General features: G+C 70.8%; 97 protein-coding genes and 2 pseudogenes (2 of these 99 cut by a window edge). 44 read left to right on the top strand and 55 right to left on the bottom strand.

The features are described from left to right. The 3 genes from WAB15_RS35140 to WAB15_RS35130 all read left to right on the top strand — a co-directional run. On the top strand, positions 1–1,108 hold the end of the coding sequence (locus WAB15_RS35140; protein ID WP_407288750.1) for a xanthine dehydrogenase family protein molybdopterin-binding subunit. Its footprint begins 1,136 nt before the window's first position; the window shows 1,108 of its 2,244 coding nt (coding positions 1,137–2,244); the start codon falls outside the window, past its left edge; it ends in the stop codon at positions 1,106–1,108. A 175-nt stretch (positions 1,109–1,283) separates the two neighbouring features. Continuing rightward, on the top strand, positions 1,284–1,817 hold the full coding sequence (locus WAB15_RS35135) for a hypothetical protein (RefSeq protein WP_399145383.1): 534 nt from the start codon (positions 1,284–1,286) through the stop codon (positions 1,815–1,817). Further along, positions 1,814–2,356, top strand: coding sequence for a DUF3995 domain-containing protein (locus WAB15_RS35130; RefSeq protein WP_407288749.1), 543 nt, complete (start codon positions 1,814–1,816; stop codon positions 2,354–2,356). Before WAB15_RS35135 ends, WAB15_RS35130 begins: the two co-directional genes overlap by 4 nt. Before the next feature lie 11 nt (positions 2,357–2,367). Here the strand turns inward: WAB15_RS35130 and WAB15_RS35125 are convergent, their stop codons facing one another. Genes WAB15_RS35125 through WAB15_RS35110 form a run of 4 tightly spaced genes read right to left on the bottom strand, consistent with a single transcriptional unit; the run spans position 2,368 to position 7,247 of the window. Next, positions 2,368–3,564, bottom strand: a complete 1,197-nt coding sequence (locus WAB15_RS35125; RefSeq protein WP_407288748.1) for an XdhC family protein — start codon at positions 3,562–3,564, stop codon at positions 2,368–2,370. Beyond that, complete coding sequence (locus tag WAB15_RS35120; protein WP_399145379.1) at positions 3,557–5,695, bottom strand: xanthine dehydrogenase family protein molybdopterin-binding subunit; 2,139 nt, start codon at positions 5,693–5,695, stop codon at positions 3,557–3,559. The genes WAB15_RS35125 and WAB15_RS35120 overlap by 8 nt, the downstream gene beginning before the upstream one ends. Then, positions 5,692–6,693, bottom strand: coding sequence for an FAD binding domain-containing protein (locus tag WAB15_RS35115; RefSeq protein WP_399145378.1), 1,002 nt, complete (start codon positions 6,691–6,693; stop codon positions 5,692–5,694). Before WAB15_RS35115 ends, WAB15_RS35120 begins: the two co-directional genes overlap by 4 nt. Further along, the gene (locus WAB15_RS35110; protein ID WP_399145377.1) at positions 6,690–7,247 is read right to left on the bottom strand and encodes a (2Fe-2S)-binding protein; all 558 of its coding nucleotides are present in this window, start codon (positions 7,245–7,247) and stop codon (positions 6,690–6,692) included. Before WAB15_RS35110 ends, WAB15_RS35115 begins: the two co-directional genes overlap by 4 nt. Positions 7,248–7,504: 257 nt before the next feature. Between WAB15_RS35110 and WAB15_RS35105 the strand changes: the two genes are divergently transcribed. After that, the gene (locus WAB15_RS35105) at positions 7,505–8,113 is read left to right on the top strand and encodes a TetR/AcrR family transcriptional regulator (protein WP_407288747.1); all 609 of its coding nucleotides are present in this window, start codon (positions 7,505–7,507) and stop codon (positions 8,111–8,113) included. 73 nt (positions 8,114–8,186) lie between these two features. Here the strand turns inward: WAB15_RS35105 and WAB15_RS35100 are convergent, their stop codons facing one another. Further along, entirely contained in the window at positions 8,187–8,813 is a 627-nt protein-coding gene (locus WAB15_RS35100) for a TetR/AcrR family transcriptional regulator (RefSeq protein ID WP_407288746.1), read from the bottom strand. A gap of 98 nt (positions 8,814–8,911) precedes the next feature. Here WAB15_RS35100 and WAB15_RS35095 point away from each other — a divergent pair, with 98 nt between their 5' ends. Continuing rightward, positions 8,912–9,598, top strand: a complete 687-nt coding sequence (locus tag WAB15_RS35095) for a hypothetical protein (RefSeq protein WP_407288745.1) — start codon at positions 8,912–8,914, stop codon at positions 9,596–9,598. A gap of 5 nt (positions 9,599–9,603) precedes the next feature. Here the strand turns inward: WAB15_RS35095 and WAB15_RS35090 are convergent, their stop codons facing one another. Then, on the bottom strand, positions 9,604–10,539 hold the full coding sequence (locus tag WAB15_RS35090) for an alpha/beta fold hydrolase (RefSeq protein WP_399145372.1): 936 nt from the start codon (positions 10,537–10,539) through the stop codon (positions 9,604–9,606). A 53-nt stretch (positions 10,540–10,592) separates the two neighbouring features. On the opposite strand from WAB15_RS35090, the gene WAB15_RS35085 reads away from it, so the two are divergent. Together WAB15_RS35085 and WAB15_RS35080 are read left to right on the top strand one after the other, a co-directional pair. Beyond that, complete coding sequence (locus tag WAB15_RS35085; protein ID WP_407288744.1) at positions 10,593–11,321, top strand: TetR/AcrR family transcriptional regulator; 729 nt, start codon at positions 10,593–10,595, stop codon at positions 11,319–11,321. Between the two features lie 131 nt (positions 11,322–11,452). Beyond that, positions 11,453–11,968: a helix-turn-helix transcriptional regulator gene (locus WAB15_RS35080; protein ID WP_399145370.1), complete on the top strand. Its 516-nt coding sequence runs from the start codon at positions 11,453–11,455 to the stop codon at positions 11,966–11,968. Positions 11,969–12,075: 107 nt separating this feature from the next. Here the strand turns inward: WAB15_RS35080 and WAB15_RS35075 are convergent, their stop codons facing one another. The 3 genes from WAB15_RS35075 to WAB15_RS35065 all read right to left on the bottom strand — a co-directional run bounded on the left by WAB15_RS35075 (position 12,076) and on the right by WAB15_RS35065 (position 14,813). After that, on the bottom strand, positions 12,076–13,551 hold the full coding sequence (locus WAB15_RS35075; RefSeq protein WP_407289347.1) for a SulP family inorganic anion transporter: 1,476 nt from the start codon (positions 13,549–13,551) through the stop codon (positions 12,076–12,078). A 26-nt stretch (positions 13,552–13,577) separates the two neighbouring features. Beyond that, entirely contained in the window at positions 13,578–14,171 is a 594-nt protein-coding gene (locus tag WAB15_RS35070; RefSeq protein ID WP_407288743.1) for a carbonic anhydrase, read from the bottom strand. 276 nt (positions 14,172–14,447) lie between these two features. Next, positions 14,448–14,813, bottom strand: coding sequence for a hypothetical protein (locus WAB15_RS35065; RefSeq protein WP_399145368.1), 366 nt, complete (start codon positions 14,811–14,813; stop codon positions 14,448–14,450). A 383-nt stretch (positions 14,814–15,196) separates the two neighbouring features. Between WAB15_RS35065 and WAB15_RS35060 the strand changes: the two genes are divergently transcribed. Continuing rightward, complete coding sequence (locus tag WAB15_RS35060) at positions 15,197–15,802, top strand: GNAT family N-acetyltransferase (RefSeq protein WP_407288742.1); 606 nt, start codon at positions 15,197–15,199, stop codon at positions 15,800–15,802. Positions 15,803–15,827: 25 nt separating this feature from the next. Here the strand turns inward: WAB15_RS35060 and WAB15_RS35055 are convergent, their stop codons facing one another. Both WAB15_RS35055 and WAB15_RS35050 read right to left on the bottom strand, forming a co-directional pair. After that, positions 15,828–16,448: a sigma-70 family RNA polymerase sigma factor gene (locus WAB15_RS35055; RefSeq protein ID WP_407288741.1), complete on the bottom strand. Its 621-nt coding sequence runs from the start codon at positions 16,446–16,448 to the stop codon at positions 15,828–15,830. 305 nt (positions 16,449–16,753) lie between these two features. Continuing rightward, positions 16,754–17,359 (bottom strand): hypothetical protein, encoded by a 606-nt coding sequence (locus WAB15_RS35050; RefSeq protein ID WP_407288740.1) that lies wholly within the window; start codon positions 17,357–17,359, stop codon positions 16,754–16,756. A gap of 243 nt (positions 17,360–17,602) precedes the next feature. Here WAB15_RS35050 and WAB15_RS35045 point away from each other — a divergent pair, with 243 nt between their 5' ends. From WAB15_RS35045 to WAB15_RS34990, 12 genes are all read left to right on the top strand, one after another. Further along, the gene (locus WAB15_RS35045; protein ID WP_407288739.1) at positions 17,603–19,108 is read left to right on the top strand and encodes a PepSY-associated TM helix domain-containing protein; all 1,506 of its coding nucleotides are present in this window, start codon (positions 17,603–17,605) and stop codon (positions 19,106–19,108) included. Positions 19,109–19,273: 165 nt separating this feature from the next. Next, positions 19,274–20,005, top strand: coding sequence for a haloacid dehalogenase type II (locus WAB15_RS35040; protein ID WP_407288738.1), 732 nt, complete (start codon positions 19,274–19,276; stop codon positions 20,003–20,005). Between the two features lie 91 nt (positions 20,006–20,096). Then, positions 20,097–20,504, top strand: a complete 408-nt coding sequence (locus WAB15_RS35035) for an effector-associated constant component EACC1 (RefSeq protein WP_407288737.1) — start codon at positions 20,097–20,099, stop codon at positions 20,502–20,504. Next, positions 20,501–23,251 (top strand): caspase, EACC1-associated type, encoded by a 2,751-nt coding sequence (locus WAB15_RS35030; protein ID WP_407288736.1) that lies wholly within the window; start codon positions 20,501–20,503, stop codon positions 23,249–23,251. The genes WAB15_RS35035 and WAB15_RS35030 overlap by 4 nt, the downstream gene beginning before the upstream one ends. A 195-nt stretch (positions 23,252–23,446) precedes the next feature. Then, complete coding sequence (locus WAB15_RS35025) at positions 23,447–26,668, top strand: NACHT domain-containing protein (RefSeq protein ID WP_407288735.1); 3,222 nt, start codon at positions 23,447–23,449, stop codon at positions 26,666–26,668. Positions 26,669–26,936: 268 nt separating this feature from the next. Further along, the gene (locus WAB15_RS35020; RefSeq protein WP_407288734.1) at positions 26,937–28,985 is read left to right on the top strand and encodes an ATP-binding protein; all 2,049 of its coding nucleotides are present in this window, start codon (positions 26,937–26,939) and stop codon (positions 28,983–28,985) included. 6 nt (positions 28,986–28,991) lie between these two features. Next, positions 28,992–30,584 (top strand): ABC transporter substrate-binding protein, encoded by a 1,593-nt coding sequence (locus tag WAB15_RS35015; protein WP_407288733.1) that lies wholly within the window; start codon positions 28,992–28,994, stop codon positions 30,582–30,584. A gap of 141 nt (positions 30,585–30,725) precedes the next feature. Next, positions 30,726–31,022, top strand: a complete 297-nt coding sequence (locus tag WAB15_RS35010; RefSeq protein ID WP_399145355.1) for a hypothetical protein — start codon at positions 30,726–30,728, stop codon at positions 31,020–31,022. 236 nt (positions 31,023–31,258) lie between these two features. Continuing rightward, positions 31,259–32,311, top strand: coding sequence for a chitinase (locus tag WAB15_RS35005; protein ID WP_399145582.1), 1,053 nt, complete (start codon positions 31,259–31,261; stop codon positions 32,309–32,311). Positions 32,312–32,395: 84 nt separating this feature from the next. Then, positions 32,396–34,135, top strand: a complete 1,740-nt coding sequence (gene polX / locus WAB15_RS35000) for a DNA polymerase/3'-5' exonuclease PolX (RefSeq protein ID WP_407288732.1) — start codon at positions 32,396–32,398, stop codon at positions 34,133–34,135. 39 nt (positions 34,136–34,174) lie between these two features. Then, positions 34,175–35,323, top strand: coding sequence for a hypothetical protein (locus WAB15_RS34995; protein ID WP_407288731.1), 1,149 nt, complete (start codon positions 34,175–34,177; stop codon positions 35,321–35,323). Positions 35,324–35,547: 224 nt separating this feature from the next. Next, on the top strand, positions 35,548–36,465 hold the full coding sequence (locus WAB15_RS34990) for a PE-PPE domain-containing protein (protein ID WP_407288730.1): 918 nt from the start codon (positions 35,548–35,550) through the stop codon (positions 36,463–36,465). 4 nt (positions 36,466–36,469) lie between these two features. Here WAB15_RS34990 and WAB15_RS34985 read toward each other — a convergent pair whose 3' ends face one another. Next, positions 36,470–37,132 (bottom strand): TetR/AcrR family transcriptional regulator, encoded by a 663-nt coding sequence (locus WAB15_RS34985; protein WP_399145350.1) that lies wholly within the window; start codon positions 37,130–37,132, stop codon positions 36,470–36,472. 137 nt (positions 37,133–37,269) lie between these two features. Between WAB15_RS34985 and WAB15_RS34980 the strand changes: the two genes are divergently transcribed. Then, on the top strand, positions 37,270–39,441 hold the full coding sequence (locus WAB15_RS34980; RefSeq protein WP_407288729.1) for a hypothetical protein: 2,172 nt from the start codon (positions 37,270–37,272) through the stop codon (positions 39,439–39,441). Positions 39,442–39,623: 182 nt separating this feature from the next. Here WAB15_RS34980 and WAB15_RS34975 read toward each other — a convergent pair whose 3' ends face one another. Then, the gene (locus WAB15_RS34975; protein WP_399145348.1) at positions 39,624–41,069 is read right to left on the bottom strand and encodes a glyceraldehyde-3-phosphate dehydrogenase; all 1,446 of its coding nucleotides are present in this window, start codon (positions 41,067–41,069) and stop codon (positions 39,624–39,626) included. Between the two features lie 247 nt (positions 41,070–41,316). Beyond that, entirely contained in the window at positions 41,317–41,925 is a 609-nt protein-coding gene (locus WAB15_RS34970; protein WP_407288728.1) for a GNAT family N-acetyltransferase, read from the bottom strand. 245 nt (positions 41,926–42,170) lie between these two features. Between WAB15_RS34970 and WAB15_RS34965 the strand changes: the two genes are divergently transcribed. The 7 genes from WAB15_RS34965 (at position 42,171) to WAB15_RS34935 (ending at position 51,953) form a co-directional block, all read left to right on the top strand. Then, the gene (locus tag WAB15_RS34965; RefSeq protein ID WP_407288727.1) at positions 42,171–43,583 is read left to right on the top strand and encodes a hypothetical protein; all 1,413 of its coding nucleotides are present in this window, start codon (positions 42,171–42,173) and stop codon (positions 43,581–43,583) included. A gap of 58 nt (positions 43,584–43,641) precedes the next feature. Further along, positions 43,642–44,907, top strand: a complete 1,266-nt coding sequence (locus WAB15_RS34960; RefSeq protein ID WP_407288726.1) for an AAA family ATPase — start codon at positions 43,642–43,644, stop codon at positions 44,905–44,907. Next, positions 44,904–46,169, top strand: a complete 1,266-nt coding sequence (locus WAB15_RS34955; RefSeq protein WP_407288725.1) for a DUF2201 family putative metallopeptidase — start codon at positions 44,904–44,906, stop codon at positions 46,167–46,169. Before WAB15_RS34960 ends, WAB15_RS34955 begins: the two co-directional genes overlap by 4 nt. A gap of 329 nt (positions 46,170–46,498) precedes the next feature. Further along, the gene (locus tag WAB15_RS34950) at positions 46,499–47,191 is read left to right on the top strand and encodes a hypothetical protein (protein WP_407288724.1); all 693 of its coding nucleotides are present in this window, start codon (positions 46,499–46,501) and stop codon (positions 47,189–47,191) included. A 15-nt stretch (positions 47,192–47,206) separates the two neighbouring features. After that, complete coding sequence (locus WAB15_RS34945; protein ID WP_407288723.1) at positions 47,207–49,465, top strand: protein kinase domain-containing protein; 2,259 nt, start codon at positions 47,207–47,209, stop codon at positions 49,463–49,465. Further along, positions 49,462–51,597 (top strand): protein kinase domain-containing protein, encoded by a 2,136-nt coding sequence (locus WAB15_RS34940; RefSeq protein ID WP_407288722.1) that lies wholly within the window; start codon positions 49,462–49,464, stop codon positions 51,595–51,597. Before WAB15_RS34945 ends, WAB15_RS34940 begins: the two co-directional genes overlap by 4 nt. Before the next feature lie 200 nt (positions 51,598–51,797). Beyond that, a complete protein-coding gene (locus tag WAB15_RS34935) occupies positions 51,798–51,953 on the top strand; it encodes a hypothetical protein (RefSeq protein ID WP_407288721.1) in 156 nt (51 codons plus the stop codon). 30 nt (positions 51,954–51,983) lie between these two features. Here WAB15_RS34935 and WAB15_RS34930 read toward each other — a convergent pair whose 3' ends face one another. After that, the gene (locus tag WAB15_RS34930) at positions 51,984–53,120 is read right to left on the bottom strand and encodes a substrate-binding domain-containing protein (RefSeq protein WP_407288720.1); all 1,137 of its coding nucleotides are present in this window, start codon (positions 53,118–53,120) and stop codon (positions 51,984–51,986) included. A 427-nt stretch (positions 53,121–53,547) separates the two neighbouring features. Between WAB15_RS34930 and WAB15_RS34925 the strand changes: the two genes are divergently transcribed. The 4 genes from WAB15_RS34925 to WAB15_RS34910 are packed head-to-tail and all read left to right on the top strand — an operon-like array spanning position 53,548 to position 57,599. Continuing rightward, positions 53,548–56,046, top strand: a complete 2,499-nt coding sequence (locus tag WAB15_RS34925; RefSeq protein WP_407288719.1) for an ATP-binding protein — start codon at positions 53,548–53,550, stop codon at positions 56,044–56,046. 25 nt (positions 56,047–56,071) lie between these two features. After that, positions 56,072–56,503: a roadblock/LC7 domain-containing protein gene (locus WAB15_RS34920; RefSeq protein WP_384427746.1), complete on the top strand. Its 432-nt coding sequence runs from the start codon at positions 56,072–56,074 to the stop codon at positions 56,501–56,503. A 51-nt stretch (positions 56,504–56,554) separates the two neighbouring features. Beyond that, on the top strand, positions 56,555–57,037 hold the full coding sequence (locus WAB15_RS34915; RefSeq protein WP_399145335.1) for a DUF742 domain-containing protein: 483 nt from the start codon (positions 56,555–56,557) through the stop codon (positions 57,035–57,037). After that, positions 56,985–57,599, top strand: coding sequence for a GTP-binding protein (locus WAB15_RS34910; RefSeq protein WP_407288718.1), 615 nt, complete (start codon positions 56,985–56,987; stop codon positions 57,597–57,599). The genes WAB15_RS34915 and WAB15_RS34910 overlap by 53 nt, the downstream gene beginning before the upstream one ends. A 48-nt stretch (positions 57,600–57,647) precedes the next feature. On the opposite strand, the pseudogene WAB15_RS34905 reads toward WAB15_RS34910, so the two are convergent. Both WAB15_RS34905 and WAB15_RS34900 read right to left on the bottom strand, forming a co-directional pair. Then, positions 57,648–58,025: pseudogene (locus WAB15_RS34905) on the bottom strand (nuclear transport factor 2 family protein); the annotation flags it as partial. Positions 58,026–58,100: 75 nt separating this feature from the next. Beyond that, positions 58,101–58,436 (bottom strand): annotated as a pseudogene (locus tag WAB15_RS34900) (hypothetical protein); the annotation flags it as partial. A 64-nt stretch (positions 58,437–58,500) separates the two neighbouring features. Here WAB15_RS34900 and WAB15_RS34895 point away from each other — a divergent pair. After that, positions 58,501–59,481 carry a helix-turn-helix transcriptional regulator gene (locus tag WAB15_RS34895; RefSeq protein WP_407288717.1) on the top strand — a complete coding sequence of 327 codons (981 nt, stop codon included), beginning with the start codon at positions 58,501–58,503 and terminating at the stop codon, positions 59,479–59,481. A 283-nt stretch (positions 59,482–59,764) separates the two neighbouring features. Here the strand turns inward: WAB15_RS34895 and WAB15_RS34890 are convergent, their stop codons facing one another. From WAB15_RS34890 to WAB15_RS34735, 32 genes are all read right to left on the bottom strand, one after another. Further along, the gene (locus WAB15_RS34890) at positions 59,765–61,669 is read right to left on the bottom strand and encodes a hypothetical protein (protein ID WP_407288716.1); all 1,905 of its coding nucleotides are present in this window, start codon (positions 61,667–61,669) and stop codon (positions 59,765–59,767) included. Next, complete coding sequence (locus tag WAB15_RS34885; RefSeq protein ID WP_399145331.1) at positions 61,666–62,109, bottom strand: hypothetical protein; 444 nt, start codon at positions 62,107–62,109, stop codon at positions 61,666–61,668. The genes WAB15_RS34890 and WAB15_RS34885 overlap by 4 nt, the downstream gene beginning before the upstream one ends. Next, a complete protein-coding gene (locus WAB15_RS34880; protein ID WP_407288715.1) occupies positions 62,106–64,478 on the bottom strand; it encodes a TIR domain-containing protein in 2,373 nt (790 codons plus the stop codon). Before WAB15_RS34880 ends, WAB15_RS34885 begins: the two co-directional genes overlap by 4 nt. 345 nt (positions 64,479–64,823) lie before the next feature. Next, positions 64,824–67,370, bottom strand: coding sequence for an acyl-CoA reductase (locus tag WAB15_RS34875; protein WP_407288714.1), 2,547 nt, complete (start codon positions 67,368–67,370; stop codon positions 64,824–64,826). Next, positions 67,367–68,545, bottom strand: a complete 1,179-nt coding sequence (locus WAB15_RS34870) for an acyl-protein synthase (protein WP_399145328.1) — start codon at positions 68,543–68,545, stop codon at positions 67,367–67,369. Before WAB15_RS34870 ends, WAB15_RS34875 begins: the two co-directional genes overlap by 4 nt. Continuing rightward, the gene (locus tag WAB15_RS34865) at positions 68,545–69,690 is read right to left on the bottom strand and encodes a GNAT family N-acetyltransferase (RefSeq protein ID WP_407288713.1); all 1,146 of its coding nucleotides are present in this window, start codon (positions 69,688–69,690) and stop codon (positions 68,545–68,547) included. The genes WAB15_RS34870 and WAB15_RS34865 overlap by 1 nt, the downstream gene beginning before the upstream one ends. After that, positions 69,687–71,012, bottom strand: coding sequence for an MFS transporter (locus WAB15_RS34860; RefSeq protein WP_407288712.1), 1,326 nt, complete (start codon positions 71,010–71,012; stop codon positions 69,687–69,689). The genes WAB15_RS34865 and WAB15_RS34860 overlap by 4 nt, the downstream gene beginning before the upstream one ends. Further along, a complete protein-coding gene (locus WAB15_RS34855) occupies positions 71,009–72,277 on the bottom strand; it encodes a phenylacetate--CoA ligase family protein (RefSeq protein WP_407288711.1) in 1,269 nt (422 codons plus the stop codon). Before WAB15_RS34855 ends, WAB15_RS34860 begins: the two co-directional genes overlap by 4 nt. Positions 72,278–72,857: 580 nt before the next feature. Further along, a complete protein-coding gene (locus WAB15_RS34850; protein ID WP_407288710.1) occupies positions 72,858–74,090 on the bottom strand; it encodes a GNAT family N-acetyltransferase in 1,233 nt (410 codons plus the stop codon). A 148-nt stretch (positions 74,091–74,238) separates the two neighbouring features. Then, complete coding sequence (locus WAB15_RS34845; protein WP_399145323.1) at positions 74,239–75,312, bottom strand: dTDP-glucose 4,6-dehydratase; 1,074 nt, start codon at positions 75,310–75,312, stop codon at positions 74,239–74,241. Between the two features lie 30 nt (positions 75,313–75,342). Continuing rightward, complete coding sequence (locus WAB15_RS34840) at positions 75,343–77,634, bottom strand: non-ribosomal peptide synthetase (protein WP_407288709.1); 2,292 nt, start codon at positions 77,632–77,634, stop codon at positions 75,343–75,345. A gap of 153 nt (positions 77,635–77,787) precedes the next feature. Then, positions 77,788–79,146 carry a serine hydroxymethyltransferase gene (glyA, locus tag WAB15_RS34835; protein ID WP_399145321.1) on the bottom strand — a complete coding sequence of 453 codons (1,359 nt, stop codon included), beginning with the start codon at positions 79,144–79,146 and terminating at the stop codon, positions 77,788–77,790. 173 nt (positions 79,147–79,319) lie between these two features. Further along, positions 79,320–80,219, bottom strand: coding sequence for a hypothetical protein (locus WAB15_RS34830; RefSeq protein WP_399145320.1), 900 nt, complete (start codon positions 80,217–80,219; stop codon positions 79,320–79,322). Positions 80,220–80,267: 48 nt separating this feature from the next. Beyond that, positions 80,268–81,461, bottom strand: coding sequence for an MFS transporter (locus tag WAB15_RS34825; RefSeq protein WP_407288708.1), 1,194 nt, complete (start codon positions 81,459–81,461; stop codon positions 80,268–80,270). A 49-nt stretch (positions 81,462–81,510) separates the two neighbouring features. Then, positions 81,511–82,137, bottom strand: coding sequence for a TetR/AcrR family transcriptional regulator (locus tag WAB15_RS34820; protein ID WP_399145318.1), 627 nt, complete (start codon positions 82,135–82,137; stop codon positions 81,511–81,513). 374 nt (positions 82,138–82,511) lie between these two features. Continuing rightward, a complete protein-coding gene (locus tag WAB15_RS34815; protein WP_399145317.1) occupies positions 82,512–84,191 on the bottom strand; it encodes an ATP-binding cassette domain-containing protein in 1,680 nt (559 codons plus the stop codon). A 42-nt stretch (positions 84,192–84,233) separates the two neighbouring features. After that, positions 84,234–85,553 (bottom strand): lipopolysaccharide biosynthesis protein RfbH, encoded by a 1,320-nt coding sequence (gene rfbH / locus WAB15_RS34810; RefSeq protein ID WP_407288707.1) that lies wholly within the window; start codon positions 85,551–85,553, stop codon positions 84,234–84,236. 44 nt (positions 85,554–85,597) lie between these two features. Continuing rightward, entirely contained in the window at positions 85,598–87,631 is a 2,034-nt protein-coding gene (pabB, locus tag WAB15_RS34805) for an aminodeoxychorismate synthase component I (protein WP_407288706.1), read from the bottom strand. Next, positions 87,628–89,124: a class I adenylate-forming enzyme family protein gene (locus WAB15_RS34800; RefSeq protein WP_407288705.1), complete on the bottom strand. Its 1,497-nt coding sequence runs from the start codon at positions 89,122–89,124 to the stop codon at positions 87,628–87,630. The genes pabB and WAB15_RS34800 overlap by 4 nt, the downstream gene beginning before the upstream one ends. A gap of 42 nt (positions 89,125–89,166) precedes the next feature. Beyond that, the gene (locus WAB15_RS34795) at positions 89,167–90,117 is read right to left on the bottom strand and encodes an NAD-dependent epimerase/dehydratase family protein (protein WP_407288704.1); all 951 of its coding nucleotides are present in this window, start codon (positions 90,115–90,117) and stop codon (positions 89,167–89,169) included. 12 nt (positions 90,118–90,129) lie between these two features. Continuing rightward, the gene (locus WAB15_RS34790) at positions 90,130–91,341 is read right to left on the bottom strand and encodes a hypothetical protein (protein ID WP_407288703.1); all 1,212 of its coding nucleotides are present in this window, start codon (positions 91,339–91,341) and stop codon (positions 90,130–90,132) included. Further along, a complete protein-coding gene (locus WAB15_RS34785; RefSeq protein WP_399145311.1) occupies positions 91,338–91,886 on the bottom strand; it encodes a nucleoside 2-deoxyribosyltransferase in 549 nt (182 codons plus the stop codon). The genes WAB15_RS34790 and WAB15_RS34785 overlap by 4 nt, the downstream gene beginning before the upstream one ends. After that, positions 91,883–92,632, bottom strand: a complete 750-nt coding sequence (locus WAB15_RS34780) for a methyltransferase domain-containing protein (RefSeq protein WP_407288702.1) — start codon at positions 92,630–92,632, stop codon at positions 91,883–91,885. Before WAB15_RS34780 ends, WAB15_RS34785 begins: the two co-directional genes overlap by 4 nt. Before the next feature lie 7 nt (positions 92,633–92,639). Further along, positions 92,640–94,127: a glycosyltransferase family 4 protein gene (locus WAB15_RS34775; RefSeq protein WP_407288701.1), complete on the bottom strand. Its 1,488-nt coding sequence runs from the start codon at positions 94,125–94,127 to the stop codon at positions 92,640–92,642. Between the two features lie 40 nt (positions 94,128–94,167). Beyond that, positions 94,168–95,580 carry a GNAT family N-acetyltransferase gene (locus WAB15_RS34770; RefSeq protein WP_407288700.1) on the bottom strand — a complete coding sequence of 471 codons (1,413 nt, stop codon included), beginning with the start codon at positions 95,578–95,580 and terminating at the stop codon, positions 94,168–94,170. A 28-nt stretch (positions 95,581–95,608) separates the two neighbouring features. Beyond that, positions 95,609–96,382 (bottom strand): sugar phosphate nucleotidyltransferase, encoded by a 774-nt coding sequence (locus WAB15_RS34765; protein WP_399145306.1) that lies wholly within the window; start codon positions 96,380–96,382, stop codon positions 95,609–95,611. 60 nt (positions 96,383–96,442) lie between these two features. Beyond that, positions 96,443–97,399 carry a Gfo/Idh/MocA family protein gene (locus tag WAB15_RS34760; RefSeq protein WP_407288699.1) on the bottom strand — a complete coding sequence of 319 codons (957 nt, stop codon included), beginning with the start codon at positions 97,397–97,399 and terminating at the stop codon, positions 96,443–96,445. An 8-nt stretch (positions 97,400–97,407) separates the two neighbouring features. After that, complete coding sequence (locus WAB15_RS34755) at positions 97,408–98,763, bottom strand: NDP-hexose 2,3-dehydratase family protein (RefSeq protein ID WP_407288698.1); 1,356 nt, start codon at positions 98,761–98,763, stop codon at positions 97,408–97,410. Then, complete coding sequence (locus tag WAB15_RS34750) at positions 98,760–99,830, bottom strand: DegT/DnrJ/EryC1/StrS family aminotransferase (RefSeq protein WP_407288697.1); 1,071 nt, start codon at positions 99,828–99,830, stop codon at positions 98,760–98,762. Before WAB15_RS34750 ends, WAB15_RS34755 begins: the two co-directional genes overlap by 4 nt. 533 nt (positions 99,831–100,363) lie before the next feature. After that, entirely contained in the window at positions 100,364–101,146 is a 783-nt protein-coding gene (locus WAB15_RS34745; protein WP_407288696.1) for an aminotransferase class IV, read from the bottom strand. A 56-nt stretch (positions 101,147–101,202) separates the two neighbouring features. Next, complete coding sequence (locus tag WAB15_RS34740) at positions 101,203–101,952, bottom strand: hypothetical protein (protein ID WP_407288695.1); 750 nt, start codon at positions 101,950–101,952, stop codon at positions 101,203–101,205. A gap of 377 nt (positions 101,953–102,329) precedes the next feature. After that, complete coding sequence (locus WAB15_RS34735) at positions 102,330–102,899, bottom strand: dienelactone hydrolase family protein (protein ID WP_399145299.1); 570 nt, start codon at positions 102,897–102,899, stop codon at positions 102,330–102,332. 57 nt (positions 102,900–102,956) lie between these two features. On the opposite strand from WAB15_RS34735, the gene WAB15_RS34730 reads away from it, so the two are divergent. Beyond that, complete coding sequence (locus WAB15_RS34730) at positions 102,957–103,547, top strand: ArsR/SmtB family transcription factor (protein WP_407288694.1); 591 nt, start codon at positions 102,957–102,959, stop codon at positions 103,545–103,547. 153 nt (positions 103,548–103,700) lie between these two features. Here WAB15_RS34730 and WAB15_RS34725 read toward each other — a convergent pair whose 3' ends face one another. Together WAB15_RS34725 and WAB15_RS34720 are read right to left on the bottom strand one after the other, a co-directional pair. After that, positions 103,701–103,952: a hypothetical protein gene (locus tag WAB15_RS34725; protein WP_407288693.1), complete on the bottom strand. Its 252-nt coding sequence runs from the start codon at positions 103,950–103,952 to the stop codon at positions 103,701–103,703. Beyond that, complete coding sequence (locus WAB15_RS34720) at positions 103,949–104,563, bottom strand: hypothetical protein (protein WP_399145296.1); 615 nt, start codon at positions 104,561–104,563, stop codon at positions 103,949–103,951. Before WAB15_RS34720 ends, WAB15_RS34725 begins: the two co-directional genes overlap by 4 nt. A 295-nt stretch (positions 104,564–104,858) precedes the next feature. On the opposite strand from WAB15_RS34720, the gene WAB15_RS34715 reads away from it, so the two are divergent. Then, entirely contained in the window at positions 104,859–105,353 is a 495-nt protein-coding gene (locus WAB15_RS34715; RefSeq protein ID WP_407288692.1) for a DM13 domain-containing protein, read from the top strand. A gap of 41 nt (positions 105,354–105,394) precedes the next feature. Here the strand turns inward: WAB15_RS34715 and WAB15_RS34710 are convergent, their stop codons facing one another. Then, positions 105,395–105,817 (bottom strand): secondary thiamine-phosphate synthase enzyme YjbQ, encoded by a 423-nt coding sequence (locus tag WAB15_RS34710; protein ID WP_399145294.1) that lies wholly within the window; start codon positions 105,815–105,817, stop codon positions 105,395–105,397. 159 nt (positions 105,818–105,976) lie between these two features. On the opposite strand from WAB15_RS34710, the gene WAB15_RS34705 reads away from it, so the two are divergent. The 9 genes from WAB15_RS34705 to WAB15_RS34665 all read left to right on the top strand — a co-directional run bounded on the left by WAB15_RS34705 (position 105,977) and on the right by WAB15_RS34665 (position 114,302). After that, a complete protein-coding gene (locus WAB15_RS34705) occupies positions 105,977–106,765 on the top strand; it encodes a CPBP family intramembrane glutamic endopeptidase (protein ID WP_407288691.1) in 789 nt (262 codons plus the stop codon). Then, positions 106,755–108,029, top strand: coding sequence for a sensor histidine kinase (locus WAB15_RS34700; RefSeq protein ID WP_407288690.1), 1,275 nt, complete (start codon positions 106,755–106,757; stop codon positions 108,027–108,029). Before WAB15_RS34705 ends, WAB15_RS34700 begins: the two co-directional genes overlap by 11 nt. Next, positions 107,993–108,643, top strand: a complete 651-nt coding sequence (locus WAB15_RS34695; protein WP_399145291.1) for a LuxR C-terminal-related transcriptional regulator — start codon at positions 107,993–107,995, stop codon at positions 108,641–108,643. Before WAB15_RS34700 ends, WAB15_RS34695 begins: the two co-directional genes overlap by 37 nt. A 172-nt stretch (positions 108,644–108,815) precedes the next feature. Continuing rightward, positions 108,816–108,902 (top strand): putative leader peptide, encoded by an 87-nt coding sequence (locus WAB15_RS34690; RefSeq protein ID WP_362912427.1) that lies wholly within the window; start codon positions 108,816–108,818, stop codon positions 108,900–108,902. Between the two features lie 240 nt (positions 108,903–109,142). Further along, positions 109,143–110,018 carry an ABC transporter permease gene (locus WAB15_RS34685; RefSeq protein WP_407288689.1) on the top strand — a complete coding sequence of 292 codons (876 nt, stop codon included), beginning with the start codon at positions 109,143–109,145 and terminating at the stop codon, positions 110,016–110,018. After that, a complete protein-coding gene (locus WAB15_RS34680; protein WP_407288688.1) occupies positions 109,991–110,761 on the top strand; it encodes an ABC transporter ATP-binding protein in 771 nt (256 codons plus the stop codon). The genes WAB15_RS34685 and WAB15_RS34680 overlap by 28 nt, the downstream gene beginning before the upstream one ends. Positions 110,762–110,828: 67 nt before the next feature. Further along, positions 110,829–111,875, top strand: coding sequence for an ABC transporter substrate-binding protein (locus WAB15_RS34675; protein ID WP_407288687.1), 1,047 nt, complete (start codon positions 110,829–110,831; stop codon positions 111,873–111,875). A 1-nt stretch (position 111,876) separates the two neighbouring features. Continuing rightward, the gene (locus WAB15_RS34670) at positions 111,877–113,082 is read left to right on the top strand and encodes an LLM class flavin-dependent oxidoreductase (RefSeq protein WP_407288686.1); all 1,206 of its coding nucleotides are present in this window, start codon (positions 111,877–111,879) and stop codon (positions 113,080–113,082) included. Positions 113,083–113,213: 131 nt separating this feature from the next. Further along, entirely contained in the window at positions 113,214–114,302 is a 1,089-nt protein-coding gene (locus WAB15_RS34665) for an NAD(P)-binding domain-containing protein (protein ID WP_407288685.1), read from the top strand. Between the two features lie 65 nt (positions 114,303–114,367). On the opposite strand, the gene WAB15_RS34660 is transcribed toward WAB15_RS34665, so the two are convergent. The 3 genes in view from WAB15_RS34660 to WAB15_RS34650 are tightly spaced (each overlapping or abutting the next) and all read right to left on the bottom strand, a layout consistent with a single transcriptional unit that may run on beyond the window. Continuing rightward, complete coding sequence (locus tag WAB15_RS34660) at positions 114,368–114,964, bottom strand: GTP-binding protein (RefSeq protein ID WP_399145285.1); 597 nt, start codon at positions 114,962–114,964, stop codon at positions 114,368–114,370. Continuing rightward, positions 114,945–115,325, bottom strand: a complete 381-nt coding sequence (locus tag WAB15_RS34655; RefSeq protein WP_407288684.1) for a DUF742 domain-containing protein — start codon at positions 115,323–115,325, stop codon at positions 114,945–114,947. Before WAB15_RS34655 ends, WAB15_RS34660 begins: the two co-directional genes overlap by 20 nt. Continuing rightward, positions 115,322–115,343, bottom strand: partial view of a roadblock/LC7 domain-containing protein gene (locus tag WAB15_RS34650; protein ID WP_399145282.1) — the 3' end only. Its footprint extends 407 nt past the window's final position; the window shows 22 of its 429 coding nt (coding positions 408–429); its start codon lies off the right edge, out of view; it ends in the stop codon at positions 115,322–115,324. Before WAB15_RS34650 ends, WAB15_RS34655 begins: the two co-directional genes overlap by 4 nt.

The following is a 115,343-nucleotide window of genomic DNA, read 5'->3' as shown; positions in this document are numbered from 1 at the left end:
CATCGATCCGGTGGAACTGCGCCTGCGCAACTACAGCGACACCGACCCCACCACCGGCAACCCCTGGTCCAGCTGCGGGCTCAAGGAGTGCTACGCACGTGGAGCCGAGCGCTTCGGCTGGCATCGGCGCAACCCCGAACCCCGGTCCCACCGGGACGGCAGGTGGCTCATCGGCTACGGCATGGCGGCCGCCGGATATCCCGTCTACGGTCCGAACAACCCGCAGCGCGCCCGGGCCCGCCTGTACTCCGACGGCACCGCCGTGGTGCAGGCCGCGACGCCCGACTTCGGCACCGGGGTCGCCACCGTGATGACGCAGGTGGCCGCCGACGCCCTCGGCCTGCCCGTCGAGCGCTGCCGCTTCGAGGGCGGCGACACCACCCTGCCCACCATCGCCGCCGCGGTCGGCTCCTCGGGCGCGGGCATGATCAGCGCGGCCGTGCACACCGCGGCGACCCGCCTGCGCGACCAGCTCATCGCGCTGGCCGTCGCGGACACCCAGTCGCCCCTGCACGGTGCGGACCCCGGCACGGTCGTCGTACGGGACGGCCGGATGATGCTGAGTGCGGATACCGGGACCGGCGAGAGCTACGGCGATCTGCTGCACCGCAACTTCCTCCCCGACGTCGAGGCGGGCGGCTCCTGGTCCCCGTCGGCCGAGAGCACCCGCTACGGGATGATGACGTTCGGCGCGCAGTTCGCCGAGGTCGCCGTGGACCCCGGCCTCGGGATCGCCCGGGTCCGGCGGATGGTCGGCGCCTTCGCACCCGGCCGGGTCCTCAACCCCAAGACGGCCCGCAGCCAGCTCATGGGCGGGATGCTCTGGGGACTGGGCCAGGCGCTCCTGGAGGCCAACTACATGGATGCGCGCCGCGGCCGCTGGGTCGCCTCCAGCCTGGGCGACTACCTCGTTCCGGTCCATGCCGACGCACCGTCGGTGGAGGTCGAACTCGTCGATGTGGCGGACGAGATCGTCAACCCGCTCGGCGTCAAGGGCGTCGGCGAGGTGGGCCAGGTGGGCGCCGCCGCGGCCATCGCCAACGCCGTCCACCACGCCACCGGACGCCGCTTCCGCAAGCTGCCCATCACCCTCGAAGACCTGCTGTGAGGCAGGGCGAGGTGCGGGCGGGGGTGCGGTGCCCGTAGTGCGGCACCTGTAGTGCGGGTGCCCGTAGTGCGGTGCCTGTCGTCCGCCGGGCGGAGCCGGTCCTCGGCCGCCCGGCGGAGTGCGATGGTTCTTGGGCAGGAAGTGGGCGGAGCCGGCGCCGGCCAGCATGGCGTCCATGACCTTGGATGTGTGCGGTGGCCTGATCCGCCGCAAGCTGCTCGGACCCGCCCGGCCGGTGCCCGCGGGGCTCTTCGTACGGCTCGCCGCGTACCTGGCGGTGCTGGAGATGCTGGTGTACACCGTGCAGAAGGTGTACATGGCGGGGCGCGGCGAGATCGGCATGCCCGGTCACCCCGCTCCCGAGTCCGTACAGGCACAGTTCGCGCACGCCGGACTCGCCCAGGCGGCCAACGCCGCGCTCGGTGCGCTCGCGGCGACGGTGGCGCTGGCGACCGTCACGCGGTGGGGAGCCCGCATCCCGCGCTGGGTGCTGTGCTGCGCGCTGACGCTCGCGCTGGTGATGCTGTCGCTGGGGGCGGTGGCGACCATCGGGCGTCCGGACTTCGGGTGGGGCCACCTCGGCTGGAGCGGCGTCTTGGGAAGCCTGCGGGAAGCCGTCCAGTTGGGCGCATGGCTCGTGGTGGCGGTGTCGTACGGGCTGCGTACGCGCCGGCCCCGGGACCGTCCGGCAGCCGGGGCGGGGCGATGACCGGCGGCCGCGGGCGGGTGACGGCGGCCGGCGTGGCCTTCGGCTGCGCGCTCGCCTACGGTGCGCTGAAGCTCGACTGGGCACTGGGCGGCACGTTGCTGATGCGGGAGACTCCGCTGCCCCGTGCCGCCCGCGACGACCTGCTGCACCGCACCGCGGACGCGGTCCTCGGGCACTGGATGTCCGTGGCGCTGGCGGTGGTCGGCATGGCGGTGGCGCTCCAGCTGTCCGGCCGCTTCCGGCCCCACGGGAGGATCCGCCGCGGGGTGCTGCTCGCCGGTTCCTGGGCGGGGTGCCTGTTCATGGTGTCGCGCGCGATCGGGCTGCTGGGCTATGGGTTCTGCCACGACCTGCGGCTGCTGACCGGCGCGGTCTCCGTCCGCGCCGCCACCACGGATCTCGTGCGCTACCAGGCGGGTTGGGATCTGCTGCTGTGGTCGCCGTACTGGCTGGTCTTCGGCCTCTGCTGGGGCGTCGCGGCCTGGCACTACGGGCGCGGACGGTCGGCCGGGGGTCCGGGCCCCGGCGACCGTCGGTGACCCGGGCCGCATCATGCCGCCGCAGGCCTCCCGGCCGTACGGGCCCCCCGCCCCTCCGCCTCATCGTCCCTCTCCACGTCCATGTCCGCGTTCGCGTCATGGTGGATCGGAGTCCCCGAGCCGGTCAGCGGAACGCCCGTGCCGCCCCGCCGGGCAGCGACGATCTCCGCCGCGATGGACAGCGCGGTCTCCTCGGGAGTACGGGCTCCGAGGTCGAGGCCTATCGGGGACCGCAGCCGCGCCAACTCCCGCTCTGTGACGCCGACTTCGCGCAGCCGCCGATTGCGGTCCTCATGGGTGCGGCGGGAACCCATCGCGCCGACGAACGCGACCGGCAGCCGCAGCGCCTCCGTCAGCAGGGGCACGTCGAACTTGGCGTCGTGGGTGAGCACGCACAGGACCGTACGGGCATCGGTCGCGGTGCGCTGGAGGTAGCGGTGCGGCCAGTCGACCACGAGGTCGTCGGCTTCGGGGAAGCGGGTGCGGGTGGCGAAGACCGGACGGGCGTCGCACACCGTCACGTGATAGCCGAGGAACTTGCCCGTACGCACCAGCGCCGCGGCGACGTCGACGGCACCGAAGACGATCATGCGGGGCGGTGGCACGCTCGACTCGACGAACAGCGACAGGTCGGCGGGATCGCAGCGCGAGCCGCGCTCCGAGAGGGCGACCGTGCCGGTGCGGCCCGCGTCGAGCAGGGCACGCGCCTCGCCGGCCGCCGCCCGGTCGAGGTCCGGAAGGCCGCCCAGGCTGCCCTCGAACGATCCGTCGGGGCGCACCAGCAGCGCCCGGCCCAGGAGCCCGTCCGGCCCCTGGGCCACACGGGCCAGCGCCGCGGTCTCCCCGCGAGCGGCGGCCGACAGCGCCGCCTCGCACACTTTCCTGACCGCCGTGCCGGCGCCCATCGGCGTGACCAGGACCTCGATGACCCCGCCGCAGGTCAGCCCCACCGCGAAGGCGTCCTCGTCGCTGTAGCCGAACCGCTCGCGCACGGTCTCGCCGTCCTTCAGCGCCTGGACGCACAGGTCGTAGACCGCCGCCTCGACGCAGCCGCCGGAGACCGAACCGATGGCCGTGCCCTCGGCGTCGACGGCGAGGGCGGCGCCGGGGCCGCGCGGCGCGCTGCCGCCCACCGCCACGACGGAGGCGACGGCGAAGGACCGGCCCTCCTCCGCCCAGCGGTTCAACTCCTCGGCGATATCAAGCATGTCGGGTCCCGTTGGGCGCTCCCGCCTGCAGAACGCGGTCGGGGCGGATCGGCAGGTGTCGGTGGCGTGCACCGGTCGCGTGCCAGACCGCGTTGGCGATCGCCGCCGCGGCGCCCACGATGCCGATCTCGCCGATGCCCTTGATCCCGACCGGGTCCTCCGGATCGGGGTCGTCGATCCAGTCCGCCTCGATGAGCGGGACATCGGCGTTCGCGGCGATGTGGTATCCGGCGAGGTCGGCGCCCACATGGCCGCCCGATGCCGGGTCCCTGACCGCCTCCTCGTGCAGCGCCATCGAGATGCCCCAGGTCATACCGCCGATGAACTGGCTGCGTGCGGTCAGCGGATTGATGATCCGGCCGGCCGCGAAGATGCCGAGCATCCGCCGCACGCGGACCTCGCCGCTGGTGACGTCCACGGCGACCTCGGCGAACTGCGCTCCGAAGGAGTGCCGTTCCTTCTGCGTGAGCGCGCCGAGGGCCTCGGTAGTGTCGGACCGTGCCGTGATGCCCTGCTCCGGAATGTCGACGCCGAGGGCCAGTTGCTCCCGCAGTTCGCGCACCGCGGCCGTGACCGCCCAGCCCCAGGAGCGGGTGCCCATCGAGCCGCCCGCAAGCATCGCCGGGCCGAAGTCGCTGTCCGCAATGCGTACCTGGACGCGCTCCGGTGCCACCTTGAGGGCGTCCGCGGCAATCAGGGTCAGCGCGGTCCGCGCTCCGGTCCCGACGTCCGCCGCGGTGATCCGTACGGTGAAGGTGCCGTCGGCCTCCGCCGTCACGGCCGCCGTGGACGGGCCGACGAGCACGGGGAAGGTGGCCGTGGCGGTGCCGGTCCCGAGCAGCCAGCGCCCTTCACGGCGCAGTCCGGGACGCGGATCCCGGTCCGCCCAGCCGAACCTGCGGGCCCCTTCCTGGAAGCAGGACAGGAGATTGCGGCTGCTGAACGGGAGGCCGGAGACGGGCCCCACGGCCGGTTCGTTGCGGGCCCGCAGCGCGATCGGGTCCATGCCGCACTTCTCGGCGAGTTCGTCGAGCGCGGACTCCAGCGCGAACGAGCCCGGAGCCTCACCGGGCGCGCGCATAAAGGTCGGCGTCGGCACGTCGAGAGGTACGACGCGGTTGACGGTGTGGTGCGCGTCGGCGTCGTACAGCGGACGTCCGAACCCGGCGCTCTGCTCGACGAATTCATGGACGGTCGAGGTCAGGCTCTGCCCCTGGTGGTCGAAGGCGCGCAGCCGTCCGTCGCTGTCGGCGCCGAGCCTGACGCGCTGCGCGGTGGGGCTGCGGTAGCCGACCAGCGAGAACGTCTGACGGCGCGTCATGACGACTCTGACGGGGCGGTCCAGGACCGTCGCCGCCATCGCGGCGAGGATCTGGTGCACGCGTATGCCCTTGGCCCCGAAGGCCCCGCCGACGTGTTCGGACCGCACCCGGACCGAGGCCGGGTCGAGGGAGAACAGCTTCGCCAGCTCGTCCGCGACCCAGGTGCTGCCCTGGTTGGAGTCGAAGACTTCGAGACGGCCGCTGTCCCAGCGCGCGGTCGCCGCGTGCGGTTCCATCGCGCTGTGGTGCTCTTCGGGCGTGGTGTACTCCGCGTCCACGACGTGGGTGGACGCGGCGAGTTCGGCCTCCAGGTCGCCCTTCTCCGTTTGCATGCCCGCGGCGTCCGGCGTGTAGGTGCCGGGACGTCCGGCGGAGAACGCCACGTCGTGCGACTCCGCGTCGTAGTGGACGACCAGCGTCTCGGCCGCCTCCCGCGCCTGCTCGGACGTCTCGGCGACGACCAGCGCCACCGGCCAGCCCATGAACGGCACCCGGTCGTGCTGGAAGACCTCGACGATCGGGTCGGGCCGCCCCAGCATGCCCAGGTAGTCGCCGTCGACGCGCGGCGCGTTCCCGTGGTGCAGCACGGCCAGGACGCCGGGCATCGCGAGAACGGGGGCCGACTCGACCGAGCGGATGCGGCCGCGGGCGACGGTGGACAACACCAGCCAGCCGTGGGCGAGTTCGGCGAAGGGGATCTCTCCCGCGTAGCGGGCCGCTCCGGTGACCTTGGCCAGGCCCTCCACGCGGGTGTGCGCGGTGCCGACGGCTCCCGTCACCGCGGTGGTTCCCGTCGTCGTGGTGGTCATCGGGCGGCCTCCTCGGACAGCTCGGTCAGTTCGGTCAGCACGGCCACGACGAGGTTGCGCATCAGCGTCACCTTGTAACCGTTGTGCGGCAGCGCCTCGGCGGCTGCCAGTTCGGCGTCCGCGGCGGCGGCGAAGGCGTCGGCGCCCGCCGGCCCCCCGGTCAGCACCCGTTCGGCCTCCCGTGCCCGCCACGGCCGGGACGCGACCGCCCCGAAGGCGAGACGGACATCGCGTACGACTCCGCCCCGCACGTCCAGGGCGGCGGCGAGCGAGCCGATGGCGAACGCGTAGGACGCGCGCTCGCGCACCTTGCGGTAGCGGGAGTGCGCGGCGACCGGGGCCGGCGGCAGGGTGATTCCGGTGATCAGCGCCCCGGCCGGCAGCGCGGTCTCCAGATGCGGGCTGTCGCCCACGGGCAGATAGAACTCCGCGAGCGGCAACTCACCCGGTCCGTCGGCCGTTTCATAGGTCACGACGGCGTCGAAGGCGGCGAGCGCCACCCCCATGTCCGAGGGATGAACGGCCACGCACTGCTCGGAGGCACCGAGGATCGCAGAGTTGCGGTGCTCGCCCTCGATGGCGGGGCAACCGCTCCCGGGGGCGCGCTTGTTGCACGGTTTGGCCAGGTCGGCGTAGTAGCCGCAGCGGGTGCGCTGGAGGAGGTTCCCGCCGACCGTGGCCATATTGCGCAGCTGCCCCGAGGCGCCGGCCAACACGGCCTGCGCCAACGCCGGGTAGCGGCGCCGCACTTCGGGATGGGCGGCCAGATCGCTGTTGGTGACCGTCGCGCCGATGCGCAGACCGCCGTCCTGCGTGACCTCGATCCGATCGAGGGGCAGTTCGCGCACGTCGACGAGGAGTGCGGGCCGCTCCACGCCGGCCTTCATCAGGTCGACGAGATTGGTGCCGCCGCCGAGGAAGCGTGCCTCCGGTTCGGCGCCGAGCAGGGCGACCGCACCGGGCACGTCGAACACTCGCTGATAGCCGAACTCCCTCATGCCCCCGCCTCCGTGTCCACGCGCACGTCCGCCTCCGCAGCCCGCGCGACCGCCTGCACGATCGACACATACGCGCCGCATCGACACAGATTGCCGCTCATCCGCTCCCGGATCTCGTCGGCGGTCAGCGGCGGCGCCCCCGCTTCGGGCCGTATGTCCTCGGTGACGGCGCTGGGCCAGCCGGCCGCGTGCTCCTCGATGACCGCCAGGGCCGAACAGATCTGCCCCGGCGTGCAGTAGCCGCACTGATATCCGTCGAGGTCGAGGAACGCCTGCTGCACCGGATGCAGCCGCTCGCCGTCCGCCACGCCCTCGATGGTGGTGATCTCACGCTCCTCCGCCGCGACCGCGAGCTGCAGGCAGGAGACGGCTCGGCGCCCGTCGATCAGCACCGTACAAGCGCCGCACTGGCCTTGGTCGCAGCCCTTCTTGGTCCCGGTCAGATCGAGGCGCTCGCGCAGCGCGTCAAGGAGCGTGGTGCGGTGGTCGACGGGCAGCGTGTGCTTTTCGCCGTTGATGTTCAAGGTGATGGCGCTGGACGTCGATAGGGCCATGATCAGCCTTCTTTCGCGTATATAAGGCGCGGCGGGCATCGGGGCGCGGGCGCTGGGGCCGGTGCGGCCGGCCGGGAAGTCGAGCTGTCCCCGTGAGCGGTTCGAACGGACGTGGCACGGCTTGCGCAGGGGTCTCTGTGCGTAGCGACATAAGCTATGGTGAACCTAGCGGACAGTTGTCCGGTTACCGTCGAATCTACCGGACACTTGTCCGGTTAGCAAGAGTCGGCCGTCGGTGATTCCCGAAAGGGGGACGAGTGCAGCACGCGGAGAACACACCGGGGAAAGGCACCCCGGCGAAGCAAGCACCGCTGCGCTCGGACGCACAGCGCAATCGCGAGCGCATCCTGGAAGTCGCGCTGGAGGAGTTGACCCACTCCGCCGACGCCCCACTGAGCGCGATCGCGAAGAAGGCGGGCGTCGGACAGGGGACTTTCTACCGCAACTTCCCCAACCGCGAGTCGCTCGTCCTGGAGGTCTACCGCTACGAGGTCCAGCAGGTCTCCGACACCGCCTGCCAGCTCCTCGAGACCCGCGCACCCGACCAGGCACTGCGGGAGTGGATGGACCGCCTCGCCCAGTACGCCATGACCAAGGCCGGCCTGCGCGACGCCATGCGCAAGGCCACCACCGCACAGGGCACCATGGCCGGTCTGGGACACGGCACGGTGACCGCGGCCGTCGCCGCCCTGCTGAAGGCGAACGAGGAAGCCGGCACCATCCGCCCGGGGCTCACCCCCGACGACTTCCTCCTGGCCATCGCCGGCCTCTGGCAGATCGACCCGCACGGCGACTGGCACTCCCGCGCGGACCGCCTGCTGGACCTCGTCATGGACGGCCTGCGCGCGGGCGCTCCCGGACGGTGAGTCGGGCCCACCGGCCCGAGCGACCTGCCGCGACCCTCCCCACTCCATTGAGCGGCGACCGGCGACCGCCCGGTCAGGCGCTCCTGAGCGTCTCGAATCCCGCGCACAGGAGCCCGACGCTTCGCCGGAACTTCTCGTCCTGGCCCAGTCGGGGCAACTGCTCCATGACGAGGGGGAAGCGGGCGCACAGGTCGGCGTAGGTCTCCGCGGTGACGGTCGGCGCCTGGGGCTCGGTCTGCTCCTGGAGTACGAAACCGGTGACGTGGCTGAGGAGGGTGTCGGCCGCGATGCCGCAGTGCTCGGCGGGGACGCCGGCGTCGAGCAGGGTCTTCAGCAGACGCTCCATCAGGGACAGACCGCCGGGGCTCAGCGCGCTGGGGCTGTCGGCCAGCAGGAGCGCGCCGCCCGGGTGCTGCTTCAGGCTCCGGCGCAGCGCGGTGGCCTGCGCGTCGATCGCTTCCCGCCATGTCGCCTCGGGCGGGAGCGCGGCCAGGGCGGCACCGCCGGCGTCGTACGCGTGCCGGCAGACGCGGTCGGCCATCAGGGCGAGCAACTCCTCCTTGCCGCGCACGTGGTAGTAGAGGCTGCCCGCGTGGGCATCGAGCCGCTCGGCCACTTGGCGCATGGACAGGCCGTGGTATCCGGTTTCGGCGAACGTGGCCATGCCGGCGTCGACGATCCGCTCCTTGGTGAGCTTCATGGATCCACCGTAGCAACTTTTCGAACACCGTTTGAAAAGTTGTGCTAGCGTCACGGCCGACCGATTTCGAACACTGTTGGAAGAGGGCTCGGGGGAACATGGGTGGGCTGCTGTTCGGCGCGACCACGGCCGCGTTGATGGTGATGATGATCAATAGTGGGCTCGGCGCGGCGGGGCGGGACTCGCTGCGCGGGCGGCCCGTCCCGTGGGTCGCGGTCGGGCTGACCGCGCTGGCGGTGGCCGGTGTCGTCCTCCAGCTGTGCTGGGCGGGGGCGATGGCCGCGCTGGACAACGACCCCGCCAGGAGCGGCTGGTGGCGGGTGTTCACTTCGGTGTTCATGCAGAACGGCGGCGTCGGCGGCGCGCTCTGGAACCTCGCCACCCTGGCCTTCGTGGCGGCGCTCGCGCAGTGGCTGTGGGGCGGTCGGCTGACGGTCCTGTTCTTCGTCGCCGGGATCCTCCTGCCGGAGCGGATCGACGCCCTGCTCGGCCTGGGCGGCAGCCCCAGCACCGACCCCCGCAACTTCGCGGGCAGTTCCGGCGCCACCTACTTCCTGGGGGCGACCCTGGCCGCGGCCCTCCTGACGCGCAGTCGGATCAGGAAGGAGCAGGCGCTCGCGGTCGGCGTCCCGGCGCTCGGGCTGCTGATGTGGTGCGCGCAGGACAACGGCCACGGCCTCGTCGCCGTATACGGATTCGCGCTCGGCACCCTCACCTGGGCGGCACTGCGCTGGATGTCGCGCGCGGGGACTCCGCGTGCCACGACGGAGCCCCGCTCCCGCTGAGCGCTTCAGTCGACGGACGGTCGGGGCAGGGTGCGATACGTGTCGGCCACCGCGCGGAGTTCGGCGGCGACGTCGGCCCACGCGTATGCGGGGAGTTCATGGCCGACTCGGGGCAGGAGGACCAGGCGCGAGCCGGGGATCCGGGAGGCGATCGCCTTTGCCGCGCCGGGCTTGATGAGGGGATCGTCCGCCCCGTGGAGGACGAGCGCGGGATGGGTGACGGCGCTGATCGACGGCCCGTGCCACTGGGCGCCGATCTGACGGCTCTGCGCCTGCGGGTCGTGGATGCCGCGGTCGACGTTGCGCGCGACGGCCTCTCGGGCGGCCGGCTCGTCGAAGGGCCGGTTGGGCGAGGCGAGCAGGCGGGAGACCTCGACACCGGCCGCGAGCGCCCCCTCGGGCGTATCGGGAAACCGCAGGCGGGCGAACTTCGCCAGCGTCCCCAACCGGATGTACCGCATGGTCCGCAGTCCCGAGGTGTCTCCGGGGACGGCCGCCATGGAGATGAGGGTCCGGACGCGACCCGGGTGCCGTAGCGCCACGCGCTGCGCGACGGCTCCACCGAGGGAGACGCCCATCAGGTGTGCGGATCGCCACCCCAGGGCGTCCAGGACGGCAACGGTGTCATCCGCCATGTCCTCGGCCGTGTACGCCGCTCCGCGCCTGGCGAAGAGCGCGGTGATGGGGTTGCCGGTGGAAGTGGGCGGCAGATGCGTCGACTCCCCGCCGTCGCGCTGGTCGTACCGGGCCACGGCGAAGCCCTGCGCGGCCAGCATCCGGCACAGCCCGTCCGGAATCCACAGCCGGTTGGCGCCCAGCCCCGTGGCCAGGAGAAGCGGCTCACCGTCGGCCCCTTCGGTCAGCGAGTCGAAGGCCAGCCGCACCGCGCCGTTCTCCGCCCAGCGGACCGGGCTCCACAGGTTTTTCCGGGTGGGGGACATGCGTACCTCCATAACTGCGATCGATGTTCGCAGTTTTAGAGTAAGGGGTATCCATGGGAACGCAGGAGGCGGGTGGAGGAATGGCCGAGGAACAGGTGACGGTCTGGGCGCGGCCCGAGCGCGGGAGGCGCGGCCCCGCGGCCGTGCACAGCCGCGCGGAGCTGGCCGCCGTCGCCGTCGAACTGGCCGACCGGGGCGGCCTGTCGGCGGTGTCGATGCGCCAGGTGGCCAAGGAGCTGGGCACCGGACAGGCGTCCCTCTACCGCTATCTCTCCGGCCGCGAGGACCTGCTGGACCTGATGACGGACGCGGTGGCGGAGGAGATCGATCTCGACGTCCCGCTCCGCGGCGACCCCGTGGCGGACCTGGTCGCCCTGGCCGCCCGGGCCAAGGCCGTCCATCTGCGGCACCCCTGGCTCCCGAACGTCCCGCCGGAGCCGCTGCGGCCGGGGCCCAGGAGCCTGGACTTCCTGGAGTACGCCCTGCGGGCCATGGCGTCCGTCCGGCTGCCCGGCCCGGCCAAGCTGGAAGTAGTCGCCCTGATGAACGCCTTGGTCACCCAGTTCGCCCGGGCCGAACTCCAGGGCAGCCGCGGAAACACCGACCGCCAGGCGGCGCAGACCGCCTACCTGAGCGAGGCGGCCACCCAAGGAGACCATCCGCATATCGCGGCCGCCCTGGCCGAGCACACCGGAGCGGGCCCGACCGAGGATGCGCAGGTGCGGTTCGAGCGGACGATGCACCGGGTGCTCACCGGGCTCGTGCTGCCCGAACCCTCCTGATGAGCACTTCGGTCGCCGCGCCTACCGCCGACCGAAGCGGTCCGCCCCCACCACCGTGCGGCAGCGCGTGCGGAGCGACCGCGCGGGTGCGCACTTCTACGGACCGCCGGCCGTCGCGATACCGTCGCGCCATGCCTGACGCCCGGTTGACCACGCCCTCGTTCCTCGTCCTCGGCATCATCGACAAACTGGGCGAGGCCAGTCCGTACGACGTCAAGGGCGAGGCCGCCCGTACGGTGGCGCCGTTCTGGTCGATGCCGCACGCGCAGGTCTACGCGCAGTGCGACCGCCTCGTGGAGGCGGGTCTGCTGTCGGAGGTCCGGCAGTCGGGCGGGCGCAACCGGCGGCTGATGAAGCTGACCGCGGCGGGCAAGGCGGCTCTGGAGGAGTGGCTCACCGACCCGGCCTTCGTACCGGTCGAGGCGCGCGAACGCGGCATCCTGAAGCTGTGGTTCGGGGCCCGCCCGGAGGCGCTCGCCCCGGTACAGCTGACCGAGCATCACCACACGCTCGCCAACTACGAGGAACTTGCGGAGACCGTGGGCGACGCGCTGACCCGGGGACAGCGCGAGGCGCTGGAGTTCGGGATCCGTTATGAGCGGATGATGGTCGATTTCTGGCAGTGGGTGAAGCGACGCGGCGCATGATGCCGCCGCGGAGATCGGCCACACCGTGACGGGCCCGCCGCCGTGGTGTCGGCGGCGGGCCCGGGCCCGTAGGCGGGGTGCCCCCCGAAGGGGAGCCCCGCCCGGCCTCAGGTGACGGAGGCCATCCGGACCGGTTCGACGCCCTCGGCGCTGTGGCGGGCGGCCCAGTGCTCCAGGGACATCCGGCAGGCGTGGTCGAGGTGGCGCAGACCGGCCAGGTGCAGTTCGATCGGTCGGTTCTGCGGCAGGGCTTCGAGGGTGTCGAGGATCTTCGGCAGCCGCAGGAACGTGGCGTTGCCGGTCAGGTGCGCCTGGATCGGACCGGCGCCCTTGTCGATCACGTCGATGCGCACATGCGAGGTCTCCCACGCCGTCTTGGCCACGGCCAGGGCCAGGCCGATGAGCACGCCCTCGAACATGCTCACCGCGACGATCGCCACCGCGGTGACGGCCAGGATCAGCGCCTCGCCCCGGTGTTCACGCCACAGCTTCCCCAACTGCCTTACGGGGACGAGCTTGCAGCCGGAGTGCACCAGGACGCCCGCGAGCGCCGCGAGCGGGATGACGCCGAGTGCGGCGGGCAGCAGTGCGGCGAAGAGCAGCAGCCACAGGCCGTGCATCACCCGCGACGCCTTGGTCCGCGCCCCGGCCTGCACGTTGGCGGCACTGCGGACGATCACCGCGGTCATCGGCAGCGCGCCGAGCAGTCCGCAGACCGTGTTGCCGGCGCCCTGGGCCATCAACTCCTTGTCGTAGTCGGTCCGCGGACCGTCGTGCAGCCGGTCCACCGCGGCCGCGCTGAACAGCGACTCCGCCGACGCGATCAGCGTGAACGCCAGCACGGTGCCGACGACGCCCACACCGGCGAGCCGGTCGAGGTCACTCAGGCCCGGCGGCTGGACGGCCTCCAGGAGGCCCTGCACCTCGACCTTCGCCACGGGCAGCTCGAAGAGGGCCGAGGCAGCGGTGGCCAGCGCGACCGCGGCCAGCGGCGCGGGCACGACCTGCACGGCCTTCGGCAGCTTCTTCCACAGCACGAGGACCGCGATCGTGCCCGCGCCCAGACCGAAGGCCGTCAGCGCGGTGCCGGAACCCATGGTGGCGACGAGCATTCCGGGCAGCCCGGCGATCTTGTCGATGCCGCTGGACGGGGCCTTGGTGTCGGCCATGGCGTACAGCTGACCGGCGATCAGGACCAGTCCGATCCCGGCGAGCATGCCCTCGACGACGGCCACCGAGATGGCCCGGAACCAGCGGCCGAGCCGCAGCGCGCCCATGAGCAGCTGGAGCAGGCCCGCGGCGAGCACCAGCACACCGAGCGCCGCCACGCCGTACTCCTGCACCGCCTCGTAGACCAGCACCGTCAGTCCGGCGGCCGGGCCGGAGACCTGCAGGCTGCTGCCCGGCAGCAGGCCGGTGAGGAGTCCGCCGACGATGCCGGTGACCAGGCCGAGTTCGGCCGGCACCCCGGAGGCGACGGCCACGCCGACGCACAGCGGCAGGGCGACGAGGAAGACGACGAGGGAGGCGGCGAAGTCGCGCCGCAGATCGAAGGAGCCGGACTTCCCACGGAGGCCGAACAGGCCGGTCCGCTGCCGGTCGGGCGCGCTCACAGCGCGCGGAAGGCGTCGGCGTGCGGCTGGTGGGCCAGCACGGAACCGGTGTGGATCTCGTAGAACCAGCCGTGCAGGCCCAGCCGTCCGTCCGCCACCCGCGCGGCCACGCACGGGTAGCCGCGCAGGCGGTCGAGCTGGTCCAGGACGTGCGACTGCACCGCCTCGGCGATGTCGGGGGCCGTGGAGTCCGTACCGTCCGGCAGCGGTGTCGCGTGTCCGAGCCAGTCGCGGACGGCGGGCACCGCCGTCAGGTCCTCGTCGCGCAGCATCGCGCCCACCGCGCCGCAGTGCGAGTGGCCGCACACGATGATGTCGGCGACGCCGAGAACCTCCACCGCGTACTCGATGGTGGCCGCCTCGCCGGCGGGCTGAGACCCGCCGTGCCGCGGCACGATGTTGCCCGCCGTGCGCAGCTCGAAGAGCTCTCCGGGGCGCGCTCCGGTGATCAGGGACGGAATGACCCGGGAGTCCGAGCAGGTGATGAACAGGGCGTGCGGCGACTGCCCTTCGGCGAGGCGGCTCCACTCCTCCGGCCGCCGTGCGGCCAGTTGCGGGAAGGAGCGGGCATGGTCGATGAGGTGCTTCATGTGAGAGGTGCCTCCTGAGCGCCCTTGGGGCGCGTCGGTGTGACGGGAGACCGCGTCGGTGTGACGCGGATCGTGAAAGTGGTGAAGGTGTACGGAGCGAGCGCGCGACCGGCGGGAAGTGCCGGCATGCGCCGGGAAACGGGGAATCACCAGGAATCGCCGCCCGGCGGGGTGTCTGCGCGGACGTGACCTGAACCCGCGTCTGAACCGCGTACGGAAAGCGTGTACGGGACCGGCGCGACGCGCTCGCGAACCGTGGCTCGCGCTACCTTCCGCTCAGCAGCGGAAGACCTGGAGCGCGGCGCGGGATCTGTCACCCGATGCTTCGGTGTCGCCGTGGCGCACGGCGCCGGAAGCCTCAGGAGCGGCGACGACGGTGACGGCGACGGGTGACGGTGCGTCGGGGACCGCCGAAGGCGTGGGCACGCCCTCGGGGTCCTGACGGCTACGGGTGGTCCAGTGGTGTCCGGACGCCTCTTCCGGCACTGGAGGGTGATCGAAGGACACGGCCTGTCCACCGGTGCCGGCGGGCGCGGCCAGATGGGCCTCCGTTCCGCGGGCCCCATGGGCGAACAGCTGGAGAACCAGCAGGGCAGCGGCCAGCATTCCCAGGAGCGCCTGGACCGTTCTGGCTCGTGTCACTACTCGGCTCCTCACAGAGAGTCGGGCTGTACAACGGGTCGGACGGTGTGCGTGCTGACGGCCTTACTCGGCCAATGTCCGTTCAGAAGTTTAAGGGGGCCGGTGTAGGCAGCGGGTTAACTCGCTGTGAACTCAACCCTGTCCGGGGCCGCGACCCACCCGACCCCGCCCCCTCTCCGTCTTACTCCCCGGCCCGTGAGATCAGGGCCACGAACGCATGGGCCGTCTTTCGCACATGCAACATCGCCAGCGGCACGGCTCCCCCTCCTTGTCTCGATCCCGATGCCTCACCTTACCCCGACTTGGTAATGGATGTCATTTCCATTAGCGTAACGGGCCTGGACATCCCCCTCCCCCACCCCACCTGGAACGACATGCACGACATGCACGATCGACGGCACGGGCAGGCCCCGCAGACCATCGGCCCGCACCCGATCACCCCGCAGACCATCGGCCCGTACACCATCCGCCCGGCCGAGCCCCGGGACACAGCCGGCGCGCGCAGCGTCATGCTCGACACCTTCTACCGCGAGTTCGACTACGGATATGTGCCCGCATGGCATCCCGACGTGATCGACATCCAGGGCAGGTACCTGGACGACCCGCGCCATCAGCTGATCGTCGCCCTGTCCGGCGACGAGGTGGTGGCCACCACCGGGTTGCTGTCGCGCGGCCCGGCGCACCCGCCGCACCCTCGCCGGCTCGCCGAGCGCTACCCCTCCGGCTCCACCGCACAACTCGTCCGGGTCTACGTCCGCCCCGAGCACCGGCGGCACGGGCTGGCCCGCGCGATGGTCACGATGGCCTGCGAGTTCGCCGCCGCCACCGGGGGCTACGACTGCGTCTACCTCCACACCAACGTCGACGTCCCGGGCGCCCAGGCCTTCTGGAACAGCATCGCCAAGGAGGTCTTCGACGCCAGAACCACCGGCGAACACGGAGCGGGCTTCGGCACCGTGCACTACGAGATCCCCCTCCCGCCCCGCTGACCGGGAATCGGCGACCGGGAACCGGCTAGGCCACGACGGCACGAGGGACCCGGGCCGCGTCCTCGGCGGACCTCAGCCAACCGGTGAGGTCGGCGCGGGCCCGGGCCACCCGGGAGCGCACGGTGCCGATCGGGCAGCCGACGACCGCCGCGGCATCGGCGTAGGGCATGCCGACGAGCTGGGTGAGGACGAACGCCTCGCGGCGCGCACCGTCGAGCGCGTCGAGCAACTCGCCCAGGGCCAGGCCGTCTTCGAAGCCCGGCAGTCCGCCGGGCTGCCGGTGTTCCGCCACCGCCTGCCAGTCGTCGACGTCGGCTATGCGCGGGCGGGCGGCGGCGGACCGGTAGCGGTCGACCACCACCCGGCGGGCGATGGACAGCAACCAGTTGCGGGCGGAGGAGCGCCCGGCGAACCTCGGCAGCCCTATGAGGGCGCGGAGGTAGGTCTCCTGGGCGAGGTCGTCGGCGCTGTCCGGGTCGCCGCACAGGTGGGCCACGAACCTCCACACATCGCGGTGGGAGGCGCGGATGAAGCGCTCGACGGCGTCGGGGTCCCCGCCCCGCGCGGCCAGCGCCAGGCCGGTCAACCGCTCGTCATCGACGGTAGTCCGCGAACCGCGGGCCGGACCGACAAGGGCAGGAATCATCGCCACACGTCCTTCGGGGTGCGGGGCCGCTCAACAGGCGCAGGTCCACGCACGCACGTCCACGGGGGCAACCGGGCGTACGTCCATGGGCGGGCCGGAGGGCCCGAGGGCCAGGGGCCGGTATGTAGGGCGGCGCCGCCAGGTGAGGCGATGAGGGCGGCAGCCGCGCGCACACGCCGGTACTCCGCACGTCACCGGGTCAGTGCGGCAACGCACCGTGCGGGAGTGGGAATACGAACGTCCCGGACGGGCGTGCGGCACGACGGAATCCCGGACGTCGCCGGGGGATCAAGGTGGACGCGCGGTCAGCAGCAGGGCGAAGGGCCGGGTGGACCCCTGCGGGAGACCGCGTACTGCAGGCACACTCCGCGCAGGCGCACCAGACGGCCTCGGCCGGCCGCGGGGCGAACGGGCAGCCTCGGACCCCGGCCCAGCGACGTCAGAACCAACAGCAAGGGCGCGAACAGCGCCGCGGCCACGCTGCGGGCGAGCCGGAACACCGCCTTCTCACCACGCCACAGCCACCAGCCGCACACCAGGGCGGCCACGGCGTGCGCGAGGACCATGCCCGGTGATCCATGGCTCGAATGCAGCGGCTGCACCCGGCCCATCCCCATATCCATCGGGTGCGACGATCGGAGCGCAAGGGACGCCTGCGCCAGTCCGAACAGGGCGTGCAGCCCGAGCTCAGCGAGGACCGTGGCACCGATGACGGCGAAGGCGCCCCGTTCCCGTCCGGCTCGCCACCAGGCCGCCGCGCCCGTCGCGCCGAAGGCGGCGCCCCACACCCACCAGGGCAGGGGACGCGCGGACATCAGGGCATGCCCCAGGGCCGCTGTCGTCACGCACACGGCCGCGAAGATCGCGGCGCGTACCGCACGTAAAACCGACCCGGCCGTCATGTCTGACATCGTGCCATCGCCTTCGGACACTCCGGGAGGGTCGGCGCGGGGCGCATTCGCGCATTCGCGCCTTCGCACAACCGTGCCGCCGTGCCTCCGCACCGCACGACGACCAGATGTGTGACCCGGCTCACACTTCGCTCTCGGAACTCGTTCCTCCCCGCGTCCGACTCCCTGTGCGGCACGGCAGCGGGCTCAGCAGCGGGCTGAGCCACCGCACGTTCGCGACCATCGCCGAACCGGGAGGCCCACGTGACCACCGAGCAACCTCTCGCGTCGAGCACCGCCGGCGAGACCCCGGATCCCACCGACCCCGGTGAGCAGCCGGCGGCGACGACCCGGCGGGCCGGTTGGGCCGCCCTCCGCCCCCTGGTGCTGCGGCTGCACTTCTACGCCGGTGTCCTCATCGCGCCCTTCCTTCTCGTCTCCGCGGTCACCGGGCTGCTGTACGCCGGCTCGTTCCAGGCGGAGAGGCTGGTCTACACACACGAGTTGACGGTCCCGATCGGTACGAGCGAGCTGCCGCTTTCACGGCAGATCGCCGAGGCCCGCGACGCGCATCCGCAGGGCAAGATCGCCTCCGTACGCCCGGCACCGGAGCCGGGGGCCACCACCCGCGTCCTGCTGTCCGGCGTTCCGGGCGTACCCGACGACCACCAGCTGTCCGTCTTCGTCGACCCCTACACGGGCGAGGTCCGGGGAGCGTTGGACACGTACGGCGCCACGGGCGCGCTGCCGCTGCGCACCTGGCTCGACGACCTCCACCGCGATCTGCACCTGGGCGAGAACGGCCGGCTCTACAGCGAACTGGCCGCCAGCTGGCTGTGGGTGGTCGCCGGGGGCGGGCTCGCGCTGTGGATCGGCCGCAAGCGGACGAACCGCCGACTGCGGGCCCTCGCACTGCCGGACCGTGCCGCCACCGGGCGCCGCAGGTCGCTGTCCTGGCACGGCGCGGTCGGTATCTGGGCGGCGGCCGGCCTGTTCTTCCTCTCCGCGACCGGCCTGACCTGGTCCACGTACGCCGGGGCGAACATCGACGAACTCCGCCAGTCTCTGGGGCAGGCGACCCCGACGGTCTCCACGGAGGTGGCCGGGGAGCACGCCCACCACGGCGGCTCCGGAGGGATGGCGGGGATGCCCGGCATGCCGGGGACGGACGGGAAGCAGCGCGGCAGGCAGGGCGGGTCCCCGGCTGGTGACGTGGGCGTCGACGAGGTGCTGAAGGCGGCCCGCGCCAAGGGGCTGTCCGACCCGGTCGAGATCGTCCTGCCGGCGGACCAGGGCACCGCCTACGTCGTCAAGCAGGTCCAGCGCAGTTGGCCGGAGAAGCAGGACGCCATCGCCGTCGACCCGGCCACGGGTCAGGTCACCGACGTCAAGCGCTTCGCCGACTACCCCGTTCTGGCCAAGCTCACCCGCTACGGCATCGATCTGCACACCGGCACCCTCTTCGGGCTCGTCAACCAGGCCGCGCTGGCGGCGCTCGCCCTCGCCCTGATCTTCCTGATCGTCTGGGGCTACCGGATGTGGTGGCAGCGCCGCCCCACCCACGACCGCGTCCTGTCCTTCGGACGTCCGGTCGCGCGCGGCGCATGGCGTCAGATCCCGCTGCCCTTGCGGCTGCCGCTCGTGGTGGTCGCGGCGGTGGTGGGCTGGGTGGTGCCGCTGCTCGGCATATCGTTCGTCGCGTTCCTGGTCGTGGACCTCGCCCTCGGCCAGGTCGCGCGCCGCCGCGGCGCACCGTCCTCCGCCAAGTAGCGCTTCGACGGGGGAAGTTACCCGGACACCCCGAACACCTCGGACACCTCGACACCGAAGAGCCCTTCTCGCCACCGCAGGCGCCCCTCCCCCGCCACCTGCGGCATGATCGGTAAGGCACGCACCCGGAGCCGGGTGCGACGACAAACCGAGGGGGTGGGTCTCATGGACGTCGATGCCGCCGTGTTCGATGTTTTCGGGACGATGACCGACTGGCGTTCCGGCGTCACCGACGCGCTGGCCGCGGTCGGCGACCGGGCCGGTCTGCAGGCGGACTGGCCCGCCGTCGCCGACGCCTGGCGGCGCCGCTACCGTCCGGTCCTGCACAGGTTCCTGGCCGGAGAGCTGCCCTGGCGGCCGCTGGACGAGCTGCACCGGCTCATGCTCGACGAGGTGCTCGCCGAACACGGGCTCACCGCCCTCGGAGAGTCCGAGCGGCACCGGCTCGTACGGGCCTGGCACCGGCTGAGTCCCTGGCCGGACGCCGCAGCCGGCCTGGAGCTGCTCCATGAGACCCCGGTGCTCACCGCGACGCTGTCCAACGGAGGCGTCGGCCTGCTCACCCGCCTCACCAAGCAGGCCGGGCTCCGCTTCGACTGCATCCTGTCGGCCGAGCTGGCCACGTCCTACAAGCCCGACCCGCAGGTCTACCGCATGGCCGCCGAACTGCTCCAAGTCGAGCCGCGACGGCTCCTGATGGTGGCCTGCCACCCCGACGATCTCGAAGCGGCGGCCGGTGCCGGACTCCGTACCGCTTACATCCCGCGCCCGCTGGAGTGGGGACCGGACGCCGAGCCGGTCGATCCGCCCGCCGGAGTCGACCTCATCGCCGGCGACGTGATGGACCTCGCCCGCAGGCTGGCCGGGACCGGCACAGTCAACACACCAGTCTCATGACATGCGCTCCGCGCCCCGGGGCAAGTGACTAGCATTGGCACTTCTGTTGGGGGTCCCACGCGGCCTTCACCCCCTAGGGAGGAACGCAAGGGTGCGGGTCGAGATCATCGTGGACGGGCACGACGAGGAAGGAAGCTCCTCGACGGCGTCCCTGACGTCCTTGTACCGCTGGCTGGCCCAGGATCCGGAGGTGGCCCAACAGGCCGAGATCTCACTGGACTCGGGGCCCGTCGGGGCCGGTGACATGGGCGGCGCGTTCGAGGTGATCAACGCGGTGCTCACCCATGGCATCGCCCTCAGCAGCCTGGCGGTGGCCTGCGCCACATGGCGGTCCAGCCGCCCCACGGCACCCGCCGTACGGATCGAAATCGACGGTGTCACCGTCACCGTCGAGGACGGGTCCCCTGAGGCCGTACGCCGCATCGTCGACGCCCTGGGAGAGCCCCTGGCAGAACCGCGGACACCGGTGAGCGGGGTCGGGACGGACGCCCAGCAGTGACGACGGAGTTACCCGACCCGGCCGAGTCGCGGGCACTACTCATCGGCGTCCATGAGTACGCGAGTCTGACCGCCCTGCCCGCCGTCGAGCGCAATCTGGCCGGGCTCAAGCGGGCGTTCATGGATGAGACGCTGTGGGGGCTGCCGGACGCGCACTGCCGCGTGCTGCCCCAGCCGGAGAGCGCCGAGGCGGTGCTCGACACGCTCCACAGCGTCGCCTTGCAGGCCACCGACACCCTGGTCGTCTACTACGCGGGCCATGGACTCACCGACCCGTACAGCGACGAGCTGTTCCTGGCGCTGCCCACTTCGGACCAGAAGCGCATGTACCGCGCCCTGCCGTACGAGTGGGTGCGGCGGGCAATTCTCGATCCGCGGGTCAAGGCCCGGCGCAAGGTGGTGATCCTGGACTGCTGCTACAGCGGTCGGGCGCTGCTGGGCGGTATGAGCGGCACCGATCAGGTCGCCGATCGCGCGCTGATCGAGGGCACCTGCCTGATGGCGGCCGCCGCCGAGACCCGTACGGCGCTCTCCCCTCCTGGTGAGGAGTTCACCGCCTTCACCGGCGAATTGATCACCGCCCTGGCAGAGGGCATCCCCGATGGTCCGCCCCTGCTGGACATGCACACCCTGTTCCGGCATCTGCACACCAACCTGGCGGCCAAGGCCAGGCCCCTGCCGCAGCAACGCAACCGCAACACGGGCGGGTCGATCGCGCTGGCCCGCAATCGGGTCCATCTCCGCGAGGACCGGGACCTGGGGACGGACTCGGCGCCACCGTCTCCTTCCTCTTCTCCCCCACCGCCTTCTACTCCCTCACCGGATACTTCACCCTCACCGGCTCCGGCTCCGGCTCCGGCTCCGGCTGAGCCTCCCACCGAGAAGAGGGAGAAGCCCGCCCGGACCACCGTGTCCCCGCAGCCGAACAAGGCACCGCAGACCACCGGCTCTCCCCAGCCGAGTAAGTCCACAGGAGTCGACCGGCCACGGCTCAAGATCGGGCTGGCGGCGGCGCTGGCGGTGCTGCTGGCCGCGGGTATCCCGGCCGTCCTCAACTGGCTGCCGGGCGGGTCCGACGAGAGCGGCGGCTCCGGCGCCAAGTACAACGCCGCGACCAAGGGAGTCGTCAACACATCGAGCGTACGCGGCGGAACATTGAAATTCGCCGGACAGCAACCCGACTCCTTGGACCCGCAACGTAGTTACTACGGCTTCGTCTGGAACTTCGCCCGCTACTACACCCGCCAGCTCGTGACCTACGCGCGCAAGCCGGGCTCCAAGAGCACCGAACTCAGACCGGATCTGGCCACCGACAGAGCCAAGGTCTCCAACGGCGGCAAAACCTACACCTACACCCTGCGCAAGGGGCTCACCTGGGAGGACGGCTCCGCGCTCACGTCCAGGGACATCAAGTACGGCATCGAGCGTCTCTGGGCCCAGGACGTCGTCTCCGGGGGCCCGCTCCACCTCCAGCAGGCGCTCGACCCCGAACGCACATACCAGGGTCCGTACAAGGACACATCGCGCGACAAGCTGGGCCTCGACGCGATCCAGACGCCCGACCGCAACACCATCGTCTTCCGATTGCCCAAGCCGAACAGCGATTTCGAGTATTTGCTGGCCATGACCGCCGCTTCACCCGTGAAGCGGGAGAAGGACACCGCGGCCAGATACGGCAACCGCCCATTCTCCAGCGGGCCGTACAAATTCCGTTCCTACGCGCCGGGCAAATCGCTGGAGCTGGTCCGCAACCCGCACTGGCACAAGCCCTCCGACCCCGTCCGCTCGGCGCTGCCGGACAAGATCACGGTGGACTTCGGAATCCGTGGGGACGCCCTGGACGCCGGCCTGATGGCCGGTAGGTACCACCTGGCTTTCGGCGGTGCCGGGCTCGGCCCGTCCGCCCGGGCCAAGGCGCTGCAGGACGCCACCCAGAAGAACAATCTCGACAATCCTCTTACCAACGTGGTCCGTTACGCGGCCTTCCCGAAGTCGGTCAAGCCGATGGACAACGACCACTGCCGCAAGGCCGTCGTCTACGCGGCCGACCGCAGGGCCCTGCAGACCGCGTTCGGGGGTGTCACGGGCGGCGATATCGCCCCGAACATGCTGCCGCCTCGTCTCGCCGGTTCGGACCCCACGTACGACCCGTACGGCGTGCGCAAGAACGGCGGCCGGCCGAATGTGGACAGGGCCAAGGAGGAATTGAAGGCATGCGGCCGTCCGCAAGGGTTCACCACGCACATGGCGGCGCGCAGTGACAGGCAGGGGGAACTGGACGCCGCCGAAGCCCTCCAGGAATCACTGAAGAAGGTGGGCATCAAGACCCAGATCGATCAGTTCGACGGACTGCAGAGGGACGAGCGGACCGGTTCTCCGGCGGCCGCGCAGAAGAACGGCTACGGCATCGTCCTGGACAACTGGAGCGCCGACTTCCCGACCGGGCAGGCGTTCTGGCAGCCGCTGGTCGACAGCAGATTCATCCTGCCGAGCGGCAACTACAACATCTCCCAGGTCGATGACCCGTCCATCGACAAAGCCCTCGACTCGGCGATCGCCGACACCCGACCGGAATCGGCCGCCCCGTTGTACGCGATGGTCAACCGCTCGGTCGCAAAGTCCGCCTACTATCTGCCGTTCGTCTACGACAAGGCCGTCACCTGGCGGAGCCCCCGGCTGACCAACGTCTACACGTCGGACGTCTACGGCGCCTACGACTTCGCCTCACTGGGCGTCAAGGAGCCATAGGGATGTCTCCAGCCTTGCCGCCGGTAGGGAACCGGTTTCCGCGCGGTCGGCGTAGTACAGGTGTGGCGGCGCTGGCGCGCGGCGGGGCGACCGTGCGCCCTGACGTGAGACGGGCCTCCGCGGATAAGGTGAACAGGCATCGGGGGAACCGCGGGCCCGGTACGGGCACGCGGCGCTGGTGAGGGAGGGGCTGCTGTGGACGGCGGCACGGTGGGGCTGCGGATCGCGTCGGCGGTGGTCGTACCCCTGCTCAAGCGGCTGCTGCTGCCGCCCGCGAAGGCGCCGGGGGCGGAGTTCGGCGAACGTCCGATCCCGATCCGGCGGCTGGTGTCCTTCGCCAAGGAGCACCGCACCCTCACCGAGGACGATCTGCACAAGATCGCCCGCGAGTTGGTCCGCCGCGCCGTGCGAGCCGCCGGGCCGCACGATCCGCCCGTCGGCGCCGATGAGCACGACGCGGTCGGGCAGGCGCTGACCCGCACCCTGCACGCGCTCGGCGACCTCGACATCGACGATGTGCACGCCTTCGCCCTGGGACCCGAACGGCTGGCCGCGGAGCTGTCCAGGGTCGCGGGCCCCAGCACCCGCCGGCTCCTGAGCGACGACGCCGCCCGCTTCCACGACCGGCTGCTGGAGACGGCCTGCGTCCATCTGGTGCGCTTCTTCAGCCAGCAGCCGGGCTTCGCGGCCCGCGCCCAGATCGAGCAGAGCCGCGAGCTCCGCGAGCAGAGCGAGAAGCTGGACCGGATCCTGCAACGGCTGCCGGACATCAGCCGGCAGGACATGCGGTTCGAGGAGGAGTACGCGCGCTACATCGTCGAGTGCCACGGTCGGCTGACGATCTACGGCGTCGATCTGCGCGAACCGGACGGCCAGGACTGGCCGTTGGAGACCGCGTACCTGAGCCTGGAGGCCATGCCGTACCGCGGCGGAGCCGACCCGCTTCCGGTCGCGATCGGCGAGCCGGGCACCGACCGGGACGCGGAGGCCGAACGGGCCGCGGGCCCGGCCGACGCGGTGTTCGCCAGCCATGAGCGGGCGCTGCTGCGCGGGGTGGCGGGGACCGGCAAGACGACCCTCGTGCAGTGGCTGGCGATCACCACGGCGCAGCAGGACCGGGTGCCCGGCGGTCTGTCGCAGCTGCTCGGGCGGGTCCCCTTCGTGCTGCCGTTACGCACCCTGGCGCGCAAGGACGCCGACCTGCCCATGCCCGAGGACTTCCTGCGCTGGATCGGCTGCCCGCTGGTGGGCACCCAGCCCGAGGGATGGGCGGCCCGGGTTCTCCAGCACGGCCGCGGAGTGCTGCTGATCGACGGGGCGGACGAGATCCCGAAGGACGACCGGACCCGCGCCCGGGCGTGGATCAGGAAGCTGCTCGCCGTCTTCCCCGGCAATCTGTGGCTGCTCACCTCCCGCCCGTCCGCGTTGGAGCGGGGCTGGCTCGGGCGCGAGGGCTTCCAGGAGTTCACGCTGACCGCGATGCGGCCCGCCGACATGAAGCAGTTCATCCGACGCTGGCACACGGCGGCCGGGGCGTCGCGGGAGCTCGGCGAGTCGCTCACGCTGTCGCTGCGCAGCAGCCCCGAGCTGAGCCGGCTGGCGACCAACCCGCTGATGTGCAGCCTGATCTGCGCCCTGCACCGCGAACGCCGCGGCTTTCTGCCCCAGGGCCGCGCCTCCCTGTACGAGGCGGCGCTCTCCATGCTCCTGGAGCGCCGCGACCTGGAGCGCGAGGTGTACGGCCGCGGCCGCAGGCCGGAGCTGGACGAGAAGGCCGCCACGGAGCCGCTGCAGAAGCTCGCGTACTGGCTGATCCGCAACGAGCGGACGCAGCTGGACTGGCCGGACGCGGTGGACGTGGTGCGGCGGCTGCAGCCCTCCGTGCCCCGGCTGGCCGAGGTCGGGACGGCCGAGGAGGCCCTGCAGCACCTCCTGGAGCGGTCCGGTCTGCTGCGCGAACCCGCCACCGGCGCGGTGGACTTCATCCATCGGACCTTCCAGGACTTTCTGGGCGCCAAGGCCGTGCTGGAGGAGCGCGATATGGGCATGCTGGTGAACAACGCACATTTGGACCAGTGGGAGGACGTGGTGCAGATGGCCGTGGCACAGGCCCGTCACCAAGAGCGCGCCGACCTGCTGACGCGCCTGCGGGAGCGCGGGGACCGGGAGAAGGACGCCGCGGTGCAGGCCAGGCTGCGGCTCCTCGCGCTGGCCTCGCTGGAGCAGGCCACCCGCCTCGAGCCGACCGTGCGCCAGGCGATCGAGGACCGGGCCGCGCGGATGGTCCCGCCGCGCAGTCTGCGCGAGGCCAGGTCGCTGGCGCGTACCGGCCCGCTGCTACTGGGCCTGCTGCCCCGGGCGGGGGAACTGGCGGGCGACGAGGAGCTGGCCACGGTCCACGCGATATGCCAGATCGGCGGGGACGCCGCCATTCCCAGGCTCCGGGAGTTCCTGGGCACCGACCAGCCCGCCGTACGAGCCCAACTCCTGGGCCACTGGGACCGGTTCGACACGGACGTGTACGCCGAGGAGATCGTGCGCCCCCTGCTCGAAGCCGCCCCCGAGGAGGCCGTCACCGTACGCTCGCGCGCCGAGCTGGACGCCCTGCGCACCATGTCGGGCTATCAGCGCGTCGGTCTGCACGGCGACTTCAGTCCCGAGGAGATCCGCTCCACGCTCGACCCGCGCCGGCTGCGCGAGCTGCGGCTGCGCAACACCCTCCAGCTGGAGGACCTCGATCTGCTCTCCGCCTACCCCGGGCTCGAAACGCTCGTCCTGCAGGGGTGCCGGAACGTGAAGGACCCCACGCCGCTGACCCGGCTGCCGCGCCTGCAACGGCTGGAGCTGCGGGACCTGCCGCAGTTCGAGCCGCTGCTGAAGCTGGCGGACTGCCCGCGGCTGGAGGGGCTCCTGGTCGGGCCGGAGGTGCCCTGGCGCGGTCTGCCCGACCTGCCCCGGGCCGCCGAGCTGCGCCTGCTGTCGCTGCCGCCGGCCGCGGCCCAGATGGGGGGCATCGTGGCCTGTCGTGGGCTTGAGGAGCTGAGGCTCCAGGACGCCAGCGAGCGGCTGACGCCGGACGAATGGGGCTCGCTCATCGGCAGGTTGTCGAATCTGCGCAAGCTGACCCTCTCCCCGCAGCAGCTGAGCATGCTGCTGTTCGCGCCGCGTACCCAGATCCCCCAGGTCACCCACCTCGACGTGCGGGCCAGGGCCGGTTCGCCGGTGCCGCTGCGGCGGATCGCGCTGCGCCTTCCGGGGCTTGAGGAGATCCATCTGTCGCAGGTCGCGGAGCTCGATCTGGCCTCGCTGGCCGGACTGCGCCGGCTGCGCCGGGTCCGGCTCGCCTACCCGGGAGAGGTCCGGGGGGCGGACGCGCTTCCGGAGAGCGTCGAGCTGGAGATCTATCCGCACCCCTGACGCACCGTCGATGCACCGTCCATGCGCCCCCTGACGCCGGGCGTGCCACCGTTCGCGCCCCGCGTACGCCGCCGGTTCCAGCGGTCACAACCAGGTGACGCAGTGTGGCATTCGCCTGGCGGGCGGTTTGCGGCGCCTGTAAGTTCTATGACTCCAGGCGTGGTTGATACGGGTGTCATGCGGCTGATTTCTCGGGGGAACGGTGCCGCCCGCCTCCGAGGTTGCGGCTGTCTGGCAGCCACGGACGACGGAGGCAGGACGCAGCCAGATGCGCATTTGGGAAGGGTCACCGCTCTATGGCCGAGACCCGCTGCTGCGCTCGCTCATTCCCCGGCTCACGGGTCTGGCCTACGACGAGAGGTCCCGGACGGCGCGGGAGCATGCGGGCGATCTGCCCGTGGTCCTGCTGACGGGGCACCACGGCATGGGGCGCAGCGCCGTCCTCAAGGAGCTGGCGGCGCGCTACGCGGGCCGGCTGCCCCTCGCCCACGTCCAGGCGGTGGCGGCGGATTCCGACGCGCTCGGGCCCGTGTCGTCCGACGGTGCGGCCGTCGCCTCGACGTGTGTGGAGATCCTGACCGAGCTGGTGTGCGGGCTCGCGCCGGCGCTGCGCGGGCGCTTCCCCGTGCTGCTGCCCGGCCTGTTCGCGGTCTCCGGCTGGCGGCACGGCAACGGGGAGCAGCGGGACGCGGCGTGTCTGCGCCATGCCCGGCTGCTGCTCGCCTGCCGCCTCGCCACCGGCAACGAGAACGCCCTGCGGCAGGCCTGGGCCACCGCCGTCGAGGGCCGTCTGGAGGAGGCGGTCGACGCGGTGGGGAGCCGGGACGCGGTCACCGCCGCCGTGGTGGCGGAGTACGCCGAGCGGCATCGTCCGGCCGCGGCCGTGGAGTGGTACCGGCTCCGGTTTCCGCCGGGTGCGGAGGGCCAGGATCCGCTGGTGCTGCTCGGGGAGTGGTTCCAGCAGGGCGGCGACTACCGGCACGCGGCCGAGCAGAGCCTGATGGCCGCCTTCCTGCGCGATGTCTCCGCCTCGTACGGCAGGCTGCAGCGGTGGAACCGTGAGCCCTGGCCGCTCGTCCTGCTGGACGACGCGCACTGCGCCGCGGGGCAGGACTTCCTCGAACTGCTGCTGGAGCACCGCGCGAGGCCCGGCCGCCCCGAGCGCGAGGAGCTGGTCGTCGTGGCCACCCGGCTCGGCGGCTTACCGGAGAGCGCGCCGGCCGCGGTCCGCCGCGTCCTGCCCGACCTGGTGAAGTCCTCCGGCTGGGAGCGCAGGGGCCTCGCCCCGTCCGCCGGGCTGCTCGCCGTGCCCCTCACCCCGCTGAACCGCGACGACATCCTGCCCCTGCTGGTGCCGGACCGGCCGGCCCGGCCGCTCCACCCGTATCTGGCCACCGCCGTGCACTCGCTGACCGGCGGGCACCCCGCTGCGGTCACGGTGCTGTGCGCGGCGGTCCTGAACGCGACGGAGCAGGGCGTCAGCGTGGCACCGCGCGACCTCCTGGAGTTGGACACCCCGGACGGCCGCCCCGTCACCGAAGCGCTCCTGGAGCGGCTGCTGCCCAACCGGCGCCAGCGCGACCGACTGACCCTGCTCTCGCTCGCCCGCGACAGCACGGCCGCGGAGGCGCTGGCCGGCCATCTGCGCCTGCAGGGCCCCGACCAGCTGCCCGCCAACTCCGCCACCGACTACCTCGAAGAGCAGCAGTGGCAGCAGTTCACCCCGCCGGACCGGCCGCTGGTCAGCGACGCCCTGCTGCAGACGCTGCTGGTGCACGAGGCGCGCCGCACCTCCGGGGGAGCCGATGACGGCCGCGGCTGGCAGGAGATCCACCGGTTTCTGCGGATGCACCACGCCCAGCGCGGCGAGAGCGGGGAGGCGGACGCGCTGCGGCACACGCTCGCGGCCGGGAACGCCGAGACGGTGGTGGCCACCCTGGCCGAGGAGTTCCAGTCGGAGCAGGACGAGCAGGGCGCCGCGCACTGGCTGCGCTGTCTGCGGTACGCCGCCACCGCCCCCACACCGCCCGCCGGGGAGTGGACCGATGTGCGCATGCAGGTCGCGCTGGGCGCGCACGACGCCCGGTACGCGGACCTGCACGAGGTCGAGCGCTGCGTCAACCGGCTGCTGCACGCCCTGTGGCATGCGTCCGAGCCGTACGCGGAGCCGGACCCCGATATGTGCAAGGCGGTCGGCGAGGAACTGGCGTACCTCTCGCCGCGGCACCCGACCTGGCACGCCGTCCTCGGCCAGGCCGCCCGCAGCTGGCCTGCGGCGGCACGGAAGAGGCGCCCCCTCCCCCTCCCCGGTCAGTGAGGAAGCATGCTGGTCCGACTGTTCCGACGTCATCCCCGTGAGTGGGGGCCCATCGAGTGGCTGGCCGCCTTCGGACTCGGCGTGCTGGCCGCCCTCGTGATCTTCTCCGTCGTCCGCCTCGTGCGGGGTCCCGGGCGGTGCGGCGGCGATCTGCAGGACATCGGCGGCGACTGCGTGGGCGTCACCGCGGGCACCTTCGAAGCGGACCCGGCCATCGCCGGTCTCCTCGAGGCGGTGGCGGACGAGAACGCCCGGGTGCGGCAGGACTGGGAGAACCCGTCGAGCGGCCCCAAGATCCCGTACGTGCGGATCGCGCTGATGATGCCCTTCACCGCCGACGACCACAGCGCGATGACAACGGACATGATCCGCCGCGGACTTGCCGGTGCGCTGACCGCGCAGCGGCAGGCCAACCGCTTCGCCGGACCGCACTACCAGCTGCTGCTCGCCCCCGACGGCCGGAACCTCGACGCCTGGCAGCCCGTCGTCGAGCGGCTCGCCGAGCTGGCCAAGGACACCCGGGCGCCGCTGGTCGGCGTGACCGGCATACCGAGCAGCACACCGGAGACCCGTAAGACGATCGCCGCGCTCAGCGAGCACCGCATTCCCACCGTCGGCCCGGTGATCACCGCGGCCACCATGAACTCCCGGTACTTCTTCAAGACCTCGCCGAACAACGACCAGTTCGCCCGCGCCCTCGCGCTCTACCTGGACACCAAGCCGGGGAAGCACAAGGGGTTCCTGGTCTGGGACAACCGCGAGGAGGACGTCTACTCCAAGAACCTGCGCGCCGTCTTCGACAAGCACTTCGGCACGGGGTACGACCTGTCCAACCACCACTCGAACTTCACCGGCTCGTCCGGCACCGACAAGGGCATCCCCCAGCGGTTCACCGACGCCGTGCAGAAGATCTGCAACGAGAAGTCCGACACCGTCTTCTTCGCCGGGCGCGACCAGGACCTGCCCGCGCTCATCGAGCGCCTGGCCCAGGAGGGCAGCTGCGGGCGCACCACGAAGCTGCGCATCCTGAAGGTCGGCATCGGCCTGGAGCCCACGCTCACCGCGGACGCGCCCACGCGGTGGCTGAACGAGGCGCAGGCCACGATCGTCGACGCGTCCTCCGTCGATCCGGCCTGGTGGGGCGGGAAGGACAAGCCCGCGAAGGCCCTCGGCCGCTTCCTCGACCGCTTCGAGGAGCTCACCAAGGAGTACAAGCTGGGTGCCAAGCCGCTCGACGACGGCTACGCCGTGATGTACCACGACGCCTTCACCCTGCTCGCCGACGCCGTGGACCGCACCTTCAGCGAGATCAACGAGGGCGGGAAGCACACCCCGGAGGCCCTCCGCATCCCCACGAAGGACGACGTCTACAACACCCTGGTCATTCCGAGCATCGCCGGCGACAGCTGCAGCTCCTGCCTGGTCGGCGCGGCGGGCACCTACGGTTTCGAGGGCCCGGGCAAGAACGACCAGTGGGCGGTGTGCAAACCCGTACCCGTCGTGGAGTATCCGGCACCCGCCCGGACCGGCAACCAGAGCCCGCTCCCCCTGTACCGCACCTACCGCGACGGCGCCAAGGACACCTGCCCCGCCTTCTGAGGCGGGCACCGCCCGACCCGGTGCGACGCGGCGGGTGACCGCAGGGCGGAACCGCCGCGGCCGACCTACGGTGGTGTGAGAACGCCCCACCAGGGGCGCACGGCACGATCCCGCCGCCACAGCGTTCACCAGGAGGCGACCATGGAGGAGCATTTCGTCTGGGTGACTACGCGCCGCATCAAGCCGGGCACGTTGGAGGACTTCGAGCGGGCCTGGCGCCCGCATCCCTACCCGAAGGCTCTGCGCCGCGCCTACGCGTACTGGTCCGAGGACGGACACGAGGTCACCGGCGTCTCGTTCTGGGACTCCAAGGAGGCATGCGACGCCTGGCGCGCCTCCGACGAGGAGCAGCGCCGGCGTGCGGCCATGGCGCCCTTCGTGGTCGAGGAACGGGAGGGCTTCTACCGGGGCGGCGAGCTCACCGTCCACGTTCACTGACCGCTGCCCGGCGGCGCCGCCCGGTAACGACGCCCGTGCGCGGCCGAACCGCCCGCCGCGGCGGATTTCCAGTTGGTCCATACCTCTTGACGATAGGTATGGACCAACTTACGTTGTGCCCGTCACCGCCGCCCCTCACCAACCCGCGCGGAGAACCCCGGACACCCGGACTTCCCTGCCGCACCGCACCCGGCCCCCGGTGACACCCCGTCACACCCCGAAGGGAGCACAGCGTGATCGGTCGGACAGCGCGTCTACTGAGGGCCGGCGTGGCGATGGCCTGCGTCGTACCGATGCTGGTCTCGGCGGCACCGGGCACACCGCGGGACGACGATCCCTGCGCGGTCAAGCCGAGGCCCTCGGGCAAGGTGCTCCAGGGGTACTGGGAGAACTGGGACGGCGCGGCGAACGGCGTCCATCCACCCTTCGGCTGGACACCGATCACCGACACCCGTATCCGCGACCACGGGTACAACGTCCTCAACACGGCGTTCCCGGTCATCCGGGCAGACGGCACGGCCCTGTGGGAGGACGGGATGGACGCGACCGTGAAGGTGCCGACCCCGGCCGAGATGTGCCAGGCCAAGGGCGACGGCCTCACGGTCCTGATGTCCATCGGCGGAGCGTCGGCCGGCATCGACCTCAACTCCACCGGCGTCGCCGACCGGTTCGTCGAAACGCTCGTGCCGCTTCTGAAGAAGTACCACTTCGACGGCATCGACATCGACATCGAGACCGGCCTCACCGGCAGCGGCGACATCCGCCGACTGTCGGCCTCGCAGGCCAACCTGATCCGCATCATCGACGGCGTACTCGACCGGATGCCGCCGGACTTCGGTCTGACGATGGCGCCCGAGACGGCCTACGTCACCGGCGGCAGCGTGACCTACGGATCGATCTGGGGCGCGTACCTGCCCATCGTCAAGAAGTACGCGGACAACGGCCGGCTCTGGTGGCTGAACATGCAGTACTACAACGGCAGCATGTACGGGTGCCGGGGCGACTCGTACTCCGCCGGCACCCTCGAGGGCTTCACCGCGCAGACGGACTGCCTCGACAAGGGCCTGACCGTCCAGGGCACCACCATCCGGGTCCCCTACGACAAGCAGGTCCCCGGCCTGCCCGCGCAACCGGGCGCGGGCGGCGGGCATATGCCACCGAGCCTGGTGACGCAGGCCTGGAACACCTACGACAACGGCCTGAAGGGCCTGATGACCTGGTCGCTCAACTGGGACGGGTCGAGGGACTGGACGTTCGGCGACAACGTCAAGGCCGCGCAGGGCCGCTGAGGCCGGCGACCGGGGCCCCTGGCGGCGACGGCCACCGCGCCGCCAGGAGAGGCCCGGGGAACGCGACCGCATTAAAATGGCCCCGTGGTCCGGCGCAACGAGGAGGTCGAGGCGCTGCTCCAGGAGTACGCGGACCTCGTCCTGATCACCGGCGGAGACGCGTTCAAGGCCCGCGCCTACGAGAAGGCCGCACGCGCCATCGGCAGCCACCACGCCGATGTCGGCAAGCTCGACGCCGAAGGCCTGCGGGAGATCCCGAACGTCGGCAGGTCCATCGCCGACAAGGTGATCGGGTATCTGCGGACCGGGAGCATGCCCGCCGTGGAGGACGTCCGGGCGAAGGTCCCCGCGGGCGTACGGCAGCTGATGGCCATCCCCACCCTCGGCCCGCGCAAGGCCATGACGCTCTACCAGGACCTGCATATCTCCTCGGTGCCCGAACTGCTCGACGCCCTCCACGAGGAGCGGCTGCGCGACCTCAAGGGATTCGGCCCCAAGACCGAGGAGAACATCCTGCACGGCATCGACCTGATGCGGGCCGCGGGCGACCGGGTGCCGATCAACGCCGCCATGGACGTCGCCGAGGAGATCGTGGCCGAGCTGTCCGCCCTGCCCGGCTGCGAGAACTGCGGCTACGCCGGGTCGCTGCGCCGTATGCGGGAGACGATCGGCGATGTGGACATCCTCGTGGCGGCGGCCCGCTCCGCTCCCTTCATGGACGCCTTCGTACGGCTGCCGGGCACGGCCGAGGTGATCGCCCAGGGCACGAAGAAGACCTCCGTGCGCACCACCAAGGGCCTGCAGATCGATCTGCGGGTCGTGCCGCCGGACTCCTGGGGTGCGGGGCTGCAGTACTTCACCGGTTCCAAGGCGCACAACATCCGCACCCGCGAGATGGCCGTGCACCACAAGCTCAAGCTCTCCGAGTACGGCCTGTTCCACGCCAAGAGCGGAAAGAAGATCGTCTCGCAGACCGAGGAGGAGGTCTACGCCCGGCTCGGTCTGCCCTGGATCCCGCCGACGCTGCGGGAGGACCGCGGCGAGGTCGCCGCGGGGCTGCGGGGCGAGCTGCCGGACCTGGTCACGGAGGCGGACATCAGGGGCGACCTGCACACCCACACCGACCTCACCGACGGCCTGGCCCCGCTGGAGGAGATGGTGGAGACCGCCGCCCGGCGGGGCCTGCGCTACTACGCGATCACCGACCACGCCCCGGATCTGGCCATGCAGCGGATGACCGACGAGAAGGTACTGGCCCAGCGCGAGCGGGTGCGCGAACTCGACGGCAGGCACCGGAAGATGCGCCTGCTGCACGGCACCGAGCTCAATATCGGCCCGGACGGCGCGGTGGACTGGCCGCAGGAGTTCCTGCGCGGCTTCGACCTCTGTGTGGCCTCCGTGCACGATCACTTCCGCCAGGGGCGCGAGGCCCTGACCCGCCGGCTCGTGGCGGCCTGCGAGAACCCCGAGGTCAACATCATCGGCCACCCGACCACAAGGATCATCGGCCGGCGCCCGGGCCTCGACATGGACCTCGACGCGGTGTTCGCCGCCTGCGCCCGCACCGGGACGGCGCTGGAGATCAACGCCCACCCCGACCGGCTCGACCTGTCCGACGAGCACATCCTGCGCGCCAAGCGGTACGGCGTGAAGTTCGCCGTCGACACCGACGCGCACGCACCACTGCACCTGGAGTACCTGCGCTACGGCGTGGGCATCGCACAGCGGGGCTGGCTGACCGCGGACGACGTGATCAACACCTGGCCCCTGGCCCGGCTGCGCCGATTCCTCCGCAAAGAGGGCCCCGCGGCCACTTCGTCCTAACCTGGTAGTACACACCGTCCCCGATCCCGGGGGAAGATCATGGAACTCGGTTTTCTCAAGCCGCTCTTCGAGCGTCTGGGCCCCTGGGCCTCCGTGTACATCGACACCACCCGCGCGACCGAGGACGCGCCACGGCAGCAGAAGCTCCGCGAGCGCGTCGTGGCCTCGCTGCTCATCGACGCGGGGGCCGACCCGTACACCTGCCGGGCCGTGGTGGACCGGCTCGCCCACGAACCGTCCTCCGGGGCGCCTCCCGGCCGGGCCGTCTTCGCCGGCGGCGCCGAGGTCGTACTCGACATCCCACTCAGCGTGACACCAGTGCGCATCGAGGCGACCTGGTCCCTGCTGCCGCATATCGCCCCGCTTCCCGAGCTGATCGGCGAGGAGCCGCCGTGCCTGGTCGCGTACATCGACCGCACCGGCGCCGATCTGGAGCTGCGCGACGCCCAGCGCAGCCGGGCCGTGACCACGGCCGAGGGCAGGGAGTGGCGGGGCCGGGGGCACCGCAGCATCCCCACGGACCGGTACGAGTGGCACTACCGGAACAGGGTCGAGAACAGCCGCAACGAGACCGCGGACATCATCGCCGCCGAGCTCGCCCGGCAGTGGCCACAGACCGGCGCACGACTGCTGGTCCTGACCGGCGACGCCCGCGAGCGCAGAGCCGTGTACAACCGGCTGCCCGAGCGGATCCGGGCCGCCACCGTCGAGGCCGAGAACGGCAGCAGGTCGGCGGGCGCCTCCAAGAGCGTGCTGGACCGCCAGATCGCGCAGGCCCGGACCGCGTACGCGCAGGCCCGCCTCGAAGAGGCGCTCGGCCGCTTCCGCGCCGGACGCGGCCGCCCCGGCGAGCACGGTGCGGGCGGGGCCGACAGCAACCCCGGGGATGCGGCGGAAGGCGTGCCGGCCGTCGTGGACGCGGCCCGCAGCCATCAGATGCACACGCTGCTCCTCGGGCAGGACGCGTCCGACGCGGGTCGCGACGTCTGGATCGGACCCGGCGCCGACCAGGTCGCCGTCCGGCGCGGCCAGGCGCAGTCGATGGGCGTCGGCAAGCCCGAGCGGGCGCGCGCCGACGACGCCCTGCTGCGCTCCGCCGCGGCGGCCGACGCCGAGGTCCTGCTCGTCCCCGAGGGCGTTGCGGGCCCTGCGGGCGGCCTCGGCGCGGTACTGCGCTGGACCACGTGACCAAAAGGGGGCCGCGGGGGGGCCGGGGTAAATGAGGGCTGCGGCGCCCGCTGCCGCGGCGAGTTGACCCATCGGCCTCCACACCGGCTCCCTTCGACGTACCCACCACACACACGCTACTTTCACGAACAGCTCTGTTCGCAAAACCTCTCTCAGCGCTACCTTTGGCGTCGCACTGGGCTGGAACTCGCCTTCCTCCCAAGCCGATTCGAGACGAGGTGCACATGCGAAGGGCACGATCGTTATTCGCGTCACTGGTCGCGCTGCCCGTCCTGGGGCTGAGCGCACCGCAAGCCGTCGCGGTCCCCCCGCCGGCGCAGACCCGGGCCGACTGCCCGAACACGATGATCTTCGAGGTCGGTGGTCACCTCGACGGCGACGCCACGGTCTACGACCCCAGCAACGCCACGCTCCCCGAAGGCGTGTCGTTCACGAAGATCCACTACTCGGCGTCCATCGCCCCGTACCCCGGCGACACCGTGTCGCTGGACGACTCCGTGGCCGAGGGCATCGCCAAACTCGACGCGGCGGTAAGGAACTTCCACGGCACCTGCTCCGACAGCCATGTCACCATCGCCGGCTACTCGCAGGGCGCGCTCGTCGCCGGCGACGAGCTGGCCGTCCTGTCCGGGAGCGACGCCGTCCCGCACGACCAGATCAACGGCGTGCTCTACGGCGATCCCCGGCGGCCCGGTGCGGACGGTGGCCCGGGCGGCATCGAGACGAACCTGCCGACGGTGCTGCCGGGCATGACCATGAAGGGGCCGCGCGGCTTCGGCGGTCTGACGGTCAAGGAGATCTGCAACACCAACGACGGCATCTGCTACTCCGAGAACGTGATCACGAACCTGGCCTGCTTCGCCAACGGCGTGGCCGGCTACTTCACCGGCGACCACGGCTACGCCATCAACCCCCACGCCGTCTCGGGTGGCGGCGACCAGCTCAACCGTCAGGCGCCGAAGATTCCGATCTGCGGGCCGGGACTGCCGATCCCGAGCAAGACACCCCACGAGCTGTTCGACACCGACCTGACGGCGGGCCGGAATCAGGTGGCCGGCTACCGCACGATGGTGGCACCCCTGCTGCCCGCCGGCCTACGGGGCCAACTGGCGCACTTCCCCTGGCTTCCCGCGGCCGGATAGCCGCTCAGCCGAGGAGCCGTACCGCGAGACGGACGAGCGGATCCTCCAACGCGAGCAGACCCGTCAGGTCGTCCGCGACCAGTCGCGCAGTCACCAGCTGCGCGGCGGCCGCGACCAGGGCCTCGCAGTCGAAGCGCCGCTCGTCCGCACCGCTGCCGGCGCCGGCGCCGAAGATCTCGGCGATGGCGTCCGCGAACCGCCGCTGCCACGCCATGCGGCGGGCCAACGCCTCGGGCCCGGCGGCGTAGACCTCGACCAGGAACAGCCGGGCGAAGGCGGACTGTTCGCCGAGGGTCCGCAGATAGAGGCGCAGCAGCCGGCGGAAGGTTTCCTCGGGGGCGATCGGCATGGTCGTCCCCGGGGAGCCGGACGCCGGCTGCCAGGCGACCTCCAGCAGGCCCGCCAGCCGCTCCGTGGCGGCGTCCAGGGCCTGGATGAAACAGTCCTCCTTGGAACGGAACTGCTGGTAGAACGTCTCCCGCGACACCCCGGCGCGCCGGATGATCTCGGCGACCGCGGTCTGGGCGTACCCCTTGTCCCGCATCGCGTCCGCGGTGGCGGTCAGCATGCGTATCCGCTGCGACGACACCACCTGTTCACGGCTGAGGTGGTGCCGACCGCTGGGCAGGGGGCCGCGCCGGGCGGCGTTGTGCGGGGACTCGGCCACTGTTGCCTCCACATGGCATCGGTTCGGGCGCACGGTCCCGGTGGTGCTCACCGGCCGACCGCCTCGTCCCGCACCGGCGCGTTCCCCACCGGAAAACCCGCATGCGCGGTCGCGCGCGGTAATGGGATCATGCCGCAATGGACGACAGTCTCGAACCGCTGGTCATCCGGCACACCCTCCGTCTCCCCTCTCCCACCGGCCCCGCCGGTGAAGGCGGCGTCGCAGCACGGCAGTTCGACGCCGTGCTGATGTCCGTGGGCTTCAAGCTCTCGGCGGACCTGCTGGAGCATCTGTCGGGGCGCTCCGAGGGCACCGTCATCGACACCGCGGTGCGCACACTGCGCACCGTGCGCCAGATGGTCGGCGACCACGTCCAGCACAACGTCTACTTCATCGATTTCCCGGCCAACGTGCCGGCCACGTTCGACTTCTGGATGCGGTGCATCGCCGAGGCGCTCGCCGACGACGCGGCGCGACCCGGCACGGTCGCCCAGCTTCAGAGCGGTGTGCTGGACCTGCTCACCCTCCCGTCCTACGGCAACTACCGCCACACCTATGCCGAGATGCTCGCCGCCCACGACGAACTGATCGCCGCGGCGGGCGACCGCGTCACGGTCCTGCATCGGGGCGGCGACCTGGAGGACGAGATCGGTGCGCTGTATCTGGCCCTGGCCGGATCCACCACGCCCCTGGGCGACGACGACCTGCGCGATCTGCGGGCCCTCGCCGAGCACCAGGTGCACGGCCCCCAGCCCGAGGCGATCCCGATCCGGGAGAACCGCGCGGTCGTCAACCGAGCCCGGCTCGGCGCCGGCGCGGACCTGCTGCTGGACACCGTCACCGATGTGCTCCGCCTGGCCTGCGCACTGTCCGACGGCGATGTGACCCTCCAGGAACCGACGCGGTTCCGAGCGCTGTCGCGTCCGGTCCGCCGCGCGCTGCTCGCCGGCCTCGACTCCGTCGTCGCCGTGGCCCCCGCCAAGCTCGCCGACGTCGCCGTGCATCGCGAGGCCTTCAAGCGCCTCGGCGAACGCCTCCATCCGCACGAGTACCCGCGCTGGCCGCACGCCGCCGACGTCTTCGCCGTCGCCCGGGGCGAGAAGAAGGCACGTTCCTTCGACAGCCGCGTCGAGGAGCTGCTCGGCATGCACGACGTCACGGGCGCGGCCGAGCTGCTGAAGGCCGCCCCCGGCAGGCTGTTCCGCGCGCTGGACCGCCTGCTGCGGATGGCTCTCACCCAGGCCGAGCGCGATGCGGTGGTGGCGGCCGCGGAGCAGGTCGCCCCCGAGGTCGCGGGCCGGGTCGTGCTGTCGGTCCGCGAACACCTCCACAACCGTGCCGGGGAGGCCGGCGAACGCCGCGTCTTCGTCAACCGCCTGGGCCGGGCCTGGGTCACCTCCGACGAACGCCCTCCCGTACTGCCCCCGGAGCGCAAGCGCCTGATCGACGCGCTCGACGCCGAGATCCGCCGCCGTCTGCCGTCCCCGGACCGTCTGCTGATCGACCCCGACGTACTCGACGTCGCCCTCCCCCTCAGCGGCAAGGCGACCGCAGCCGGTCTCGGCGTGCTGCCCCGCGGCTCGATATCCCCGGTCGACGGCGAGTTGCTGCGCTTCTTCGTGTACTGGAAGCAGACCTGCCGCAGCACCGACTACGACCTGTCGGCGCTGATGCTGGACGCCGGCTACGCGACGGTCTCCTGGCTGTCGTACACCGCCCTCACCGCAGTCGAAGGCGAGCACTCCGGCGACATCACCGACGCGCCGGACGGTGCCTCGGAGTTCATCGATCTGCGCCTGGGCGCCGTGCGCGGCGCCTTCATCGTCCCGCAGGTCAACATCTTCTCCGGGGAAGGCTTCGAGGAGGTCGACGAGTCGTTCTTCGGTTTCATGCTGCGCGACGCCGATCAACGCGGCCGCCCGTTCGAGCCGCGCACCGTGCGGATGAAGTCCGAGCTGCGCGGACCGGGCCGGGTCGCGCTACCGCTGGCGTTCCTGCGCGGGGAGGACGGCCGTTGGCGCGCCAAGTGGCTGCATCTGTACCTCAAGGGCCATCCGGCGGCCAACCGGGTCGAGGGAAACCGGGTGTCGGTGGCGGCACTCCTGCGCGGCATCGTCGAGCGCGAGCACCTCACGGTCCGCTACCTCGCCGACCTGATGGCCGGCGACACCACGACCGTGACGCTGTGGGACGGCAGGACGGTCCCGGACGGTCCCGTCACCTACATCGGGCTGGAACGGCCCGACGGCCTGCCCGCCGGCTCCCGGACTCTCACCCCGGAAAATCTACGCGACCTGATCCCCGACTGACTGGTAGCGTTGACCGCGGCGAGGCCATGAAGGGGCTTCCTTCTCATACCTCTCTGACATAGTCCTTTCGCTTTCCTCGCCACCGACTTGCGCCGCATGCGGCGCACAAAGGCCTCCGGCCACCTCCCGCAGGAAGTGGCCGGAGGCCTTTGTCATGCCGACACGGTCCGCCCGGGTCGCGGTCAGACCACCGGCGCCGGGTAGGTCGGGTACTCGACCCCGGAGACGTGCTGCACGACCCGGATGACCTGGCAGGAGTAGCCGAACTCGTTGTCGTACCACAGGTAGAGGATCGCGTTGTCGGCGTCCACCTTGGTGGCGCCGGCGTCGACGATCGAGGCGTGGCGGGAGCCGACGAAGTCCATGGAGACGGCGTCGGGGGCGGTGGTGAAGTCGATCTGGCGCTTGAGCGGCGAGTGCAGCGAGACGTCGCGGAGGTATTCGAGGACCTCTTCACGGGTGGTCTCGCGGCCCAGGCGCAGGCTCAGGATGGCGATCGAGACGTCCGGCACGGGGACGCGGATCGAGCTGCCGGTGATGGGCGCTTTGAGATCGGGCAGCGCCTTGGCGACGGCGGAGGCGGCACCGGTCTCGGTGATGACCATGTTGAGCGGCGCGGAACGGCCGCGGCGGTCGGCCTTGTGGTAGTTGTCCAGCAGGTTCTGGTCGTTGGTGAACGAGTGGACGGTCTCGACGTGGCCGCGCAGGACGCCGTACTCGTCGTCCATGGCCTTCAGCGGCGGGACGATCGCGTTGGTGGTGCAGGAGGCGCAGGACAGGATCTGCTCGTCCGGCTTGATCGTGTCGTGGTTGACGCCGTGGACGATGTTCGGGACGTCGCCCTTGCCCGGGGCGGTCAGGACGACCTTGTCGATACCGGGGCGCAGGTGCTTGGAAAGGCCCTCGCGGTCGCGCCACTTGCCCGTGTTGTCGATGAGGATGGCGTCCTTGATGCCGTACGCGGTGTAGTCGACCTCGGACGGGTCGTTCGCGTAGATCACCTTGATCGCGTTGCCGTTGGCGACGATCGTGCTGGTCGCCTCGTCCACGGTGATGGTGCCCTGGAACTGGCCGTGGATGGAGTCGCGGCGCAGCAGCGAGGCGCGCTTGACCAGGTCCGCCTCGCCGCCGCCGCGGACGACGATGGCGCGCAGCCGCAGGCCGTTGCCGGAGCCGGCCTTCTCGATCAGCAGACGGGCGACGAGGCGGCCGATCCGGCCGAAGCCGTAGAGGACGACGTCGCGCCCCTCGCGGCACTCGATCTTGTTGGCACCCGTGGCGCCGGCGACGGCCTCGGCGGTGAACTCCTCCACCGAAAGACCGCGGTCGTCGGTCTTGTACGTCGCGGCGAGCATGCCGATATCGATCTGGGAGGGGCCGAGATCGAGCGTGGTGAGAGCCTGCAGGAACGGCATGGTCTCGAGGACCGAGAGTTCCTCGCCGGCTATCTGCCGAGCGAACCGGTGGGTCTTGAGGATGCTGACCACCGACTTGTTCACCAAGGAGCGGCTGTGGAGGAGGACCGTGACGTCCCGCTCCCTGTGCAGCTTCCCGATGATCGGGATCATCGACTCCGCGATCTCCTCGCGGGTATTCCAGTTGGTGAACGAGTCGTCGTTGACAGTCACAGGTCTTATCTTTCGAGCTAGGCGGTGCTCATATGCTAGCCCCTGCCGTTTTGGCCTCTTCACGGCGCCCCCTTGGTGGGGTGGCGCGGGCCGGGCTCCGCGGTCGAGCCGTGCATGGAATGCTCCGGTTTGCCCGATAAAGAGGAAGCCGCCAATGGCACCTAATCGATGCCCAGGCGAAGAAAAGGGGCGCATAGGGGCGAATACCATCCATCGCCCCTATGCGCCCCAGTCCGCCGGTGACGGCCTAGGCGTCCGCGGGGCGACGCGGCCGGCGCCACATCCCCCACAGCGTCGGTCCGTCCCCGGGCAGCCGCAGCTCCGCTCGCACGGTGAAGCCGAAGTGCTCGTAGAAGGGGAGATTGGACGGCTTGGAGGACTCCAGATAGGCGGGCAGACCCGCCGCGTCGGCCTTGGCCAGCCCCGAGCGCAGCAGGGCGGCCCCGTGCCCCTGCCCCTGGGCGGCCGGGTCGGCGCCGATCAGCGCCAGGTACCAGTGCGGCTCCTGGGGCGTGTGCCGGGCGGCCGTCTCGACGGCGTCCCTGAACAGCCCGGCCCGGTCGCCGAGGATGTCGAGGAGTTCCTGGATGGTCTCCGCATCGGGAACGGCCTTGGCCTGCGCCTCCGGCGGCACCCAGAACGCGGCCGCCGCCTCGGTGCGCTCACACACACCGTGGCGGACGTACTGCCGGGTGAAGATCGTGGTGAAGTAGCGGCTCAGCGCCGCCTCGCGCGAGGCGCCGTCGGGGAAGAACCAGCGCATCATCGGGTCGTCGTCGAAGGCGCGGGCCAGGGTGGGACCGATCAGCGGAGCGTCGTCGACCCTCGCCGCCTTCGGCGTGTTCGTTATCGGCATACGGGACATTCTGTACCCGATGATCTTCGACGGTGGAGGCGGGCCCCGGTCCGGTCGCGGGGCGGCAACGAGTCGGGCCGGTACGGAAGTCAGGAACACCCGTTGACGCGCCCGCCGTCAGGCCCAGGTGGTGGCCCGCCGGCCGAAAACCCCTGGCATACCGAGGCGAGGGGCTCTACGATCACCGCGATGACTACTCGTTCTCCAGGCAGATTGGGGGACCCGTCCGCGCAAGGTGAGTGCTGATGCTCACTCATATCGCGAACGGGGATTCCCGCCTTTCCCTCTGGCTGCGCGTGCGCGAGTTCGCCGTGCCGCCCTCCATGATCGAGACTGCTACCGCCCGCCGGCATGCCGGGGACTGGGCGGGGGCGTGTGCCGCCGCAGGCATTGATGTCGATCTCCGGCTACGTTCCGTGGCGCGTGTCCACGGTCGGGAGCTCGCGGCCCGACTCCGGGCCGATCTCCGCCATCTGGCTCCCGACCTGCTGCGCTGGCATATGCCGCGGATCGCTCCTGGCGGGCTGCTGCGCCCGGGGCTGACCCTCGCCCTGGCTCGGTACCACTCCCCCAGAGGTGACGGCGATGAGCCGGTGTACCTCGTGGCCCGGACTCCGCCGGCTTGGGCGGATGCCGGTCAGCGGATCAGCCTCGCCCTGTGGGACGGATCCGGGACCGTCACCGCCTGCCGTCATCCGCATCCGCACCCCAACCGGCGGTTCCGTCTCGATCTGCACCGGCACCTGTGGGATGCGCGCAGGACCGAGGAGTTGCGGATCCGGTCCGGGGCCGATCGTCCGGACATGAACATCGACGTGGACATGGACATCGACCTGGATCCGGAGCTGCTGCGGAGGGTGCCCCGGGGGCGCCGCTGCGCGGTCGAGCGGTGGGCGGCCGAGGCGGGGATCGTGCTCCGGGCCGAGGGGCGGTCCACCGGGACCGTCGCGGTACGGCTCGGGGGCCGGCATCGGCTGGTCCTGGAGCTGGTCGCGGGCCGGGACGGTGTCGGGCCACCCACCTTGCGGAGCACGGCGGCACCCGCCGACGGCGGTGTCTCCTCGCTGCCGGTCCTGCCCGACGCGGCGGCCTGGGTACTGCCCGACCTGGAACTCCTCCGCGCCGGTCTGATCGAGGCCGACCGGCTGCACCCGCTGGTCGCCTCGGCGCTCGTACCGCATCATGCGCCGGCCGGTGCGCCCCGGCCTCCGGACCGCGCGGGACGGCCACGTCTCGTGGAGTGCCGAGGAGCCCGGCACCGGATCGGTCTGGTCGACGGCGTACTGGCTCCGCTCGACCACGGCCCGGCCGAGATCCGGCAGGAGGAACTGCTGGTCGCACTGGGCGGCACTCCGCTTCCCTGCCTGCGGGCCATCGACGAGGCGCACCGTCGGCCGGACTGCCTCACCGGGGTACGCGAACGCCTCGACCACGGCGACACCGCCGGCGCGCTGGCCGTCGTCGAGGGGCTGCTGGGCCCCGACGCGGTGCTGCGCAACGGCGCTCTGCGGGACGAACTGGAGGCGGCCGCGCTGCGGCGGATCACCTACGGGCTGTTCAGGGCCGGCCTGATCGGCCCCGGGCCCGGCCGCCTGCACCCGGACCGTCGCCGCGACCGCGACCGCCGCTCACCTCCGCGCCACGCCCTCGCCCGCTGACCCGGGCCCGCGTCCCGCACACCCACTCGTCCCACCACGAACCCACAGGTGATCACACATGCCCACTTGCACCCCGTTCTCCGCGACCGCCACGTCCTCCGGCCCGGCCCCCGTCGCCCAACTCGACGTCGCCGGCGAGCTGCTGGCCCTGCTGCGCGACTCCACCACCGAACCGCGCCCCGACACACAGCTGGAGGCCCTGACGCTGGCGGTGGCCGCCGACCTTCCCGTACTCCTGTGGGGCGAGCCCGGCATCGGCAAGACCGCGGCCCTGACGCAGCTCGCCGCGGCCCTGGACCTGCCGCTGACCACGGTGATCGCCAGTGTCCATGAGCCGTCCGACTTCTCGGGTCTGCCCATCGTCGGCGACGACCCCGCGGAGCAGGGTGTCCCGATGGCCCCGCCGGACTGGGCGGTACGGCTGGTGCGGGCCGGCCGGGGGCTGCTGTTCCTGGACGAACTCTCCACCGCGCCACCGGCCGTGCAGGCCGCGCTGCTCCGCCTCGTGCTCGAACGGCGGATCGGCGCCCTGCAGTTGCCGCCCGGGATCCGCATCGTCGCCGCCGCCAATCCGCGGTCCTCGGCGGCGGACGGCTGGGAGCTGAGCCCGCCGCTGGCCAACCGGTTCGTTCACCTCCAGTGGACCCATGACCATGAGGTCGTCGTACGCGGCCTCGGTGGGACGTGGCCCCGGGCGACCCTGCCCCGGCTCGCCCCGGAGAAGCTGCCGGAGGCCGTGGGCTTCGCCCGCCGTGCGGTGACCCGGCTCCTCGCCGCCCGCCCCGGGCTCGTACACCAGCTGCCCGGCAACGAGACACGCCGCGGCGGTCCGTGGCCGTCCCCTCGGAGCTGGGAGACGACACTGTGTCTGATCGCCTTCGCGACCGCGGCCGGCTCCTCCCGTGAAGTGCTCTCCCTGCTGGTCAGGGGCACGGTGGGGGACGGTCCGGGGCTGGAGCTGCTGGCGAGCCTGGACCGGATGGACCTCCCCGACCCCGAGGTGCTGCTCGCCGATCCGGAGGGTGCCGCCCTGCCCGAGCGGGGGGATCTGCGCCAGGCCGTGCTGGACGCCGTGGTGGCGGCGGTCCGCGAGCGCCCGGAGAGGTCCCGCTGGGACGCGGCGTGGGCGCTGCTGGTGCGGGCGGTGGAGACCGGAGCCCCGGATCTGGTGGTCGTCCCCGCGACCACCCTCGCCGCACTGCGCCGCGAGGGCTGGGACGTTCCGGCGTCGATCGAGCGACTCGCCGGAGTGGTGTCCCTCTCCCAGCGGGCGGTCCGGGCCGCGGCCCGGACCGCGGCGGTCGCAGCGAAGGCGGGACGATGAGGCCCGACGCACCGGGGGCACTGGACCTCGACAAGCTCTACACCGCCCGGCTCCACGCCGCCCGGGTGCGGCCCTACTTGGCGACGGCACTGTTCGCGCTGCACACCGTGGAGTCCCGGCTGGTACCGACGATGGCCGTCGACCGGCACTGGCGGTGCTACGTCTCACCGGCGTTCGTGGACCGTACGCCGGTGGAGGAGTTGGCCGCGGTATGGGTGCACGAGGTGTCGCACCTGCTGCGCGATCACCACGGGCGCAGCGACCGGGTCGCACGGGAGCGCGGACTGACCGGCCCGGGGGAACGGCTGCGGATGAACATCGCCGCGGACTGCGAGATCAACGACGACGCGTTCGGGGACGGTTTGGTCCGGCCCGAAGGCGCCGTCGAACCGGTGTCGTTGGGGCTGCCCGAGGGCGAGCTGATGGAGGACTACCTGCGCCGGTTCCGGCTCGGTCCGTATACCCAGAGCCTGTCCTGGCTGGACTGCGGCAGTGGTGCCGACGGACTGGACCGCGACTGGGACCTGGGGCCGGACGGCGCCCACGGCCTCAGCGAGCAGGAACGGGACGCGGTGCGGTTCCGGGTGGCGCAGGGCATCACCGGCCGTCCGGGGAACGCCCCCAAGGGGTGGCGGCGGTGGGCGGAGGAGGCGTTCCATCCGCCGCAGGCGTGGCGGCAGTTGCTGGGGGCCGCGGTCCGCTCGGCGGCCTCCGGCTCCGGCGCGGGCGAGGACTACCTCTACGGCCGGCCGTCGCGGCGCTCGGCCGGCGTGCCCGGCGCCGTGCTGCCGAGCCTCCGGCGCCGGCCGCCCCGGGTCTCCGTGGTCATCGACACCTCCGGGTCGGTCAGCGACGCCGAACTGGGCAGCGCGCTCCTCGAAGTCGCCGCGATCTCCCGCGCCGTGGGCGGTCGTCGGGACCTGGTCTCCGTACTGACCTGCGACGCGGCGGCCCGGGTCGTGCACCCGCTGTGCCGGGCCGAGGGAATCTTGCTGCTGGGCGGTGGGGGGACGGATCTGCGCACGGGGTTCGGCAAGGCGCTCCGTGCCCGGCCCCGACCGGACGTCCTCGTGGCGCTGACCGACGGGCAGACCCCCTGGCCGGACGCCCGGCCCCCGTGCCGGACGGTGGTGGGCCTGTTCCCTCGGCAGCACGCGTCCCCCAGATCGCCGCAGGTCCCCCGTACCAGCGGAATTTCATCGGCATTTCAGCGCCTCGCGAAAGAGTGCGGCGCGTGGTGTCGGGCTCCGGTGTGCCTTTGATCCGGGCCGGCCCACGGGACGGGCCGGTGCCGGTCCCGAGAGCGAGAACCAGAGGGAAAGCGAGCAGCACCGTGAGCGAGACCCCGCAGTCGGACCCCCGGCAGGGCTCCGGCGAGTCCGGGCCTACTCAGCCGATGCCCCAGGGAGCACAGGAGGCGCAGAGAGCCGAGGGTGATGGGGGACCCGGGGCTCAGGACCCGGGCCAGGTGCCGGGCCAGGCATCGCCGCCGGCCCCGCCCCAGCCTGCGGGCCCGCCCCAGCCGCCGGTCCCGTCCCAACCGCCGGGCGCGCCCTCGGCCTGGTCGCAACCGTCCCCCGCGACGCTGCCGTTGAACGGGGCTCGGGCCACGGGGCGGCCGCGCGGCGCCGGTGCGCGGCCCTGGCTGATCGGCGGGGGTGCGCTGCTCGCCGTGGGCGCGATCGTCGGTGTGGTCGTCGCCGTGTCGGGTGGCGACGGCGAGAGCGCCGCCTCGGGGAAGCCCTCCGGCGCTCCGGGCGCCGCCGCCCCGCCGGCGCCGGCGAAGAAGTCGTTCACCAAGGTGCCCGAGGGGTGCGAGCTGATCAAGCCGTCCACCCTCGCGCGCATCGCACCCGGAACCGAGTGCAAGCCGTCGCAGTTCGACCACGCCACCATGGCGGCGATGATCACCAGGATGCCGAGTTGGGAGACACCCTTCGGCGCGGCCGGCCACATGCTGGACCTGCAAGTGAACCTCATGGTCAGCCCGTCGGCGAGCGGCATGTACGACATACACAAGAAGAGCGCCCTGGAGGCGTTGAAGAAGGTCCGCACGATCACCGACTCCCGGCCGCTCAGCGGGCTCGGCGAGGATGCCTACGTCGTCCACGGCGTCGACAAGGACCCGATGGACCTGGCGGAGGCACAGGTGATCGTCCGTGAGGGGAACGCGGAGTTCACCGTGAGCCTCACCTACGACACCCGGGCCGCCGGCAGGAACCAGCGGCAGGCCGAGGACGCCGCCATCGCCGCGGCCCGCGATGTGCTCGGCTCGCTCGGCTGACCGCCGCCCAACGAGGTGCACACCCAGAGACACGACGGCAGCGACGACCCGACGGTCCCGCAGCCGCACGCCACAGTCCCCCAGCCGCGGCCCACACTCCCGGAGCCGCTCCCCGCGGTCCGCCGGCCGCACCCCACCGACCCCCGGCGACCGGGCCCGAGCCGGATCGGACCCTACGAGGTCTTCCAACTCCTGGGCGAGGGCGGCATGGGCAGGGTCTACCTGGCCAGGTCACCGGGGGCGCGTCTGGTCGCGCTGAAGGTCATCCGACCCGAGTACGCCGAGGCACCGAACTTCCGCGGGCGCTTCCGGCGCGAGGCCGACGCCGCCCGGAAGGTGAGCGGGTTCTTCACACCGCCGGTCCTCGACGCGGACGCCGACACCCGACAGCCCTGGCTGGCCGCCGCCTATGTCCCCGCACCGTCCCTGCACGATGTCGTACGGCGCTTCGGCACGCTGTCCGAACCGGCACTGCGGGCCCTGGGCACCGGCCTCGCGGAGGCGCTCGTCGCGATCCACGCCGCCGGAATCGTCCACCGCGACCTCAAGCCGGGGAACGTGCTCGTGGCCGCGGACGGGCCGCGCGTCATCGACTTCGGCATCAGCCGGGCGGTGGACGCGACTCAGGTGACCCGGACGGACGCCGTGATCGGCACGCCCGGGTTCATGGCCCCCGAGCAGATCGTGTCCAGCCGCGAGGCCGGACCGGCGGCCGATGTGTTCTCCCTCGGCTGCGTGCTGGTCTTCGCCGCCACCGGCCGGGGCCCGTTCGGCGCCGGAGGCACGGCCGAGATCCTCTACCGGGCCGTCCACGCCCCGCCGCGGCTGGACGGCGTACCCGACGCGCTGCGTCCGCTGCTCGCGGCCTGCCTGGACAAGGACCCCGCCAACAGGCCGCCCACCGCCCGGCTGCTGGCCGCGCTCGGCCCCGCCGAGCCCTCCGCGCTGCTCGTACCGGGTCTGCGGGACGACCTCGCCGCACGCGAGGCGCACGCCGCCGCCCTGGTGGCCGCGCCCGCCGTGCCCGCGACCCCACCGGCCACGGCGCACCCGAGCCGACCGGGCCGCCGCCGCTTCCTGTGGCTGGCCGCGGTCGGCGGCACCGCCGCGGCGGCCGCGGGAGCCGCGGCGCTGTCCGGGTGGGGGCCGAAGCCCGGTCGCGCCCCGGGCCGCGGTGGCGGCGCGGGCACCTCGGTGCGGCCCGCCGCCAAGGTGGCCGCGGGCCCGGCACCGCAGTGGTCGACCCCGCTGCGGCGCCTGGAGAACGGGCGGCTGCGGCTGCTCGGCGACACCCTGGTGCACTGGGACCGGACCCACGCGGTCGGCTATGACACCGCGACCGGAAAGGAGCGGTGGACGGCATCGCCCCGCCTGCCGTCCGATGTCTCCGGCAAGCCCGACTGGCTCGGCGTGCACGGCTCGACGCTGTTCGCCACGGCCTGGGGCGACCGCGGCCATCTGCTCGGCCTGGACGGTGCCGGCGCCGTGAAGTTCAACCATGCGGTCACCCGGCCGGAAGAGGGGTCCTCCTCTCCCGACCACCTCCACGACGTCTTCTGCGTCGCCGGATCGGTCGCCGTCGTCGGCAGCGACGGCAGTCAGGGCTACAAGGTGCACGCCGTGGACCTCAAGGCGGGAAAGGTGCTGTGGTCCCGCAAGGTGGCGAGCAGCGACCACCACGCCTCCTGCGACGGGCGCCTGTGCTTCTTGCAGGACGACGGCGCCGTCCACGGCCTGGACCTGCGCACCGGCGAGTCGCGCTGGTCGGTCCGGGGCGTCGTCACCCCGGGCGACTACCCGGATCTGACCACCGGCCAGGACGCGGTGCTCGTCACCACCGTGAAGGTGCAGGCCTTCCGGGCCACCGACGGCCGCAGACTGTGGACCGCCGTCAACGAGCCGACCGACCTCGGCCCCACCACGGTCCTGGGCGAGCGGGCCTACGTGGCGGACGGCCAGGGCACCGTCTTCGCCCTCGACACCCGCGACGGCAGCCAGCTGTGGCACACCGCGAGTCCGCTGTCCCTGGACCCCGCGAGCGCCGGCGACCCGGGCCCCGCGGCCTCCTCGTCGCTGGTGGCGCTCTCCCTGTTCGGCGCCGACACCCCGGGCTTCATCGTCCTGCGCGCCTCGGACGGCACACCGCTGTGGGCGCACCAGGCCTCCGGCGCCGAGGCCCGGAGCAGGAACTCCTGGTCGGTGCAGACCGCCGGCAGCACCGTCTACGCCGCATCCGACACCACCCTCTACGCGTTCCGGAGCACCCCGCGATGACATCGCCGACCACACAGGCCGACACCGCCGCCCCGCACATCGGACCGTACCGAGTGATCCGGGAACTCGGCGCGGGCGGCATGGGCCGCGTCCACCTGGCCGCCTCGCGCAGCGGCCGTGCCGTCGCCGTCAAGGTCGTGCGCCCCGAACTGGCCGCCGATCCGGACTTCCGGCGGCGCTTCAAGGCCGAGGTGGACGCCGCCCGCGCGGTCGGCGGCGCCTTCACCGCGCCCGTCGTCGACGCCGACCCCGACGGGCCGCAGCCCTGGCTGGCCACCGCGTACATCCCCGGCCCCTCGCTCACCGACGCCATCGCCGCGCACGGGCCCATGCCCGAGGCCACCTTGCGCGTGCTGGGCGCGGGCCTGGCCGAGGCGCTGGCCGCCATCCACCGCGCGGGGCTGATCCACCGCGACCTCAAACCGTCCAACATCCTGCTCACCGCCGACGGGCCCAGGGTCATCGACTTCGGCATCAGCCGGGCCGTCGACGGGACCGTGCTCACCGCGGAGGGCCAGATCATCGGGTCGCCGGGCTTCATGTCGCCCGAGCAGTCGACGGGCGGCGACGTCACGTCCGCCGGCGATGTGTTCGCCCTCGGCGCCGTGCTCGCCTTCGCCGCCACCGGCACCCCGCCCTTCGGAACGGGGGCGGTACACGCGCTGCTCTACCGCGCCACCCACGAGGCGCCGGAACTCGACGGCGTCCCGCAGGCCCTGCTCGGCACCGTCGCCGCCTGCCTCGACAAGGACCCCGCCCGGCGTCCCACCGTCGCGCAGTTGCAGGAGTGGCTGCGCCCGGCGACCACCGCGGGCTGGCTCGGTGCGGTCGAGCTGCAGGTGACCGAGGCACAGCGCAGCCTGCACGACGAGGTGCGCACTCCCCTGCTCAGCCGGCGGCGGCTGCTGTTCGGCGGCGCGGCGTTCGCGGTGACCGCGGCCGCCTCGGGCACCGCCCTGCTGCTGCGCTCGGGCGACGGCGACGCGACGACCGCCACCCCCGAACTCGCCTGGACCGCGGACCTTCCGCAGCCCGGCATGTCCCTGCTCGCGGTGACGTCGTCCACGCTGCTGTGCGCCGGGAGGACCTCGGGGGCCTGCTTCGACCGGGCCACCGGCAAGCCGCTCTGGAAGGACCTCACCGGCCAGAACACCGCCGCCCTCGCCGACGACGAGCACGTCTACACGGTACGTACCGACGGGAAGGTCCACGCGCTCGACGGCAGGACCGGTAGGGAGCTGTGGGCCGCGTCCCCGACCGGGTCCAACGCGCCGCACCTGGAGTCCGCGCACGGCTCACTGCTGGTGACCACGGGCGACCGGGGGCGCATCCAGGGCCTGGACACCTCGACCGGCAAGGTCCGGTGGAAGTCGCCCGACCTGGGGGGAATCGCGGCCGCCGGCACCACCCCGGGGGGCGGGCTGGTCGTCTGGGGCCGTGCCGCGAAGACCTCCACGACCGCGACGCTCAACGGCTACACCGTCATCGCTCCGGACTCGGGCGATCGTCTGTGGGCGAGGGACCTCGTCGCCCTCTACGCACCGTCCAAGGGCGAGGAGCTCTTCGCCGTCGACGGCGATATGCGGCTGCTCACCCTCGACCCCGCCACCGGGGCCACGCGCCGGAGCACGGCCACCGGCCTCCCCCCGACGAACAGTCAGATCCTCTTCTACCAAGGCTCGTTGAACCTGCTCCAGGGAACCTTGTTCTGCTACCCCGACACCGGAGCCTCCGGCGCGACCGGCGGGCTGCTCACCGCCTTCGACCCCGCGACCGGCAAGACCCTGTGGAGCGTGCGGACCGCCGCCCGGGGCAACCGCGGCTACGCCCGCTCCGGCGCGACCGTCTGCTACCTCGACAAGGTCCTGCACGCCGTGGACGCCCGCACCGGCGCGAACCGCTGGACGGCCGGCTCCGGCCTCGGTGAACTCCAACTCCTGGGCACCGTGAGCGGACTCTTCCTCGCCGCGGGCAAGAAGGGCCTCTACGGCTTCCACGCCGACACCGGCAAGCAGGTGTGGCACTACCCGGTCAGCGGCGGCTCCGGCCCCTGGTCGGCGTTCACCGTCGACGACCACCTCTTCGCCGGCTGGTCCGGCAAGCTCTTCTGCTTCTCGGCACCCAAGGCGTAGCGGCGGTCGGGCCGGCGGAGCCCGATGCCCGAGTGAGCGCTGTGAGCCGACGGGCTCCCATCCGGCACCAGAGTGACGACGCGTTTGCACAGGTGAAGCAGAGGAAACGCTCTTGCGGATCGTTCGACCCCGGCGCCGGGGCCCCGCCGGCCCGCGCCGCGGGTGCCGCGCGCAGTTTCGCCACGCAGCGAGAGGACTCCATGAAGTACATCCGCCGTTCCTTCACCGTCCTGGCAACCGTCACTCTGCTCTCCCTAGGGGGCCTCGCCCTCGCCGCACCGGCCCACGCCTTCTCCGAGGGTCCCGAGAGCAACGCCGCCATCGTCCCCGCGCTGGGGCCGGGGCTGATCCTGTAACCCGACCCCGACCCCGACCCGGGCAACGCGTCAGTCGCCCCAGATCTTGCGGTAGGCCTGGCGGTAGCCCTCGGAGTCCCAGGACAGGGCGCCGCCGCTGTTGGCGGCGGTGGCGATGTGCACGGGGGCGACGTACCCGCTGTCGGGGGCCCCGGTGAAGGCGCGGTTGAACTCGTCGACGATCTGCCAGCCCTGCTCGGAGAGCGGCTCGGGCACGGTGGCGGTCTGGAACTCCTTGCCGTTGACGCGCTCGAAGGCCGACGGGTCACCGTCACCGGCGCCGATGTTGAACGGGGCCCCGGCACCGTCCTTGCCCGCGGCGCGCAGGGCGGGGGCGGCGTGACCGAAGTACAGGTCGTTGATGGCCGCGGAATAGGTCCACTTGCGGCCGAAACGGGACAGCAGGGAGCGGACTTCCCCGATGGAGCGCCTGTTGGCCTGGGGAATGGGGAGGTTGGTGTAGCTCAGCAGTTTGGTGCCCGAGCAGGTGGCGAGTTCCTTCTTGATCAGGTCGGACTTTCGCTTCGCAAAGGGTACCGAGGCATCGGTGAACAGGACGACGCCCGCGCGGCCGTTGGACCGGGCGATGATCCAGTCGGCGCTGATCTTCGCGACGTCCTCGACGCGGGAGGTGACGTTGCTGAAGAGCCGCGGATCGTCACTGGGGCCGGGAACGGCGGTGGCGTGCCAGCCGATCAGCTCAATGCCCGCCTTGTTGGCTTCTTTGACGCTCTCCGCGGCCGCCGCGGGATCAAAACCGCCGATGACGATGCCATCCGGCTTGAGGCCGACGGCCTGCTTGAACGCGGCCCGGATGCCGTCGGGCGTGCCCTTGCCGTTGAGGGTGCGGGCGTGCCATCCGACGATCTTGGCGGCTTCCTGGACACCTTGGGCGACCCCGGCGACGCCCGGGTTGGTCAGGGTCTGGGCGATGAAGACGACGGTCTTGCCGCGGACGGCCTTGGGCCCGGTGGTGGGGCCCCTCCAGGGGGCGTTGGCCTCCTCGGCCTTCGCGACGGCCTGCTTGGCCCTGGAGAGGGTGGCCGGGCATCCGGGCTTGGCGGAGTCCTTGTGGGCCGCGGTGGCGCCGGCGTCGGAATCGCAGCCGGAAACGGCCATGACCAGGAGTGCGGCGGCTGACGCGACCGCCTTGCGGGTGGGGTGCACGAGTCTCCTCGCAGGGCAGGTTGAGGATACGGGTCGGGTGGGGGGAGACAGGTTACGGGTGCCGATGCTCCGCGAGGCAGCCGCCTCCGGGAGGTACCGCGCAGGCCACCCGCGCCGGCCCCGGCGAGGAACGGGCCGGTCCGCGCCCCGCTCCGCTACGGGCACCAAACCATCGACCGGGGCGGCACAACACCTCAGGGGTAACGCGCCAAAAGTGACAAAGAGTTGAATACCGGTTGACCATTGCTGCCATGTGTTGCATGCGCGTGCACAAGCGGTAGTGTTCACGGCCGGTTGGGCATGTGGCGCAATCTTTTCGCTCACAACTAGGGTGAACTGCGCAAACGTCACACTCCCCCATCGTCGGCGGTCGGCGACAACGACACCTCGGTCACCGCTCAGGAGCACGTCGCAAGGAGGAGGCTGGGTGTCTGTGGACGCGGTGGACCCGCCACACGAAGCGGATCCGTCTCGGCCTTCGCCGTTGAGGCCGGGCTTCCGTCAGCGGGCGGGCGTCCTCCTGGACCGATGGCCGTTCCGGCGGAAGCTCAACGTGCTGGTGATCGCGCCCGTCGCGGTCGTCGGCGTACTGCTGGGCCTCGGCGTCAACTCCCAGGTGGAGAAGGCCACGGACGCCAGCCATAGCGCTGAGCTGGTGCGCGACAGCGAACAGGTCACGCGGCTGATCAACGACGTACAGGCCGAACACCGACAGGCGCTTTTGCTGTCGGTGGAGCAGGAGTCGGTCCGGCCCGGTACCGCCCTGCCGTCGACCGCCGCCTACCGCCGGGCACAGCGGGACACCGACGAGCAGGTCACCGCCGTGCGCTCCGCGTTCGGGGCGGGCCTGCCGCGGCAGGAGGCACAGGCCCTCGACTACATCCGGGGCCTCGCCGTACTGCGCGACAAGGTCGAGCGGGGATCGATTCCGGCCGCCGGCATCGACCCCGCGTACGCCGCCGCGGTCGGCTACCTGATCGACGGCATCGGCCTCGACCGCTTCGTCGGCACCTCGTCGTCCTCGGTCACCGAGCTCCTCGACACGGTGCTGCGGGCCGATGCCGCCCACGCGGCCTTCGAAAGCGGGGTGTTCTCGGCCCAGACCCGGGATGCCAACGCGCTCACCGAGTACACCCGCGCGGTCGGCGCCCACAAGCTCTACGAGGAGCAGACGAAACGCTTCAGCAGGATCGCCGACCCGGACCAGGCGCTGCGCCTGGGCGGGATCGAGCGAGATGCCGAGGAGAACGGCATCGAGGCCCAGTTCGCGGAGCTGCAGATCGATCCGGGCTCCCTGCAGGGCCAGAGCCCGCATCAGTTGCGCGCGGCGATGACCGCCGGAACCCGGCAGGCCGAGGCCCGCCTCGACATCACCCGGTCGCTGATCGGCCAGATCGCCGCCGAAGCCGACGGCCTCTCCCGAAGCGCCCTGCACAACGCGCTGGCGATGCTCGGCCTCGCCCTGCTCGGTTTCGCTTCCTGGCTGGCGTTCTCCGTCTTGGTCCGGCGCTCGGTCGTACGTCCCCTGGCGGCCCTGACCGGTGCCGCCCAGCAGGTGGTCGACGTGGCCGGCGAGGAACTCGCCAGGGTCGAGGACGACGAGTCGGCGGAGCGCACCCCGCTGCGGCCGCGGCCGATCCCCGTCCCGGTCCGCGACGAGATCGGCCACCTGGCCGAGGCGTTCAACCAGGTGCAGGTCACCGCCGCGGCGCTGCTGGAGCGGCAGGTGCTCAGCCGCCGCAACGTCGCCGAGATGTTCGGCAACGTCGGACGCCGCGTCAGCAACCTCACCTCACGCCAGCTCATGCTGATCGACGCCGTGGAACGCGAGGAGACCGACCCCGACATCCTGAACCGGATGTACCGCATCGACCACATCGCCGTGCGTCTCCAGCGCAACGCCGACAGCCTGATGCTGCTCGCCGGTATCCGGGACCCCGAGATGGAGGCCCGGCCGACCACCCTGGCCAACGTCATCCGGGCCGGGCTCGGCCAGATCGAGGGCTACCAGCGGGTGTCCCTGCGGTCCGAGACGGAGTTCACCGTCGCGCCCGACGTCGTCGACGATCTGACGCTGATGCTCGCCGAACTGCTGGAGAACGCGGTCTCGTTCTCCCCGTCCGACACCCCCGTCGAGGTGGTCGTCCGGCCCGGTACCGACATCACCTCGGACGGCGGTGCCCTGATCGAGGTCATCGACCACGGCCTGGGTATGAGCGCGGAACGCCTCGACGAGGAGAACTCCCGGCTGGTCCGCCGGGAGCGGCTCGACCTCGTACCGACCAAGGTCCTGGGCCTGTTCGTGGTCGGCAGCCTCGCCCGGCGCTCGGGCATCCGGGTCACGCTGAGCCGTACGCCGGGCGGCGGAGTCACCGGCACCGTCTGGCTCCCCGCCGCACTGCTCCTGGCCGTGAGCCCCGCCGCCGTACCGTCCCCGGCAGCGGACACGGCTCGGGTCGGGTCGGCGCACCACCCGGCAGCGCCCGAGCAGGAAACCGGCGCGCCCGCACTCCAGCCGGTACCGGAGACCGCCACGCCGCTGCCCGTGCGCTCCGCCACCGCCCCCGAACAGCGGCCGGCCGCCCCCGCACGGCAAGGCGAGCTGCCCCGACGGCTCCCGCACCCCGCAGAAGCCGAGCAGCAGACCACCCCCGCGGTCGAAGAACCGCGGCCGGCGCAGTCCGCTCGGCCGCTGCGACGACGGGTACGGGGTGCGACGCTCGACATGACCACCCCTGCGGCCGACCGCGGGGCTCAGACCGTGCCCAGGCCCGTGGACCCCGACGCGGTCCGTTCGGAACTCGACGAATTCGAGGCCGCCGTACGCAGGGCGGAGCAGGAGACTGCTACGGCCCCGAGGGATTCGGCACCATCGCAACACCAGCAAACCCGGAAGGAGTCGGGCAGTGACCACGCCGACAGGTAAGAGCAGCTCCGAGCGGGAGGAGCCCATGGACCTGACAGCCGCCGCGGCCGACTTCACCTGGCTGCTCGACCGGTTCGCCACCCAGACCGCCGGTGTCGTCGACGCCATCGCGGTGTCCTCCGACGGTCTGCTGATCGCCGTCTCCCAACTGCGCGAACAGGCCGACTCCGAGCGGCTCGCGGCGATCGTCTCGGGCGTCACCAGTCTGGCGGCCGGTGCGTCCGGCAACTACGGCCTCGGCGGCCTCAACAAGGTCATCATCGACCTGGAGGGCGGCCATGTCCTGGTGTCCGCCATCGGCTGCGGCGCCGTCCTGGGCGTGGTGACCTCGAAGGAGGCCAAGCTCGGCAACATCGCCTACGAGATGACCCTCTTCGCCAACCGGGCCGGGAGCGCGCTCACCCCCCAGCTGGTGTTGGAGCTCAAGAACAACGCCGGCGCCGCACCGGCCCGCTGACCCGCCCCGCACCGCGGAGCCGGGGGCGCAGGCGCCGAGAAGAGGATCACGATGGCCGCAGGTGGACCAGGACCGGACGAGGGTGGGGGTCCCCCCTGCTCGAGCGGAGCCGAGAGCTTGGGGGAGGGCAGCGCCCGGGGCCCGTCGGAACCGGCCGGCCGCGCTTCCGCGATCAGGCCTTTCCTGCTGACCGCGGGCCGGGTGGCGGGAGGCGGCGCCGGCCCTCCGCTCCCGGTCGAGACCCAGGTCGTGGCGACGTCGTCCGGCCTGACCTGCCTCCACTCGCTCTCCTTCGAACAACACGACATCATCGCCGCCTGCCGACGACCGCAGTCGGTGGCGGAACTGGCCGCGCGGCTGCATCTGCACCTCAATGTCGTCCGGGTGCTGACGGAGGATCTGCGCGCCGCCGGACACCTGACGGTCCACGTCCCGAACGCCAGGACCACCCAGGACATCTCCGTACTGCGAAGGGTTATCGATGGTCTCCGCGCCGTCCCCGACTCACGGGACACACTCCGCGACAGCGGTTGAACAGCCGCCGGTTCCGGTCAAGTTGGTCATTGCGGGCGGCTTCGGCGTCGGCAAGACCACGGCCGTGGGCGCGATCTCCGAGATCCGGCCACTGACCACGGAGGCCGCCATCACCGAGGTCGCGGCGGGCGTGGACGATCTCTCCCACACCCCGGAGAAGACCACCACCACGGTCGCCATGGACTTCGGCTGCGTCACCATCGACCCGACGCTGAAGCTCTACCTGTTCGGCACGCCGGGCCAGGACCGGTTCGGGTTCATGTGGGACGACGTGGTCCAGGGTGCCCTAGGCGCTCTGGTCATCGTGGACACCCGCCGCCTGGACGACTGCTACGCCGCGGTGGACTACTTCGAGCACAAGGACATCCCGTTCGCCGTCGCCGTGAACGCGTTCGACGGCGAAGTCCACCACGACCTCGACGAGGTGCGCTGGGCACTCGACGTCTCCGACCACATACCGCTCCTCGTCTTCGACGCCCGCCACACGGGCTCGGTCCGCGACGCCCTACTGGTCGTACTCGAAACGGCCCTGTCCCGGGCGGAGAGCACGGCGGGGGGCTGAGTCACGGGCCCGTCCATGGGCCCGGCGGTGTACCGGCTGGTCGGCGAGGGCTTCGGCGACGGTGAGGCTGTCTTCGTAGACGGCGTAGCGCGTGATCAGGCCGTCTACGACAGTGAGGTGGAGCGCGCACCGGGCCGTGTACGGCCGACCTGTGGTTCTTACCGTCTGCCGGATGTCGCCGAGCACGATCGCGTCCGCGCCGTCGACGAGGACGCGGGACACCGTTCCGGCCGACTCCTCAGGAACATGGAAGGCGGCTATTTCCCGGAAATGGTCGGCGACGTCGGCGCGGGTCGAGCGGGGACGGATCCACGGCACCGCCGGGTGGCCACTGTCCGGCCAGTTCAACTGCCAGTCGACGTGTTCCGCAAACAGTTCGGCGATCCGGTCCGGGTCGCCCTCGCTCAGTCGACGAAGGAAGTCCTCCGCCGTGGCCCGCGAGTTCGCCTTCATCTCGGCCGGCAGGTCCACGGTGAACTGGTACTCGTTCCGGATGAGCCCGTCCTCGCCGAGGGTGAGAACGGTCCGACCGGTCCAGGCGATGCCCCCTCCGGCTGCGGGGACCATGTGGGTGGTGAAGGTGATCGTGTCGTGATGGCCGGTCGCGTCGCCCGCGGACCGAAAGGCGAATCCCGCGTCCCGCACCAGATCGTTGTGCGCCTCGGCGATCCGGGCTTCGAGGGCGTCGTGACCGTGGTACCGCGCGGATTCAGTGGTCTCGATACCGTCCGCGTCCCACAGCTCGGCGATGGCGTGCCGGCGCGCCACCGGGTCGGGCTCATTCCACACCGCGACGTACCTCTCGACAAACTGGTCGATATCAATGTCGATGTCCATGAGCCGGACGCTATTTCCGCTCCACTGACACCTTGTGTCAGTGGACTGCGGCAGACTTCACCGCATGCGCGCGAGCCGACTGGTATCCATCCTGCTGCTCCTGCAGAACCGGGAACGGATGACGGCACAGGAGCTGGCCGACACGCTGGAGGTGTCTGTGCGCACCGTCTACCGCGACATGGAGTCCCTCAGCACGGCGGGCGTGCCGCTGTACGGCGAACCCGGTCACGAAGGCGGTTATCGGCTGCTCGGCGGGTTCCGCACCCGGCTGACCGGGCTGACCACGGATGAGGCCGATTCACTGTTCCTGACCGGGCTGCCGACGGCCGCCGCCGACCTTGGCATGGGCGCAGTCGTGACCGCCGTGCAGCTCAAACTCATGGCCTCGCTGCCCGCCGAGTTACGCGACCGTGCCAGCCGGATCGCCGAGCGGTTCCACCTCGACGCCCCTGCGTGGTACCGAGAAAGCGACCGCGCGCCGCATCTGAGCGCGGTCGCGGAGGCGGTGTGGAACAACCGAGCCGTGCGGGTGCGCTACCTGCGCTGGGCCGAACCCCGCGAGATCACCCGGGTCGTAGAACCCTATGGTCTGGTACTCAAGGCAGGTCACTGGTACCTCGTGGCCGACGGCACCGAAGGGCTCCGCACCTACCGCATCTCACGGATAGCGGACCTTCGTGTCCTTGACGAGCGGTTCGAACGGACTGAGGGGTTCGACCTGGCGGACCATTGGCAGAACTATCTGCGGTTCTTCGACGCGCGCCGCCACCAGGGCGAGGCGACCCTCCGCCTGTCTCCAAGCGCCTTCCACCGGTTGCCTCACTTGTGGGACTCAGCCATGGCCGATGCCGCACGGCGGACCGCCACGTCCCCGGATGCCGATGGCTGGATCCGGGTGACGATCCCGATCGAGTCCGTTGAACAGGCGCTCCCCGAACTCCTTAAACTCGGCGCCGACGCCGAGATCCTTGCCCCGGCCGGACTTCGCGAACAGATGACCCAGGCCCTCGACGCCCTGGCCCGCCTCTACCGACGACCGGTCTGACATTTACGGACGACGGCCGATCGGCAGCGGATCCGGCTCTACGAGAAGGACGGCCTGGACGCGGGCCAGTCCGGCAGGTCCGCGACACCGGCCGTCACGGCATCATCAACAAGATCTCGCGGCCGAGTTGCTTGACGTCGACGTGGACGAGTTCGCCGGGGCGGGCCCGCGGCGTGCGCCGGCCCGCCTCGTGGCCCCCTGCCGACCGGACGTGGAACCGACTGGCCTCGGTCCCGACGGTGACGCCGCCCTGTCGCCACCGCCCAAGTACCGCCGCACGAGGTCACAGGGACCGGCCCAGCCATCGCACACAGGCCAGGGCGGTCCGCAGGGACCCGTCCGCCTCGGGCGATCCGGGGGCGGGCGGTGGACGGTGCTCGCGCCCCACGGCGAAGGCGCGCCGGATGCCGGCCGCGTCCGGTACCCCCAACTCCTGTGCCCGCCACAGGACATGACGAGCCGCGGTCACCCGCTCGCCGTCGCACAACAGCCGGTAGCGCAGCGCGTCGAGGCAGAAGCGGGAGGCGAGCCAGGCGTCCCGCACCGGGTCCGAGCGCTGTCTGTCGGCCGCGGTCAGTCGGGTCCACAGCACGCTCTCGGCGTTCTGTGTCCAGAACCCCGCCTCGTTCGCCAGGACTTGGGCGGTCGGCCAGGTCACCCCCGCCTCCTCCAGCGTGCCGACCACGGGATGGCGTTCCGCCAGCAGGCGGCAGGCGACCAGCGGGGATCTCGCCGGCCCGGCCGCCTCGGTGATGTTCACGCGCAGGGTGGCGAGGTGCCGGTTCATGGCCGCGGCCAGCGCGTACCAGTGCTCCTGGCAGGGGTCGTCGTCGATGACGACCGTGATGTCGATGTCGCTGAAGCGGCTGACAGCCGCCGGGTCGAGCGTCGAGCCGGTGAGGACGGCGGCCAGAACGCCCGGCCGGTCGTGCAGCACGCCGTGTGCCCAGGCCGCGATGTCCTCCGGCGGCAGGAACGCGGGCCGGGCGGGGTTCGGATCCGCGGGCGGCCCGGCGGCGGAGGGCGCGCCCGCCGTCCGCCGCGTCCGGACGGTCAGGTCGGCGCCCAGCAGCGAGCGCAACGCCGCGGCGATCGTGGTCCGTTGAAGGTCCGTGGCGGGGTGCGGGTCATCGTGTTCCACCACGACGTCGTCGCCGTCCCGGACGATCCGCGAGACGCCGAGGTCGAGTTGTCTGGAGAGCTTGGCCAGATCGATCCGGCGTACGCCACGGCCGTTCGGCTCGCTCACCAGGGCGTGCTGGGTACGCGCGGCGAGCAGCCGCAGGCGCGGGCCGGGCAGCCGGCAGCCGCACGGCCCGTCGACCCAGGCGCCCTTGTCCCCGTTGACGTAGCGCAGCAGCGGCATGGCGCGGTTGACCAGCGGCGTCACCGCGACGTCACCGACGACCCCGGGTGGCAGCGGATCCCCCTGCTCCCCCACCACCTCCAGGAAGGCACCCGTCTCCTCGACGTGGTAGGTCCTGCTCTCCCCGCACTCGTGCGCGACGATGCCGGCCTCGGCGAGCGTGTAGAGGGCGGTGACGGGGCAGTGGAACGTCTCCTGGATGCGTTCCCGCAGCCCGTCGGTGAACTGCTCGCCGGACAGGACGACCAACCGCGGCTCCGCCCCGCTCGACGGCCCGAGGCGATCGCACAGGGCCGCCATCACACTCGGCATCACGGTGATCACCTTCCCGCGCAGTTCCTCCAGCGCGGCACGGAACTCGTCGTCCGGCAACTGCCAGGCACGGCTCAGATTCCACTTGACCAGCGCGACATCGGGCGGGTCCGGTGAGATCGACGCCCGGGAGGTCGACGCCAGGTGCAGCGTCAGATGCGTGATCGACAGACCGTCGGGCCCGCCGAGGTGACGCCGTACATGTCGCACCAGGGCGGCGAGTTCCGCCTGCTGCGCGGCGTCGTCGACCACGACCTCCAGAGGCGCGCCGGTCGTTCCGGTGGTGTGCACCCGCCGCCACCGGCGGGCGTCCCCTTCGGCCGACCACAGGCGCGGGCGCTCGCTGCGGACGGCCGTACGCCGCAGCAGCGGCAGGCGACGCAGTACGGCGAGCGCGTTCTCCCCTGTCACCGGGCCCGGCGGGACCAGCGACTGGTAGTGCGGGACGTGCCGGCGCGCGTACTCCAGCAGTTCGGCGAGCGCCGTCGACGCGCTCGGACCGCCGCTCACCCCGGAAGCCAATCGGCGGCCTCTTGGTCGACGTCGGCCAGGAAGCCGGACAGCTCCTCGATGTCATGACCGCTCGACGCCCAGAACTGGGCGAGCGCGGCGGGGCCGGTCTCCTCGGCCGGCTCACCGGCCACGGGCGCGTGCAGCGCCTGGGCGCGGTAGTTCACCATTCTGACGAGCTTCAGCAGGTCCGCGGTGTCCCCGCCCTCGGCGGCCCAGCGGCTGCGCAGCTCGCCCAAGGCCTCCCCGGCGTCCAGCAACGAGCCGTCCGACCGTGAGGCCTGCACGAGCAGTGTCAGGTGGCCGCGCAGCAGCACCCCGGTCCGCTTGCTCATCCGCTCGGGGGCGGCCTGTACGAACGGCTCGCGCAGATAGTGCGGCAGGCCGCTGGCACGGAGCGCCGACCTCATCACCCGTGCCGGTGTCTTTCGTCCGATCACCGCGGCTCGCCCTCCGCCTTCCGCCCGTCCTCCGCCGACCGGGTCACCTGCTGGAGGTTCTCCAACCGCCACAGCATCCGGTCGACCGCCTTGCGCACCGCGGGGTCCCGGGCCGGTGTCGCGGCGGCCTGCCGCACCGACTCCAGGGCCCGGGCCGGCAGCCCCAGCCGCTCGTAGACGAGGGCGAGCCCGTGCAGCGCACGTGGCAGGTCGATGGTCAGGGACAGGGCGCGCATCTCGTGGACCGTACGCTCCAGATGCCGCACGGCCGACTCGGGTGAGCCGAGGCGCGCCTCGCACATCGCCAGGCTCGCCTCCGTGTCGAGACGGTGCCGGGCGTCGGCCGTGTCGCCGCCCACCGCCAGGGCGGTGCGATAGGCCGCGGCGGCCTCCTCGTACCGCCCGCGGCGCAGATGCACGTTGCCCTCCAGCTTGTGGGCGATCAGCAGGCCCGCGGTGTCGCCCGTGCGGGTCCGCAGATCGACGCAGACGCCCAGCTCGTGCAGCGTCGAGCGGTCGTCCTCCTGCAGATAGGAGAGGAAGGCCCGCTGCCCGGCCAACTCGGCGCGCAGGGCGGGTGAGTCGGCGGCTCCCGGGACCGCCTCGCACTCGCGCGCCAGCTGCCAGGCGGACCTGGTGTCGCCGAGCTGGGCGATCTTGCGGGACAGGCGGACCCGCAGGCGGACCCGGTCCGCTTCATCCCCGAGGCCGTCGACCGCCTCGATGAGTGCCTTGGTGAGCAGGACGTACTCCTTCCAGAAACCGCGTGCGTTGAACCGGTCCAGCATCCGGTCGGGAACGGCATCGCGAAGGGCCCGCCACTCACCCGTCTCCACCGCCACCAGGGCCACCGGTGCCAGCACACCGGCGAGCGACGCCGGCACCTCGCTCTCCGCCTCGGCCGCCAGACCCGCCAGTTCGGCGAGAACGTCGTGCAGGGCGGCCCGGCGGGCCGACGGGTCCACATCGTCCAGCGCCTGCCTCACGAGCTGGGGCACCTCGATGCCGCCGGCGACATGGACGACGAGGCAGCGCGGCACCAGATCGGCCAACGAGGCGGTGAACCACGGCGGGAGGGCCATCCCGGCCGAGAGGAGGTCCGCCGGCGGCACCCGGTCGAGCACCGCGGCGTGCGCGAGGGCCTTGCGGTGCACGTCCGGAAGCCGGGCGACCGCCGTGGCCACGAGTTTCCGTGCGGAGAGCACGTCGGAGGGCAGGTCGGGGCGGATCAGCAGCGCCGCGGGCACGTGGGCGGTGTGCGCCAGGAAGGTGCGCAGGGCGAGCGGGTGTGAGAGCACATCACCCGGCAGTTGCCCGGCGAGCTCCGCCGGGTCCACCGGAAGGTTCGTGCGCTGCGCCATATGGGCGATGAAGTCGGTGCCTTCGGCACGGGACATCGGCGGCACGAGGATGTGCCGGGCGTCCGTGGTGTCCGCGAAGTGCTCCTGGGCAGTGGCCAGGACCAGGCAGTCACGCAGACCCGCGAAGGACCGCAGAATCGTACGTCCGACCTCGTCCGTGCCGAGGTCGTCCAGCAGCACCAGGAGCGGCTCGTCCGCGACGCGCGCCAGCAGGGCCGCGAGCGCGTCCGGCCAGTCGCGCAGATACAGGTCCTCACGGGCCAGCCCACGGCCGAACGCCCGGTCCAGCCGGCCGTTGACCTCGTCCACGAGGAAGCGGGGCTCGGCGGCGGTGGTCCCTCCCGCGGACAGGGCCAGGACGGTCCGGCCGACGCGGAGGTCGTCCGCCGTGTCGCACAGCACATGCGTCTTGCCGATGCCGGGAAGTCCGCAGAGCACCACCGGGGCCCCGTCCGCCGTCGCCGCTGCGCGGGCCGCCGTCACCACGGAGCTCCTGCGCCAGCCACTGGCCGGGGCGTTGAAGCCCGACCGATGGTCCGCGTCGGTTCTTCCGCCCGGTAACGCCGCCGCCACGGGTTCCGGCGGTCCGGGTGCCTCGCCGCGGATTCCGGCGCAGAGCCGGGTGAACGAACGCGGCTGGTCCAGTCCGCCGCGGAAGTCGCAGTAGGTGAACCGGTCCAGGAAGTCCAGATGTTTCAGGGCCGAATCCGGGGCGTCCGGGAGCAGCACGGGTATCACCCGCATCGAGCGGCCGCTGACCCGCGCGTTGACCGCGAGCCGCACCTCCTCGTTCTGCCACGGCCCCAGACCGTGCGCACCGCACATCGCCAGACAGCAGGGGCTGTTGGCCAACGCCTCGTTCTGGCGCTCCTGCCAGGGCTCCCCCGGCACCAGGCACCAGTCGTCGAGGAAGACCTGGAAGCCCGCCTCGTGCAGCATTTCGGCGAGCCGGTGCACCACGGCCAGATCCCTGGTGTTGTAGCTGATGAACGCGTCATAGGTCGGCAACTGCCGACGGTCTCCGCTCTCCACCGTCCCCCCGTAGAAACGCACCCGGCTCCCGGGATGCGGGCGCACGCCGCTGCCCGGCACGGTCACCTGATTATGCCCGGCGGGACCCGATCACCCCTCAGGGGGAGCTGGACGTCGGACATGCCCGCCGCCGAGGCGGTGACCTACCTCACGACGCTCGACAGCGACGGCGACGGCGACGGGCAGCTGAGCGACAAGGAATTCCTCAAGGCGGTCAAGCGCTTCTACACGAGCTGACCCGACGATTCCGTGGAGGCCACCGGTTACCTGGTGGCCTCCACCGTGGGTCGTCCCAGGGGATGGCGCACGGGGCGGCGCCGATCAGTCAGGAGCCGTGGTCGGCTGCTGACGGGTGTCCACCACGCTTCGCAGCTTGCCGGTGCCGGGGGCCCGTTCGAGACCGGCGCGGTCCACCTCCGTCACCGCCAGCTCCAGCAGCCCCTCGGCGACGGCCGTCCGCAGCTCGGGGTAGCCCGCGAGGAACACCTCGCGCGCCCGGATGGCCCGCGGCTCGCCACCGGCGCGCTCCAGGCGGACGGTGAGTCGCTCCCGCAGCCCGTCGTGGGCGAGCACGATCTGCGTCCCGCCCCGATGGTCCAGGAGTTCCTCGGCGAGCGTGACGAACCGGCGGTAGTTGAGGAAGTGCGTTGCCACCCGCATCACTTCCCCGAGCCGCCCCAGCAATTCGAAGCGTGGGGTGCGGTTGCCGCAGGGACAGGGGCCCGGGACGGCTCGGCCGAGGTCGCCGATGACGTACCGGCCCAGGTCCTGGCCCCGCCGCGCACGCGTGGCGAACACCAGCCGGCCGGTGTCGCCGTGGGGCACCGGTCGGTCCTCGTCGACGTCGAGGATCTCCAGGGTGTGCAGATCGGCGTGGAGGTGGTGCACTCCCCCGGCGCTCTCGGTGCACTGGTAGCCCAGCGGGCCCAGGTCCGTGCTGCCGTAGGTGAGCGAGCGGACCGTCTCGATGCCGAAGTCCTCCACGAGCACCCGTCGCTGCTCGGCGGTGAAGTGCTCGCCGCCGTAGAAGATCCGGCGGATCCCACCGTACGAGCGCAGCAGGTCGCTCTGGTCGTGCAGCAGCTGCCACAGGTACGAGGGCATGCCGAACAGCGTGTCGACCTCGCACTCCACCAGCGCCCGCGCCGTCGCCAGGTGGTCGGGGCCGGCCGCCAGCGGTATCTGCACGCCGCCCAGCCGCTCCAGGATGGAGAAGAAGCTGATGAACCCGCCGTACATGCCGCCGCAGTAGAAGAGGTTGGCGGTCCGGTCGCGGCGCGGGTCGTAGCCGGCGGCCAGCAGGCCGCGGGCGGCGGCGTGCATCTGCGCGTCGTAGTCCTCGTAGGTGAACAACGAGAGCGCGGGGGTGCCGGTGCTGCCGCCGCTGCGGAAGTACAGCTCGGCGTCGGCCCGGGAGACCTGGTCGTTCAGTTCCTGCACCGCGGCCTTGTCGCGGAGCGGCCCGCGCTGCGCGGGCGGCGACACCGGGCGTACCAGATCGTCGAGGCAGGCCACGGTGGCGAACCGCTCGTCGGCCTGCACCGCCACGCGGCGGCTGTAGCGCTGCAGCGCGTACACCCCGTCGTGCGGTTCGCCGGAGTAGCCCGACGGCATCGCGCCCAGTGGCGTGACCCGGGTCGCGCCGGCGGCCAGCACCAGGTGGGAGAGTTCGGCGACGTCGGTGCGACCGCCCGCCACGCCGGCCGTCTGGAGGTAGCGGCGCATCGGCCGCAGCACGGCCAAGGCGCGCTTGCGCGGCAGCGGCTTGACCCAGATGCTCCGGTGGAGCGGGGACGCGGTGAGCGCCGGCCGGGTGTCGGCGATCACGCGCCAGGAGCCGTCGGCCGCCGCGTGTACGCGCGTGAGTCCGAGGTGTTCCTCCAGCCGGGCGATCAGCTCGGTGGTGGTGACCTCCGCGTCCTCGGCAATGCCGGGCGCCTCGGCGGCGGTCGGGGCGGGCGCCGCGGCCAGCACGCCGGCGAAGCGCTCCGCGAACGCGAAGAGCTCCTCCTCGTCCTCGGTGTCGAGGTAGACCACCTGCGGGCTGGAGCACGCCTGTTGCTCGTACGCGCAGACGTCGGCGGCCAGTGCCGCGAGCACCTGCTCGTCGTGCCAGGCGGCACGCGCCAGATAGGCGAAGGAGATCTTGTGGCCCCACTCCACCAGGCGGCAACCGGGCGGTACGTGCTCGGCGACGCCCGCGACGGCCGCCTCTCCGCCCCACACCGCGACCGCGTCCGCGGGTGCGCACATCATGCGCAGCCAGTCCTGCCGCGACGAGGAGAAGCGAAGGACGATCACGCGCTCGGAGATGGCTCCCGTGGGGTCCAGCGCGGCCAGTTCGGCCAGTACGTGCTGGGCGAACAGCGGGTCGCCGGAGCTGGTCTTGAGCACGTTGACGTTGCCGGCGAGCAGGCCCTCGACGACGCTGAGCGGGGCGACGGTCGCGGCGTTTCCGGGCGCGATGTGGGCGACCAGGCCCACCGGTGCCCACGCCTCGTAGACGGTCTCCTTCGCGTCGGGCCGGGACAGCCGCTGGGGCGCCGTGCCGCCCAGTTCGCGACGGAGTTTGCGGGTCAGCTCGGCGCGGGTGAGGGCCGGGCCCAGTTCGGCGAGCACACCCTCGTCCTCGCCGGCGGGCAGCCGGGCGGCCAGGCGCAGACGCGTCGGGTGCGCGGGGTCGCGCAGGGCGGTGGCCAGCGCGTCGCACGCGGACAGCACGGCCGCGGTGTCGAGCGGGGTGGCCAGAGCGGCCAGGGCGGTGTCGGCCAGGTGCGCCAGGCGGCGGCCCGCCTCCTCGTCGCCGATGAACGCGCCCTGCCAGTAGTGGGGGAGATCGGCTGTGGTGCTCGCAGGCGGTGTCGTCACGACAGTCCCTTCATCAGTTCTGCGGCGGCCACCGCACAGCTTCGGTTGCGGCTCACTCCGGCCCGGCCGAGGACGGTGAACCAGGGCGTCTCCAGGTCGCACGGGCACTCCCGGCCCGGCTGCAGGGCCGCCAGGTCCCCCATGACGACGCTCTGCGCGGGCACGGAGGTGATGTACGGGGAGACCAGGTGCAGAAAACCCGGCTCGCCGTGCGGCAGCGGCTCCAACGTGCGTGTCGAGCGGACGAACACCCGTGACCACACGGGGGCGTGCAGCCGGTGGTGGTCGCATTCGATGTACGGAACGCAGTGCTCGACCGAGCCGAAGGTGTCGCGGATCCGTTCCGACGGAACACCCAGCTGCTCGGTGACGCGTGCGTACAGCTCCTCCTTGCCGATCTGCCGGTCGGTGTGCCCCTTCCAGCCACCGCCCAGGACGATCAGGGAGCCCTCCGGCAGGCTGAGCGGCGGCAGCCCCATGGCCCGCATCCGCTCCAGGGTGAACCAGAGGAAGGCGGGAAAGCCCAGGATGCGCACCGGCACGTCGTCCTGGGCGAACCGCCGCAGCGCCGCCACGGTGCCGAACGGGTCGAACTCGTGCCCGCTGCCGGTGTGCCGCAGCGCGTACTCCACCTGCCGGGCGGGCGCGAAGTCGCACAGGTAGTTGTCGGTGAAGGCGGTGCCCAGGTTCAGGCCGGGCGCGGGCTCGTAGCTGTAGAGCAGGTAGTTGACCTCCTGGTCCGGAGTGATCCAGCCGTTGCGCTCGAAGATGCGGGCGACCATGCGCTGGGCTGAGCGGATGGTCCAACGGTCGAAGAACATCTGCGACTTCTGGCCGGTGGTGCCCGAGGAGGTCAGGTGCAACTCCACCTCCTCCCGGGGGATCGAGAGCACCTCGTGCCGCTTGAAGAAGTTGGCGTGCACGGGCGGAGCGCCGTACGGCTCGGCTGCACCCCGGTCGGCTCGCTCGGCCAGCGAGCGGAAGAACGGGGAGCGGTCCGCGTGCCATGCGTTGATCTCCGCCATGGCCGCGGCGAACAGCTCTTCCTGCCGGGGGCCGCAGGTGTACGGATCGGTGAGGTCGCACAGCTCCTGCACCCGCGGCAGCAGGGCGGGGTCGGGGACCTCGACGGGGGCGAGGTGGGGGTTGGCGACGGGGAAACTGCTCACGGTCATCAGGCAACCTCGAAAGGGGGCAGGTAGGTCGACGCCCAGGTCGACAAGTAGGCGTCCAGGTAGGGCTGCAGGGGGCCGTCGGCGACCACGCCGCGGAAATCGATCTGTTCGGCGGTCCGCGACATCACCACGTAGTCGTGGCGGCCGTCGCCGTCGGTCTCGGGGCGCATCGCCGGATAGAGCGCGCCGGGGATGAAGCCCTGTGCGAGGAACGTCGACAGCAGGTCGTGCCGGGCCAGCGGTAGCAGCGCCTCGACGTAACCGGCACCGGCCCTGGTCAGGGCCCGCGTGATGGGTTCCAGCCAGGCCGCCGCCGCCTCCGGTTCGGGATGCGCGGCGACCAGGGAGCAATAGCGTCCGGCCCGGTTGAGGTACGCGTACACCTCGAAACCGTCGTCATCGGGCACGAGCAGGGTGTTGGGCAGGTGCAGTGGGTAGAACCAGCGCTCGGCGCCGGGGAATCGGTCGCGGAAGCGGCGGCGGACGAAGCCGGGTGCCTCGATCATCTCCAGCCGGTCGACCGGAGCTGCCGGGCGGGCCGGCACGGGACGCGGTGCGGTCCTGCGCGTGCGTCCGTAGTCGACGCCCAGGCTGCGTTCGGCGGCGCGGAGCAGGGGGTCCAACGGGGCCGGCACCTCGGCGACGGGGATACGGCGGTCGAGCACGCCCGCGGAGTGACGCGCGTAGAGCGCGAGGCTTTCACGGGTGCTGAGGTCCACGGCGTTGGCCAGCAGGCCCAGCGGCCGGAAACCGTTGCGGGCGACGACACGTTGCGGACCGGCGCCGACGGTACGGACGGTGGCGTACACCGAGTCCAGGCGACCGGTCCCCAGCGTGCGCCGGCACAGCTCGTCGGTGAGGGCCGAGGCCAGCCCGCCGGCCCGGTGACCGGGGTGCACGGCCAGGCCCTCCAGCCGGCCCACGCGGCCGCCCGGCTCGCCGTGGATCGCGGCCGACGCGACGAGGACGCCGGTGTCCGGGCAGCGCGCGACCAGCCAGAGCGTGTCCGGGTCGCCGATGAGCCGCGACATCTCGGCGGGGTCGGTGCCCAGAGCACCGGGGTAGTGCGGCCCGTAGACGGCGTAGTAGAGCTGGCGCAGCTCGGCGATGTCGGCCGGCGACGCCGGGTCGATCGCGGCGGTCATCGCTCTCCTCCGGTGGCCACGAACTCGGGGGACGGATCGGACGGGTGGGGCTGCCGGTTCACGCCGGCCTGCCCGCGCTCCCGGTCGTCCGCGCCGGGTCCGCGCAGCAGCGCCAGCGCGATCGCCGCCGGCACCAGCCCCGCGGCCTGGATCAGGCACAGCGTCCGCGCCGGAAGGTGGTCGCCGAGCACGCCGAACAGCAGCGAGGCGGCGGGGAAGGACGCACCGAGCACGGCCTGCATGACGGCGAAGAAGCCGGGCTTGTCCGCGGGCGGGACGAGCCGCTGGAACAGTGCCACGAAGCGCACGCCGATGACGCCCACGCACCAGCCGGCCACCACCAGGCAGCCCGCCAGGACCAACCGCCCGGCCACCAGGTACGCCACGGTGAAGGCCGCGGCCATCACGGCCAGCAGACAGGCCCCCAGGCGCGTGGGCCGGCCGGGCACCCGGGCGCCGGTGATCGAGCCGAGCAGCGTACCCGTGCCCAGGCCCGCTTCCAGCAACGCCACGGTCGAACCGCCGTCACCGAGCTCCGACTTGGTGTAGAGCGGGATGACCACGAAGACCGCCGTGGTGAACAGGTTGGCGGCGGTGAAGCAGACCAGGATCTTCCGGATGGCCGGCAGCCCGGCGAGCACCTCGCGCAACCCGCGCGCCGTGCCGAGCCCGGACTCCGCGCCGTCCTGCGGCTCCTGCGCGACGGCCGGGCGGAAGCGGACCGTCGTGACGAGGAGCGCGGCGGCCAGGTAGGCGGCCGCACAGCCGGCGGCCAACCCGGCCACACCGGCCGCGTCCACGACCAGCGCGCCCAGCAGCGCACCGCCCAGGCTCGCCAGCGACTGCGTCGACAGCTCGAAACCGGTGGCGGCCTCGATGTCCTCGTCGTCGACGAGTTCGGGAACGGAGGTGGTGAGGCAGGGGTCGAAGAACGCCTGGCACGAGGCCAGCACCAGCGTCGCCGCGTAGGCGGCCACCGTCGGCGGCGCGCTGCCGTACGCCACCAGGGCCAGCAGCAGGACGGCGGCACCGGCCGTCGCCGCGGCCGTGCGGAGCACCGACCGGTGCGCGAGACGGGACACGGCCCGGGCGACCACGGGCGCCAGCGCCACGGCCGGCAGTGTGCTGACGGCCATGAACAGGCCCGACGCCAGCCCCCGTCCGGCGTCGACCGCGTACGCCACCAGCCACCACGACACACCGACCTGGAACATGCGTACCGCGGCCTGGGTCAGCACCTGACCCAGCCAGACCGCGCCGAAGGCACGGTTGCGCAGGACGAGCGGCAGCCTGCGCCGCGGCCTCAGGGTGGTGGCGGTCATGCGGTCGGCCTCTCGTCGACCACGCGGACCAGCTTGCCCGAGCGGGGATTGACCACCAGGTCGGCGTGGCGCGCCCACTCGACGGTGAGCGGGTGGACGTGCCCGGCGGCCACGCTCTCCGGATACAGCGGCCGGGCCCGGTTCAGCCCGTCGACGACCGTACCGCCCAGGGCCGTAAGCCCCTGGCCGTCGTCGCCCGGCGCCGTGGCCAGGCGTAGCACGAGCCCGTCGCGGCCCTCCCAGCGCCGCACCACGAGCTGGGTGCCCACGATGCGCCCGCCGGAATCCGCCGTGGCGACGGCGTCCTGCGCGTCCTGCGCGGACAGCGACACGGGTCCCACGCGCACCCCCTCGTCGGCCCGACCCAGGATGCGGAAGCATCCGGCCTCGGGGTCCGTCCACTCGGCGCGGTCTCCGGCGGGATAGCGCAGGACGGGCATGAGGCGGCGGTAGAGCTGGGTCACCACGACGCGCCCCGGCCGGCCGGCTTCCCGAATGGGCTCCCCGGTCGTCTCGTCGAGGATCTCCAGGGCGGTGTGCGGGGTGAAGGTGCGATGTACGCGCGGGTCCGGCCCGGGGACGGGACGGCCGAGGAGGCCGGCGTCGACGCTCGCATAACCCAGCGAACGCGGTTCGGCGTGGGGGAACGCGGCGGCCAGCAGCGGCCGCTGGTCGGCGAACAGCGGCTCGCCGCCGAAGAACAGCAGCTCCACCGCGGGCAACTGACGACCCGTGGCCAGCAGATGCGCGGCGAGCCGGCACAACGTGGTCGGCGTGCCCGCCACCACCTGCGCCCGGAAGTCCTCCAGCGCGGGGGCGGTGGTCTCCAGGGGAGCGGCCCCGCCGATGGGGAGGCGGACGTTGGCGACCGGGGCGTGGGCCAGAGAGTCCAGGACGAAGAGAAAGCTGGCATACAGATCGCCGGCGTAGAACAGGTCCGCCACCCGGTGGCCCGGACGCAGTCCGGCGTCCACGAGGCCCTGGCCGAAGGCGGTGGCGAACTCCCGCCACTCCTCACGGCTGTAGTACGAGAACTTCGGCGCGCCGGTGGTACCGCCGGTCTTGTAGACGACCGCCTCCGCCAACGGGCCGGTCAGGACGCGGTTGTCCTGGACGGTGTTGGCCGCCCAGAAGGAGTCCTGGTCCACGACGGGCAGCGCGGTGAGCTCGCTCACGGTCGGCGGGAGCGCCGCGTAGAGGTCGGAGTAGAAGGGAGAGTGCTGGCGGGCATGACGTACGAGGTTCGACAACGGATGAACGGGCATGCGGCCTTTGCCTAGGTATACGGACGGTGGCTGTACGGGTCTGCCGGCACGGCGAAGCGGCGACGAGGGCGCAGAGCGGCGCCCGTGTGTCACGTACCGGTTCTCGTGGTTCGTTCCGCGGGGGGCGTGTGTACCGCCCTCCCGGCGTCGTGCCGTCGTCGCATCCGACGTACCGTCACGAGGGAACGCCGTAGAAGATATCGCACATGAGAGACACACCCGGACACTTGCAAGGCAAATCTGACCAGAAACCTCTGTTTCGTCGGATCCCCTCGTGCGGCGCAGCTCGTGGCGCGCGGTGGGCCTGAGCGGGCACAGGGGCGCGCGGCACGGGGGTGTTCGGCGCTGGGGAGGGGGTGTGCGATGTGGCGGGATAGGTAGGTGCGGCCGCGGCGGGGGGCGGCCCAGCGGTCGATCCCACGGAGGGTGATCCGGTGGCGGATGCGTCCTCTTCGAAGCCATCGGCGCGGGTGGTCGTAGTCGTAGGCCTTGTCAGCGTGCAGTCTGCCCGGTCGCCGGCACGACGTCGGCCACCTCCTTGCGGGCGCCGGATGACCGTGCCGCGTCGGCGAGCGCGCGGTCAGAACCAGTGCAGGCAGTGCGGGGAGCGGTCGGTGCGGAAGAGGGCGTCGGCGAGGGGGGCCGCGGCCGGGTGGTGGGCTCGGATGTGTCCGGCGCGTATGAGTGTGCTCGGGGCGGTGCCGCCGAGGTAGACCGAGCCCAGGTCGCTCACGTCCAGGGACAGGTCGGGCTCCCGGTCCGTCGGGACGCAGTCGGCCTTGCCGTCCCGGACGGTCAGCAGGTAGCGGTCGTGTTCGCCGAGGAACGGGTCGTCTACGTCGAGGACGAGCTCGCCGTCCTTGGACCAGCCGCGGGCGGTCAGCGCACGCGGGATGTCCAGCAGCCGCACCCAGAGCCAGTCGGTGTCCTCGCTCACCTGGCCGGCGCGGAAGTCCGCAAGCTGCCAGCGGAGCGGGTGCTCGGGCGGGACGTGCTTGAACACGACCTGGGTGACCAGGTCGTGGCCGAGCACGAACCGGGCCAGGGCCGTGAAGACGGCGTCGTCGGTGGCGATGGTCTCGTCGACCGTCAGGGTGCCGGACTCGACCGAGTAGCCGGCGTACCCGTCCGGGACGCCGTCGGCGTCACGGTGGACGGCGACGTAGCGCGGCGCAGGAGAGACCGGGGGCTGCCCCGCGCCCAAGGCCCACCAGCGGTGCGGGCGGGACAGCGCGCCGGGCTGTGCGCGGCGGTAGCGGTCGTAGACCTCTTCCAGGATCTCGCCGCACTCGGCACGCCGCAGCAGCTCGACCGAGCCGGTGTCCGATCCGGTCGGCGGGGCGCCGGCCGTTCCGTGGGACCGGGGCGGGGCGAAGGCGGCCTGGCGGCGCGGCACGGTCAGCCGCTGTGTGTAGGTCGCCGGTCCGTAGCCGAACCTGCCGTAGATCGGGGCCTCGGAGGCCAGCAGTACGGAGAGGAGTTCTCCTCGGGTCCGCAGCTCGGTGAGCTGATGCCGCATCATCGCGCCGAGCACGCCCTGGCGTCGGTGCGAGGGCAGGACACCGACGGCGGTCACCCCTGCGGCCGGGACGAGGGCCTCACCGGGCAGGGTGAGCTCGAAGGAGTACGCACCGGCCGTGCCGACGGGCCGCCCGTCCGCCGTCAGGGCGAGCAGTCCGCGGTCCATTTCGAGCGCCGCCCACCACACCCCGCCGCCACCCTCGGTCGGGGTTTCCGGGAAGCGCCCGAACGCGGCATGAAGCGTGTCGACGAAGACGTCGAGATCCTTGTCGGTCGTGGAACGGATCTCCATTGCTGCCGCTGCCTCCCCGGGATACCGGCATCAAGATTCAGGGTGTCCTGCCACAGTGCAGCGTTGACCCGTGGCCCGGTCCGGTCAAACGAATTACGGCCGGGCACAGGCCACTCCCCCCTTCGGCTCTCCCCTGCGGCGACTCCGGCTACCGGGGTGCGGTGGTCCCCGGGCCCACCGCGCCCCAGTCGAAGCCGAGTTCACCCTTTTCTTCGAGGATCCGCTCCCACCAGGCGCGGTGCTGCACGTACCAGTCGACCGTCTCGGCCATGCCGGCGTCGAAGTCGTGCTCCGGCCGCCAGCCCAGCTGCGTCTCGATCTTCTCCGGGTCGATCAGGTACCGGCGGTCGTGGTTGGGACGGTCCGGGATGTGCTCGATCCACTCCGCCGGGTCCAGGCCGAGCGCTGTGACGACCCGGCGGGCGATGTCCAGGTTGGTGACCTCGCAGCGGGCGGATACGTCGAAGATCGGCAGCAGTTCCGGTTCCGTGGCCGCCCGCGGCGGGACCGGTCCCAGATCGGCGTGCAGCACCCGGTGCACCGCGGCGCAGTGATCGGCCACATGCAGCCAGTCGCGGCTCTGCAGCCCGTCGCCGTAGACCGGCACCTTCCGGCCGCGCAGGAGGTTCGTCACCGCCAGCGGGATCAGCTTCTCCGGCAACTGGTACGGGCCGTAGTTGTTGGCGCAGTGCGTCATCCGGATGTTCAGCTCCGGATAGGTCTGCATGTAGGCGCGTACGATCTGGTCCCCGGCGGCCTTGGCCGCGCTGTACGGCGTCTTCGCGTTCAGCGGGGAGCGCTCGGTGAACCACTGGTCCCCGGGGGGAAGTTCGCCGTACACCTCGATCGTCGACACATGGACATGGGACCGCACCGGCACCAGCCGGCTGCACTCGGCCATCACCTGCGCCCCGAGCGCGTTGGACCGCATGAACGCGCTCGGCCCCAGGATCGCACGGTCGTTGTGTGACTCCGCCGCGAAGTTCACGACGTAGTCCGGCCGGTATCGGCGGTAGATCTCTTCCATGGTGTCGAGGTCGGCGATGTCGGCCTTCTCGAACACCACGCGGTCGGAAACGGGGTCCAAGTTCGCCTGATTACCGGCGAATCCCAGATAGTCCACCGTGATCACTTCGACATCCGACGACTCCCACTTCAGCAGGTGCTGCACATAGTTCGCGCCGATGAAACCCGCGGCGCCGGTCACGAGATAGACGGACATGGTCACTCCGAAGGGTCGGACGATCTGGGGCTAGGATCCCGGTTGCTCGCCGTAACGGTCGGTCAGGTGATCCGCCAGGGCGGTCACGGTCGGATGCTCGTAGATGTCGGAGACGCGCAGCCGTCGGTCGATGCGCACCATGCTTCTGATCGCCTTCATGGAATCGCCGCCGATCTCGAAGAAGTTGTCGTGGCCGTCCAGGTGCTCGACGCCCAGGACGTCACACCACGCATCGAGCACGGCGCGATACCAGTCCCCGGCCCGCTCCGGGGCCCCCTGCGGCGCGGGCGGGGTGGTGGCGCTCTCGTGCGTCGGTGAACTCAGCGCGCGCCGGTCCACCTTGCCGTTCTTGTTCAGGGGAAGCGCGTCCACGATCTCGATCGACGAGGGGACCATGTGTTTCGGGAGCCGTGCGTGCAGCGCGTCGAACAGTGACGCGTAGTCCAGCGTTCCGCCGCGCTCGCCGGTCACATACGCGACCAGCGTCACATGCCCGTCCGGAGCCGTACGGGAGACGACCACCGCACGCTTGACCCCGGGGTGTGCGGCCAGAACGGATTCGATCTCGCCCAGTTCCACCCTGATCCCGTTGATCTTGACCTGGAAGTCCTGCCGCCCGAGGATCTCGATCAGTCCGTCGGGCCAGAACCTCGCCATGTCACCCGTGCGGTACAGGCGTTCCGTGGGATGGTCGCCACAGGTCCACTGGACGAACCGCTCGCTCGTCTCCTGCGGACGGTCGAGGTACCCACGGGCCAGGCCGACCCCGGCGAGATAGAGCTCTCCGGGGACACCGACCGGCACCGGCATCATCCGCTCGTCGAGGAGGTACGTCCGCTGGTTGGCCAGGGGCCGGCCGTAAGGGAGGTGGCCGCCGCTCCACTCCTCGGACGCGTCCCACTCGTAGGCGGTCGAGTGGATGGAGGCTTCCGTCGCACCGCCCAGCGCCACGAACCTGAGGCGGGGAGCGACCTTCCGAAAGCGTGCCGGCATCGTCGCCGGCACCCAGTCCCCGCCGGTCATGCAGAGTTTCAGCGGAAGCGGACGAGGGTCGCCGCCGGTCTCGACGAAGTCCAGGAACAGCTCGATCAGCGGCGGCGCCGTGTTCCACACCGTGACGTGGTACCGGTCGACGAGCTCCCACCACGAAGCCGGGTGGTATCCGGCCTCCGCGTCCGGGATGACGACCGTGCCGCCGGCGATGGTGATACCGAGGAACTCGTACACCGACATGTCGAAACTCGGCGAGGACAGCGCGAGAACCGCGTCGTCGGGTCCCACCCCGTATCTCGTGTTGAGATCCGCGAGATTGTTGAGCACGCCGCGGTGGCACAAGGCGATCGGCTTGGGCGTTCCGGTGGAACCCGATGTGTGGATGACGTAGCAGAGGCTGTCCGGGCGTACCTCGGTGACGGGATTCTCAGCGGGCGCGTCGGGCCGGCTTTCGGGTTCGTCGACCAACAGCTGGTGGCGCACCCGTGCGGAAAGGGTCCGGTCGAGTTCCCGGCTGCTGATCATCACCGCGCAGCCGGTGCCGCGGACCATCGTCTCGAGGCGGTCCCGCGGGTATCGCGGATCCAGGGGTACATACGCCCCTCCGGCCTTCAGTACGCCCAGGATCGCTATCAGGAGATCAGGGGTCTTTTCGAGGTGGATCCCCACCCTGACATCCGGTCCGACTCCGAGTTCGATCAGTCGGTGGGCCATTTCGTTGGCCCGTCGGTTCACCGTGCCGAACGACCACGATTCGGCTCCGAAGACGGCTGCCACCGCATCGGGAGCCTCCGCGGCCCGGGCCTCGAACGCCTGGTGGAGGCAGATGTCCTCGGTGAGACGCGTGTCCGTGTCGTTCCATGCGCGGAGCATGGTGTCGGTTTCCCGGGCCGTCAGGATGTTCAGCCGTGCGACGGGAGCGTGCGGGGTGCGCACCATGTGGTCCAGGAGGGCCTTGTAGTGGCCGGCGACCCGGTCGGCGTAGGCGTCGTCGAATTCGGCGGCATCGAAACTGAGCGTCACCCTCGCCCCCTCCGGGTCCGCGTGGAGGACCAGCTCACGTGCGGCCGAGGTGTCCGCACTGCCGGAATCGCCGGTGAACGAGAGGGCGAAGGGGCCGGGTTCGCGATCCGATCGCGGTGCGGTACTCAGCCCTGCTACGAGATCGATGGTGCTCGACTCCTCGGCGAGGGCGACGGAGAGAGTGTCCCGGCCGTCGAGTACGTCGATGGAGACCCGGTCGAGGGCGGTGTACCGATGGACAAGAGCGGCCATCGCCACCGTCAGGACCGAGGCGCGGGAAAGCTCCCCGCCCTCCGGCGGCAACACGACATCAAGGGATCGCGCCAGGCGCTCGCCCGGCCGTCCCCGGTTCTGTGTCGAACGGCATCCCGGCCCCGAAGGAAAGGAGTGGGAGACCGACTGAGATGTGGAATCGGCGAAAGTCATGCCCTGTGCAACCTTCCGATCGGGCCGGGCCGTCTACTCGTCATCGAACCGCAGCGGGAAGCGCGCGCAGAGGGCGTTCACACGGTCGCGCGCCGCATCACGCAGTGCGCCGTCCAGTTCGTAATGACCGGCATCCCGGACTCTGATTCCGGAGAGCACGTCATGGACGATTCCCGCGCAGGCACGAACCTCGAAGGGTCCCATTCCACGCTGCGCGAGGATATTGGTGCCGAAGCGCAGGCCGCCTCCCACCGTGGGCGGATGCGGATCTCCAGGGATCTTGTTTCTGTTGACCAGGATTCCGCATTGCTCGAGTGCCCGTTCCGCCACGATGCCGGTGAGCCCGGCGGCCCGGACGTCGACCAGAACCATGTGGTTGTCCGTGCCGCCGGTCAGGACGTCGTACCCGAGGGTCACGAGTTCGTCCGACAGCGCCTTCGCGTTGTCCACGACGCGTTTCATCGTGGACTGGAAGGCGCCGCTCGACGCGATGGCCAGGGCGCGCGCCTTGGCCGCGATCGAGGACGGGTCCGGCGTGCCCTGGAACCCGGGGAACACCGCGCGCTGCATCTGCTTCCACAGCTCGGTGCGTCCGTCCGGCGCGGTCCGGCGATGGTCCTTGCCGAGCAGGATCAGGCCGCCTCTGGGGCCCGCAAGTTGCTTGTAGGTACTGGTCGTTGTGATGTGGGCGTAGTCGATCGGACTCGGATGCAGCCCCGCGGCGACCAGGCCGGCGATATGGGAGATGTCGGCGAGCAGATAGGCACCGACACGATCCGCAATGGCCCTGAACCGGGGGAAGTCCAGCCACCGCGGGTAGGCGCTCGCTCCCGCGATGATGACGTCCGGGCGGTGTGCGAGCGCGCGGTCGAGGATCGTGCCGTAGTCGAGGTTCCCGTCGCGTGCGACGCCGTAGTGGGCCACGTCGTAGTACTTGCCGCTGACCGACGCGCCGGCGCCGTGCGTCAGATGTCCGCCGGAATCGAGATCCAGCGCGAGAATTCTGCCGCCACGGGGCAACAGCGCCCCCATGACCGCCAGGTTGGCCGATGAGCAGGAGTGCGGCTGGACGTTCGCGAACTGGGCGCCGAAGACGCGCTTGGCACGTTCGACGGCCAGCGTCTCGATTTCGTCGAAGTGCGCGGCGCCCGGATGGTAGCGCGCGCCCGGATAGCCCTCGGCGGTGACGTTCGACAGGACCGTGCCATTCGCGCAGAGCACGGATGGCGGAGCCACGCTGGCCGAGGCGACCATCGACAGGCTCGCGGTCTGGTAACGCGCCTCGGCATCGAGGAGCGCCCCGAGATCCGGATCGTTTCTCGTCAGCGCATCCCAGCCCAGCGCGGCGATGGACCTGGTCGTAGGGTTTGGTATTTGCCCAGATTCAAGCACAGGAGATTCCTTAAGTGCGATCGCGCGGTGCAGGTCGCGCCGAATAAGGCCTGGAATCCATTACTGGGATCATCTCGGCCACAAAGAGGTTCCGAGCGGAGCCCGTTACGGGCTGTACCGGCGATTGCCGCAGATCACCACAGTCCGGGGTGCGGCTGTTCACACCGGTGGAACTAGCCGAAGTTCCGCTTCAGCCAGGAATCGTCAACATATTCGGTCGCCGCATGGAAATCAATCTCCAATTGGCGCAGGAAGGAACTGACCACATACACCTTGTCGGGTGCGAACTGCCGTAGCGCCGCCACCAGGCCCGGAACATCGAGGGATTGGGTTTCACTCGCCACGAGGGCCTTCGCCGCCTCCGCGGCGGAGGACAGTGTGTACATGCCCGGAACCGCAGTGACCACCGGAGCTTCCGGGTGGCCGAGCGCGTTCTCCTTCAGCAGCGATTCAAGCCGCTGACGACTGGGCTCGCGGAAGGGCGAGTGATAGGCCTGATGGGCGAGGGACCGCTCCACGACCTGCAGATCCGCGGGGCCGTCGCTACGCGCCGATTCGAGCGCCGAACGCAGGCCGGACACCATGATCATGCGGCCGGCACCGCCGAGGACCGAACCGAAGTCGCAGGAGACCGTCATCCGCTCCGGCTGCTCGTAATAGCGCCAGTCGACCGGCGCGGGCACGAACGCAAAACCTATGGCCTCGTCCCGGCCGGTGTCCTGAAGGTGCCTCTCCCGAAGGAAGCGGACCACCATTTCGGTCGAGGCCGCTCCGGAGGCGCGCAGGGCGGCGAGCTCACCTAACGAGATTCCGCCGTACCCGGAAGCCGCACCGTGCTGCTGCTCCAGGATCCGCCCCACGCCGAGCATGGCGGCCATCTGCCGGATCCAGCGCAGCAGCACCGGATGGACGTGCGACGCCTCTCCGTCGATCAGGCGGTCCACCGGAACGTCGACCGCTTCGGCGAACTCGCGATAGACCGACTGCGCGACCGTCGAGCTCCGCAGCATCGGTTCGTAGCCGCGGAAATCCACCGCTGCGTCGGCGGGTCCGAACAAGATGAACTTCGTCATGGCAACTCCATCCTTCGCTCTTGCGGGAACATTCGGCCCTGCGGGGATTCAGTGCTCGGCCACCGCTTCCGCGCCGATCGCCGTCTTCTTCGAGGCTCCGATGGCGAGGCCCAGCAACGCCAGTGCGCTCAGTCCGAGTACGGCCGCGACCGCCGGCAGCAGTCCGGCACCCAGGCTGCCGAGGGTCAGGCCGCCGATGGCCCCGCCCAGCGAGACTCCGAGATAGGTGCTCGACGTGTTGAGCGCCAATGCCTGAGCGGCGACCGGTCCGGCGAGCAGATACAGGCGTGCCTGAATGGCCGGGGAATTCCAGAAGGCCATGCCGCCCCAGATCGTGCCCACCACGACGAGGACGGAGAAGGGCACGGGACGAACGAGCCAGATCAGCCCGAGGACCGCCATGATTCCGGTGAAGATGCCGATTCCGGTGACCAGGGCGCGGTCCGGGCCCCATCGGTCGGTGGCCTTCCCGCCGGCCCAGATACAGACGATGCCGGCGAACCCCGACAGGCTGAACGCGAGTGCCCGCTGATCCACGCTGGCCTCGCTCACCGCGGCGAGATAGGGCGCCATATACGTGAGCATCATCATCGAACCGGTCATGAGCGCGCAGTTCGCCAGCAGCCCGAGCGATACCGGCGCACTGGCGAGGGCGCGCAATTGCTCCCGGATACCCGGCACTTCGCCGGCCTTGTCGCCCTCGCGCGGCAGGGTCGCGAGCAGGAAGGCCAGTGCCAACACCCCGCTCACCGCCATGGAGACGAAGGTTGCCCGCCAGCCGTAGTGGCCGCCGATCCAGGTGCCGATCGGAACTCCGGCCGCGATCGAGCCGGTGACGCCGAGGGCCACGACGGCGACATACCGTCCGATGTGGCCTTCCGGAGCGCGCTCGGCGGCGAAGGCGAACACCGCCGGAGTCGAGGCCGCCGCCGCGAGCGCGGCCACGATCCGCAGGGCCACCAGAAGCCCGAAGCCGGTCGTCGTGGCCGCCACCAGGTTCGCCGCGATGAAGACGACGAACGCGGCGGTGAACAGGTACCGGCGGGACACCCGTGCCAGAGTGACTCCGGCGATCGGCGCGGCCACGGCGACGGTGAGGGAGAAGACGGTCACCAGTTGGCCGGCGTGCGCCTCACTGACGTCCAGGTCTCGCGCGATCTCCGGAAGGACTCCGGCGATCACATAATCGTCGGTATACAGGACAAAAGCCGCAGCGAGCAGCGCAAACAGCCACGCGGGCACAACTGATCTCCTTAAAGACTTCGACCGTGCCTGATGCGCAGATATCAGGTCAGTCGTCGGTCGGTGCGGCGTCGGCACCGGGGGCGGCCACCAGGACCGATCGCAGGTGCGCCCGCAGCGTCGCGCGTAGGCGTTCGACGCTGAGCGATCCGTGCGGGGTCACCGAATCCAGGACCAGACCACCCAGGACCGCGATGAGTCGTTCGGCTTCCTCAGCCGGATCGGGCACGTCGAGAACGTGCAGGGCATCCGTGATGACCTGGCGCATGTCGGCGGCCATCTGCTCGGTCACCGGGCGAAAAATCGGATTCACCCGAGCGGCGACGATGAATTCCGTCAGCACGATCGACTCGACGCGGCGCTCCTCATCGATCGGCAGCAGCTCCTCCAGCCGCGACTGCAGGGCATCCACGGCGGGTTCGCCCGCGAGTCCGACCAATGCGTCTGTCGGATAGCGGGTGAGCCTTTTCCCCATGCGATTGCCGACCTCGGTCACGGCCGCCACGAGAAGATTGCGGTGATCGTCGAAGTAGTGGCGCACCGAACCGATGTTCAACCCGGATTCGGCGGCGACCTTCCGCAGCGACAAGCCGCTCAGGCCTTCGGTGACCAAGAGGCGAAAAGCCGCCTCGATAACATCCTTGCGACGCTGTTCGAGGTCAATCCGAGATGGCATTTCCAAACAGTATCACAGGTGTGACAACGACGGGGAGCAGATACGTGCCGCCAATTCGGCAGGCAGCGTATAACCCCTGATCGGGCCCCACCTGAGCTCTGATACGGAATCACAGAACTCGATACGGGATGACAGGAACTGCGGGCAGAGCTCGAGCTCGCCCCGAGCGAGGTCCGTTTCCCCACCCGATCGGGAGTTCGTCGAGACCTCGGGAGCGGGCAGGAGCGACCTACGGCCCGAGTGGTCGAGCCACGCGACCGGCGGACCGACCAGGACCGGCCACCGGTCGAACAACTGGGTACTGTACGGGAGTTGCCGCCCGCTGTCCCCGCCGGCCTCACCAGGGGAGCGGGCGGACGCCGCCGGACAGGCGCTCACCCCCGGCGCCGGGCCACGCGCTTCTCGTCCCACACCGGCTCGGGCGACTCGTAGACGGTGCCGTCGGAACCGAAGACCAGGAACCGGTCGAAGTCCCGGGCGAACCAGCGGTCGTGGGTGACCGCGAGCACGGTCCCTTCGAAGCCGCGGAGGGCATGCTGCAGCGCCTCGGCGGAGACCAGGTCGAGGTTGTCGGTGGGCTCGTCGAGCAACAGCAGTGTCGTGCCGCCGAGTTCGAGCAGGAGGATCTGGAATCGCGCCTGCTGCCCCCCGGACAGGGAGTCGAAGGTCTGCTCCGCCGCGCCCGCCAACTCGTAGCGAGCCAGCACCCGGGAGGCCTCCTCGCGCGGCAGCCCCTCCCGGCGCTCGTCGCCGCGGTGCAGGATCGACACGAGCGTGCGGCCGGCGAGGTCGGGCCGCCCGTGCACCTGCGCGAACCACCCCGGGCGCACCCTCGCGCCCAGACGCCCCACCCCCGTGTGCGACACGGGCTCGACCGGCAGGTCACCCACCGGCTCGTGTTCGGGCTCGGGGGCGCTGCCGCCGGCGGCGAGCAGCCGCAGGAAGTGCGACTTGCCCGAGCCATTGGAACCGAGCACGGCGACCCGGTCGTCGAACCAGACCTCAAGGTCGAACGGCTTCATCAGGCCGGTGAGTTCGAGACCTTCGCAGACCACGGCCCGCTTGCCGGTACGCCCGCCGCGCAGCCGCATCGACAGATGCTGCTCGCGTGGCTGCGCGGGGGGCGGCCCGGCCTTCTCGAACCGGTCGAGCCGGGTCTGGGCGGCGCGGTACCGCGAGGCCATGTCCGAGTTGTAGGAGGCCTTCTGCTTGTACATCTGCAACAGGGCCTTCAGCTTGGCGCGCTCTTCGTCCCAGCGGTTGCGCAGCTCGTCGAAGCGCTCGAACCGCTCGACGCGGGCCTGGTGGTAGGTGTCGAAACCGCCGGGGTGCACCCAGGCGGTGTTGCCCGCCGCACCGAGCTCGATCGTGACGATGCTCTGCGCCGTGCGGGCGAGCAGCTCGCGGTCGTGACTGATGTAGAGAACGGTCTTCGGAGTGTCGAGCAGACGGTTCTCGAGCCATCGCTTGCCGGGAACGTCGAGGAAGTTGTCCGGCTCGTCGAGCAGGAGCACCTGGTCGGTGCCGCGCAGCAACGCCTCGAGCACCAGCCGCTTCTGCTCGCCGCCCGACAGCGTGTCCACGGCACGCCGTTGGCACCGGTCGAAGGGCATGCCGAGGGCCTCCGTGGTGCACACGTCCCACAGCACCTCGGCGTCGTAGCCGCCGGCATCGCCCCATTCGGCCAACGCGTTCGCGTACGCCATCTGCGCCGCGGTGTCCCCGCTCGCCTGCATGGCCGCTTCCGCCTTGTCCACGGTCGCCGCCGCGCGCCGGATGCGCGGGTCCGCCACCGATAAGAGCAGATCGCGCACTTGGTCACCCTTGCGGGCGGTGAACTGTCGCATGACACCGAGGCTTCCGCTCCGGTTCACCGCTCCGCCGTGAGGTGCCAGATCGCCGGCGATCATCCGCAGCAGCGTGGTCTTGCCGGACCCGTTGGCGCCGATCAGCGCGGCTTTCGCCCCCTCACCGACCCGCAACGAGATCTCATCCAGCAGCACCCGGCCGTCCGGCAGTCCGTAAGAAACAGAGTTGACGTCGATATATCCCACGGACGTGATCTTATCACGGGTGTGATAGTAGATGCTTGGGTTTCACGCCACCTCGCCGCTGCGACCCCGCACGAACTCGGTGATGCTCTCCGCCACATAATCGATCTTCTCGATACTCAGACCGGGATAGACCCCCACCCAGAAGGTGTGCTCGGTAATGACGTCGGTGTTGGTCAGCTCACCGGAGATCCGATAGTCACGCCCGATGTACGCGGGATGACGGGTGAGGTTGCCACCGAACAGCCGCCGGGTCCCGATGTGCCGCTCCTCCAGGAAGGCCACCAACTCCTGCCTGCTGAACGGCGCGTCCGGCAGCACGGTCAGCACGAAACCGAACCAGCTGGGATCGCTTCCCGGGGTCGCCTCGGGCAGCAGCAGGCCGGGCAGCCCGTCCAGCGCCTTTCGCAGGTGACTCCAATTGCGGCGCCGGACCTCTCCGAATTCCGACAACTTGCCGAGCTGGCTGAGGCCGAGCGCGGCCTGCAGATCGGTCGTCTTCAGGTTGTAGCCGATTTCGGAGAAAATGTATTTGTGGTCGTAGCCGTGCGGGAGGGTTCCGAGCTGGTAGTCGAATCGCTTGAAACAGGTGTTGTCCTGGCCGGGCTCGCACCAGCAGTCCCGACCCCAGTCGCGCAGCTGCTCCACGAGCCGTGCCAGTTTGAGATCGTTGGTGAGCACACAGCCGCCCTCCCCCGTGGTGATGTGGTGGGCGGGGTAGAAGCTGACCGTGGCGAAGTGGCCGAAGGTACCGGTGAACCGGCCCTGATACGTCGAGCCGACGGCGTCGCAGTTGTCCTCGATCAGGTAGAGGTCGTGCTCCTCGGCGAGTGCGGCCACCTCCGCGACCTGGTACGGATTGCCCAGCGTATGGGCCATCGCGATCGCCCGGGTACGGGGCGAGACGGCCGCCGCCACCCGCTCGACCGTGGTGTTGTACGTGCCGAGTTCGACGTCGACGAACACCGGGACCAGGCCGTTTTGCACGATCGGGTTCACCGTGGTCGGAAATCCCGCGGCCACCGTGATGACCTCGTCCCCGGGGCGCAGCCGCCGCTCGCCGAGCTGCCGTGAGGACAGCGCCGACACGGCCAGGAGGTTGGCGGAAGATCCCGAGTTCGTCAGATGCGCCTTCCGCAGTCCGAAGTACTGCGCCAGGCCCCGCTCGAACTTCCTCGCGGTGACACCGGCGGCGATGCGCATGTCCAGCGCCGCGGCCACCAGGGCGACGCGGTCGTCCTCGTCGAGGGCCGCGCCGGAAGGCCAGATGGGCGTGACACCGGGAACGAAATCCTCCGCGGCACCGGATTGATGGTATGTGCGGGTGAGCTCCAGAATTTCTTCTTTGTCGCTGCCGGCGGACACAGTGCCTCCTGATTGTTCAGCTGTGCTGTCTCGGACGTGCTCGATCAATCGAGGTCCCCGAAAGCGGATTTCGGGGCGTTCGCCTTCACCAGCGTTTCGGCGTACTCCGCTTCCGGGTCCGACAGCAAGGTGATGGCGCCCCCGACTCCGAACGACGCGGAGTCCTTCTCCAGGACGAGGGTCCTGATCACCACGCTCAGGTCGGCGCGCCCGTCGAGCGACACCCATCCGAGCACGCCGGAGTAGATGCCTCTCGGCTCCTCTTCCAGTGCGGCCAGGATCTCCATGCTGCGCAGCTTCGGCGCACCGGTCATCGAGCCGGGCGGAAACGCCCTGCGGATGCAGTCGACCGCCGCGACGTCCTTCCGGAGCTTCGACTCGATGGTGCTCACCATCTGGTGGACCGATGCGAAGGTGTGGACCCCGAACAACTCGACGGGACGCACGGATCCGACCTCGGAGACGCGGCTGAGATCATTGCGCATCAGGTCGACGATCATGAGATTCTCGGCGAGCTCCTTCTCGTCGCTCGCGAGCTCCTGCTTCAGCGCCGCGTCCTCGTTCTCGGTGGCGCCACGCCGGCGCGTGCCCTTGATGGGACTCACCCGCACGAACCGGTCGCCGTCGATGGTCATAAACCTCTCGGGCGAGGCGGACAGCACGGAGAATTCGGGTGTCCGCAGGAGCGCTCCGTAGGGAACCGGGCTGGCGGCGCGCAGCCGGGTGTAGGTCTCGACGGCATCGAACTCACCGGCTATCGAGGCGGAGTTGGTGAGGCAGAGTTCATAGGATTCGCCGACGCTGAGATAGTCCTGGCACTTGAGGATCTTCGCCAGGTACTCCTCTTTGCTGTCCCGGAAGACGACCTCGCCCGGCTTCGCGCGGGGCGTCGGTTCCCGGTCGCGAGGAGGCGCCACCCTCGCATGTGCCACCGTGCGGAACGCGGCCTCGAACCACGCCTGCGCATCGGCGCGTTCCCCGAGACCGGGGCCGGACGCGAACAGCAGATAGACCCTGTTCTCGCGATGGTCGACGACCACATAGCGATCGGTGAGCAGGAAGCGGGCGTCGGGCAGCCGCGAATGCCGGGAAACGGCCATCTTCTCGGTGTCCGCTCGCAGCTCATATCCGAAATAGCCGACGAAGCCGGGGCGGAACTCGAAGGGCAGCAGCTCTTCCCCGTCCACGGTGACGATGCGCTGCCGGCCCTTGAGGAAGGTGAAGATGTCGGCGTCGACGTACCGCACCGAACCGTCGGGCTCCGTCACCGTGGTACGTCCATCGGCCACGCGGTAACTCGCCGTCGTCGACCGGGCGTCCGGCAGCCCGCCGATGATGGAGAACCGCGCCTGGCCGGTGGCGGAACTGTCGAGCCAGAAGCTCTCCGTCGACGCGCCGCAGAACGCTTCGTACAGCGCCCGGCAGTCGACCTCTCCGTCCACGCACACCCACGTGCAGTCGATCGCACCGTCGCGGAGGTCGCGGTCGCGCGAGGTGCTCCTGCTCTCCGCCACGATCTCGGCGAAGTTGCGCAGGAGAGCCCTTCCGTCGTCGCTGAGAATCGACTCCGGATGGAACTGAACACCCCATACCGGCAGGTCGCGGTGACGGATCGCCATGGCGACACCGTCCTCGTCCTCGGCGATGACCTGCAGCGGCTCCTCGATGCCCGACAGGGCCAGGGAGTGGTACCGGACCGCGGTGAACTCCTCGGCCATACCGCGGAACAGACGGTCACCGCTGTGGCGGATCCGGGACGTCCTCCCGTGCATGATCTTCGGTGCCGGCCCGACCTTCGCCCCGTGGACACTGCCGATGAGCTGATGTCCCAGGCAGACACCGAGGATCGGCAGGTCCACCGATGTCACGAGCGTGCGGGAGATTCCCACATCGGCGGGTACATCGGGGCTGCCCGGCCCCGGCGAGATCACTATGCCGTCGAACTCCTCCAGGGATATCGACGATATCGGGTCGTCGTTCTTGACGACCACGCATTCGACATCCGGGAGCTCGCTCAGATACATCCAGATGTTGTAGGTGAAGGAATCGTAGTTATCGACGAGAAGGATACGGGTCATCGAACCATTCCAGGTTTTTCGCCGCCGAGCACAGAACTCAGCTGGTGCCTCATGATCTTGCCGCTGCCGGTTCGCGGGATCTCCGCCACCGGCTCCCATCGCTTCGGGACTCGAAAAGGTTCCAGCTGCCGGCGAAGGTGCGTCCGGAGCGCGTCGAAGGATTCGTCCGGATCGCCGGCCGACGGAGCGAGGACCACGAGCGCACAGAGCGTGGAAACACCGTCGACCAGGGGTGCGAATACGGCGCAGTCCTCGACGCCCGCACAGCTCCTGATGGCCGCTTCGATCTCCACCGCCGACATGGAGATGCCGCCGGCGTGCAGGAAGTCGTCGGTGCGGCCGACGACCACGAGTCCGCCGTTGTCGGCCCAGTACCCGTAGTCCTTCGTCTCCAGCCAGCCGTCGACCAGCAGCTCTTTCGTCCCGTCCGCGGTCACCGCATGGCGCGGGATCGTCGGCCCCGACACCCACACCTCGCCGAGCTTGTGTTCCGATCCGGCCGCCGGAAGCGGGAGATCGGGGTCGCTGCGCAGTTCCACGTCGTAGCCGGGGCAGACGAAACCGGCGGTGCCCGCGGCCCGGCGCGTCACTCCGTTCGCGCAGAAGGCGTTGCCCACTTCCGTGGAGCCGATCTGATTCAGAACCCGGACCTGCCAGCGGTCCTCCAGGCGAGCGGCGACGGCGTCGGGAAGGGGTTCGCCCGCGGAGACGATCGCCCGCAACCCCGCCGGACGTTCGACGGCCGCACTCTCGATGTGGTCGGCGAGCTTGGCGAGCGCCGACGGAACGGAGAACGCCAGGGTGGCGCCATGCCGATGCAAGGCGTCGACGAATTTCTCTTCGTTCCTGCGCTGCCGGCTCAGCACGACCGAGGCGCCACTGAACAGCGGGTAGACGAACTGGTTGTTGAACCCGTAGGTGAAATAGTATTGCGAGAGCGAGACGATGGTGTCGGTCGCCCGAATGTCCAAGCCGTGCGCGCCGCCGACCGCAGCGTGGAAGAAGGGCAGGTCGGCACTCGTATGTGCCACGGCCTTGGGAATCCCGGTCGTGCCCGAGCTGTACAGGTAGTAGCGCGAAGCCGCCGACCCGTCCCCGTCATCGTCCGGACCGACCGGGAGTCGCGGGCTGCGGCGCTCGATGTGCAGCCCGTGCTCTCGATACGAGAGCACGAACTTGGTGGGCAGAATTCCCAGCATCCTCGACTGCACGCGCTCGCCCAGGTCCGGATTCACGACCAGCGGAACGGCACCGATGGCATGCAGGGCGAGGAAGGCGGGCATCCATGCGGGCCGGTCGCCCACCAGGAACCCGACGTGATCACCTGCACCGATCCCACGGTCGAGAAATTCGCCGGCGAGACTCCGGGCACGAGCGTGCACGTCCCCGTGCCGATGGATGTCACCCGTCTGTTCGTCTATGACGGCGGCCGTATCGCTCCAGCCGCCCCGGTCCGCAAGGTGTGCGGCCAGAATGGAGGTATTGCTGTGCATGGATCTCCCCGGTTCCATGGAATTGCCCTGGTACGGGCCTGATCAGCCGAGCGCGGCCGGCGTCGCCGCGTCGAGCGCGAGGGCCGCGCTTATGGAGTCGGTCAGGGTGAACCGCCGCATCCAGCCGAGATGTGTTGCCGCACGTGAGACATCGGCGCACTGCCACGTCGATCCCGTGCGCAGACCGTCGGGACTCCGCGCGAGCCGACAGGGAATCCCGGTCTGCTCGGCGAAGGCCTCGAAGAGCCGTCCGATGCTCGTCGCGGTCCCCGATGCCGCGTTGTAGGCGGCCACCGCCGGTCCCGGACGGCGAGCGGCCAGGCTCACCAGACCGGCCACGTCCCGGACGTCGATCAGATCCCGCGCCGTCTCCGGCAGCGGAACGTTGGCCACCACCTGGTCCGAGCCCGCCTCCACCGCGGCCCGGTACAGCCCGGCGGCGGCGGCCCAGACCCCCTGCGTGCCGTGCCCCGGTCCGATCACGTTGAAGGCGCGGATCAGCGTCACCGGCCTGTTCATCCGGTGGGCCGCGCGCACCAGGTAGGAGGCGCCCCTGACCTTGGACTTCCCGTACTCCGTCACGGGCGCCAGGACGCTCGCCTCGCTCACCGGGACACCCGGAGCGGTGTCCCGGTATTCGTGCGACGACCCGAGGTGCAGGATCGACTCCGTCGTCCCGGACAGTTCGCACGCTTCCGCGAGGCGGCACGGCCACACGACGTTGTCCCGACGTACCACCGAGGGATCGGTGGACCAGGAGGCACCCACGGCGTTGACGATCACGGCGGGACCGCAGGCCCGCAGGAAGCGGGACAGCGCGGCGGACGACCAGTCGTTCCCCGAGTAGTAGGGGCCGCCGACGTCCCCGGCACCGCCGGTCGCCCGCCCGTGCCGGTCCACCCCTATGCAGCACCACCCGTCCGCGGTGAGCGCCGCGGTCACGCACCTTCCGATGAACCCCTTGGCGCCGAAGACGATCACGGTCCTTGACATCCCGACGCCCCGTCAATTTCCGGCGGCCGTACGGGCCGTGTCGAGCACGACCTCCGCGGCCACCTTCGCGCCGTCCGTCCCCACCTTCTCCACCAGGCCGGTCCAGGTGTCGGCGGGAAGCGCCAGGCACTCCGGGATCAACTGCTCCAGATGCGCCCGGACGGACCGGCGCGTGGTGTCGAGGCGCCGGCGGAGACCGTCCGCGATCGCCCCGTAGACATAGTCGTTGCCGGCAGCCTCGGTCTCCGCGGCCTTCCGCGTGACCACCGCTTCGTCCACGACGTCGGTGGGCCACGTCACTCCGGTGTGGGCCCCGGTCGCGATCCGGTGGATCTCCGCCTGCTGGAACCCGGAGACGTTCTGCGGTGGCAGGCGGATCAGCGGCGTCCCGCAGGAGCTCGCCTCCAGGAGACTCATCAGTCCCGGCTGACTCAGGCACAGTGCGCTCTCCGCGATGCGCGTGCGGTACTCGTCGCGGGTCAGCGGACCGAAACGGAACTCCGCCCGCCCTCGGTACGGCGAGACGATGGCGTCCAGATCCGCCCGGGGGGTGTTGCCGGCGATGAGGATGCTGTCGAATCCGGTGGCGATCAGGGCCTCGATGGCCCCCGGGAGCACCAGGGACGGGTAGGTCGTGGTGTCCCGTGTGGTCAGGCCGAGCATCCCGCCGAGCGTGACGATCGCTCGCCGGTTGCCGTCGGCGTAGCCGTACGAGTGCCGCGTCGCCTCCTGCGACTGCCACGGGACCACCGCGCCGATCCACCGCAGGTTGCGGATGTCCCGCATCCAGCCGAGGGTCTCCTGGGACAGCCCGGGCAGTCTGAGGGCGAGGTAGTGGCTCACCTCCAGCGGCGGCACGGCGAGGTCCGCGCCGTGCCACAGGAACGGCATGAGGTCGACGAAGACGGTGCGCACACCCGCTGCCTCGAAGGCGCGGGCGGCGAACCCCTCCAGCGTCACGAGTGCCACGTCGAGCCTCCTCGCGGCGGCCTCCCGCGTCAGCGCGTCGTAGTCCGAACCGTCGAACTCGCACCACTCGTCGACGACGCTCTCCATGAGGGACCGCCCGTACTCGCTCCCGAAGGCGACGACTCGGCAGTCTCCCGGCACCGTCCGCCGGATCTCGCTGATGACGGTCTCCAGCGCGGCGTGCGGCCCCCAGCCGAAGTTCACGCCGAGGATGCCGATCCGCACCCCGCCGGGGGCCCTGGTCGGTGCGTTCACCGCGTTCCTCCCAGCGAGCGGAACTTCAGTGCCCGCTCGACGTCCGGGTCCTCCCAGAACCGGTCCGACCGCCGGTACTTCGAGCCGAGGTCGAACGCCACGGAACAGGCCTTCTCGACGACCGCCCGGCTGCCCAGGTCTCCCTCGACGACCTCCAGTTCGAGCAGGGTTCCCATGCCGCGGATCATGGAGGAGAGCGAATGGAAGGACGAGGTGACCAGGACCGTGGGCCGACGGACCGAGGCCGCGTAACCGAGTTCGAAGGCGACGCCGGCCGAGGGCTCGTCACCGACGAGTGCGCACAGGCTGTCCGACGCGTGGAGGGCACGGAGGTCGTCCCGCATGCAGTCCTCCGGCGGCAGGCCCGCGGCGCCCCACTCCTCGTTCATATGGGAGCTGAAGACCGAGGCACCCAGTTCGGAGAGCCGTGTGTGATAGCTGAGGATTTCAGCCTTCTTCTCCGGCAGGAATACATTGTCGCGTACATGGTTTCCGAAAGGCGCCGCAAGGAACACCTTCGGACCGTGGACGAGGGAACCGCTCATGCGCTGACCGCCTTCACTACGATGCTCCCGCCGAATCGGCCGCGTTCTTGACCCGTGACGTAGTCCCGGAAGCCGAGGCTCGCCACCTTGAACCCGGACTCCCGGAGCAGTCGGGCCACTTCGGACGGACTGAACAAATGAACCGGGGTGTGAAATACCGCGTCGCCATCCCGATAGGACGCCGTGAAATCGCCACCACCGGGCCGCACACGGTCCCGCGCCACATTGCGGATCACGCTGAGCCGACCGTACGTCACGGCGTTGTACCGGTTGTTGACGTCGAACACGAACGCACCACCGGGCTTCAGCAGGTCTCTGATCTGCCGCAGCCCCGGCACCAGTTGCGTCCGCGGGATGTGGCCCAGGACGTTCGACAGACAGGTCACCAGGTCGAACCGCACCGAAAGAGCGGCCGGCAGCTCCGGCGCCGCGAGCGGTATCGCCAGCACCTGGGCGCCGGGACAGTTGCTCTGGGCGAGGGCGGCCATTTCGGGACTCTCGTCGATGGCGGCGACGTGATCGGGGCGGATCTCCGAGACCACGCGTTGCAGGCGTTCGCCGGTACCGGTGCCCACGTCGAGCAACGCGAGGCCCTGCCGGTTCCCGGCCGCTGCGGCGATCTCTTTCTCCACGGCGCGGAAATACCGGGTATGACGCTCCAGGTACGTGGCATAGCCGCGTGCATAGGCGTCGTAGAACCGCTTCGACGTCACCGAGCTGGCCTGCGGTGTGGAACCCTTCGACATACGTCTCCTAATTCCGGATGTATCCGAGGCAGCTCTCGGTGTCGAAGCGCCCCCAGTCCGCGGCGTGCTCCAGGCCGGCGGCGACGGCGTCCTTCGGCAGCCCTTCGGTGGCCCGCAGCACGAACTCGCACACCTTTCGCAGCTGCCCGACCGGCACGCCGCTGGACCAGGCCAGGTAATAGAAGGCATCCGCACCGTGCCCGAGCGCGCGGAACTCCTCATTCGCCGTCGACAGCACCAGGTCCTCGACCGCCTGCGGCGCTCGCCACGGGGCGTCCAGGGTGGGATCGTGTCCCGCGGGGACCGCGAGGTCCTCCCACAGAGCTGCGGTGATCGTGTCCCAGGGGACGAAGTCCCGTGCCCGGTGGGCCTTGGCCAGTTCCGCGTAGACCGCCGTGTACTCCGCGGCCAGCGCGCGTGTCGACAGCCGCTCGGACAGGGGGCGTGCGGCCGCGACGAGCCGCTCCCTGGCCTCCGGGTCGCACCAGAGGGTGCGCAGTGCCTGCGCGATCAGTCCGCCGTCCGGTGCGTCCACGTACAGCGCGCCCGACTCGCCTCCCAGGTATTCGCCGATGCCCCCCGCCCGAGTCGCGATCACCGGACAACCGGCCGCCTGGGCCTCGACGTTCACCAGGCCGCCGCCCTCCGACTTCGAGGCCACGACGGTGGCGAAGGCGCCCTTCAGCAGGGAGGCGGCCTCCTCGATCGGCACCTCCCCGATGAAGTGGACGCGGGAGGCCAGGCCGAGCCGGTCGGCGTACTCCTCAAGGGCGGCCCGCTCGCTGCCGTCCCCGGCCACGACCAGCTGGAGCTCGGGGATCTCGTCCTTCAGGAGACCGATCGCCTCGATCGCCCTGTCCACGGACTTGGCGGGCTCGAGGCGCCGCAGCGACAGCACGTAGGGCCCCCAGGCGGCCGCGTTCTCGTGGGGCTCAGCGGTGCTGAACAGGTCGTGGTCGATCCCCACGTAGAGGGTGGGCACCGGGGCCCTCTCGCCGACCAGCAGCTCGGTCTGCCGGGCGAGGTCGTCCGACGCCGCGTTCAGCAGGTCCGCCCGCCGCATGGCCGGGAGGACGAAGTCCCGGCCGGTCAGCCAGACGAGCCGCGGATCGGGATCGACGACATCAGGGATGTCGTAGCCGCCGACGGTCTGGATGACCGGCACGTGCCACAGACAGGCCAGCAGCTCCGCGATCATCGGAAGCGGCCGGCGCAGGCCGACGACATGGATGACGTCCGGCTTCCGGACGCTCCGGATGAATTCCCGGAGTTCGGCCGTCAGTGCCCTGAAGTCGGAGGGCAGCACCGCGTTGGGGACCCGGTGTATGTGCACCCCATTGCGCACCTCCTCCTTCGGTGTGGTGTCGGGAACATGCCTGGTGAGCACGTCCACGTGGTGTCCGCGTGCGACCAGCTCGGACCCGAGTTGGTCGATGGGATCCTGCGCACCACCGGTCACCGGGTAGTACACGCTGCATACGAAGAGAATGTTCACTGGCTTCGACTCCTTCTCCGACCGGCCGGCCTTGCCGGGCTCAGCGGTCGGCCTTGTACCGCTTCCCCTTCAACCCGTGCACTTCCTCCACGGGGAATCGGTCGATGTTGACGGCCAGCTTCTTGTCCGCCGCCTCGATCAGATCGAAGTCGCAGTAGCGCGCGAAGCGGATCAGGTAGTTGAGGATGTCCGCCGCCTCGAACGACAGCTTGGTCTTGAACTCCCGGTCCTTGCCGAGCAGTTCGACGACCTCGGGCTCGCTGAGCCACTGGAGCTCGGCCAGCAGCTCGCCGGCCTCACCGCCGACCGCCATCGCGAGGCTGCGCGCCTCTTCGAGCTGATCCCAACCCCGCTGCTGAACGAACGTCAAGAAGCGCTCGGTGTACGCCTTCAAACGGTCGGAGTTGCGTCCCAGGTGAGTGGTCTCGCCGGGGAGCCAGCCCCACTGGGCGGCGACCTTGTTCCCGGAATACGCCTCCGGGAGCAGGCCTTCCAACGTCCACATCTCGCTCTGGAACGCTGTCACCACCGCCGGATCCACATGCTGGTGCGTGTACAGCTTGTGTGTCCGCCCCTCCGCCCAGGACTGCGCGAACCTGAGGGTCTCCTGAAGTGCGCGCTGCGATGTCGCGCTCAGCGGCATCAGCTTGACCGCGCCACCCTTTTTCGGCCCGAACGCGACGACCGAGCTGAGGACGTCGCAGTCGTAACCGAGGTAGATCTCCTTGTACTTGGACTCCACCTCACCCGAGCCGCGCCGCTCGTGCCCCGCCACCAAGGCGCGGACGAAGTCCTCGTCTATGCCGTCGACGAAGACGTCCATGCGGGAGATCAGGAACCGTTCGAGTTCCTCGTACTTCGACGGGGAGTACTCCTCGAACTTCAGCGGCTCCCCGACGGGCTCGGACTCGTCGCCGTCGACGTTGTAGTAGATCGCGTGCTCGACGACGCCGGGGCGGTACTGGCTGTTCGACTGCGACCCGCACGTCCAGCCGCGGTTGAGGTAGAACGTCTCGATCCAGGAACTCGGCTCGGCGACGGTGCCGTAGAGCTGCCGGACCCCGCGGGCCTTCGCCACCTCGACGGACTTCGCGAGCAGCGCGGATCCGGCGCCGTTGGAGCCGCGGAAGTCGGGGTTGACGATGAGCGGGCTGATCTTCATCGTGCCCTGGCGCTTCTCGGCGATGTTCATGACGCCGACCACCTCGCCACCGGCCTCGGCGACGTACACATGCTGCGTCTTCGAGAAGTGGCCCACGGGATCCTTGCCGCCGCCGAGATGCGCATCGACGATGCGGTCGGCCTGGGCGACGTGGTCACCGTCGTAGTTCCTCCTGAGGGAGCCGTGCAGAAGCCCTCGGATGACGGCGCGGTCCGCTTCCGTGGCGTCCCTGATGACGATCTCGTCGACCGCGTCGGCCGACATGTCGTTGCTGCCCTGCTGAATAGTCAACTTCAACTCCACTGATGTATGGCGGAAATTAGGCGAGCAGGCTGCGGCGGGCGACCGCGGCGTCGACCAGACGGTCGGGCGTGCCCACGTCGAACCAACCGGCCTCTTCGGGTACGGCCACCGCGGCAAGGCCTCCGTCATCGATGTACGACTCGAGCAGAGACGTTATTTCCAATTCACCGCGGCCGGACGGAGCAATGGACTCCAGCCGCTTCCACATCGAGCCGTCGAAAGAATAGAGACCCGTGCACACCTGGCTGCTGTGACGCACATCGGCCTTTTCCCGGACCCGGAGGACCGTGCCGTTCGCGGTGCTCTCGACGACCCCGAAGTCCTTCGGATCGGGGTGTTCGATGACGGCGACCGCAGCGCTGCACCCGGTGGCCTCGGTCTCTCTGAGGATGCCTCCGGCCCAGGTCGAGCTGTACACGTAGAGCGTGTCCCCGAGCGCGACGACGATGCGCTCGTACCCTTCGGGCTCCAGATGCTCCCGGGCGCAGGCGATGGCGCCGGCGATGCCGTTCGGCTCTTCCTGGACAACCGTCCGGATTTCGATGTCGGAGTATCCGAGCCAGGCCGGGATGCTCTGATATATCTCTTCGTCTTCCGCATTGCAGACGAGGACCAGGGTATCGACGCCGCATTCTGCCATCACATCCATGGAGAATGCGATCGCCGGCTTGTCGTAAACCGGAAGCAGATGTTTGTTGACAACACGGGTCGTCGGAAACAGCCGTGACCCGGTGCCTCCTACCAGCACGATTCCGGCGACTCGTTCTTTGACAGGGTTGATTTCCCCCATTGCCTACCGCCTTCTGGCCCGCAGCGGGGCCGTGGTCGATCTACGGTCGAGAGGTGTGGGTTACGCGGGAGAGATTGCCGTTGCTTTTTCCAGCACGGCGATGCGGCGCAGAATGACCGGACAGTCCACCAGGCCCGCCGTCCTCGCATCCCGCAGGTGCCTTGTTCCCGCGGTCAGGCACGCGCGTGTCGCATTGGTCGGCCCGGAGGTCGCGACGACGGCCGGCTCGAGTTCGCCCGGCCTTCTTTCGACGACCTGAACCGGCGTGTCCACCGGCGGTGAGAACGCGCGGAGCAGTTCCAGACGCCGACGCCAGTCCGCGACGACGACGCTGTTGGCATAGGAGTCGCCGATGGCCCACGATCCGGTGTGGGTGAAGGTGCGCCCGTCGATCAGCCCGCTCGTGAGCACCGCCCCGCCGTCGCTCTCCGAGCCACCGAGCAGCACCGCGCCGATGTCGAGGTCCTCGGCGACGGCACCGAGCCTCACCAGCGCGTCGACGCAATACGTCCCCAGGTCCGCGGCCGCCCCTCCGTGGCGGGGGTGCCGACGGAAGTCCGTCGGTTCTCGCCCCGGTATGCGGAAGACCGCGGAGACGGACACCGGGCCCGCCCAGTCCTCGACGCGCACCCGTGCGAGGAAGCCGGTCCAGGCGGGGTGGTACGGGTAGGAGAGACACTCGAAGACCGTGCGGTCGCGGGCACGAGCCATCGTGTCCAGCTCACGGGCCTCCGCGGCCGCCAGACAGACCGGCTTCTCCACCAGCACGTGCTTCCCGGCGGCCAACGCCGCCCGGCAGTCGGCGAAGTGACGGCCGGTCGCACTGGAGACATAGACGATGTCGACGTTCTGGTCGGCCAGCACCGCGTCGCGATCGGTGACCTCGATCCCTTCGGGTGGTACGGCGGTACGCGTCCCGCGGGGATGGTCGGTGCCCACGAGGAGGGGGTCGTCGGTGCGGTTGAGTTCCCGGAGCAGCGGCGCGGTCCGTCGGCTCAAGTACTCGGAGTTTCCCATCGCCGCGATCATGGTTCCAGGGACCCGATCGTGATGAGGCCCTTGATCATCGTCAGACAGGTGCGCAGTTCGACGCTGAGCCGGTCACCGCGCTGGTCGAGCGCCTCCACCTCGTTCAGCGTCGTCCACCGGCCGGCCGGCTGCTCCTCGACGGCATCGGTGAGCAGCCCCAACTGGTAGGTGGCGATGGCGCCGCGGAACCGGCCGCCCTCCTCGGTGTGTACCGCGGAATGGACTTCACGGCAGCGGACGAGACCCGACGACTCCTCGACCATCGATCGGCGCCGGGACTCCGTTGTGTGGTCGGCGATGTCGCCCCGCTGGAACCGCGCCTCAAGACTGGGTCCGCGGACGGATCCGATCCGGACTCGTTCCGCGACAAGCAACTCCGGTCCGTCGGGGCCCGGCCGGATCAGCAGCGTGCACTGACCCATGCCGGCCGGCGCCAGCAGCGGCTGGTCCCAGGACGCGACCTCACGGCCCTGCCCTTCGACTCGACAGCCCACGACGGAGAAGAACCGACGCTGTCGGTGCTCGATGCTTTCCGTCATTTGCCAGTGCGACAGCCGGTCCAGCGGCACGAGTTCGGGATGCGAGCCCGCCGGTTGCGGATCTTCTCCGGTCTGGTGCGGTCCGCTCCTTACCGGGCCGAGGGCGTCCGGGGACGTGGTGGCCTCCAGCGGCCACATCGACAGGACCGACCGCAGATCCATATTGAGCAGGCGACTTTCCAGTGCCGCCGCCAGCAGCACCGGTATCGGCACCCAACGGCTTTCCGGGACGGTCCGCGCGATTTCGACGGCTTCGGCTATGCCGAGCAGGATGATGCGGTTGCGGTTGACCTTTCCGAGAAACCATGACTCCTGCTCGCGCTGCACGGCATCGGCGAGCGTGCACGCCTCCTCCGACAGCGCGATCTCGGCGGCCGGTACCCGCGTTCCGCCGTGCGCGGCCTCGTAGTTGCTGCGGGTGGCCTGCACGGTCGGCGCGACTTCGATACCGTCCGGAGTACCCGGCTCGAATTTGAAGGTGATCAGGCCGTGGAACTCACCGTCGAACTGCGTGACGAACAGGCACAGCATTCCGACTTCACGTTGCTCGATAAGCGGCTGTTCCAGGGGTTGATTCGGATCCGACAGATCTCTTGCACCGACGACCCGGAAGAAGCGACCCGTCTCGTGGGTCAATGCCCCGTCCTCGGTCATGGACCAGGAGCGCAAGTCTGCCAGCGGCACGGGGAGAACGCGTGCGGTGAGCGAATGACGCCGGCGCAGACACTCCGAGCGCAGCTCCCGAACAGTGTCGATCACCTGCATGCTGGTTTTACCGATGTCATGTGTGACCCCCGTCGCGTACGCGCTCATGTCACGCATCCGCTTAACCGGTCGCAGACGTAGTCGACTTCGTCGAGGCTGATCAGCGGATGGATGGGAAGGCAGATGATGTCGCGGGCGAAGCGTTCCGCCACCGGTGTGGGGCGCGTCGCGTCGAGCGGAAATTCGCCGAGTGGTCTGAAATAGATCTCGGACTCGATTCCGGCGGCGTCGAGTTCCTTCCGTACACGCTCCCGGTCCTTGACCAGGATCGGCACGGCGAAGCCCCCGGAGCGATCGGAGTCGTGGGGTTCGCGCACGAGTTCCACCGGTGCGCCGGCCAGCCGTTCCCGGTAGCGACGCACGATCGACCTGCGCTTCCGCAGCTTCTCCCGCAGGCCTTCCAACTGGGCGAGGCCGACCGCCGCCGCGATGTCGCCCATGTTGTACTTGAAGCCGAGTTCGGGGATGTCGTAAGGGTTCGACCAGGATCGAGCGCCCATGTCGATCCCGAGTCTGCGCAGCCGCTTTGCCCGCTCGGCGGAGGCGGCATCAGGGAAGGTGACGCATCCGCCTTCCCCGATGGCGAGGGCCTTCGTCGCATGGAAAGAATAGGCTTGAATATGTGGTGACTCGCTCATCGGACGCCCCTGCCACATCGAACCGATGGCGTGCGCGCAGTCCTCGATGACCGTCACTCCATGTTGCTTTGATAACTCGTTCAGGCCCGCTATGTCACAGGGTATCCCCGAGTAGTGGACGGCTAAGATGGCGCTGACATCCGGCTCCGCTTCCAGGATTTCCCGCACCGAACCCAGGTCGATGTTGCCCGTCGCTCGTTCGATGTCCGCGAGAATCACGCGGCACTGATGCTGGAGTGCCACTGCCGCAGTTGAGACGAAGGTATTGGCGGGCACGATCACGGCGCTGCCCTTGGGCACGTCTGCCACTACCAACGCAAGATGAAGGGCCGCGGTGCCGGAATTCACGGCGACCGGGTACTTGCCAACCAAATCCGAGCGTGCTAACTCTTGTTCGAACTGATTCGTCACGGGCCCGAGCCCGATCCAGCCGGATTCCAGAACCTCCCGGAGACGTTCCAGCGAGGACGGATCCACTTGTGGTCGGTACATTCTGATTTCGCTTTTCGGCGGGACAGACTGCATCCTCACGCACCCCCTTCACCACTCGCGTGGCGATACCCGGTGAAAACTCAAGTACCTGCGCGCATGCTTAGGCACCGATCGACGAAGTTTTCCCTCGAGCCGTCTCGGATCGGCGACTTGATCACACTCTATATCGCCTGTGATAAAACGTAAAGCTTTGGCATGGACTTCCTAACGGGAAGCTTGTGACCTGCGTCGACTGTCCTCGTGGAGCCGGTATGCAGCCCACGGCCGCACCCTCGTACGACACCCCGGCCCGACGCACCGGATCGGGGAGCTCGGCGGCAGGGCGGGCCGACGGTTCCGGGGGCTGCCGACCGTCGGCTGCCGAGAGCGCCGTCGCGGAAGTGAAGGCCTGGCGGCCGAGTTGGGGCCGCGCATGCTCACGCCCCCGTGCTCATAGGGAACTTCCGGGTCCGGCCGTGGCCGTGGAGAGCGGGCCGCCTCCCCCTCGTGAGGACGCGGGCCGCTTCCGTGGTCTCGTCTTACAGCGTCTCGCCGGGAATCGACCGGTACGTCTCGCCGAGACGGTCCAACACCGGGTGCCCCGCGTCGAGTCCGGTCTCGTCGATCGCCGCCAGGGCTCGGACGCCGAAGCTCGTGTTCGTCGCGAACGCGGCCGCCATGCCCTTGGCCTCTTCCAACGTGACGGTGGCGACCCGGTGCTCGGCGCGCTCCTGGAGCAACGCCATGGTGACACCGGGCAGCACGTCGGCCCGCGGCCACACCACGGCACCGTCCCGGTCGACGAAGCCCACGTTCCAGGTGCTGCCCTCGGTCACGCACCCGTCGCGGTCGACGAACAGCACGTCACCGTATCCGGCGAGCTGCGCCGTGCGGCGGGCGTGCAGGGTGCCGAGGAGCCCGACGTGCTTGACGTGGGGAAGGTCGCGTTCATAGGTGACGCTCATGACGCGCAGCGGCGCGAGGGGCATCGTGCCGGCCCCGCGTACCGACACCAGGACGTGCGGATCGTTGGCGTCCGCCAGGTGTCCCAGGTCCGCGCTCGGGTCGTACACCGTGACGCGGACGACGCAGGGCAGGTCGCGCCCGTCCAGGCCTTGGCGGACGAACTCGCGGACGCGCCCGGTGTCCAGGTCGGCGCCGAGGACGGCCCTGCAGTCCCGTGCGAGGCGTTCCATGTGGAGTGACAGTCCGCGGATGGTGCCGTCGGCATCGACGCGCATCGAGGTGAAGTGCCCCAGGTTGAGCAGGGCCAGGGGGAGCAGGTCATCGGCGGATACGGGCTTTCCATCGAGTGTCACCATGCCGGCCAGCATGTCAGCAAGGCCCTCGCTCACGTCGGGCCCTTGGCATCGATCGCCTAGGGGCACCAGAAGAGGAAGCAGGTCCGCGGCCGTGTGGGGCGTGGTGCGGGCGTCGGGTCCGACCCCGCGTTCGTGGGTGACGGCTGTGGCCGGGGCGGCTCCTCGGCGGTGGGTCGGGTGGCGACGGGCGGTGCCGTGGTCGCGGACGCGGGAACCGCGGAGTGGGAGACGTCGCCGTCCGATGCCGATGCCGACGGCTTCGCGGTGTGCGACGGGCGAGCCTGCTCTCCCGCGGTCCGGCTCGCTGCGGGCTGTGCGGTGGCGGACTCGTCGACGGGTGTGGGCGACGCCTGCGACTCCGTGTGCCCTCCCTGTGTCGGACCAGTGGGCAACAGTTCCCCCGACAGGCCTGTCGCGACGACGCCGACGAGTACGACCCCACCCGCGACGCCGAGGGCCAGCTTGGTCTTGCCGCCCTTGCGGCGTCGCGCCCGGCGCGGGCCCTTGCCGCGGCGGCGCGTCGCCGACGTCCGGTGGGAGGCGTACGCCTCGTCGCCGTCACCGGGACCGGCAGCCGCGGCCGCGTCGAAGCCGGTGGCCGTGCCGGGGTCGAAGTCTCCATCGGCCGGGCCTGGTCCGTCGGGCTCGCCGCCCTGTTCGGGAAAGGGCCCTGTCTCGTACGACTCCAGGGGCTCGTACGCGTCTGTCTGCTCGTACGCCTGCGTCTGCTCGTAGGTGTGCGGGGCCGCGTGGCCCCCGTCGTACCCGTGCGTTCCCGTGTGCTCGTAGACCGGCGGCCCGGGCATCGGCGGGACGCCGCTCCGGTAGAGGGGGTGCGGCCGTGATGGCGGGTACCCGGTGGCCACGCCATCGTGGGCACGGCCACACGTCGGGCACGCCTCCGCCCCAGCGAGATAGCTCCCGCATCCCACGCAGTAGTCCATGCGGTTGTCCGTTTCCTCCGGTCGCCGCCCCCGTCCCCCCAGATGGCGGCACCATACTGGCGCGGCGATGTCCCGCCCACCCCACCCCCTCGCCAGGCCCGAGCTATACCGATGCGCCCCTGGTGCGGCACTACGCCCTGCCGACCCCCGGCTTGCCCGGTTGGTCGACAGCGAACGCGTCCCTTCGTGTCGGCGGACCGGTCGATCGGAAAGGGGACGCCGACCGGTCCCAGGCGCACCTACGCGGAGCCGAGGAACTCGATCGCCCGCCGGGTCAGGAGCTTGGCAGCGTCCGGATCGTAGGAAGGCAGCGAACTGTCCGCGAACAAGTGCTGGTCTCCGGGGTACAGGAACATCTCCGCGTCGGCGCGGTCGGAGACGAGCGCGCGGGCGGCGTCGATGTCCTCGGCGAAGAACGCATCGGCCTCCTTCGCATGCACCTGTACCGGCACACCGTGAGGCCACGCCGCACCGTACTCCGACACGGGGATGCAGGCGTGGAACAGGAGCGCGCCCCGCGCGCCCGGCCGTGTCTGCGCCAGCTTCTGGGCGGGCAGCACACCGAGCGAGAACCCGACGTAGACGGTGTCCTGCGGCAGGTGTTCGGCCGCACGGACACCGCGCTCGGTGATCTCGCCGAAGCCGATCTGCTCGACGTAGCCCAGGCCCTCCTCAAGGGAGCCGAAGGTACGCCCGTCGAAGAGATCGGGCGTGTGGACGGTGTGGCCGGCCGTGCGGAGTTCGTCGGCGAAAGCGGCGACTCCGGGAGTCAGCCCCTGCGCGTGATGGAACAGTACGACCTCTGTCATGCCCGAACCCCTTGCCTGTGAGTAGCGAATGATCCGGAACTTTAGAATAATCGAGAGGTGTCGAACAATCCCCGCCTCCCCGACTACGACCTTGCCGACGTCACGGACGTGACGGCCCCGGCCCAGCTCCGCGCGCTGGCCGGCCCGCTGCGTGACGCCATCCTCGAACTGCTCCTCGAACGCGCCGCGACGGTGAGCGAACTGGCCGCGGCACTCGGCCGCCCCAAGAGCACGGTCGCGCACCACGTGAGCGTCCTGGTAGATGCCCAGCTGCTGAAGGTCGTGCGGACCCGCCGGGTGCGTGCCATCGACGAGCGCTACTACGGCCGCACCGCGCGCATCTTCCGCGTCGGCGCGGTCGGCCCGACCGACGGGGACGCCGCGCCGTACTGCAACAACGATCTCGCCACGGCCGCGAGCGAGTCGGTCCCCGCGCACCGGGCAGATCAGCTCTCCTCGATCGTGCGGCACGTGCGGATCCCGCGGGAGCGGGCCCTCGAGTTCTGGGCGCGAGTCCTGGAGCTCGCCAACGACTACGCGCAACTGCCGCGCGGAGGCGATGTGGTGTACGGCTTCGCGGCCGGGCTCTACCCGACCGACTATCCGGCGCTGCCAGAGGCCGAGTCTGCAGCAAAGGGCACGGACTAACCTGCATCGCAGGTCATGGCGTCCGCGGCCGCGATGTCAGCCGCGGGCGGCGCCGACGGCCAAATGCTGGATCGATCCCAGCGAGGGCTATCGCCCAACGGCCCCGGGCAGCGTTCAGCAGCTCGTCACCAACGCATGCCATGCGGGGCCAACCTAGTCTCCGTGCCGAGACACCCTGCCCACGGTGGCGGCCAGGGTACGCAGGAGGCCCGTGCCGGCGAGCACTACCGAGGAGACCGGCCGTCCCACCCATCGCGTCAGATCGCCTTGGAGGTCGGGCTCCACCTCAAGGGTCACCCGGAAGTATCTGTTCTGCACCGTGGTGACCTTGGCGGAGGTGCGGGGTGCGGAGACGTCCTCCCCGCGCTGCAAGGCCGCACGGTAGTTGTCCTTGCGCTGGCTCATACCTCATCCTGACGCTTGATCAGTTCCTCCGCGAAGTCCATGTACGCCGAGCCCTTGGCCTGGACCGGGTTCCCGAATGACTGGGAGTACAGGTCGAGCCGCGCGATCTGGGTGTCCAGTACTTCGAAACCCCGCTCGGTGAGTGCCTCACGAGCGTCGGCATCGGGCCCGGTGCGCGTGGCATCGGGACGGTTGGTGCGATTGAGCAGGACCGCCGTGCGGGCCGGTTCGGCACGCAGGGACTGCACGTCCGCCATCTCGCCGAGGATGGGTGCCATCCGGTCCAGTTCGATGGGAGCGGGGGTCACCGGCACGATCCACTCGCCGGCGTACCTCATGATGCTGCGGGCGATGCGGGGATGGTCCTCCAGCTGGGGCGCATCGAGCACGACGGCCTGCCGATTGCCGAGGAAGTCGTTCACGCGACGGTGGACGTCCCCCACCGGCAGGGCGATCACCGGAAACGGAAAGCCACCGGCCAACTCGCTCCAGCGCAGCGCGGAAGCGGCCGGGTCGCCGTCGACCAGTAGCGGCGACAGACCCGACTCATGAAGGGCGTGGGCCAGCCACACAGCACTCGTCGTCTTCCCGACGCCGGGTTTGAGGTTCACAAACGCACAGCTCAACGGCACAAGAGCTGACAATAACGGTCGCGATCGTCCAGTCTCGGTCGGCGCGAGGGCGTGGCTTCGTGGTTCACCCGTAAGCAGTGCGAAACGGCGCACACCCGGTTGTGGTCGCGGCCGACCGTAGGGCTGATTACCGGTGTCTTACACGGGCGCCGCACGGGTACCCCGGCGGGCGGCGCGCGTGTTGGCTGGTTGCACGACGGGGCGGCCGCTCGCAGCCAACCCGCCCGTTCCCTTTCAGGAGGTCTTGGTGTCCCGCGTGTCCCGCCGTACTGTCGTGCCCGTTCTTCTGGTGCTGGTGATCGCCGCCGGCATCGGGCTCTATCTCTTCCAACCCTGGAAGGCGTTCACCGACACCGCAGTGAACGAGGCCCTGCCGGCCGCAGCCGAGTCCGCGGTCGGGTCGGCGATGGAGGACACAAGGGCGAAGGACCTCGCCAAGGGCAGCTTCGTCACCCATGAGCACGACACCAGCGGCACGGCCCGTACCGTCCGGCTCGCGGACGGCGGCAAGGTGCTGCGGTTGGAGAACCTCATGACCAGCGAAGGGCCGGATGTCCGGGTCTACCTCTCCCCCAGGGACACCGACGCGGTGAAGACCGGGCTCGGAGACGGAGCGGTCCAGCTCGGGAAGCTCAAAGGAAACCTGGGTGACCAGAACTACGCCGTCCCTGCCGGTACCGATCTGTCCAGGTTCCGCAGCGCCGTGATCTGGTGCGAGCGCTTCTCCGTCTCCTTCGGCGCCGCCGACCTCACCCCGGTGACGGGCTGACCTGCTCGCCCCGCCCCGGTGGTGGCGTGTCGCGAGAAGCGCTAACCGAGGAAGCTCAACCGCACCCGCCGATCCGGGTTGTCGACGTTCGTGTCGACCAGGCACACGGACTGCCAAGTCCCGAGGGCCAGTTCTCCTCCGATGACGGGCAGTGTGGCATGCGGGGGTACGAGGGCGGGGAGGACGTGGTCGCGGCCGTGGCCGGGGGCTCCGTGTTTGTGGTGCCAGCGGTCGTCTGCCGGGAGGAGGTCGTGGAGGGCGGCCAGTAGGTCCTCGTCGCTGCCGGCGCCCGTTTCCACCAGGGCGACGCCCGTTGTGGCGTGGGGGGTGAAGACGTTCAGCAGCCCGTCGCGGCCCCGGGCCACGTCCCGTAGGAAGGACGCGCACTCGCGGGTCAGGTCGTGGACCGTCTCGCGGGAGCCGGTCCGTACGTCGATCTCTCGTGTCGTGAAGGTCTCAGCCATGGAGGGACCTTCTCAGAGTGGGCGCGGTTTCCGAGAGGCGGCTCGGCCGGGTGGGTCCTGATGGGGTCGAGGGCCGTAGTCGGGGGTGTACTCAGGTGCACCCCCGGCCGGTAGGCAGGTCCAATGGCGACGGCCCCGTGGGGCGGCATCGTCGGTGGCATGCGAATGACACCTGTGGACTTCAGGGCGATGGCCTCGTTCCTCGCCGTTACGTTTCTGGCCGCCGGCGTGCTGGGTGCGGTCCAGCCCGCGACGGGGATACCCGTCGAGGTGATCCAGCTGACGCAGTTCGGTCCCGCCCTCGGGGTGGGGGTCGCCGCGATGCTGTGGCCGGGGCGCGTACGGGCCCTGCTCACGGGCGGTCTGCCGGGCCGCGGTGGCCGTGGGGTGCTGCTGATCGTGACGGCGCCGCTGATCATCGTGGTGAGTGCCGGCGCGTACGCGGCGCTCAGCGGGGAGGTGCGGTTCACGCGTCCGGATGCCCCGTTCGCGCTGATCGCCTCGGCGCAGCTGATCGGCGCGTGCGGTGAGGAGATCGGGTGGCGCTGCTTCCTGCAGCCGCTGCTGCGCACGCGTTTCGGGCCCCTGGCGGCCTCGGTCGCGGTCGGCATCGTGTGGGGCGTATGGCACGTCCAGGTTTTCGCACAACACCCCGTGTACGCGGGGGCGTTCCTACTGGCGGCGGTGTCCATGTCGGTGGTGATGGGGTGGGCCCTCGAAGGAGCGAGGGCGTCCAAGCTGCTGTTCGCGGGGGGCTTCCACGCCCTGATCAACCTCGGCATGCTGCTGTTCATGGACGAGGAGTCCGGCACGGTGCTCCCCATGGTGCTGTTCGGCGTCTCGTGTCTGATGGCGGCGGGCGTGTGGACGTGGCTGAGCGCCGGGCGGGGGTGGGCGACGGCGGCGGCACCGGCTAAGCTCACCGCGATCATGGAAGATGTTCGATAAGCCGCGCGAGGTCGTCGCCCGCACCTGTGTCGCCGTCGGCCGGTGCCAGTTGGCGAGTCTGCATGCGCTCGCGGCGTCGGCGGCCGGTTCGTTGGTGGTACTGGCGCTGTTGCTGTTGCCGGTGGGCGTCGGCTTCCTGCTGCTGCCTCCCGCCGCACGGGCACTGCGTGCGGTGTCCGACCGCTCCCGCTCGCGCATCGCCCGCTGGACGGACGTCCGTGTCGACGCGCCCGAGCCGCTGCCCGCCGACCCTGGTACGAACGCCCGCAAGAGGTCGGGCGCGATCCTCGCCGATGAGGGGTTCTGGCGCGATCTCGGGTGGGCGTGGCTGGAGCCGGTGGCCGGCGGGCTGCTGGTGGCCGTGCCCCTCGCCCTGGTCGAGTACGGGGCGTTCGGTGCGCTGGTGCAGCCCTTCATCTGGCGGCTGATCGACGACGGCAACTGGTACGCGTTCGTCCCCGTGCACACCACCGCGACCATGCTCGCCGCGCTGCTCCTGGGGCTTGCCCTCATGGCCGCCGGCCTGCTCGCGGCCCCCGCCGTGCTCCGCCTGCACGCCCGGATGGGCCGGCCGCTGCTGTCGGCACCGCGCAGTACGCAGCTCACCCGGCGGATCGAGCGGCTCACCGACACCCGCGGCCGGGCCCTGGACACCCTGGCCGCCGAACTGCGGCGCGTCGAACGGGATCTGCACGACGGCGCGCAGGCCCGGCTGGTCGCCCTGGGGATGACCCTGGACCGGGCCACCCGCCTGCTGGAGAAGGACCCGGCGGCGGCCCGCGAACTGCTGCTGGAGGTCCGCGGCACATCCGAGCGGGCCCTGCAGGACCTGCGCGACCTGGTCCACGGCATCCACCCGCCGGTCCTCGCCGACCGCGGCCTGGGCGACGCGGTCCGGTCGCTGGCGCTCGACAGCTTCCTCGACGTCCATGTCGCGGCGCGGCTGCCGGGCCGGCACCCGGCTCCCGTGGAGTCCGCGGCCTACTTCGCGGTGAGCGAGGCGCTGACGAACGCGGCGAAGCACTCCGGAGCCCGCGAGGTCCATATCGCCCTGACGCACGAGGACGACCTGTTGCGCATCGTCGTCACCGACGACGGCCACGGCGGCGCCGATCTCTCCCGGGGCACCGGGCTGGCCGGCGTGCGGCAGCGGTTGGATACCTTCGATGGCACTCTCGCCCTGCACAGCCCGCAGGGCGGACCGACCACCGTGACGATGGAGATTCCGTGCGCGTTGTCCTCGCCGAAGACCTCTTCCTGCTGAGGGACGGACTGACCCGCACGCTCCGGGAGCACGGCTGCGAGGTCGTGGCGGTGGACAACGGCCCGTCCCTGATGCGCGCGCTGCTCGACGAGGAGGTCCCGGCGCCGGATGTCGCGGTGGTGGACGTGCGGCTGCCGCCGACCTTCACCGACGAGGGTCTGCAGGTGGCCCTGGAAGCCCGTCGCAGGCGCCCCGGTCTGCCGGTCCTCGTCCTCTCCCAGTACGTCGAGCAGCTCTACGCCAACGAGCTGCTGGCCGGGGGCGAGGGAGCCGTCGGGTATCTGCTCAAGGACCGGGTCACCAACACCGAGCAGTTCATCGACGCGGTCCGGTCCGTCGCCGCCGGCGGCACGGTGATGGACCCGCAGGTCATCTCCCGCCTGCTGTCGCGCGGTGACGCCCGCGGCACGATCGAGAGCCTGACGCCACGTGAGCGCGATGTACTGGAACTGATGGCGGAGGGCAGGTCGAACGCCGCGATCGCGAGCGGTCTGCACATCAGCGAGAGCGCCGTCGCCAAGCACACCGCCGGTATCTTCACCAAGCTCCGGATCAGCCCGTCGACGGACGACAATCGCAGGGTGCTGGCCGTTCTGGCCTATCTCAAGAGCTGAGCGGGACCGTCCGTCGGCGGGATTGCCGAGATCGAGCGGTACCTAAGGGCTGTCGGGGAAGCCGAACGCGGCCGGCCTTTCCCGCAATACCGAATCCATGCTCCGGCAACAAAGGTCCAGCTGCCGAGACGACGTTTGACCCGTCTCGGACGGCACGGCTACGTTCGGCGACATGTCTACTTCAGCCCTGCTCACCACGCGCGGTCATATCGACCTGGTGCGGGTGGCGTCCGCCGCGTGTCGTCGCGGTGCGTGCTGATGCTCCAGCGCTGACTTCGAGGCTGCGGGCCGCCTCCGTTCCGGCCTGCTCCCCTTTCTGCGCTGTTGAGTTGGCGTATGGGTTCTTGATTCGCTGAAGTGCGTTGTGCCGGCTTTGCGCCGGCCTCGGGCCGGCTTTGTAACTGGCTTCGTGTTGCGCATCGGCCGGCCCTCTTCTTCTGCGTGCTGTTTCTTTCTCTTTCTCCCTGTGCGGAGTGCTGAAAAGCCCTGTGGAGTGCTCATGAGTGTTGATCAGGCTGTGCTCGGGCGTGCGCTGCCCGATGTGCCGGAACGCGGGTCCGGGGACGGCGGGCCTGAGCTGGTCCGGGTGGTTCCGACGTCCGGGCGGCGGGTGGCGGTGCCGCGGTGGTTGCGGCGTGCGGTGGGTCCCGTCGCGCTGGTGGCGGTGTGGCAGGTGCTCAGTGCGACCGGGGCGCTGGCGGGCGACATTCTGGCGTCGCCGGGAACGATTGCCGCCACTGCCGGGGACCTGATCTCGGACGGGACGCTGCCGTCGGCGATGCTGGTGTCGCTTCAACGGGTGGCCGTCGGGCTGCTGTTGGGCGGAGTCGCGGGCGTGGTACTGGCGCTCCTCTCGGGCCTTTCGCGGCTCGGCGAGGACCTGGTGGACGCGACGGTGCAGATGCTGCGCTCGGTTCCGTGGGTGGGCGTGATTCCGCTCTTCATCATTTGGCTGGGTATCGGCGAGGCGCCGAAGATCGCGCTGATTTCGCTGGGTGTGGCCTTTCACCTGTATCTGAATGTCTACGCCGGAATCCGCGGCGTGGATGCCCAGCTGGTCGAGGCGGGGACGTCGCTGGGGCTCGGCCGATGGGGACTGATCCGGCATGTGGTGCTGCCGGGTGCGTTGCCGGGGGCCATGACCGGGTTGCGCTATTCGCTGGCCACGGCGTGGCTCGCGCTGGTCTTCGGTGAGCAGATCAACGCCGATGACGGCCTGGGCTTTCTGATGAACCAGGCCAGGGAGTTCTTCCGCACCGATGTGATCGTGGTGTGCCTGGTGGTCTACGCGGCCCTCGGACTCATCGCCGACTTCGTCGTCCGTACGCTCGAAAGGCTGTTGCTGCAATGGCGACCGACATTCACGGGACAGTGACTCACCGCGGGAAGGAGCGGATCTCGGTACCGCTCACCGCGGAATCCGGGAACGCCGTCTCGGTGGGCGGGCTGGTGCGGTCCTTCGGTGACCGCACCGTCATCGACGATCTGCAACTGACCATTCGGCCGGGCGAGTTCGTGGCGCTGCTGGGCCGGAGCGGCTGCGGGAAGTCGACGCTGCTGCGGGTGCTGGCCGGGCTCGACCGGGAGATCGAGGGTGAGGTGCTGGTGCCGCGCCGGAAGGCCGTGGCGTTCCAGGCGCCGCGGCTGATGCCCTGGAAGCGGGTCTGGCGCAATGTGCTGCTGGGGCTTCCCGGACGTGTTCAACGCGAGGCTGCGACAAGGGCGTTGGAGGAGGTCGGGCTCGGACACCGCGCGGATGCCTGGCCCAAGACGCTGTCGGGTGGTGAGGCGCAGCGGGCGTCGCTGGCCCGTGCGCTGGTGCGCGAACCCGATCTGCTGCTGCTCGACGAGCCGTTCGGGGCTCTCGACGCGCTGACCAGGATCAGGGCGCAGCGGCTGGTCGCCGAGCTGTGGCAGGAGCGCGGCTGTGCGGTGCTGCTGGTCACCCATGACGTGGAGGAGGCGCTGCTGCTCGCGGACCGGGCGCTGGTGATGGAGGGCGGCCGGATCGCGTACGAGACGACGGTGGATCTGCCGCGGCCGCGCGACATCTCCGATCCACGCTTCGGCGCACTGCGCGCCCGGCTGCTCGACCGGCTGGGAGTGGACGGTGCGTAGACGGCTGCTCCATCACCTCACCACCGACCACTGGACCATTCACCGCACCCCGAAACGGATATCCGTCATGAGGACACGCCACAGCACCCCGGCCGCTCTGCTGCTCCCGTTCGCTCTTCTGCTGGCCGGCTGCGGTGGTGCGTCGCGGGCCGACGGGGCCGGCGGGGGAACCGGTAGCGGCAGCGACGGCAAGGGGTCGCTGACGCTCGACGTCGGTGATCAGAAGGGGGGTTCGGAGGCGCTGCTGCGGGCCGCCGGGGAGCTGGACGATCTGCCGTACAAGATCAACTGGTCGACGTTCACCTCGGGGCCGCCGCTGCTGGAGGCGATCAACGCGGGGGCCGTGGACGTGGGCGCGGTCGGCAACACCCCGCCCGTGTTCGCCGCCGCGGCGAAGTCGAAGATCAAGGTGATCGCCGGGGCGCACAGCCGGTCCGACGGCGAGGCGATCCTGGTGAAGAAGGACTCCCCGCTCAAGCGGCCGGCGCAGCTCAAGGGCAAGTCGATCGCGGTGACGCAGGGCAGCTCGGCGAACTACCAGCTCGTCGCCTCACTGAAGAAGGCAGGGCTGTCCCCCAAGGACGTCCGGCTCAACTACCTTCAGCCGGCCGATGCGCTGGCCGCGTTCACCCGGGGGAAGGTGGACGCCTGGGCGGTCTGGGACCCGTACACCTCGCAGGCGCTGGACCAGGCCGATGCGCGGGTGCTGACCACGGGGCAGGGGGTCGTCAACGGTCTGAGCTTCCAGGTCGCCGCGCCGTCCGCGCTGGACGACAAGGAGAAGGCCGCGGCGCTCAAGGACTACACCGACCGGCTGCGACGGGCGCAGAACTGGGTGTTCAAGCACCCCGCGGTCTGGGCGAAGGCCTGGGCCAAGGAGACCGGGCTGCCGGAGAAGGTGGCGCTGGACGCGGTCAAGCGCACCCGGGGAACGGCGGTCACGGTCGCCGTGGACGAGGCTGCCGTCGACTCCGAGCAGCGAATCGTCGACACGTTCGCCGCGCTGAAGCTGATCCCCCGCTCCTACGACTTCGGGGCGTTCGTCGACCCCCGCTTCAACGGTGATCTGCCGCCGTCGACCACGGCGCCGCGTACCTACGGAAAGGCCGAGTGAGATGTCCGTACACCTGCACTGGTTCCTGCCGACCGGCGGCGACGGGCGGACGCTCGTCGACCGGCACGCCTACACCGACGGCGGCATCCGGCGGGACCGCATCACCCCGGTGAGCGGGGTACGGGCCCCGGACATCGAGTATCTGGCCCAGATCGCCAAGGCCGCCGAGCAGTTGGGCTTCGAGGCGGTGCTCACACCGACCGGGACGTGGTGCGAGGACGCCTGGCTGACGACGGTCGCGCTCACCCAGGTCACCGAGCGGCTGAAGTTCCTGGTCGCGTTCCGGCCGGGGGTGATCTCGCCGGTGCTGGCCGCGCAGATGGCCGCGACCTATCAGCGGATCTCGCGCGGGCGGCTGCTGCTGAATGTGGTCACCGGCGGTGACTCGACCGAGCAGAAGCGGTTCGGTGATCACCTCGACCACGATCGCCGGTATGCCCGTACGGATGAGTTTCTGCAGGTCGTACGGGGTGTCTGGAGTGGCGAGCCGTTCGACTTCCGGGGCGAGCACTATCAGGTCGAGGGCGGGCTGACGGCGCTGCCGCCGGACCCGCTGCCGCAGATCTTCTTCGGTGGGTCGTCGGCGGCCGCGGGGCCGGTCGCCGCCCGGAACGTGGATGTGTACCTGACGTGGGGCGAGCCTCCCGAGCAGGTGAAGGAGAAGACCGACTGGATCCGGGGGCTGGCGGAGAAGGAGGGCCGTACGGTCCGGTTCGGGATCCGGCTGCACACGATCTCGCGGGACTCCTCCAAGGAGGCCTGGGCGACCGCCGGGCGGCTGCTGGACGACCTGGATCCGCAGACGGTCGCGGCCGCCCAGCAGGCGCTGGGCAAGAGCGAGTCGGTGGGTCAGCAGCGGATGCTGGCGCTGCACGGCGGCTCGCGCGACCGGCTGGAGATCTCGCCCAACCTGTGGGCGGGGGTGGGGCTGGTGCGCGGTGGCGCGGGCACGGCGCTGGTCGGCAGCCATGCCGAGGTGGCCGACCGGATCGAGGAGTACCACTCCCTGGGCGTCGAGCACTTCGTGCTGTCCGGCTATCCGCACCTGGAGGAGGCGTACTGGTTCGGTGAGGGGGTACGGCCGGAGCTCGCCGCCCGTGGTCTGCTGGACGCCGGACCACCGCCGTTGGCGGGCGTACCGGCCGCCAACGGCCGGCCGGCGTCCGCACCGGGCGGCGCGCCGCTGCTGATCGCCGGGGGTCGCTGAGGCGGGGCGTGGTACGCGGAGATCCCTCGCGCCGGGATCTCCGCGGCCCTCGGTCTCGCGTCGGCGGCCCCGGCGGAACGCCTGCCCGGGAGCCCGGGAAGAGATCCCCTCCTCCCCCAGTTAGTAGAAGCATGAACTACACCGGGGTGCGTGCGGTCGAGGTCGTGGTGGTCGGGGCCGGGCAGGCGGGGCTGGCCGCGGCCTTCCATCTGCGGCGGGCGGGGTATGAACCGGACCGGGACCTCGTGGTGCTCGATCACTCTCCGCGGCCCGGCGGTGCCTGGCAGTTCCGGTGGCCGACGCTGACGTACGACAAGGTGCACGGGATGCACGCGCTGCCGGGGATGGAGCTGACCGGCGCCGATCCGCGGCGGCCGTCGTCCGAGGTGATCGGCGCGTACTTCGACGGCTACGAGCAGACCTTCGGGCTGCGGGTGCACCGGCCGGTGAGCGTACTGGCGGTGCGCGAGGGCGAGGGCGGGCGGCTGCTCGTCGAGACCTCACAGGGGCCGTATGCGACGCGGGCGCTGATCAATGCCACCGGTACGTGGGACCGGCCGTTCTGGCCGCGGTTCCCCGGGCAGGAGACGTTCGGCGGACGGCAGTTGCACAGTTCCCAGTACACCGGGCCGGAGACGTTCCGCGGGGCGCGGGTCGTGGTGGTGGGCGGCGGGACCTCGGCCGTACAGCAGTTGCTGGAGATCGCTCCGGTGGCGGCGGCCACGACGTGGGTGACGCGCCGGCCGCCGGTCTTCCGCGAGGGCCCGTTCGGCGAGGTCGAGGGCCGGGCCGCGGTCGCCCTGGTCGAGGAGCGGGTCAGGCGGGGCTTGCCGCCGCGGAGCGTGGTGAGCGTGACCGGGTTGCCGATGACGGACGCGATCCGGCGGGCTCGCGAGAGCGGTGTGCTGGAGCGGCTGCCGCTCTTCGAGCGGATCACGCCCGCCGGGGTGAGCTGGCCGGACGGGCGCACGGTCGAGGCCGACACGATCTTGTACGGGACCGGGTTCCGCGCCGCCATCGACCATCTCGCCCCGCTGAAGCTGCGCGAGCCGGGCGGCGGCATACACATGGCGGGCACCCGTGCGGTGCGCGACCCGCGGGTGCACCTGGTGGGATACGGGCCGTCGGCGAGCACCATCGGCGCCAACCGGGCGGGCCGGGCCGCGGTACGGGACATCCGCCGGCTGCCGGCGCGCGAGCCGGCGCCGGCCGCCGGGTGATCAGTCCCGGTGGGCGGGCGGGTGCGGTACACCAGAGGTGCCGCACCCGCCCGCCCACCGGGGCCTCACACGCCTTGGAGCCGCGCCTCGTATGACGACGCCGCGTGCTCCACGAGGCCGATCAGCACCTCCTTGCAGGACGTGCGGTCGCGGGCGTCGCACAGCAGCACGGGGGTGCCGGGGTCGAGGTCCAGGGCCCGTGCCACCTCCTCGGGCCGGTGCGCGCGGGCGCCGTCGAAGCAGTTGACGGCCACCACGAACGGGATGCCGCGGTGCTCGAAGTAGTCGATGGCCGAGAAGCTGTCGGCCAGCCGGCGGGTGTCGGCCAGCACCACGGCACCCAGCGCGCCCTGCGCCAGCTCGTCCCACAGGAACCAGAAGCGGTTCTGTCCCGGAGTGCCGAACAGGTACAGCGCCAGGTCGTCGTGGAGGGTGATCCGGCCGAAGTCCATCGCCACGGTCGTGGTGGTCTTGTCCTCCACGCCGTCGAGCCGGTCGACCGGGCGGCCGGCCTCGGTGAGCCGTTCCTCCGTGCTGAGCGGACGGATCTCGCTGACCGAGCCGACCAGCGTCGTCTTGCCGACCCCGAACCCTCCGGCCACCAGGATCTTCAGGGCCATGAAGGAGTCGGAGCGCAAGGCGTCACAGCGCGCGGAGTCCATCGATCACTTCCTTCAAAATGTGCGCGTCGGGCAACTGGGCGGGCGGCACCGGGGGGTTGACGCGGATCAGTTCCGCCGCGAGCAGATCGCTCAGCAGCACACGGGCCACACCGAGGGGCAGTCCGGAGTCGGAGGCGATCTCGGCCACCGGGCGGGGACGGTCACCGCACAGCGCGAGGATCGCGTGCTGCTCGGGCGAGAGCACGGGAGGATCGGTGCCGTCGGGGCCGCGATCCGCCTGCACCAGGGCCATCAGCTCGAAGGCCGCGCTGCTCGGCCGGGCCCGTCCCGCGGTCATCGCGTAGAGCCGGACCATCGGCCCCGCTTCGTCGTCGTACCAGTGCGGGGTGGAGTCGGTCATGGGCGGCCGGTCACTCCG

This window comes from Streptomyces sirii (assembly GCF_045690365.1).
GTDB lineage: Bacteria > Actinomycetota > Actinomycetes > Streptomycetales > Streptomycetaceae > Streptomyces > Streptomyces sirii.
This window is presented reverse-complemented; position numbering and strand designations above follow the sequence as displayed.

Bases quoted from the DNA above. Each gene is read 5' to 3' on its own strand.
- WAB15_RS35135 (WP_399145383.1), top strand. From the start codon at position 1,284: ATGACCTTGGATGTGTGCGGTGGCCTGATCCGCCGCAAGCTGCTCGGA.
- WAB15_RS35130 (WP_407288749.1), top strand. From the start codon at position 1,814: ATGACCGGCGGCCGCGGGCGGGTGACGGCGGCCGGCGTGGCCTTCGGC.
- WAB15_RS35125 (WP_407288748.1), bottom strand. From the start codon at position 3,564: ATGCTTGATATCGCCGAGGAGTTGAACCGCTGGGCGGAGGAGGGCCGG.
- WAB15_RS35120 (WP_399145379.1), bottom strand. From the start codon at position 5,695: ATGACCACCACGACGACGGGAACCACCGCGGTGACGGGAGCCGTCGGC.
- WAB15_RS35115 (WP_399145378.1), bottom strand. From the start codon at position 6,693: ATGAGGGAGTTCGGCTATCAGCGAGTGTTCGACGTGCCCGGTGCGGTC.
- WAB15_RS35110 (WP_399145377.1), bottom strand. From the start codon at position 7,247: ATGGCCCTATCGACGTCCAGCGCCATCACCTTGAACATCAACGGCGAA.
- WAB15_RS35100 (WP_407288746.1), bottom strand. From the start codon at position 8,813: ATGAAGCTCACCAAGGAGCGGATCGTCGACGCCGGCATGGCCACGTTC.
- WAB15_RS35095 (WP_407288745.1), top strand. From the start codon at position 8,912: ATGGGTGGGCTGCTGTTCGGCGCGACCACGGCCGCGTTGATGGTGATG.
- WAB15_RS35090 (WP_399145372.1), bottom strand. From the start codon at position 10,539: ATGTCCCCCACCCGGAAAAACCTGTGGAGCCCGGTCCGCTGGGCGGAG.
- WAB15_RS35085 (WP_407288744.1), top strand. From the start codon at position 10,593: ATGGGAACGCAGGAGGCGGGTGGAGGAATGGCCGAGGAACAGGTGACG.
- WAB15_RS35080 (WP_399145370.1), top strand. From the start codon at position 11,453: ATGCCTGACGCCCGGTTGACCACGCCCTCGTTCCTCGTCCTCGGCATC.
- WAB15_RS35070 (WP_407288743.1), bottom strand. From the start codon at position 14,171: ATGAAGCACCTCATCGACCATGCCCGCTCCTTCCCGCAACTGGCCGCA.
- WAB15_RS35060 (WP_407288742.1), top strand. From the start codon at position 15,197: ATGCACGATCGACGGCACGGGCAGGCCCCGCAGACCATCGGCCCGCAC.
- WAB15_RS35055 (WP_407288741.1), bottom strand. From the start codon at position 16,448: ATGATTCCTGCCCTTGTCGGTCCGGCCCGCGGTTCGCGGACTACCGTC.
- WAB15_RS35050 (WP_407288740.1), bottom strand. From the start codon at position 17,359: ATGTCAGACATGACGGCCGGGTCGGTTTTACGTGCGGTACGCGCCGCG.
- WAB15_RS35040 (WP_407288738.1), top strand. From the start codon at position 19,274: ATGGACGTCGATGCCGCCGTGTTCGATGTTTTCGGGACGATGACCGAC.
- WAB15_RS35020 (WP_407288734.1), top strand. From the start codon at position 26,937: ATGCGCATTTGGGAAGGGTCACCGCTCTATGGCCGAGACCCGCTGCTG.
- WAB15_RS35015 (WP_407288733.1), top strand. From the start codon at position 28,992: ATGCTGGTCCGACTGTTCCGACGTCATCCCCGTGAGTGGGGGCCCATC.
- WAB15_RS35010 (WP_399145355.1), top strand. From the start codon at position 30,726: ATGGAGGAGCATTTCGTCTGGGTGACTACGCGCCGCATCAAGCCGGGC.
- WAB15_RS34995 (WP_407288731.1), top strand. From the start codon at position 34,175: ATGGAACTCGGTTTTCTCAAGCCGCTCTTCGAGCGTCTGGGCCCCTGG.
- WAB15_RS34990 (WP_407288730.1), top strand. From the start codon at position 35,548: ATGCGAAGGGCACGATCGTTATTCGCGTCACTGGTCGCGCTGCCCGTC.
- WAB15_RS34980 (WP_407288729.1), top strand. From the start codon at position 37,270: ATGGACGACAGTCTCGAACCGCTGGTCATCCGGCACACCCTCCGTCTC.
- WAB15_RS34970 (WP_407288728.1), bottom strand. From the start codon at position 41,925: ATGCCGATAACGAACACGCCGAAGGCGGCGAGGGTCGACGACGCTCCG.
- WAB15_RS34965 (WP_407288727.1), top strand. From the start codon at position 42,171: ATGCTCACTCATATCGCGAACGGGGATTCCCGCCTTTCCCTCTGGCTG.
- WAB15_RS34960 (WP_407288726.1), top strand. From the start codon at position 43,642: ATGCCCACTTGCACCCCGTTCTCCGCGACCGCCACGTCCTCCGGCCCG.
- WAB15_RS34955 (WP_407288725.1), top strand. From the start codon at position 44,904: ATGAGGCCCGACGCACCGGGGGCACTGGACCTCGACAAGCTCTACACC.
- WAB15_RS34940 (WP_407288722.1), top strand. From the start codon at position 49,462: ATGACATCGCCGACCACACAGGCCGACACCGCCGCCCCGCACATCGGA.
- WAB15_RS34935 (WP_407288721.1), top strand. From the start codon at position 51,798: ATGAAGTACATCCGCCGTTCCTTCACCGTCCTGGCAACCGTCACTCTG.
- WAB15_RS34920 (WP_384427746.1), top strand. From the start codon at position 56,072: ATGGACCTGACAGCCGCCGCGGCCGACTTCACCTGGCTGCTCGACCGG.
- WAB15_RS34915 (WP_399145335.1), top strand. From the start codon at position 56,555: ATGGCCGCAGGTGGACCAGGACCGGACGAGGGTGGGGGTCCCCCCTGC.
- WAB15_RS34910 (WP_407288718.1), top strand. From the start codon at position 56,985: ATGGTCTCCGCGCCGTCCCCGACTCACGGGACACACTCCGCGACAGCG.
- WAB15_RS34895 (WP_407288717.1), top strand. From the start codon at position 58,501: ATGCGCGCGAGCCGACTGGTATCCATCCTGCTGCTCCTGCAGAACCGG.
- WAB15_RS34870 (WP_399145328.1), bottom strand. From the start codon at position 68,545: ATGACCGTGAGCAGTTTCCCCGTCGCCAACCCCCACCTCGCCCCCGTC.
- WAB15_RS34865 (WP_407288713.1), bottom strand. From the start codon at position 69,690: ATGACCGCCGCGATCGACCCGGCGTCGCCGGCCGACATCGCCGAGCTG.
- WAB15_RS34860 (WP_407288712.1), bottom strand. From the start codon at position 71,012: ATGACCGCCACCACCCTGAGGCCGCGGCGCAGGCTGCCGCTCGTCCTG.
- WAB15_RS34855 (WP_407288711.1), bottom strand. From the start codon at position 72,277: ATGCCCGTTCATCCGTTGTCGAACCTCGTACGTCATGCCCGCCAGCAC.
- WAB15_RS34850 (WP_407288710.1), bottom strand. From the start codon at position 74,090: ATGGAGATCCGTTCCACGACCGACAAGGATCTCGACGTCTTCGTCGAC.
- WAB15_RS34845 (WP_399145323.1), bottom strand. From the start codon at position 75,312: ATGTCCGTCTATCTCGTGACCGGCGCCGCGGGTTTCATCGGCGCGAAC.
- WAB15_RS34830 (WP_399145320.1), bottom strand. From the start codon at position 80,219: ATGACGAAGTTCATCTTGTTCGGACCCGCCGACGCAGCGGTGGATTTC.
- WAB15_RS34820 (WP_399145318.1), bottom strand. From the start codon at position 82,137: ATGCCATCTCGGATTGACCTCGAACAGCGTCGCAAGGATGTTATCGAG.
- pabB (WP_407288706.1), bottom strand. From the start codon at position 87,631: ATGACCCGTATCCTTCTCGTCGATAACTACGATTCCTTCACCTACAAC.
- WAB15_RS34800 (WP_407288705.1), bottom strand. From the start codon at position 89,124: ATGCACAGCAATACCTCCATTCTGGCCGCACACCTTGCGGACCGGGGC.
- WAB15_RS34795 (WP_407288704.1), bottom strand. From the start codon at position 90,117: ATGTCAAGGACCGTGATCGTCTTCGGCGCCAAGGGGTTCATCGGAAGG.
- WAB15_RS34785 (WP_399145311.1), bottom strand. From the start codon at position 91,886: ATGAGCGGTTCCCTCGTCCACGGTCCGAAGGTGTTCCTTGCGGCGCCT.
- WAB15_RS34780 (WP_407288702.1), bottom strand. From the start codon at position 92,632: ATGTCGAAGGGTTCCACACCGCAGGCCAGCTCGGTGACGTCGAAGCGG.
- WAB15_RS34765 (WP_399145306.1), bottom strand. From the start codon at position 96,382: ATGGGGGAAATCAACCCTGTCAAAGAACGAGTCGCCGGAATCGTGCTG.
- WAB15_RS34760 (WP_407288699.1), bottom strand. From the start codon at position 97,399: ATGGGAAACTCCGAGTACTTGAGCCGACGGACCGCGCCGCTGCTCCGG.
- WAB15_RS34755 (WP_407288698.1), bottom strand. From the start codon at position 98,763: ATGAGCGCGTACGCGACGGGGGTCACACATGACATCGGTAAAACCAGC.
- WAB15_RS34745 (WP_407288696.1), bottom strand. From the start codon at position 101,146: ATGGTGACACTCGATGGAAAGCCCGTATCCGCCGATGACCTGCTCCCC.
- WAB15_RS34740 (WP_407288695.1), bottom strand. From the start codon at position 101,952: ATGCCCGGGCCGCCGGTCTACGAGCACACGGGAACGCACGGGTACGAC.
- WAB15_RS34735 (WP_399145299.1), bottom strand. From the start codon at position 102,899: ATGACAGAGGTCGTACTGTTCCATCACGCGCAGGGGCTGACTCCCGGA.
- WAB15_RS34725 (WP_407288693.1), bottom strand. From the start codon at position 103,952: ATGAGCCAGCGCAAGGACAACTACCGTGCGGCCTTGCAGCGCGGGGAG.
- WAB15_RS34710 (WP_399145294.1), bottom strand. From the start codon at position 105,817: ATGGCTGAGACCTTCACGACACGAGAGATCGACGTACGGACCGGCTCC.
- WAB15_RS34705 (WP_407288691.1), top strand. From the start codon at position 105,977: ATGCGAATGACACCTGTGGACTTCAGGGCGATGGCCTCGTTCCTCGCC.
- WAB15_RS34700 (WP_407288690.1), top strand. From the start codon at position 106,755: ATGTTCGATAAGCCGCGCGAGGTCGTCGCCCGCACCTGTGTCGCCGTC.
- WAB15_RS34690 (WP_362912427.1), top strand. From the start codon at position 108,816: ATGTCTACTTCAGCCCTGCTCACCACGCGCGGTCATATCGACCTGGTG.
- WAB15_RS34685 (WP_407288689.1), top strand. From the start codon at position 109,143: ATGAGTGTTGATCAGGCTGTGCTCGGGCGTGCGCTGCCCGATGTGCCG.
- WAB15_RS34680 (WP_407288688.1), top strand. From the start codon at position 109,991: ATGGCGACCGACATTCACGGGACAGTGACTCACCGCGGGAAGGAGCGG.
- WAB15_RS34675 (WP_407288687.1), top strand. From the start codon at position 110,829: ATGAGGACACGCCACAGCACCCCGGCCGCTCTGCTGCTCCCGTTCGCT.
- WAB15_RS34670 (WP_407288686.1), top strand. From the start codon at position 111,877: ATGTCCGTACACCTGCACTGGTTCCTGCCGACCGGCGGCGACGGGCGG.
- WAB15_RS34665 (WP_407288685.1), top strand. From the start codon at position 113,214: ATGAACTACACCGGGGTGCGTGCGGTCGAGGTCGTGGTGGTCGGGGCC.
- WAB15_RS34660 (WP_399145285.1), bottom strand. From the start codon at position 114,964: ATGGACTCCGCGCGCTGTGACGCCTTGCGCTCCGACTCCTTCATGGCC.
- WAB15_RS34655 (WP_407288684.1), bottom strand. From the start codon at position 115,325: ATGACCGACTCCACCCCGCACTGGTACGACGACGAAGCGGGGCCGATG.